Annotated in this window: 106 protein-coding genes (2 of these 106 running past the window's edge); 58 read left to right on the top strand and 48 right to left on the bottom strand. The window is 32.0% G+C overall.

The window, feature by feature from the left end:
* The 12 genes from QWY99_RS13295 to QWY99_RS13240 all read left to right on the top strand — a co-directional run.
* A protein-coding gene (locus QWY99_RS13295) for a sugar phosphate nucleotidyltransferase (RefSeq protein ID WP_290265964.1) crosses the window boundary here: on the top strand, positions 1-466 show its 3' portion. 410 nt of this gene lie to the left of the window's left edge; 466 of the gene's 876 nt are visible here — the last part of the coding sequence; the start codon falls outside the window, past its left edge; the stop codon is at positions 464-466.
* A gap of 183 nt (positions 467-649) precedes the next feature.
* Positions 650-2,032 (top strand): sugar MFS transporter, encoded by a 1,383-nt coding sequence (locus tag QWY99_RS13290; RefSeq protein WP_290265963.1) that lies wholly within the window; start codon positions 650-652, stop codon positions 2,030-2,032.
* Between the two features lie 41 nt (positions 2,033-2,073).
* Positions 2,074-4,002, top strand: a complete 1,929-nt coding sequence (nagB, locus tag QWY99_RS13285; protein ID WP_290265962.1) for a glucosamine-6-phosphate deaminase — start codon at positions 2,074-2,076, stop codon at positions 4,000-4,002.
* A gap of 341 nt (positions 4,003-4,343) precedes the next feature.
* Complete coding sequence (locus tag QWY99_RS13280) at positions 4,344-4,574, top strand: DUF3820 family protein (RefSeq protein ID WP_290265961.1); 231 nt, start codon at positions 4,344-4,346, stop codon at positions 4,572-4,574.
* A 118-nt stretch (positions 4,575-4,692) separates the two neighbouring features.
* The gene (locus QWY99_RS13275; protein WP_290265960.1) at positions 4,693-5,106 is read left to right on the top strand and encodes a DUF4190 domain-containing protein; all 414 of its coding nucleotides are present in this window, start codon (positions 4,693-4,695) and stop codon (positions 5,104-5,106) included.
* 593 nt (positions 5,107-5,699) lie between these two features.
* On the top strand, positions 5,700-7,313 hold the full coding sequence (gene pyrG, locus QWY99_RS13270; RefSeq protein ID WP_290265959.1) for a CTP synthase: 1,614 nt from the start codon (positions 5,700-5,702) through the stop codon (positions 7,311-7,313).
* A 66-nt stretch (positions 7,314-7,379) separates the two neighbouring features.
* Complete coding sequence (gene yidC, locus QWY99_RS13265) at positions 7,380-9,287, top strand: membrane protein insertase YidC (protein ID WP_290265958.1); 1,908 nt, start codon at positions 7,380-7,382, stop codon at positions 9,285-9,287.
* A 103-nt stretch (positions 9,288-9,390) separates the two neighbouring features.
* On the top strand, positions 9,391-10,113 hold the full coding sequence (locus QWY99_RS13260; protein ID WP_290265957.1) for a toxin-antitoxin system YwqK family antitoxin: 723 nt from the start codon (positions 9,391-9,393) through the stop codon (positions 10,111-10,113).
* Between the two features lie 198 nt (positions 10,114-10,311).
* A complete protein-coding gene (gene mnmA, locus QWY99_RS13255; protein WP_290265956.1) occupies positions 10,312-11,499 on the top strand; it encodes a tRNA 2-thiouridine(34) synthase MnmA in 1,188 nt (395 codons plus the stop codon).
* Positions 11,500-11,547: 48 nt separating this feature from the next.
* Positions 11,548-13,161: a S8 family serine peptidase gene (locus QWY99_RS13250; RefSeq protein WP_290265955.1), complete on the top strand. Its 1,614-nt coding sequence runs from the start codon at positions 11,548-11,550 to the stop codon at positions 13,159-13,161.
* Positions 13,162-13,174: 13 nt separating this feature from the next.
* A complete protein-coding gene (locus QWY99_RS13245) occupies positions 13,175-14,119 on the top strand; it encodes an NAD(P)H-dependent flavin oxidoreductase (protein WP_290265954.1) in 945 nt (314 codons plus the stop codon).
* 3 nt (positions 14,120-14,122) lie between these two features.
* Positions 14,123-14,533, top strand: a complete 411-nt coding sequence (locus QWY99_RS13240) for a hypothetical protein (protein WP_290265953.1) — start codon at positions 14,123-14,125, stop codon at positions 14,531-14,533.
* Positions 14,534-14,643: 110 nt separating this feature from the next.
* Here the strand turns inward: QWY99_RS13240 and QWY99_RS13235 are convergent, their stop codons facing one another.
* The 3 genes from QWY99_RS13235 to QWY99_RS13225 are packed head-to-tail and all read right to left on the bottom strand — an operon-like array spanning position 14,644 to position 16,931.
* Positions 14,644-15,078, bottom strand: coding sequence for a DUF4268 domain-containing protein (locus tag QWY99_RS13235; RefSeq protein ID WP_129537738.1), 435 nt, complete (start codon positions 15,076-15,078; stop codon positions 14,644-14,646).
* Positions 15,079-15,108: 30 nt separating this feature from the next.
* A complete protein-coding gene (locus QWY99_RS13230) occupies positions 15,109-16,182 on the bottom strand; it encodes a PCMD domain-containing protein (protein WP_290265952.1) in 1,074 nt (357 codons plus the stop codon).
* A gap of 2 nt (positions 16,183-16,184) precedes the next feature.
* Positions 16,185-16,931 carry a hypothetical protein gene (locus QWY99_RS13225; RefSeq protein WP_290265951.1) on the bottom strand — a complete coding sequence of 249 codons (747 nt, stop codon included), beginning with the start codon at positions 16,929-16,931 and terminating at the stop codon, positions 16,185-16,187.
* Positions 16,932-17,114: 183 nt separating this feature from the next.
* Here QWY99_RS13225 and QWY99_RS13220 point away from each other — a divergent pair, with 183 nt between their 5' ends.
* Together QWY99_RS13220 and QWY99_RS13215 are read left to right on the top strand one after the other, a co-directional pair.
* Positions 17,115-17,759, top strand: coding sequence for an NUDIX hydrolase (locus tag QWY99_RS13220; protein ID WP_290265950.1), 645 nt, complete (start codon positions 17,115-17,117; stop codon positions 17,757-17,759).
* Between the two features lie 225 nt (positions 17,760-17,984).
* Positions 17,985-18,794, top strand: a complete 810-nt coding sequence (locus QWY99_RS13215; protein ID WP_290265949.1) for a lysophospholipid acyltransferase family protein — start codon at positions 17,985-17,987, stop codon at positions 18,792-18,794.
* A 78-nt stretch (positions 18,795-18,872) separates the two neighbouring features.
* On the opposite strand, the gene QWY99_RS13210 is transcribed toward QWY99_RS13215, so the two are convergent.
* The 3 genes from QWY99_RS13210 to QWY99_RS13200 are packed head-to-tail and all read right to left on the bottom strand — an operon-like array spanning position 18,873 to position 21,123.
* Positions 18,873-19,502, bottom strand: coding sequence for a DUF8845 family protein (locus QWY99_RS13210; protein ID WP_290265948.1), 630 nt, complete (start codon positions 19,500-19,502; stop codon positions 18,873-18,875).
* Positions 19,503-19,508: 6 nt separating this feature from the next.
* Positions 19,509-20,003, bottom strand: a complete 495-nt coding sequence (locus tag QWY99_RS13205) for an RNA polymerase sigma factor (RefSeq protein ID WP_129537742.1) — start codon at positions 20,001-20,003, stop codon at positions 19,509-19,511.
* A gap of 58 nt (positions 20,004-20,061) precedes the next feature.
* Entirely contained in the window at positions 20,062-21,123 is a 1,062-nt protein-coding gene (locus QWY99_RS13200; RefSeq protein WP_290265946.1) for a DUF3810 domain-containing protein, read from the bottom strand.
* Positions 21,124-21,232: 109 nt separating this feature from the next.
* Here QWY99_RS13200 and QWY99_RS13195 point away from each other — a divergent pair, with 109 nt between their 5' ends.
* The gene (locus QWY99_RS13195; RefSeq protein WP_290265945.1) at positions 21,233-22,693 is read left to right on the top strand and encodes an aminoacyl-histidine dipeptidase; all 1,461 of its coding nucleotides are present in this window, start codon (positions 21,233-21,235) and stop codon (positions 22,691-22,693) included.
* A gap of 275 nt (positions 22,694-22,968) precedes the next feature.
* Here the strand turns inward: QWY99_RS13195 and QWY99_RS13190 are convergent, their stop codons facing one another.
* From QWY99_RS13190 to QWY99_RS13175, 4 genes are all read right to left on the bottom strand, one after another.
* On the bottom strand, positions 22,969-24,279 hold the full coding sequence (locus QWY99_RS13190) for a DUF389 domain-containing protein (protein ID WP_290265944.1): 1,311 nt from the start codon (positions 24,277-24,279) through the stop codon (positions 22,969-22,971).
* 136 nt (positions 24,280-24,415) lie between these two features.
* Complete coding sequence (locus QWY99_RS13185) at positions 24,416-25,183, bottom strand: carboxypeptidase-like regulatory domain-containing protein (protein ID WP_290265943.1); 768 nt, start codon at positions 25,181-25,183, stop codon at positions 24,416-24,418.
* 87 nt (positions 25,184-25,270) lie between these two features.
* Positions 25,271-27,169 carry a DEAD/DEAH box helicase gene (locus QWY99_RS13180; protein WP_290265942.1) on the bottom strand — a complete coding sequence of 633 codons (1,899 nt, stop codon included), beginning with the start codon at positions 27,167-27,169 and terminating at the stop codon, positions 25,271-25,273.
* Between the two features lie 207 nt (positions 27,170-27,376).
* Positions 27,377-27,952, bottom strand: a complete 576-nt coding sequence (locus QWY99_RS13175) for a non-canonical purine NTP diphosphatase (protein WP_290265941.1) — start codon at positions 27,950-27,952, stop codon at positions 27,377-27,379.
* A 343-nt stretch (positions 27,953-28,295) separates the two neighbouring features.
* On the opposite strand from QWY99_RS13175, the gene QWY99_RS13170 reads away from it, so the two are divergent.
* A complete protein-coding gene (locus tag QWY99_RS13170) occupies positions 28,296-28,700 on the top strand; it encodes a hypothetical protein (RefSeq protein WP_290265940.1) in 405 nt (134 codons plus the stop codon).
* 76 nt (positions 28,701-28,776) lie between these two features.
* Here QWY99_RS13170 and QWY99_RS13165 read toward each other — a convergent pair whose 3' ends face one another.
* A complete protein-coding gene (locus QWY99_RS13165; protein ID WP_290265939.1) occupies positions 28,777-30,288 on the bottom strand; it encodes an FMN-binding glutamate synthase family protein in 1,512 nt (503 codons plus the stop codon).
* 49 nt (positions 30,289-30,337) lie between these two features.
* A complete protein-coding gene (locus QWY99_RS13160) occupies positions 30,338-31,141 on the bottom strand; it encodes an NYN domain-containing protein (protein ID WP_290265936.1) in 804 nt (267 codons plus the stop codon).
* Between the two features lie 203 nt (positions 31,142-31,344).
* Between QWY99_RS13160 and QWY99_RS13155 the strand changes: the two genes are divergently transcribed.
* The 5 genes from QWY99_RS13155 (at position 31,345) to QWY99_RS13135 (ending at position 36,763) form a co-directional block, all read left to right on the top strand.
* Positions 31,345-31,779: an RrF2 family transcriptional regulator gene (locus QWY99_RS13155; RefSeq protein ID WP_290265934.1), complete on the top strand. Its 435-nt coding sequence runs from the start codon at positions 31,345-31,347 to the stop codon at positions 31,777-31,779.
* Positions 31,780-31,819: 40 nt separating this feature from the next.
* The gene (azu, locus tag QWY99_RS13150) at positions 31,820-32,341 is read left to right on the top strand and encodes an azurin (protein ID WP_290265933.1); all 522 of its coding nucleotides are present in this window, start codon (positions 31,820-31,822) and stop codon (positions 32,339-32,341) included.
* A 96-nt stretch (positions 32,342-32,437) separates the two neighbouring features.
* A complete protein-coding gene (locus QWY99_RS13145; protein WP_290265931.1) occupies positions 32,438-34,675 on the top strand; it encodes a nitric-oxide reductase large subunit in 2,238 nt (745 codons plus the stop codon).
* A 10-nt stretch (positions 34,676-34,685) separates the two neighbouring features.
* Complete coding sequence (gene ric / locus QWY99_RS13140; RefSeq protein ID WP_290265930.1) at positions 34,686-35,408, top strand: iron-sulfur cluster repair di-iron protein; 723 nt, start codon at positions 34,686-34,688, stop codon at positions 35,406-35,408.
* A gap of 116 nt (positions 35,409-35,524) precedes the next feature.
* On the top strand, positions 35,525-36,763 hold the full coding sequence (locus QWY99_RS13135; protein WP_290265928.1) for a hypothetical protein: 1,239 nt from the start codon (positions 35,525-35,527) through the stop codon (positions 36,761-36,763).
* 33 nt (positions 36,764-36,796) lie between these two features.
* On the opposite strand, the gene QWY99_RS13130 is transcribed toward QWY99_RS13135, so the two are convergent.
* The 3 genes from QWY99_RS13130 to nirK are packed head-to-tail and all read right to left on the bottom strand — an operon-like array spanning position 36,797 to position 39,634.
* Positions 36,797-37,402, bottom strand: a complete 606-nt coding sequence (locus QWY99_RS13130) for an SCO family protein (protein WP_290265925.1) — start codon at positions 37,400-37,402, stop codon at positions 36,797-36,799.
* Between the two features lie 17 nt (positions 37,403-37,419).
* Positions 37,420-38,190 carry a formylglycine-generating enzyme family protein gene (locus QWY99_RS13125; protein ID WP_290265923.1) on the bottom strand — a complete coding sequence of 257 codons (771 nt, stop codon included), beginning with the start codon at positions 38,188-38,190 and terminating at the stop codon, positions 37,420-37,422.
* A gap of 13 nt (positions 38,191-38,203) precedes the next feature.
* Positions 38,204-39,634 (bottom strand): copper-containing nitrite reductase, encoded by a 1,431-nt coding sequence (nirK, locus tag QWY99_RS13120; RefSeq protein ID WP_379690355.1) that lies wholly within the window; start codon positions 39,632-39,634, stop codon positions 38,204-38,206.
* Between the two features lie 306 nt (positions 39,635-39,940).
* Here nirK and capB point away from each other — a divergent pair, with 306 nt between their 5' ends.
* Positions 39,941-41,203 carry a cysteate-C-fatty acyltransferase gene (capB, locus tag QWY99_RS13115; RefSeq protein ID WP_290265921.1) on the top strand — a complete coding sequence of 421 codons (1,263 nt, stop codon included), beginning with the start codon at positions 39,941-39,943 and terminating at the stop codon, positions 41,201-41,203.
* A 132-nt stretch (positions 41,204-41,335) separates the two neighbouring features.
* Entirely contained in the window at positions 41,336-41,803 is a 468-nt protein-coding gene (locus QWY99_RS13110) for a hypothetical protein (RefSeq protein ID WP_290265920.1), read from the top strand.
* A gap of 52 nt (positions 41,804-41,855) precedes the next feature.
* On the opposite strand, the gene QWY99_RS13105 is transcribed toward QWY99_RS13110, so the two are convergent.
* Together QWY99_RS13105 and QWY99_RS13100 are read right to left on the bottom strand one after the other, a co-directional pair.
* Positions 41,856-42,974, bottom strand: a complete 1,119-nt coding sequence (locus tag QWY99_RS13105) for a GTP cyclohydrolase (protein ID WP_290265918.1) — start codon at positions 42,972-42,974, stop codon at positions 41,856-41,858.
* A 68-nt stretch (positions 42,975-43,042) separates the two neighbouring features.
* Positions 43,043-44,044 carry a transporter gene (locus QWY99_RS13100; protein WP_290265917.1) on the bottom strand — a complete coding sequence of 334 codons (1,002 nt, stop codon included), beginning with the start codon at positions 44,042-44,044 and terminating at the stop codon, positions 43,043-43,045.
* A 66-nt stretch (positions 44,045-44,110) separates the two neighbouring features.
* Here QWY99_RS13100 and QWY99_RS13095 point away from each other — a divergent pair, with 66 nt between their 5' ends.
* From QWY99_RS13095 to QWY99_RS13065, 7 genes are all read left to right on the top strand, one after another.
* On the top strand, positions 44,111-44,461 hold the full coding sequence (locus QWY99_RS13095; RefSeq protein WP_290265916.1) for a DUF4834 family protein: 351 nt from the start codon (positions 44,111-44,113) through the stop codon (positions 44,459-44,461).
* Between the two features lie 48 nt (positions 44,462-44,509).
* On the top strand, positions 44,510-46,945 hold the full coding sequence (locus tag QWY99_RS13090) for a YfhO family protein (RefSeq protein WP_290265915.1): 2,436 nt from the start codon (positions 44,510-44,512) through the stop codon (positions 46,943-46,945).
* Between the two features lie 444 nt (positions 46,946-47,389).
* Positions 47,390-47,857 (top strand): nucleotidyltransferase, encoded by a 468-nt coding sequence (locus tag QWY99_RS13085; protein WP_290265914.1) that lies wholly within the window; start codon positions 47,390-47,392, stop codon positions 47,855-47,857.
* A 64-nt stretch (positions 47,858-47,921) separates the two neighbouring features.
* Positions 47,922-49,205: a glycosyltransferase family 4 protein gene (locus QWY99_RS13080; RefSeq protein ID WP_290265912.1), complete on the top strand. Its 1,284-nt coding sequence runs from the start codon at positions 47,922-47,924 to the stop codon at positions 49,203-49,205.
* 37 nt (positions 49,206-49,242) lie between these two features.
* Positions 49,243-50,712, top strand: a complete 1,470-nt coding sequence (locus QWY99_RS13075; RefSeq protein WP_290265911.1) for an oligosaccharide flippase family protein — start codon at positions 49,243-49,245, stop codon at positions 50,710-50,712.
* A gap of 80 nt (positions 50,713-50,792) precedes the next feature.
* A complete protein-coding gene (locus QWY99_RS13070) occupies positions 50,793-52,469 on the top strand; it encodes a mechanosensitive ion channel family protein (RefSeq protein ID WP_290265909.1) in 1,677 nt (558 codons plus the stop codon).
* Between the two features lie 241 nt (positions 52,470-52,710).
* Positions 52,711-53,010 carry a hypothetical protein gene (locus QWY99_RS13065; RefSeq protein WP_129537768.1) on the top strand — a complete coding sequence of 100 codons (300 nt, stop codon included), beginning with the start codon at positions 52,711-52,713 and terminating at the stop codon, positions 53,008-53,010.
* Positions 53,011-53,017: 7 nt separating this feature from the next.
* Here QWY99_RS13065 and uvrA read toward each other — a convergent pair whose 3' ends face one another.
* Complete coding sequence (gene uvrA / locus QWY99_RS13060; RefSeq protein WP_290265907.1) at positions 53,018-55,810, bottom strand: excinuclease ABC subunit UvrA; 2,793 nt, start codon at positions 55,808-55,810, stop codon at positions 53,018-53,020.
* Positions 55,811-56,272: 462 nt separating this feature from the next.
* Here uvrA and QWY99_RS13055 point away from each other — a divergent pair, with 462 nt between their 5' ends.
* A complete protein-coding gene (locus QWY99_RS13055; protein WP_290265906.1) occupies positions 56,273-56,857 on the top strand; it encodes an RNA polymerase sigma factor in 585 nt (194 codons plus the stop codon).
* Between the two features lie 51 nt (positions 56,858-56,908).
* Complete coding sequence (locus QWY99_RS13050; protein ID WP_290265905.1) at positions 56,909-57,052, top strand: hypothetical protein; 144 nt, start codon at positions 56,909-56,911, stop codon at positions 57,050-57,052.
* A 90-nt stretch (positions 57,053-57,142) separates the two neighbouring features.
* Here the strand turns inward: QWY99_RS13050 and QWY99_RS13045 are convergent, their stop codons facing one another.
* Entirely contained in the window at positions 57,143-57,820 is a 678-nt protein-coding gene (locus QWY99_RS13045) for an endonuclease III domain-containing protein (protein ID WP_290265902.1), read from the bottom strand.
* Positions 57,821-58,049: 229 nt separating this feature from the next.
* Here QWY99_RS13045 and bcp point away from each other — a divergent pair, with 229 nt between their 5' ends.
* A complete protein-coding gene (bcp, locus tag QWY99_RS13040) occupies positions 58,050-58,502 on the top strand; it encodes a thioredoxin-dependent thiol peroxidase (protein ID WP_290265901.1) in 453 nt (150 codons plus the stop codon).
* 304 nt (positions 58,503-58,806) lie between these two features.
* Here the strand turns inward: bcp and QWY99_RS13035 are convergent, their stop codons facing one another.
* Positions 58,807-60,267, bottom strand: a complete 1,461-nt coding sequence (locus QWY99_RS13035; RefSeq protein WP_290265899.1) for a TonB-dependent receptor — start codon at positions 60,265-60,267, stop codon at positions 58,807-58,809.
* 96 nt (positions 60,268-60,363) lie between these two features.
* Between QWY99_RS13035 and QWY99_RS13030 the strand changes: the two genes are divergently transcribed.
* Genes QWY99_RS13030 through QWY99_RS13020 form a run of 3 tightly spaced genes read left to right on the top strand, consistent with a single transcriptional unit; the run spans position 60,364 to position 62,129 of the window.
* Positions 60,364-61,128 (top strand): MBL fold metallo-hydrolase, encoded by a 765-nt coding sequence (locus QWY99_RS13030; RefSeq protein WP_290265897.1) that lies wholly within the window; start codon positions 60,364-60,366, stop codon positions 61,126-61,128.
* Between the two features lie 13 nt (positions 61,129-61,141).
* Positions 61,142-61,642, top strand: a complete 501-nt coding sequence (locus tag QWY99_RS13025; RefSeq protein WP_290265896.1) for a hypothetical protein — start codon at positions 61,142-61,144, stop codon at positions 61,640-61,642.
* Positions 61,643-61,688: 46 nt separating this feature from the next.
* Positions 61,689-62,129, top strand: coding sequence for a hypothetical protein (locus QWY99_RS13020; RefSeq protein WP_290265895.1), 441 nt, complete (start codon positions 61,689-61,691; stop codon positions 62,127-62,129).
* A gap of 150 nt (positions 62,130-62,279) precedes the next feature.
* On the opposite strand, the gene QWY99_RS13015 is transcribed toward QWY99_RS13020, so the two are convergent.
* The 7 genes from QWY99_RS13015 to QWY99_RS12985 all read right to left on the bottom strand — a co-directional run bounded on the left by QWY99_RS13015 (position 62,280) and on the right by QWY99_RS12985 (position 69,407).
* Complete coding sequence (locus QWY99_RS13015; RefSeq protein WP_290265894.1) at positions 62,280-62,849, bottom strand: cysteine hydrolase family protein; 570 nt, start codon at positions 62,847-62,849, stop codon at positions 62,280-62,282.
* A 29-nt stretch (positions 62,850-62,878) separates the two neighbouring features.
* Positions 62,879-63,040: a hypothetical protein gene (locus QWY99_RS13010; protein WP_290265893.1), complete on the bottom strand. Its 162-nt coding sequence runs from the start codon at positions 63,038-63,040 to the stop codon at positions 62,879-62,881.
* A 33-nt stretch (positions 63,041-63,073) separates the two neighbouring features.
* A complete protein-coding gene (locus QWY99_RS13005) occupies positions 63,074-64,315 on the bottom strand; it encodes an alpha/beta hydrolase-fold protein (protein ID WP_290265892.1) in 1,242 nt (413 codons plus the stop codon).
* 465 nt (positions 64,316-64,780) lie between these two features.
* Positions 64,781-65,425: an alpha/beta hydrolase gene (locus QWY99_RS13000; protein WP_290265891.1), complete on the bottom strand. Its 645-nt coding sequence runs from the start codon at positions 65,423-65,425 to the stop codon at positions 64,781-64,783.
* A gap of 58 nt (positions 65,426-65,483) precedes the next feature.
* Entirely contained in the window at positions 65,484-65,810 is a 327-nt protein-coding gene (locus QWY99_RS12995) for a hypothetical protein (RefSeq protein ID WP_290268220.1), read from the bottom strand.
* Between the two features lie 84 nt (positions 65,811-65,894).
* Positions 65,895-67,151 carry a dihydroorotase gene (locus QWY99_RS12990; RefSeq protein WP_290265890.1) on the bottom strand — a complete coding sequence of 419 codons (1,257 nt, stop codon included), beginning with the start codon at positions 67,149-67,151 and terminating at the stop codon, positions 65,895-65,897.
* Between the two features lie 327 nt (positions 67,152-67,478).
* Positions 67,479-69,407, bottom strand: coding sequence for a vWA domain-containing protein (locus tag QWY99_RS12985; RefSeq protein WP_290265889.1), 1,929 nt, complete (start codon positions 69,405-69,407; stop codon positions 67,479-67,481).
* A 183-nt stretch (positions 69,408-69,590) separates the two neighbouring features.
* Here QWY99_RS12985 and QWY99_RS12980 point away from each other — a divergent pair, with 183 nt between their 5' ends.
* Entirely contained in the window at positions 69,591-70,694 is a 1,104-nt protein-coding gene (locus QWY99_RS12980; protein WP_290265888.1) for a lactonase family protein, read from the top strand.
* Between the two features lie 712 nt (positions 70,695-71,406).
* Here QWY99_RS12980 and QWY99_RS12975 read toward each other — a convergent pair.
* On the bottom strand, positions 71,407-72,759 hold the full coding sequence (locus QWY99_RS12975; RefSeq protein ID WP_290265887.1) for a DEAD/DEAH box helicase: 1,353 nt from the start codon (positions 72,757-72,759) through the stop codon (positions 71,407-71,409).
* Positions 72,760-73,692: 933 nt separating this feature from the next.
* On the opposite strand from QWY99_RS12975, the gene QWY99_RS12970 reads away from it, so the two are divergent.
* The 5 genes from QWY99_RS12970 to QWY99_RS12950 all read left to right on the top strand — a co-directional run bounded on the left by QWY99_RS12970 (position 73,693) and on the right by QWY99_RS12950 (position 79,358).
* Entirely contained in the window at positions 73,693-74,154 is a 462-nt protein-coding gene (locus tag QWY99_RS12970; protein WP_290265886.1) for a hypothetical protein, read from the top strand.
* Positions 74,155-75,163: 1,009 nt separating this feature from the next.
* Positions 75,164-75,358: a SymE family type I addiction module toxin gene (locus tag QWY99_RS12965; protein WP_290265885.1), complete on the top strand. Its 195-nt coding sequence runs from the start codon at positions 75,164-75,166 to the stop codon at positions 75,356-75,358.
* 154 nt (positions 75,359-75,512) lie between these two features.
* Entirely contained in the window at positions 75,513-76,652 is a 1,140-nt protein-coding gene (locus QWY99_RS12960; RefSeq protein WP_290265884.1) for a helix-turn-helix domain-containing protein, read from the top strand.
* Between the two features lie 154 nt (positions 76,653-76,806).
* Positions 76,807-77,865: a serine hydrolase domain-containing protein gene (locus tag QWY99_RS12955; protein ID WP_290265883.1), complete on the top strand. Its 1,059-nt coding sequence runs from the start codon at positions 76,807-76,809 to the stop codon at positions 77,863-77,865.
* Between the two features lie 26 nt (positions 77,866-77,891).
* Positions 77,892-79,358 carry a serine hydrolase domain-containing protein gene (locus QWY99_RS12950; protein ID WP_290265882.1) on the top strand — a complete coding sequence of 489 codons (1,467 nt, stop codon included), beginning with the start codon at positions 77,892-77,894 and terminating at the stop codon, positions 79,356-79,358.
* A 74-nt stretch (positions 79,359-79,432) separates the two neighbouring features.
* On the opposite strand, the gene QWY99_RS12945 is transcribed toward QWY99_RS12950, so the two are convergent.
* Positions 79,433-80,197, bottom strand: coding sequence for a TIGR02757 family protein (locus QWY99_RS12945; RefSeq protein ID WP_290265881.1), 765 nt, complete (start codon positions 80,195-80,197; stop codon positions 79,433-79,435).
* A 117-nt stretch (positions 80,198-80,314) separates the two neighbouring features.
* On the bottom strand, positions 80,315-80,977 hold the full coding sequence (locus QWY99_RS12940; RefSeq protein ID WP_290265880.1) for an ABC transporter ATP-binding protein: 663 nt from the start codon (positions 80,975-80,977) through the stop codon (positions 80,315-80,317).
* A gap of 298 nt (positions 80,978-81,275) precedes the next feature.
* Between QWY99_RS12940 and QWY99_RS12935 the strand changes: the two genes are divergently transcribed.
* Positions 81,276-81,590 carry a hypothetical protein gene (locus QWY99_RS12935; RefSeq protein ID WP_290265879.1) on the top strand — a complete coding sequence of 105 codons (315 nt, stop codon included), beginning with the start codon at positions 81,276-81,278 and terminating at the stop codon, positions 81,588-81,590.
* Positions 81,591-81,790: 200 nt separating this feature from the next.
* Here the strand turns inward: QWY99_RS12935 and QWY99_RS12930 are convergent, their stop codons facing one another.
* From QWY99_RS12930 to QWY99_RS12905, 6 genes are all read right to left on the bottom strand, one after another.
* A complete protein-coding gene (locus QWY99_RS12930) occupies positions 81,791-82,093 on the bottom strand; it encodes a DUF6787 family protein (RefSeq protein ID WP_290265878.1) in 303 nt (100 codons plus the stop codon).
* Between the two features lie 32 nt (positions 82,094-82,125).
* Complete coding sequence (locus tag QWY99_RS12925) at positions 82,126-82,557, bottom strand: DUF6146 family protein (protein ID WP_290265877.1); 432 nt, start codon at positions 82,555-82,557, stop codon at positions 82,126-82,128.
* 311 nt (positions 82,558-82,868) lie between these two features.
* A complete protein-coding gene (locus QWY99_RS12920; protein WP_290265875.1) occupies positions 82,869-83,426 on the bottom strand; it encodes a DUF937 domain-containing protein in 558 nt (185 codons plus the stop codon).
* A gap of 104 nt (positions 83,427-83,530) precedes the next feature.
* On the bottom strand, positions 83,531-84,481 hold the full coding sequence (locus QWY99_RS12915; protein WP_290265874.1) for a D-2-hydroxyacid dehydrogenase: 951 nt from the start codon (positions 84,479-84,481) through the stop codon (positions 83,531-83,533).
* A gap of 229 nt (positions 84,482-84,710) precedes the next feature.
* Positions 84,711-85,781 carry a 3-phosphoserine/phosphohydroxythreonine transaminase gene (gene serC, locus QWY99_RS12910; RefSeq protein WP_290265873.1) on the bottom strand — a complete coding sequence of 357 codons (1,071 nt, stop codon included), beginning with the start codon at positions 85,779-85,781 and terminating at the stop codon, positions 84,711-84,713.
* Between the two features lie 91 nt (positions 85,782-85,872).
* The gene (locus QWY99_RS12905) at positions 85,873-86,937 is read right to left on the bottom strand and encodes an acyl-CoA reductase (protein WP_290265872.1); all 1,065 of its coding nucleotides are present in this window, start codon (positions 86,935-86,937) and stop codon (positions 85,873-85,875) included.
* Between the two features lie 131 nt (positions 86,938-87,068).
* Here QWY99_RS12905 and QWY99_RS12900 point away from each other — a divergent pair, with 131 nt between their 5' ends.
* From QWY99_RS12900 to QWY99_RS12890, 3 genes are all read left to right on the top strand, one after another.
* Positions 87,069-87,419, top strand: a complete 351-nt coding sequence (locus tag QWY99_RS12900; protein ID WP_129537800.1) for a 4Fe-4S dicluster domain-containing protein — start codon at positions 87,069-87,071, stop codon at positions 87,417-87,419.
* Entirely contained in the window at positions 87,409-87,849 is a 441-nt protein-coding gene (locus tag QWY99_RS12895) for a hypothetical protein (protein ID WP_290265868.1), read from the top strand. The genes QWY99_RS12900 and QWY99_RS12895 overlap by 11 nt, the downstream gene beginning before the upstream one ends.
* Positions 87,850-87,993: 144 nt before the next feature.
* Positions 87,994-89,157: a hypothetical protein gene (locus QWY99_RS12890; protein ID WP_290265866.1), complete on the top strand. Its 1,164-nt coding sequence runs from the start codon at positions 87,994-87,996 to the stop codon at positions 89,155-89,157.
* Positions 89,158-89,226: 69 nt separating this feature from the next.
* Here QWY99_RS12890 and QWY99_RS12885 read toward each other — a convergent pair whose 3' ends face one another.
* Positions 89,227-91,893 carry a TonB-dependent receptor gene (locus QWY99_RS12885; protein WP_290265864.1) on the bottom strand — a complete coding sequence of 889 codons (2,667 nt, stop codon included), beginning with the start codon at positions 91,891-91,893 and terminating at the stop codon, positions 89,227-89,229.
* Between the two features lie 234 nt (positions 91,894-92,127).
* Here QWY99_RS12885 and ychF point away from each other — a divergent pair, with 234 nt between their 5' ends.
* From ychF to QWY99_RS12835, 10 genes are all read left to right on the top strand, one after another.
* Positions 92,128-93,222, top strand: a complete 1,095-nt coding sequence (ychF, locus tag QWY99_RS12880) for a redox-regulated ATPase YchF (RefSeq protein WP_290265863.1) — start codon at positions 92,128-92,130, stop codon at positions 93,220-93,222.
* Between the two features lie 353 nt (positions 93,223-93,575).
* Positions 93,576-94,493, top strand: a complete 918-nt coding sequence (locus QWY99_RS12875) for a YihY/virulence factor BrkB family protein (protein WP_290265862.1) — start codon at positions 93,576-93,578, stop codon at positions 94,491-94,493.
* Positions 94,494-94,503: 10 nt separating this feature from the next.
* The gene (locus tag QWY99_RS12870) at positions 94,504-95,028 is read left to right on the top strand and encodes an NADPH-dependent FMN reductase (RefSeq protein WP_290265860.1); all 525 of its coding nucleotides are present in this window, start codon (positions 94,504-94,506) and stop codon (positions 95,026-95,028) included.
* Positions 95,029-95,055: 27 nt separating this feature from the next.
* On the top strand, positions 95,056-96,234 hold the full coding sequence (pncB, locus tag QWY99_RS12865) for a nicotinate phosphoribosyltransferase (RefSeq protein ID WP_290265858.1): 1,179 nt from the start codon (positions 95,056-95,058) through the stop codon (positions 96,232-96,234).
* A 159-nt stretch (positions 96,235-96,393) separates the two neighbouring features.
* Positions 96,394-98,265, top strand: a complete 1,872-nt coding sequence (locus QWY99_RS12860) for a DNA topoisomerase IV subunit B (protein ID WP_290268218.1) — start codon at positions 96,394-96,396, stop codon at positions 98,263-98,265.
* A 192-nt stretch (positions 98,266-98,457) separates the two neighbouring features.
* The gene (locus tag QWY99_RS12855) at positions 98,458-99,594 is read left to right on the top strand and encodes an AAA family ATPase (RefSeq protein WP_290265856.1); all 1,137 of its coding nucleotides are present in this window, start codon (positions 98,458-98,460) and stop codon (positions 99,592-99,594) included.
* Positions 99,572-100,663 carry a hypothetical protein gene (locus QWY99_RS12850; protein ID WP_290265854.1) on the top strand — a complete coding sequence of 364 codons (1,092 nt, stop codon included), beginning with the start codon at positions 99,572-99,574 and terminating at the stop codon, positions 100,661-100,663. The genes QWY99_RS12855 and QWY99_RS12850 overlap by 23 nt, the downstream gene beginning before the upstream one ends.
* Positions 100,660-102,327 carry a DUF262 domain-containing protein gene (locus QWY99_RS12845; RefSeq protein WP_290265852.1) on the top strand — a complete coding sequence of 556 codons (1,668 nt, stop codon included), beginning with the start codon at positions 100,660-100,662 and terminating at the stop codon, positions 102,325-102,327. Before QWY99_RS12850 ends, QWY99_RS12845 begins: the two co-directional genes overlap by 4 nt.
* A gap of 47 nt (positions 102,328-102,374) precedes the next feature.
* Positions 102,375-105,098: a DNA gyrase/topoisomerase IV subunit A gene (locus QWY99_RS12840; RefSeq protein WP_290265851.1), complete on the top strand. Its 2,724-nt coding sequence runs from the start codon at positions 102,375-102,377 to the stop codon at positions 105,096-105,098.
* 144 nt (positions 105,099-105,242) lie between these two features.
* Entirely contained in the window at positions 105,243-105,536 is a 294-nt protein-coding gene (locus tag QWY99_RS12835; protein ID WP_290265850.1) for a hypothetical protein, read from the top strand.
* Positions 105,537-105,613: 77 nt separating this feature from the next.
* Here the strand turns inward: QWY99_RS12835 and QWY99_RS12830 are convergent, their stop codons facing one another.
* The 8 genes from QWY99_RS12830 to QWY99_RS12795 all read right to left on the bottom strand — a co-directional run bounded on the left by QWY99_RS12830 (position 105,614) and on the right by QWY99_RS12795 (position 110,973).
* Positions 105,614-106,390, bottom strand: coding sequence for a TerC family protein (locus QWY99_RS12830; RefSeq protein WP_290265849.1), 777 nt, complete (start codon positions 106,388-106,390; stop codon positions 105,614-105,616).
* Between the two features lie 44 nt (positions 106,391-106,434).
* The gene (locus tag QWY99_RS12825; RefSeq protein WP_290265846.1) at positions 106,435-106,806 is read right to left on the bottom strand and encodes a DNA topoisomerase IV; all 372 of its coding nucleotides are present in this window, start codon (positions 106,804-106,806) and stop codon (positions 106,435-106,437) included.
* 137 nt (positions 106,807-106,943) lie between these two features.
* Positions 106,944-107,519, bottom strand: a complete 576-nt coding sequence (locus tag QWY99_RS12820; protein ID WP_290265844.1) for a DUF1572 domain-containing protein — start codon at positions 107,517-107,519, stop codon at positions 106,944-106,946.
* Between the two features lie 2 nt (positions 107,520-107,521).
* Entirely contained in the window at positions 107,522-108,094 is a 573-nt protein-coding gene (locus QWY99_RS12815) for a pentapeptide repeat-containing protein (RefSeq protein WP_290265843.1), read from the bottom strand.
* 33 nt (positions 108,095-108,127) lie between these two features.
* Positions 108,128-108,349, bottom strand: a complete 222-nt coding sequence (locus tag QWY99_RS12810) for a DUF6095 family protein (RefSeq protein ID WP_290265841.1) — start codon at positions 108,347-108,349, stop codon at positions 108,128-108,130.
* A 49-nt stretch (positions 108,350-108,398) separates the two neighbouring features.
* Positions 108,399-109,211, bottom strand: a complete 813-nt coding sequence (murQ, locus tag QWY99_RS12805) for an N-acetylmuramic acid 6-phosphate etherase (RefSeq protein ID WP_290265840.1) — start codon at positions 109,209-109,211, stop codon at positions 108,399-108,401.
* A 264-nt stretch (positions 109,212-109,475) separates the two neighbouring features.
* Entirely contained in the window at positions 109,476-110,144 is a 669-nt protein-coding gene (locus tag QWY99_RS12800) for a ZIP family metal transporter (RefSeq protein WP_290265838.1), read from the bottom strand.
* A gap of 64 nt (positions 110,145-110,208) precedes the next feature.
* On the bottom strand, positions 110,209-110,973 hold the full coding sequence (locus tag QWY99_RS12795; protein WP_290265837.1) for a class I SAM-dependent methyltransferase: 765 nt from the start codon (positions 110,971-110,973) through the stop codon (positions 110,209-110,211).
* A 164-nt stretch (positions 110,974-111,137) separates the two neighbouring features.
* On the opposite strand from QWY99_RS12795, the gene QWY99_RS12790 reads away from it, so the two are divergent.
* Both QWY99_RS12790 and QWY99_RS12785 read left to right on the top strand, forming a co-directional pair.
* On the top strand, positions 111,138-112,301 hold the full coding sequence (locus QWY99_RS12790; protein WP_290265835.1) for a THUMP domain-containing class I SAM-dependent RNA methyltransferase: 1,164 nt from the start codon (positions 111,138-111,140) through the stop codon (positions 112,299-112,301).
* A gap of 121 nt (positions 112,302-112,422) precedes the next feature.
* A complete protein-coding gene (locus QWY99_RS12785; protein ID WP_290265834.1) occupies positions 112,423-112,659 on the top strand; it encodes a hypothetical protein in 237 nt (78 codons plus the stop codon).
* A 59-nt stretch (positions 112,660-112,718) separates the two neighbouring features.
* On the opposite strand, the gene QWY99_RS12780 is transcribed toward QWY99_RS12785, so the two are convergent.
* The 3 genes in view from QWY99_RS12780 to rlmD are tightly spaced (at most 44 nt apart) and all read right to left on the bottom strand, a layout consistent with a single transcriptional unit that may run on beyond the window.
* Positions 112,719-113,531, bottom strand: a complete 813-nt coding sequence (locus QWY99_RS12780; protein ID WP_290265832.1) for a DUF6048 family protein — start codon at positions 113,529-113,531, stop codon at positions 112,719-112,721.
* Positions 113,503-114,042 (bottom strand): DUF6452 family protein, encoded by a 540-nt coding sequence (locus tag QWY99_RS12775; protein WP_290265830.1) that lies wholly within the window; start codon positions 114,040-114,042, stop codon positions 113,503-113,505. The genes QWY99_RS12780 and QWY99_RS12775 overlap by 29 nt, the downstream gene beginning before the upstream one ends.
* Positions 114,043-114,086: 44 nt before the next feature.
* Positions 114,087-115,343: the 3' portion of a 23S rRNA (uracil(1939)-C(5))-methyltransferase RlmD gene (gene rlmD, locus QWY99_RS12770; RefSeq protein WP_290265829.1), read on the bottom strand. Its footprint extends 156 nt past the window's final position; the window shows 1,257 of its 1,413 coding nt (coding positions 157-1,413); its start codon lies beyond the right edge, outside the window; it ends in the stop codon at positions 114,087-114,089.

The raw sequence follows: 115,343 nt of genomic DNA, 5'->3' as shown, positions 1-115,343 counted from the left end.
TAATTTATACTCTACAGCAGCTTTATTAGCTTTAAGAAAAACCAATAGTTTAAACGCTTTTATAGGTTATGATCGTGATGCTTTAGAGTTTCCATCTGAAAGAATTTCACGTTTTGCAATTGCTAAATTGGATGCGAACAATCAATTATTGGATATACTTGAAAAACCAACTGCCGCTGATTTAGAAAATTATAAAGATTCTGAAGGGAAGTTAAGAGTAAGTATGAATGCTTTTAAATTTGATGGCGCAATGTTGTATCCATATCTAAAAAACTGTCCAGTTCACCCAGAACGCGACGAAAAAGAATTACCAACGGTACTTTTAAATGCAATAAAAGATAATCCAAACACAACTTTAGGAATTCCTTTTTCAGAGCATGTTCCAGATTTAACGGCCAAAGAAGATATCGCTGAAGTAAAAGAATATCTAAAAAAATATTACCCACAGTTAAATTGGGAAGCATAAAAAATTAACAAAAATTTCATATCTAATTTAGGAATAAGAAGAACTTATTGAGCTACTTTTGTCGTATCATTGCAAAAAAAACGCAACTATTTATTGTGATTTTGCAAAAAAAACAGGAAAGTGTTGGTGCTATTTTAGATTGAAAAATTACTAAATCTATTAACCATCAACCAGAAAAAAATTATGTCAAAGACTGAAAGTGCAATACGTATAGATCAAAGGAGTACAATTATTCCTATGGTTATTTTAACCGCATTATTTTTTATTCTAGGTTTCGTTACCTGGCTTAACGGGCCTTTAATTCCCTTTTTTGAGTTAGCTTGTGAGCTAACAGCTTCTCAAGCTTATTTTGTAACATTTGCTTTTTATATTGCCTATTTTGTCATGGCTATTCCGTCTTCTTGGGTAATCGAAAAGGTAGGTTACAAAAATGGTGTTTCGCTCGGTTTAATTGTAATTGCTATAGGCGCTTTTATGTTTTATCCAGCTGCAGCAACAAGAACTTATCTTTTCTTTTTAGTAGCATTATTCACAATGGGAACAGGTTTAGCAATCTTGCAAACTGCTGCAAACCCTTATGTAGTAGTGATTGGACCAAGAGAAAGCGCCGCTGCAAGAATTAGTGTATTAGGAATTGCAAATAAATTAGCAGGATTTATAGCGCCATTAGCCTTAACAGCATTGGTGTTATCGAATATGCAAGATTACACAGCTGAGAAAATTGCACTTTTAGATGAAGTTTCTAAAGCAGAAGCCTTAAATTTGCTGACATTACAATTGCAGACGCCCTACCTTTATATGGGATTAGTTATTTTGGTTTTGGCACTTTTAGTTAAGCTGTCTCCATTACCAGAAATTGATTTAGATGAAGAAGGAGCTGTAATGAATTTGAGTATTTTTAAACAAATAAAAAATGCTTTTAAACACCCTCAATTAGTTCTAGGAGTTATAACCTTGATGCTATATTTAGCTGCCGAAGTTTTGGCAGGTGATTCAATCGGTGGATTTGGAAAAGAACTTGGAGTGTATGGTAAAGATGGTAATTTTTATTTAAAATTAACTTCATTTACTATGTCTGCAATGGTAGTAGGGTATATTCTAGGAATTACATTAATACCAAAATATCTTTCGCAAGTTACTGCTTTAAAAGCATCTGGAATTTTAGGATTAATTTTAGTAATTTTAATAGTTGTTATATCACCGGAAATAACTGTTCAGTTTTCGGGAATTCCTGACATGCCAGTAGTTATAATTTTAGTAGCATTAATGGGACTTGCAAATGCACTTTGTTGGCCGGCAATATGGCCAATGGCATTACAAGATTTAAAAGGATACACCAAAATAGGAAGCGCAATTTTGATCATGGGTATTATAGGTGGTGCAATCTTCCCTTTAATATATGGTGCTTGGGCAGAAAGTATTAATACTGCTAATCTAGCAAACGGAGTGGATAAAACAGCTAAGAGTGGCAATCAGATTGCATATTTAATGTTGGTGCCTTGCTATTTAATGATTATATTTTTTGCATACAAAGGGCATAAGTACAGAAGTTGGTCTCGCAATTAAGACAGATAAATAATTTAAGTTAATATATAAAGAAGCGAATAATGTTAAAAAGTTCCATAGATAAGGCGACAGGTTTCGAAAAAAGATTCGAAAACATTGACACGGTAGTTTTTGAAAATTCAACCGAAGCATCTAAAGCAGTTGCAAAGCAAATAGCAACACTTATCAAGTCAAAACAAGAGAATAATGAGTCATGTGTTTTAGGATTAGCTACAGGGTCTTCACCAAAAGGGTTGTACGCTGAGTTAGTACGTTTGCACAAAGAAGAAGGATTGAGTTTTAAAAATGTAATCACTTTTAACTTGGACGAATACTATCCAATGGAACCAGATTCTGTAAATAGTTACGTGCGATTCATGAAAGAATTGTTAATGGATCAAGTAGATATTTTACCTGAAAATTATCATATTCCTGACGGACTTTTATCAAAAGAAGAAATTGCGGACTATTGTGCCGATTACGAAGCAAAAATCGAAGCTCTAGGTGGAATTGATTTGCAAGTTTTAGGAATTGGGGCAAATGGACATATCGGATTCAACGAATCGGGTTCATTGCAAAATTCAAAAACAAGACTTGTAGCATTAGATCATATTACAAGAGTTGCAGCAAGTAAAGACTTTTTTGGACTAAACAACACGCCAAGAACAGCAATAACACTTGGAGTAAAAAAGATAATGGAAGCCAAACAAGTAATCCTATTAGCATGGGGTGAAGGAAAAGCAGAGGTTGTAAAGAAATCTGTAGAAGGAGAAGTTACAAACAGAATTCCTGCGTCATTTTTGCAAGAGCATAACAATGTTGTTTTTGTTTTAGACAAAGAAGCATCATCAAAACTAACAAGAATCAACAGACCATGGTTAGTTGAGAAAATTGTTTGGACAGACAAATTAACTCGTAAAGCCGTTTTGGGATTAGCTTTAGATTTGAAAAAACCAATCTTAATGTTAACCGATGCCGATTATATCGAAAACGGAATGAGCGATTTATTGGCAGATTCAGGGCCAGCTTATGATATCAATATTAAAATATTTAATAAACTGCAAAACACCATTACAGGATGGCCAGGTGGAAAACCAAATGCAGACGATACTAAGAGACCAGAAAGAGCTGAGCCAGCAAGAAAAAGAGTACTGATCTTTAGTCCGCACCCAGATGATGATATCATTAGTATGGGAGGTACATTCATGAGATTGCAACAACAAGGGCATGAGGTACATGTAGCTTATCAGACATCTGGAAATATTGCTGTAGCTGATGATGAAGCACTAAGGTTTGCAAGATTTGTGATTGATTACAACGAGAAATTTGGAATAAAAAGTCCAGAAGCAGATGAAATCTATAACAAAGCAATCACGTTCTTAAGTAATAAAAAAACTAGTGAAATCGATATTCCAGAAGTTCGTTATATAAAAGGATTAATCAGAAAAGGAGAAGCGCGTTCTACAAGTCACTTTGTTGGTTTGCCAGATGAACAAATTCACTTCATGGAACTTCCGTTTTATGAAACTGGAGCAATCGAGAAAAAACCATTAGGAGAAGAAGATATTCAATTGACAATGGATTTAATTGAGAAAATTAAACCACATCAAATATATGCAGCAGGAGACTTAGCTGATCCACACGGAACGCATAAAGTATGTCTAGATGCTATTTTTGAAGCTGTTAAAAGATTGAAAACAAAAGCATTCATGGATGACTGTTGGTTATGGTTATATCGTGGAGCTTGGCAAGAATGGGGGATTGACGAAGTTGAAATGGCAGTACCAATGAGCCCAGATCAAGTATTAGCAAAACGTCACGGAATCTTCAAGCACCAATCTCAAAAAGATGGAGTAGTATTTCAAGGTTCTGATGCTCGTGAATTTTGGCAAAGAGCTGAAGATAGAAATAGCGAAACAGCAGAATTATACAATCAATTAGGTTTATCACGTTATGCTGCAATGGAAGCATTCGTGAGATGGCACTTTTAGTATTTAGTTTATAGTCGCAGTTTTCAGTATGCAGTCGCAGTCTCAGTTTACGGTCTTAGTAAACAGTCTCAGTCTCAGTAAACAGTCTCAGTATTAGTAAACAGTCTCAGTCTCAGTAAGCAGTCAATTTGTAAACTGAGACTGAAAACGGTAAACTATTTTAAAAACTGCGACTGTAAACTGCGACTGAAGACTGCGACTGTCTTTCGACTGTAGACTATTTTAAAAATCTGTGGTAGAAAAAATAAAAAGTTACTGAAATAATAATAGCTTTGCATTCATTAGAAGCAAGAAAAAGATTCAATCTGTACTCTTTTTTCTTGCTTTTTTTTATTTTAAAAATGGAACAAAACAACAAAGAGCTTATAAAATTAGCCCATACAAAAATGCCTTTCGGTAAATACGAAGGGCGTTTTCTTATTGATCTACCTGAATATTATGTGGTTTGGTATAGTAATAAAGGATTTCCAAAAGGAGAATTGGGATTGCAATTGCAATTGGTTTACGAATTAAAATTAAATGGCTTAGAAGAATTAATTCGAAATATTAGAAAGAAATACCCAAAAACATAATATAGTAATAAAACTCATTTTATTTGATTGTTGATAACTTGAAATTTTAATGTAGGTTTTTTACTTTGTTTTCAATGATTTTTTTATATTTTTGTAGTAATTAAGATATTAAAAAATTATGGAAAACAATTTACCTACGTCGAATGCGGGTCAAGGAATGAGCATTGCAGCTTTAGTTTTAGGAATAGTAGCTGTTGTTGCAGCATTTATTCCCTGTTTCGGTTTAATTGCAGTACTTTTTGGAGTATTAGCTATCATTTTTGGAGCAATTGGCTTATCGCAAGCAAAAAAAGAAAATGCTCCTACTACGATGCCAATAGCAGGTTTAATACTAGGAATAGTTGCAACAGCTTTTATTATTATATGGGGGCTTGTTATGGTAAATACTATTAGTTCTGTTTTTGGATTTAATAATAGCGGGATTAGCAAAACATTTGATTCTATAAATGTTGAAGCAACAAAATCGCAAGATTCTTTAAATAATAGTATTGAGGTAACTGCTGATACAGTTAAAGTAGAAGAAGAGAAATAATATATTTTTTTTTGAAAATAAATACTTCTTACGGAATAGATTCTTATAAAAAGATAAACTTAATTTTTATTATATTAATTATGTTTGTCTTTTTTTATTCCTATTTGTCTGCTTTTTTGAATTTTGGGATTCCCTCTTCTTGTGAAGGGATGCCAATAGGCTATTGCAAAAGTCGCGGTTTAACAAGAGCCTTTTCTCAGATTTTGAATTTTAACCTCGAGAAAGCTATTGCTTACAATGCTTACAGTTTGAAAATCTTTTCATTTTTTCTAATTCAATTAATAGCTCGTTTAGTTGTTAATAAAATAATGAACTCTTCTAATTTTAAGTTACTGCTGACTTTTGACGTCATTTGCAGTGCAATATTTTTTATATTTTCATTTTATAACTTAGTCATAATATAAAATTTCAGATAGAATAAGTAGATTGATTAAAATGACGTCTATTTGAAAAGGAAAATTATGAATTATGGAAACAACTAAACGTTCTGTTTAAAAAAATGAAAATTATCTAATTATCTAATTGACAATTTGTCCAATTTAATTTGTACTTTTGCCACGTTTTTTACACAACTACATACAAACAACAACAGAATGAATCAAACGAAATATATTTTTGTTACAGGTGGTGTGACTTCTTCATTAGGAAAAGGGATCATCGCAGCATCTTTGGCAAAACTTTTACAAGCAAGAGGTTATCGCACGACTATTCAAAAATTTGACCCGTATATTAACGTAGATCCGGGTACATTAAATCCGTACGAGCACGGAGAATGTTATGTGACTGATGATGGCGCTGAAACCGATTTGGATTTAGGGCACTATGAGCGTTTTCTAAACGTTCCTACATCTCAGGCTAATAACGTAACTACTGGTAGAGTATATCTTTCGGTTATTGAAAAAGAGAGAAGAGGAGAGTTTCTTGGAAAAACGGTACAAGTAGTACCTCATATTACCAACGAAATTAAAGATAGAATGCAATTGCTAGGTAAATCTGGTGATTACGATATTGTTATTACCGAAATCGGTGGAACAGTTGGAGATATAGAATCTTTACCTTATATCGAGTCAGTTCGTCAGTTGGTATGGGAATTAGGAGAGAATAACGGAATTGTTATTCACTTAACATTAGTGCCTTATTTGGCTGCAGCAGGTGAGTTGAAAACAAAACCAACACAACACTCTGTGAAAACTTTAATGGAAAGCGGAATCAAAGCTGATATTTTAGTTTGCAGAACAGAACATGAACTTTCAGATGAATTACGTAACAAACTTGCTTTGTTTTGTAATGTAAAAAGGGAGGCTGTAATACAGTCAATCGATGCATCAACAATATATGAAGTTCCTAATTTAATGCTTGAAGAAGGATTAGATATAGTTGCTTTAAAGAAATTGGATTTACCTAAAAAAGCAGCTCCGGATTTAAAAAACTGGAATACGTTCTTAAAAAGATTAAAAAATCCAAAGCATACAATTAATATTGGATTGATTGGTAAATATGTAGAAATGCAAGATTGCTACAAATCAATTTTAGAAGCATTCATTCATGCAGGAGCTTCAAACGAAACTAAAGTAAATGTTGTTTCTATTCACTCTGAGCATATCAATGAAGATAATATAGAAGAAAAACTAAAAGGTTTAGACGGAATTCTTGTTGCTCCAGGTTTTGGAGAAAGAGGAATTGAAGGAAAAATTGAAGCAGTGCGTTATGCACGTGAAAATAAAGTTCCATTTTTCGGAATTTGTCTTGGAATGCAAATGTCGGTAATCGAATATTCTCGTAATATCTTAGGATACACAGATGCAAATTCAACAGAGATGAATGAGAATACTGCTCATCCAGTTGTGAATTTAATGGAAGAGCAAAAAACGATAACCGATAAAGGAGGAACAATGCGTCTTGGTGCATGGAAATGTGATATTACACCAGATTCATTGGCATATAAAATTTACGGTAAAACATCTATTTCAGAGCGTCACCGTCACCGTTATGAGTATAACAGTCAGTATGTAGATGAATTACAAAAAGCAGGATTAATTGCTTCAGGAATAAATCCAGATACAGGATTGGTGGAGATTGTAGAGTTAAAAGATCACCCATTTTTTATCGGAGTACAATACCATCCAGAATACAAAAGTACAGTAGCTAATCCGCACCCTATTTTTGTTAATTTTATTGCAGCAGCGGTTACAGCTCATAAAAAATAATACATATTTGCATAAGTTTCTAAAAACAGAAGAAACGAAAAAATAAAATTTAGAATAAAAATTACAATGGAAGAAAAAAAATTTGATCTCAATTCGGTTATTGGTTTTGTATTGATTTTTGGTATTTTGATTTGGATCATGTATCAAAACAAACCTTCTGAAGCTACTATCGCTGCAGAAAAAGCCAAAAAAGAATTAGTTGCTAAACAAGAAGCCCAAGCTAAAGATACTGCTGCTAAAGCTGCGGTTTTGCCAGTTGCAACAACTCCTGGAGATACATTACAATTAGCAAAATTGCAAAAAACATTAGGTGGATTTGCTTATTCGGCTACACTTCCTTCTGCTAAAGAAACTTTTACTACAATCGAAAATGATGTTGTAAAACTAAAAATCGCTAATAAAGGTGGTTTTATAGTTGAAGCAATTTTGAAAAAATACGAAAAATTCGAAAAAGGATCAGGACAATTAGTAGAGTTAATTAAAGACAACAATGCTAGTTTAAATATTCAATTAGCGACTAATGATAATCGTACTTTAAACACTAAAGATTTATTCTTTGAGCCTACATTGACTAAAAATGGTGAGGATCAAGTATTATCAATGCGTTTAAAAGCAGGTCCAAACGAATTCTTGGAATACAAGTATGTGTTGAAACCAAACGATTATATGATTGGATTTGATCTTCGTTCACAAGGATTAAATAAAGTTTTAAATACGTCTAAACCATTGGATTTACAATGGGATTTAAAGACGTATAGAAATGAGAAAAGCATTTCTATTGAAAAGCGTTATGCTGAAATTTATTACGAGCATAAAGATGGAAAAGTTGATTATGCTGGTTTAGGTAAGAAAGAAGAAGTTACACCTGAAAGCTTAAGTTTTCTTGCTTACAAACAGCACTTTTTCTCAACTATTTTATTAACAAAAAAACCTTTTGAGAATTCTAAATTAGAATCTATTGATTTAGTTAATGATGAAAAAATAGATACCGTTTTTACTAAACAATTCAAATCTAATATACCATTAGCTTTTTCAAATGGAGAGATTGATTATAATATGAGTTGGTACTTTGGACCATCAGATTATAAAACATTAAAAGCTTATGATGCAAATTTAGAGAAAATTATTCCATTAGGTTGGGGAATATTTGGATGGATTAATAAATTTATCTTCATTCCTTTATTTGGATTCTTGAGTTCAACAATGGGGTTATCTTTGGGAATTGCTATTATCGTGTTTACGATTATAATCAAAATAGTGATGTCGCCAATTACCTATAAATCATTCTTGTCACAGGCAAAAATGAAAGTATTGCGACCTGAAATTACAGAATTGGGTGAAAAATACAAGAAAGACCCAATGAAGAAACAGCAAGAAACAATGAAGCTGTATAATAAAGCAGGAGTAAACCCAATGGCGGGATGTATTCCAGCCTTGATACAACTTCCGTTTATGTATGCTTCGTTCCAGTTCTTCCCATCAGCGTTTGAGTTAAGACAAAAAGGATTCCTTTGGGCAGACGATTTATCTTCATTTGATGCTGTTGTAAATTTACCATTCCATATTCCTTTATATGGAGATCATATTAGTTTGTTTCCTATATTGGCAGCAATTGCGATTTTCTTTTACATGAAAATGACATCTGGAGATCAACAAATGGCAGCTCCTCAACAAGAAGGTATGCCAGATATGGCTAAGATGATGAAAATCATGATCTATGTTTCACCACTTATGATGTTGATATTTTTCAACTCGTATGGAGCAGGTTTGAGTTTGTATAACTTTATCTCTAACTTAATTACAATCGGAATTATGTTTGTAATTAAAAACTACATTGTAGATAGCGATAAAATTCATGCTCAAATACAAGAAAATAAATTAAAAGAGCCTAAAAAACAAAGTAAGTTCCAGAAACGTTTACAAGATGTTATGGAGCAACAAGAAGCTGCAAAAGCGGCTAAAGGCAAAAAATAATAGAAGTATTGAAAATAAAAAAATCTCGATTTATCGGGATTTTTTTATACACGTATAATTTATTAATGCATTATTTCGTTAAGGTTAAAAAATAGACTATAAGATGATTTGTAAAAAAATATTACTTGGGTTATTATTGTTAAATGCTTTTTTTATAAATGCACAAACAGTAAATAAGCTAGATGAAAACGGAAAAAAGGATGGACCTTGGAAAGGAACTTATGAGGAGTCAAAAAGACCTCGTTATGAAGGAATTTTTAATCATGGTAAGGAAACGGGTGTTTTTAAGTTTTATGATGATACGAAAGCAGCTAGTGTGATTGCAACAAGAGATTTTAGTGCAAATGATGGCAGTGCTTATACTATTTTTTACGATCAAGCTAAGAACAAAGTAAGCGAAGGTAAAGTCATTAATAAACTTTTTGAGGGCGAATGGAAGTATTACCATCAAGCATCGCCAACTGTAATGACAATTGAAAATTATAGTAAAGGAAAACTAAATGGTTTACGATCAGTTTTTTATCCAAATGGGAAAATTGCTGAAGAAATGAATTATGCAAAAGATGTAAAAGAAGGTGCTTATAAAAGATTTGCTGAAAACGGAAACATTTTGGAACAACTGAACTATAAAAATAACGAACTCGATGGAGATGCTGTTTTTAATAACTCGAATGGTGTTGTTGCTTCAAAAGGAATATTCAGGAAAGGAAAAAAAATGGGTAATTGGCAGTTTTTTGAAAGTGGAAAACTAGTAAAAGAAGTCAATATGAGTGACCCAAAAAACACAAATGAAACCGCTACCAAGGTTGAAAAGAAAAAAAAATAAATCAATAGTAAATAATCTATTCAACTTCAACTAAAAGATGTTCAATAGATTTATGTTGTTATTTTAGAGGAATAAATTCAAACAAAAAGCATAATAACTTTTATCTACCCTTCGATTGGATAAACTAATGGAAACAATAGTTATTATCTGCAATTAAGGGTTAACTTTGTAAAATAATTTTTTTTAGATTTCGAATATATGAAACGTGTTGTAGTAGGACTTTCTGGAGGTGTTGATTCAAGTGTTGCCGCTTATTTGTTGCAACAACAAGGATACGAGGTTATTGGCCTTTTTATGAAGAATTGGCATGATGATTCAGTTACAATTTCTAACGAATGCCCTTGGTTAGAAGATAGTAATGATGCTTTATTGGTAGCCGAGAAACTTGGAATTCCATTTCAAACCGTTGATTTAAGCGAAGAATACAAAGAAAAAATCGTTGATTATATGTTCAACGAATATGAAAAAGGACGCACACCAAACCCAGATGTGTTATGTAATCGTGAGATTAAATTTGATGTTTTTATGAAAATTGCATTAAGTCTTGGAGCAGATTATGTAGCAACAGGACATTATTGTCAAAAAGCAGAAATTGAGGTTAACGGCGAAAAAGTATACCAACTTATTGCCGGAGCCGATACTAATAAAGATCAATCTTATTTTTTATGTCAGTTGTCACAAGAGCAATTGGCTAAATCATTATTTCCTATTGGCGCATTAACAAAACCAGAAGTACGAGAAATTGCTACCGAAATGGATTTGGTTACTGCCGAAAAGAAAGATTCGCAAGGTTTGTGTTTCATTGGAAAAGTGCGTTTGCCTGAGTTTTTACAACAACAATTGCAACCTAAAGATGGTTTAATTGTACAAATAGATAAAAACGATCCAATATATAATTCAGAAAAAGAAACAGGTTTATCTCTTGAAAAAGAATTAGAATTTGAGTCTCAAAAACTACCTTATACACCAAAAATGGGTAAAGTAGTAGGAAAACATCAAGGAGCACATTATTTTACAATTGGTCAACGAAAAGGACTTAATGTGGGGGGAACAACAGATCCGTTGTTTATCATTGCAACCAACGTAGAAACAAATACAATTTACACAGGATTAACGAGTCAACATCCAGGTTTATTTAAAAAAGCATTATTTATCGAAAATTCAGAAGTACACTGGATTCGAACAGATATGGCTTTAAAAAACGGTGAACAAATGGAAGTAATGGCAAGAATTCGTTACCGTCAACCCTTACAGAAAGCAACCTTATACCAATTTGAAGGAGGTATGTATATTCACTTCGATGAACCACAATCAGCTATAACCGAAGGACAATTTGCTGCTTGGTATTTAGATAATGAATTAGTTGGTTCGGGAGTAATTTCTTAGATTAGTACTTTTTTACAGAGGGCTTTCCCTTTTTTAAAGAAGTAACAAATGAAAAGATATTTCCTATTTCTCTTTTTAATCATATCGTCTGCGACTTTCTCGCAAGAAGAAGCATGGGTTTATTTTAACGGTAAACCCAATGCTCAAGTCTATTACGATAATCCTTTGTTGATGCTTACGCAAAGAGCTTTGGATAGGAGGAGCAACCAAAAGATAGCTTTAGATATTAAAGATATTCCTGTTGAAACTACTTATATCAATCAGGTAAAAGCAAGCGCTGGAATCACTGTTATGGCACAATCCAAATGGTTAAACGCACTTCATATCCGAGGCACGCAAGCAAATATCAATTCACTAAAGTTACTTGCATTTGTATCTAAAGTTGATTTTGCAAATAATGCATTAAACAGTACAGCAAAAAAAATAACATCAGATAAAGTAAAAATTACAGATAAAAATCTTAAAACTGCTGTAAATTACTCTTATGGTACATCTGCAAACCAGATTCAAATGCTAAATGGGCAAATTTTGCACGAACAAAATTATACAGGCTCAGGTAAAATAATAGCTGTTCTTGATGCTGGTTTCCCGGGAGTCAATACTGCAAGTACTTTTGAGCGTTTGCGAGTTAATAATAAAATCTTAGGCGGTTATAATTATGTTTTAAGAAGCCCTAACTTCAATACAGGAGATTCACACGGTACAGAAGTGCTCTCTACAATGGGAGGATACAAAGAAAATGCTTTGGTAGGAACTGCTCCCGATGCTTCTTATTACTTATTCATCACAGAAGATGATGCTTCGGAGAATCCTGTTGAAGAATCGCTTTGGGTTGAAGCAGCAGAAGAAGCTGATAGATTAGGAGCTGATATTATTACAACTTCTTTGGGCTATTTCGAATACGACAATCCAAATTACAGTCATGTGTATAGTGATATGAATGGTACAACCAACTTTATATCGAGAGGAGCAGAAATTGCTTTTAGTAAAGGAATGATTGTAGTTGCGTCTGCAGGTAATGAAGGAGATGAATTAGAGAAACATATTGGCGCTCCCGCCGATGCAATGTCGGTAATTACAGTGGGTTCAGTGACTGCTTCTAAAATGGTATCGAATTTCAGTTCTATTGGTCCTAGTTATGATGGTAGAATTAAGCCAGATGTCATGGCACAAGGAAGTGCAGCTGTAGTTTCGGATGTTTCGGGGAATATTGTTAGAATAAATGGAACTTCATTTTCATGTCCAATAATGGCAGGTACAATCGCTTGTTTATGGCAGGCTTTTCCAAACAAAACAAATCAGGAAATTAGGCAATTGGTTTTGCAATCATCTGATAGATACACATCTCCAAATGTTCAATATGGTTACGGAATACCAAATTTTAGCTTGGCTTTAAATACTGGATTAGATGTAGAGTCAATTGAAAAAACAAATTTTTTGGTATATCCTAATCCAACTAAATCTTCAATTTCATTTGTGTTATCAAAAGAGGTTAATGTAGCATTAGTATGTGTATATTCTTTACTCGGGCAAAAGGTAATTGAAAAAGAAATTACAAATCAGTCATCATTAGTTTCGTTACAATCGTTAAATTCAGGAATTTATTTTTATACTTTAGAGGCAGGTAACTTCTACAAAACAGGAAAAATCATAAAACAATAATTGGCATTATTACATGAATAAAATAACAACTCTATTTAATATAAAGTATCCAATAATTCAAGCAGGAATGATTTGGAATAGTGGTTACAAACTGGCAAGTGCAGTAAGTAATGCTGGAGGTCTTGGAATAATAGGAGCGGGCTCGATGTATCCAGAAGTATTGCGTGAGCACATACAAAAATGTAAAAAAGAAACTTCAAATCCTTTTGGTGTAAATGTACCAATGCTTTATCCTAACATTGAGGAGATAATGAAAATTATTGTAGATGAAGGAGTTAAAATAGTATTTACATCGGCTGGAAATCCTAAAACATGGACTTCTTTTTTGAAAGAAAAGGGAATCACAGTCGTACATGTGGTAAGTAGTACTATTTTTGCCTTAAAAGCTCAAGAAGCAGGCGTCGATGCTATTGTAGCCGAAGGATTCGAAGCTGGAGGACATAATGGTCGAGACGAAACAACAACTTTTACATTGATCCCAATGGTACGCGAAAAAATTGCCATTCCGCTTATAGCAGCGGGAGGAATTGCAACAGGAAGAGGAATGCTTGCAGCGATGGTTTTGGGGGCTGATGGAGTTCAGGTTGGTAGTCGTTTTGCGGCTTCAACAGAATCTTCGGCACATGATAATTTTAAGCAAACGATTGTTGATGTAAAAGAGGGAGATACTCAATTGACATTAAAAGAGTTGGCTCCGGTTCGATTAATCAAGAATAAATTTTATCAAGATGTTCAGGCATTGTATGAAAAGTGTCCGACAAAAGAGGAACTTGTAGAGCTCCTTGGAAGAGCAAGAGCAAAGCGTGGCATGTTTGAAGGAGATTTGGATGAAGGAGAACTAGAAATCGGACAAGTAGCAGGACTTATTCATGATATTAAACCTGCCGCAACCATTCTTGAAGAAATGATTTTGGAATTTCATGAGGTACGTAAACAAACAGTAAACTTAGATTTCTAGCGAATGAATCAGATAAAAAAAGTTATAGTATTATTTTTTCTAGGACTTTGTGTGCAACAAACCTATGCTCAGAGTTATAAGTTTAGAACTTCTGGTTATAGTGTTTTAGAGAAAAATGAAAGAGGAAAATGGGGCAAGTGGTCAGATCTTGAGTTGGTTAATGTTTTAGTAGTTTTGGATACAGATAAAAACCGAATTGTAGTTAATTCTCAAGAGACACAAGTATATCAAATCTCTGATTATATTGCTAGAGAAGAAAATGAAACGGATATTGTTTATTCTTTCGTTTGTAAAGATTTAAATGGGAATGATACTAAATTATCAATTATTACCAGAAAGAAACAAGACAATAGGAAACAGTTATATATAAATTTCAATAACAGAATTATTGTATATAATATTTTCACTATCTAAAAAAAGCACAAACCCGACAGATTTTTATAATTGGTCGGGTTTGTTTGTTATTGTAGTTTATGAAATTTTTGTTCTTTGATATTTAGCATTTCGGAACCTAAATAAAAATGCTATTCTATGTCCTTAATAAATTCATCATATTCTAGATAGAACATTTCTAGCGCATTCATTTTTTCGAAGTAAAAGTCGAATATTTCATCCCAATAGTTACGATTACTAAAGCCAACTCCTAGTTTCTCAATCCAGATACGGCTTATGGTTTTACCACTTTCTAAAGTATATTCTTTTTCAAAAACAAGATCTTTAATGAATTCTTCTTCTAGAATATTTTTTAATGCTTCTAGTTTTTCATAGTAAGCATTTCGTTTATCATCATTACGATGTTCAATATCGATTAAAACTTGTGCTTTTTTATTGTCAACATAAAACTTAAAAGAGAAATCTTTAATTTTGGTATCATAAAGCACCCATTTTCTTGGGTATTTCTCGGCAAAAGCCACCCAAAATTCTCTTTTCATTTTCTGCGATTCTTCTTTACTGTACATCTTTAATAATTTGTATAGTCGTAACTATTTTTAATATTTAAGTTCAAAATTATTCACGTATAACGTACTATTTACTCCACCTTCATATAAAATTCCATCGGCACTTGAGGCAAAAACTACGCTGATATGTGTAGGCTTGTCGTTGGAATTTCCATAAAGTCCATTGCTAGGTTTCTGATAATCAGGAAAACTTGAGTTTAACGTTCCGTAGGTCAAATCTACATTAATATTTTGAAGATTCATACCCATTGTTGTTCCAGTTCTATGCCAGCCAGTAGCGATGCGTTTAATGGCATTTGGATCGTCTCTGTTTTCAAGAATCACATAAATATCAGCTTGGTCAGCTTTATCTATAACCTTGCCTTTACCATCTTGATATGGAGTTCCCGCAGTATATTTTATCTGAACAGTAAAGCTTTTTGGTTTGGCGGTAAAAGGAATTCCGAATTGTGCAGAAGTAGATGGATTTGCGATATTCAAAACAAATTTACCTGTAAATAAAGTACCAGATCCCATGCGTTGGCCAATTAATCCTGCTAGATTACCTAAATCTTTGGTAACAATTTGTGCCAGATAATCAGTGCCAGAATTCTGATATGGATATGTTGTCACATTAGAGCTGTTTGTAGTCGTAGTTCCATCATTGGCAGTTGCCCAAATTGTATTATCGTCAGCTCCTGGTTGTTGGTATTTCTTTCCTGATGGAGTGTACCAAGAATCAAAATTGCTGTTATCTAATTGTGGATAAGCTCCTTCTTGGATAACTGTAACGGTATAAGTAGCCTTGTCGCCATTTTCGGCAGTAACAGTATAAGTTTGCGGAGTTGTAAAATCTCTGCTTGTTTCTTTATTTGGAGAAAGCGTTGCAAAAGTAGACAACGCAACAGAATCAATAGCTAGTTTTGTTAGATCTGTTTCGGCATTTATAGTTATAGAAATGGTCTTTGCTTTGATGTTAATATTAGAAAATCCAGATTGGTTTTGTAGAGTAAAATAACGAATGTCATTTTTATCAGATTTACCAAAATAAGTATCGTTTACACAAGAAGTTGCAACTAATAATAAGATAAAAATTAATGTTTTATAGAAGAATGTATTTTTCATTTTTATTTTCTTTTAAGTGGAAAATAATAGTAAAAACCGATGTTCAATCGTAGTAAGTTTATACTGAAATCGGCATCAGTAGCATGTGACTTTTCGGTGATTTCATTATTTACCTTGGTTTCAGACCAAGAAGTACTTATACCTGCAACTTGTGCGCCTACTTCTACCGAAAATCCCCTTACTATATTAACCATGATTCCAGGATTAATTTGTAATTCAACGACTTTGTTTTTAGTATAGCTCCTTTTTAATAAATCATCTGTAGTTCGTTCTTCGATTATATTTTTAAAATTGGCTCCCAAAAGGACTAAATTATATAGATAAAAACGTCCCTTATTGTCCAGAGGAATGAAATTTTTCATGGTGCCATAAATTCCATAGGAGTCTTTAGCGTATTGCACAGCGGTTTGAACATTTTGTTGATCGGTTTCAATTTGGTCCCTACGATCATTCTCATAGCTTATCAAGGCTCCCAAGGCTAGATTGTCTTTGACAAAATACCCCGCATCGACACTAGTTTTAAATAAATTTCGGGATTGATCACTTACGTTTACAAAAAGGCCTTGTCTTACATCAGTGTCTTTTGACGAGAGTTTAAAAGTTAGCCCACTATACGTATTCCCTTTTGCTGTCAGTTTATTTTTAGAACTTATGCTGTCTTTATTAATTTGATTTTGAGCAGTACTTGCCTGAACAAACAATAATAGAGTAAATAACAAACAATAAAGGAGTAAGGATTTTTTAGTCATAAATTAATTTTATCAGACTTAAAGATTCTGGTTTTCAGTGAAAAACTATTATAAAAGTACGATTTTTATTGTGTTTTCTTTTAAAAATAAAGAATTTTAAGGAGTTAGTTTTTCTTAAAACTTGTGAGATGATGAATTCTAAACTATATTTATATATTATTTAAATTACTTAGAAACTCCTATATGAATTTTCAAAACGTATTGCATTATGTTCCAAATCTTGTTGCAGTATCGCTTCCTGCGGAAGTAGCACATTATAAAATGGCTCCATTGGAACGAATGGAAGTTGTGAAAAATATTGAAAGTAAGGGGATTACTCCGAGAGTTGCTGCGGTTATGATGTTGCTTTATCCTAAAAATGAGATTGCTCATTTGGTTTTAATCGTGCGTAATGCCTATAATGGAGTGCATTCATCACAAATAGCATTTCCTGGAGGGAAATATGAGCAAGATGATGAGAATTATGCTTATACTGCATTGCGTGAAACACATGAAGAAATTGGCGTTTTGCCTGATAAAATTGAAGTTATAAAGGCATTTACACCGACCTATATTCCACCAAGTAATTTTGTAGTACATCCTTTTTTAGGGATTTGTAAAGAAGAGATTTATTTTCGACCAGATCCAAGAGAGGTTGCAGATATCATCGAGTTGCCACTTTCAGTTTTTTTAGATGATGAAATTGTTATCGAAACGACTTTGTCAACTTCGTATGCGACAAATATTACTGTGCCTGCTTTTAAAATAGAAAATCACATTGTATGGGGAGCAACTGCTATGATATTGAGTGAGTTAAAAGAAGTTTTGAAAACAAATATTGTAAATTAATCGAAAAGCAAAGAAAGGGCAGTTACTTACTTTAAAAGATTTTTTTTATGCCTATTTAGCTCATATCTGATTGACTCCTTTTTGTTTTGAATTTTGAGAGAAAATCTTCTTTTGTTTGATATATAGATAGTTGCGATTTGTGGTGCAAGAGTGACTGTTGGTGGAAAAGACAAAAATAAATTTCGTAAGTTTGTCTTTCTAATTTTCAAAATAACACATAAATTTATGGGATTGTTTAAGAGAAATCCTTTTGGTCATATACTATTTATAAAAAAATGGTTAATTCGAATATTTGGTGCAATTACACACAGACGTTATCGAGGTTTTAACGAATTGCAAATCGAGGGTTCAGAAATCATAAGAAATTTACCAGATACTAATGTTCTTTTTATATCCAATCATCAGACTTACTTTGCTGATGTTGTAGCTATGTTTCATGTTTTTAACGCAAGTTTGAGTGGAAGAGCAGATAATATAAAAAATGTAGGTTACTTATGGCAACCTAAAATGAATATTTATTATGTTGCCGCTAAAGAGACTATGAGATCTGGCTTGTTGCCTAGAATTATGGCTTATGTTGGAGCAATAAGCGTAGAACGTACTTGGAGAGCTAAAGGTGTAGATGTTACTGAAAAAAGAGATGTAAATCCTAATGATACCGAAAATATAAAAATTGCTCTTAATGATGGATGGGTAATTACGTTTCCGCAAGGAACAACGAAGTCATTTAAGCCAGTTCGTAAAGGAACAGCGCACATTATAAAAGAACACAGACCAATAGTTGTTCCAATTGTAATCGATGGCTTCCGTAGATCTTTTGATAAAAAAGGATTACGAATGAAAAAGAAAGGAATATTACAGTCATTTATAATCAAAGAACCACTTGATATTGATTATGATAATGATACAATTGATGAAATTGTCGAAAAAGTAGAATACGCTATTGAACAACATCCTTCATTTTTAAAAGTTATTTCAGCTGAAGACCTAAAATTAGAAGAAGAATTGAACAAAATGCGTAGATGGGGATATTAGTTTTTTTGTAAAATGTAATAATGGATTTAATTTCAAATATTTACCATCTTTACATTTTACAAAATATGTTTTACATCCCTATAAATCTATTTTCTTAAGCTCTTTATAATTAACGTATAATCTTCGTAGTAATCTACCGTATAGAATTCTGTAAAAGCACCATGCAAATCCCAACCAAGCAAGAGTAACTAGGAGTAAAATGCCTATAACCATTAGCATTACCATTCCGTTGGTCGCGATTTTCTCTTTAAGGTAGTTCATTTCAGGGCTTGATAAAGCAATAAAGAAGCTTATAAATGAGCTAAAAACGGCCATTGCTAAATTAAACCAAACATAGTATTGAACCGTTTTACGGGTTTTTAAGATACTACTCATTAATAATTTTGTAGATTTTGTAGTCGATATAGTTGTGTAGTTTTTATAGAAAAAATACATAAAAACAAGTAGTACTACATAATTAAAATACGTTATTATTTCAAGGTATAGTATATATTCAGGATGATTGATTTGTCTCAAGAAATCATCAATGCTAAACAAGATATTCGATGCGGTCCAAAATAATATTTCTAGAAAACTTATAACCAAGATCCATTTTACAATCGATGACGACTTTTTGTGAATCATGTTATAAATATCTACTTCAGATACTTGCTCAAAAGTAGTTGCGGTTTTGTTCCAATCTTTTTTTAGTAAATCCAGCTCTTTCATATTTTTTTAAGGATTTAATATTTTTTTAAGTTTCCCTTTAATTCTATTCATTTTCACTCGTGCATTTACTTCACTAATCCCCAAAGTTTCTGCAATTTCTTGATAATCTTTATCTTCTAGATACATGAAAATCAATGCTTTTTCGATATCGTTTAGTTGGTAAACGGCTTTGTACATTAACTTAATTTGTTCCTCTTCTTCATAGTTGTAATCAACTTCTTTTATAAAATGCTGGTGATTTTCAAACTCTACAGTAGCTATCGAACGTTTTGTTTTTCGATATAACGTAATAGCGGTATTTAGCGCGACTCGATAAGTCCAAGTAGAAAATTTGCTATCACCTCTAAATTTTGGATATGCTTTCCATAACTGAATCGTAATTTCTTGAAACAAATCCTTGTGAGCATCTTGGTTTGCAGTATATAATCTACAAATCTTGTGGATTATATTCTGGTTTGCCTGCAATTGCACAACAAATGAATGTTCTAAATTATCGTTCATATTGTATTAGTAGTATTAATGCCGATTTTGTTACAGTTTTTATTCCTTAAAGAAAAAATTATAGCTCTTTCTCTTTGTAGTAATTAATCATTAAATCAACAAATCGACTATAGCTATCCATGCCATCTTTTTGCTGATTCATTTTCAAGAAATTGTCATAAAAAATATGAAAACCAACCTCAATAAATGTTTCATATTGCTTCCAGAAATCTTGGCTTTCTTTATAGTTATTTAGAATTCCAGGATGAACAGTTTTCACTATTTGATTAAATAATTTTTCATCTTTTGCTCTTATAATTCCTAAACAATAGCGTAAAGCCATGCTATAGCCTGAATATTGAATATGTAAATTGTCATTTTTTATAGAAGCTAAGAATCCTATAAAATTGCATTCGCTTTCGCTTGCATATCCCATTTGATGTGCCATTTCATGGTTTGCAGTCATCGGAAAACTATACAACGGACCAAGATCATTTACTTGAGCTTCATTAGTAAATGGATTTAGATAACCACCAAATCCCATATAGGTAAGAGGAAGGCTGAAAAGTGATTTTTTTACACTTAAATGTGAATAGGTAAAATAAGGATGTTCGGTTGCGAGATTGTAATACCCGTTTAAATTCATTTTAAAAAGTTGTTCTTGCGAATAAGGAGATTTAACTTTTAGGTTGTTGTTTTTAGTTATTTGGTATTGAATGGAATTCGTTTTGGTGATTAATTTTTTTGTAAAATCTAATAAGTCTCCATCAGAATATTCTCTTTGAATTCCCATTTTTTCAAATAAAGGCACTCGGTAATAATTAAAAGCCCATAAGAAATGGAATAAAAAATAAAATACCGAAAGAAAACTTAAGGCAGTTAAGAGGTTATCCTTCCATAATAGCCTCCATGACTTTCGTTTAGTCCAAATCCACTTAATAAACAATACTATTAAGATGAAGTAAATGCAATCGCCTATAGAAAACGGAATTCGCCCAAATGTAATCCTTGAAAAAGAAGCAATTTTTAAATACAGACCAGTACTGTAGTATTTTTCTACAAATTCAGGGTAAAAAGGGATGATCTTTAAGAAAATGATTTGGAGTAGTAAAAATAAGGGAAGAATATATTTTGATTTCACAGTGTAAATTTTGAATTCGTAAATATAAATACAATATCAATTGTTTCGAAAAAGAATTTAAACTTTGTAACTTTGAAGTTGAAAAATGTTAAACATCAAACAAAACATAATGAGTCAAGAAATAAGAAATTTAGAACCAAAAGCACTTTGGAATAAGTTTGCTGATTTGAATGCGGTACCGCGTCCATCGAAGAAAGAAGAGCGTGTTATTGAGTTCATGAAAAACTTCGGAACTAGTTTAGGATTAGAAACTTTTGAGGATGAAATTCGTAATGTAATTATTCGCAAGCCAGCTACTCCGGGAATGGAAAATCGTAAAGCAATCGTTTTGCAAGGCCACTTGGACATGGTGCACCAAAAAAATGCAGATACGGTTTTTGATTTTGACACACAGGGAATTGATATGTATGTTGATGGGGATTGGGTTCGCGCTAGAGGAACTACACTAGGTGCGGATAATGGACTTGGAGTTGCAACGATAATGGCTATTTTAGAAAGTAAAGATATTCCGCATCCAGCAATCGAAGCTTTGTTTACAATTGATGAAGAAACTGGAATGACAGGGGCGTTAAACTTAAAAGGAGGTATTCTTCAAGGTCAGATTTTATTGAATTTAGATACTGAAGAAGATGATGAAATTGATATAGGTTGCGCAGGAGGTATTGATGTAACAGCTACAAGAACGTATAATGAAGAAGAAGTTCCAGAAGGATCTGTTGGACACATTATCACTGTAAAAGGTCTTAAAGGTGGTCACTCAGGAATGGATATTCATAAAGGTTTGGGGAATGCCAACAAAATTATGAACCGTTTGTTGTTTGATGCTTTTGAAAATTTCGGATTACAAGTAGTTGAGATAAACGGTGGAAGTTTGCGTAATGCGATTCCAAGAGAAAGTGTAGCGAAAGTAATCATATCAGAGATGTTTGATGAAGCTTACATTTTTGATATGCAGGAAATCATCAATGATATTAAAACGGAGTATAAAACTACTGAGCCAAATCTTACGATAGAAATCGTTAAATGCGATTTGCCTGAAAAAGTAATGGATTTAGGGGTTCAAGAAGGTATTATTCGCGCTATTTATGCTGCTCATAATGGAGTTTACAGAATGAGTGCTGATATGGACGACTTAGTTGAAACTTCAAATAATGTTGCTCGTGTTATAGTAAAAGATGGTGAAATTAAGATTGGATGTTTAACACGTTCTTCTGTTGAAACATCTAAATTTGACTTGGCTAACGCATTGCGTTCTGCTTTTGAATTAGTAGGTTGTGAAGTAGAACTTTCTGGAAGTTACCCAGGTTGGACTCCAAATGTAAACTCAGAGATATTAGATGTTTTAGTTGGAATCTATGAAAAACAAAATAATGAAAAACCAAAAGTTGTGGCTTGTCACGCTGGTTTAGAATGTGGTATTTTAGGAACTAATTATCCTGATATGGATATGATTTCTTTTGGTCCAACAATTCACGGAGCACATTCACCAGATGAAAGAGCGAGTATCTCTTCAGCTCAAAAATATTGGAAATTTGTTTTAGAAATTCTAAGCAACATTCCAGTTAAATAATAATTAGTATCAGTATGCAGTCACAGTAATCGGTTATAAGCTGAAAACTGTGACTGTAACTGAATACTAAAAATTAGTCTCTTTTAGGACTATTTTTCTTTTCTCTCTTTTCCTCTTTCTTTTCTTTTGCAGTTTTAAGAGGTTCTTTTTTTGCAGTTTTCTTTGCGTCTTGACCCTTTGACATGATATTCTAGTTTAGTTAATTTCTTATTATGTAAAAGTAAATATAGTAACTATTTTTTAATAAGCTAATAAAGTATTTCAAATCAAATATATTATTTAGGTACTTGTCTGTATATTTCGATGGAGTCTTTTGCTAATCGAATTTTGAGCCATGATTTTAATTTCTGACTTGTGTCTTTGTTTAATTCTTTTTTACTTTGATATAAAATAATAGGTATTATTTTGGTGTTTTGTGCATTTTTATAAGAGTAGTTTCCGATAGTCAATGAAGATACATAAGGAAAAAGAACTTTTGATTCGTCTGTAATTTGCTCATTGTTAAATTGGTATTCAGCTAGTTGTTCGCGTAAGCTATTGATTATAATGTCTTTTTTGTCAACTAAATCTCTGCTAGAATTCATTTTATTTAGAATGTCACGGCTTATGTTAAAAGTGTCTTGTTGAATTAATAGTTGGGTATTTGGCAAATTATAGTCAATCAGTTTTTTATTTAATTCGCTAATTTCCTCATTGTTGAATTTTTTAGATAAAAAAGCAAGTTCTATTTTTTTAGGGTTACTATTGTAATCTACCTTTTTATATATTAAGGGGTAATCATGATCTGTGAACTCTTTTTTGATGAAAACTTCTGTTTTTAAGCGGTAGCTCTTTTCAATAAAAAGTTGATATGCGAAATAAATACTAGGTAAAATCATTAGCATGATAAGTATAGTAATCCCGTATTTTACTTGTTTTTCACGTTTTAAATCCAATTGTTGAGCAACGGGGTATTGTAGAAATTTTACGATTATAAAAGTAGCAATGCATATAAATACGCAGTTAATGGCGTATAAATACATAGCGCCCAAAAAATAACTTATGTTTCCTAGAGCTAGGCTATATCCAGCAGTACATAAAGGAGGCATTAAAGCAGTTGCGATGGCAACTCCAGGAATTGGATTTCCTTTTTCGACTCTTGTCACTGCAATCACGCCAACTAAGCCACCAAAGAAGGCGATTAATATATCATATATATTTGGAGATGTTCGAGCTAAGAGCTCCGATTGGGCCTCTTTAAAGGGGCTTGCGTAAAAATATAAAGTAGAAATTGCTAAACTTACAAATGTAGCAATCAGAAGGTTTTTAATAGATTTCTTTACCAATTCAAAATCATACATTCCTAGTCCAAAACCGGCTCCAACAATTGGTCCCATTAGAGGAGAAATTAACATGGCGCCAATTATAACTGCCGTAGAATTTACATTTAAGCCTACAGACGCAATAAGTATTGCACAAGCTAATATCCATAGGTTAGAGCCTCTAAAAGAGATGCTACTTGTAATGTTTTCAATTACTTTCTTTTTGTTCTCTTCTCCTTTATGAAGGTCTATAAAATTTAAGACTTTATTTATTTCTTTTTTCATCTGCAAAAGAGTTTACGAAATGTTAAGTTACAAATTATATATCAGAAAATTTAGGTGTAGCAGGGGAGTTGTGTGAAAAAAAAATCCTCAGCTACTTTTGGTAGTGAGGATCGTTTTTTTTTTATGTTTTTAGTGCCTAATTACGTTTAAGGATTTTGTATTGTTCATAACAACCGCTTATGGCATCCATTATTTGTAAATCGTTTGCGCCTTGTATAAATGAATCAGAATAATTGCAACGCTTTAAAATCTCAGGTATTTCTTCTTTGCTTATTCCAAGTAGTACAGATACAGTTTCTCTGTCAAATTTAGATTCTAACAGATTACGAACAGTATCGTCTTTTTTCATTTCCTTAAGCTTTCTTAATTCCTTGGGGTTTTTACCAAAAAAATTATAAAGAACATCGGTTGGATTGAAAATAGATCCAAGTACTTTTCCAAAAGCATTAGGAGAGTATTCTCCAGCCTCATAGCCTTGAGTTAGTCCAGAAATACTATAACGGTAATTTTCTTTTGAAGGAATTAATTTTGAGTCAACTTCTAGGTACCCAGTTAAGTTAAAAGGTCTTATTACAATTTCTTCAAGTGCAATAGCTTTTTCAGTAAGCTGAATTTTAGTGACTTTATTTTTTATCCAGTCATTGGTTACACGAATTCTTAAGGATTGAAATCCTAAAATAGAGAAGTGTAAGGTATCATTTGGCTGAACATCAATTTCAAAATACCCTTTTATGTCAGATGTAGCACCTCTTACTTTGTTAAGATTGATGATGTTTACGTTAGATAGAGGGAGTTTTGTGTTGTCGTTAACAACGTAACCAGATACGCGTTGAGGATGCTCAGTCTCTTGAGAAAACGCGGCTGTGGATAGTACTAAAAATAAGAAGACTACAAAATATTTCATAAACTGATTTAAGACTCTAAAAGTAGTAATCAGGATTGAATATTTTGTAGTCTTCTGGTATTATTATCAGAAAATTAACAAAGAGAATTAATCTCTTCTTGGTCTTCTTGGTCTAGATGAATCACCAAAGCTTTCAGAACGTCTAGGAGCTCTATCAGAACCACCTTCGTTTCTTGGAGCAGAGCTTCTAAAACCACCTTCACGTGGAGCAGAGTTTCTGTCGCTTCTAAAACCACCTTCTCTTGGAGCAGAATTTCTGTCGCTTCTAAATCCACCGCCAGAACCTTCTCTTCTTGGTCCAGAACTTCTTCCGCCACCAAAACCACCACCAGAATTTCTTCCGTTATGGTCACGTCTTCCACCACCATCATTTTTAGAAATTTCAACATTAATTCTACGTCCTTCTAATTGAACGTTGTTTAATACTTCCATTACTTTTTCAGTGTGCTCAGGGTCAGTGTTAAAGAAAGAGAAACCTTCTTTTACGTCTACTTTGAAAACGTCATCACGACCTAAGTCTAATGTTTCTTTCAAGTAATCTTTTAATGACATCCAGTCAAAATTGTCTCTTGATCCAATGTTAACAAAGTATCTAGTTGCACCACCATTGTTGTTTGGTCTTGCGCTACCATCTCTATCATCACGTCTTTCAGAACCTGCAGATTGATTAGTGATATCTCTGTTCTTTTTGTAATAAGCAATAAAACGGTTAAATTCAACAGAAACCATTTTCTTGATTAATTCTTCTTTTGTAAGTCCTTCTAAAACATTGTTAATAGCAGGAAGGTAGTTGTCAATTTCGTGATCAACTTCAGTATCTTTAATCTTATTTGCTAAGTGCAATAATTGAATTTCGCAAATTTCGATTCCAGAAGGAATAGTTTTCTCTTCAAATTTTTGTTTGATGATTCTTTCAATTGAAGAAATTTTACGTAATTCACTTTTAGTAACAATTACGATAGAAGTTCCTAATTTTCCAGCTCTACCAGTACGACCAGAACGGTGATTGTATGTTTCAATCTCGTCAGGTAATTGGTAGTTTACAACGTGAGTCACATTGTCAACATCAATTCCACGTGCAGCAACGTCAGTAGCAACAAGCATCTGAATTTGTCTTCCACGGAAAGATTTCATTACACCATCACGTTGTGCTTGAGATAAATCTCCGTGCAACGCAGCAGCGCTATATCCATCTTCAATTAATTTTTCGGCAACAGCCTGAGTATCTCTCTTAGTACGACAGAAAACTACAGAGAAAATGTCTGGATTAGCATCAGCTAAACGTTTCAAAGCCTCGTAACGGTCACGTGCGTTTACTAAGTAAAATTCGTGAGATACAGTCGAAGAACCTGAGTTTTTAGCTCCAACAGTAATTTCTAATGGGTCGTGCATGAATTGTTTTGCAATTCTAGCAACCTCTTGTGGCATAGTTGCAGAGAACAACCATGTGCTTTTTTCGTCTGGAGATGTAGATAAGATGTTTACGATATCTTCGTAGAATCCCATGTTTAACATTTCGTCAGCCTCATCAAGAACACAATAGTTGATTTGAGAAATGTTTACCAATCCTCTGTTAATCATATCTTGCATTCTACCTGGAGTAGCCACAATAATTTGCGCTCCTCTTTTTATGTCTCTAGCTTGTTCTGTAATACTTGCACCACCGTAAACAGCTACTACGTTAATACCTTTTTCGTATTTAGAGTAGTTTTTAATTTCGTTAGTAATTTGCAAACAAAGCTCGCGTGTTGGAGATAAAATTAATGCTTGTGTATTTCTATTGTTGGCATCAATTTTCTGAATTAGCGGAAAACCAAAAGCTGCCGTTTTCCCTGTCCCTGTCTGAGCCAACGCAACCATATCTGTGTCTTTTTCCAATAATAGGGGAATCGCTTTCTCCTGTACTTCGGTCGGATTCTCAAATCCTAGATCTAAAATCGCCTTCAGTAACGATTCACTCAATCCTAATTGTTCAAATTTATTCATATGTATTTTTAAAATAGGGTGCAAAATTACTGTTAATTATTCAGATAAACTAATGCTATTTTAAGAATTATGTATTTATTAAGATTTGATTATCAAATAGTTATATTTATGTGTTGTTATTCTGTAGTCATTTTTTTAGAAATTGAAGCAAAAAAACGTCTTGAAATTTAAAATTTACATTATAAAATGTTGCATTTTAAACAATTATTAAATTATGTTCAAAAAATCGATAAGTTGCTGTGTTGCTTTTGCGCGATGGCTAATTTCATTTTTGATATTTAGCGGTAATTCAGCAAAAGTTTCTTGATATCCTTCAGGTTGAAAAATAGGATCATAGCCAAAACCTTGACTGCCTTTTTTGTCGTGAGTAATTTTTCCATTAGCAATTCCGGTAAATAAATGTTGCTTTCCGTTAAGATTTAATGCAATGACCGTTTTAAAATTCGCATTTCGATCAGAAGCATCGCTTAAAGCACTCAAAACCTTATTCATATTGTCATCAGAATTGCGTTGTTCTCCGGCATATCTAGCTGAATAAACTCCTGGTTCTCCGTTTAAAGCATTTATTTCAAGTCCAGTGTCGTCAGCAAAACAGTCGTAACCGTATTTTTTAGTAACATAATCGGCTTTAAGAATAGCATTTCCTTCTATTGTATCTGCAGTTTCAGGAATATCTTCATGACAGCCAATATCTTCCAGGCTTAGTACTTTTATACTACCATTAAGAATGCTTTGTATTTCCAGAATTTTATTTTGATTGTTCGAAGCGAAAACGAGATTCATTATATATAGGTGTTTAATTAAAAAAGGCTTACACAAAGTTACAACGTTTTAATGAAACTTTAATTTTACAGTAGATTTTTTGTAGCTTATCCTGCTGTCTATTTAATCTTTTATGGAATCCCGATAGCTATCGGGACCGCCATGAAAGGATGCCATTTCTTCCGATAGTTATCGGAACAGGACTAAAATGACCTAGTATTATTTAGAACATTTGAGTCCTCATTTAAATTCTAAAATTTGGTTGAATATTTTTTGTGGGGTTACTGTCTGTAAAAATTATTGTGTATGAAATGGAATTATATTATGTTTGAATTAATGATTCATTAACTGAACTAAAAAAAATATGATAAAGAAAATAACCCAAGTTTTATCTATCATTGCTATTGTAGTGTTATTAGCAAGTTGTAAAAACACCAAGCAAAAACTTCAGGAGTATGTTACCACTTATAATAGTACTGCAGCAACTTTTAAAGCAGAACATGTAACACTTACTACAGCCAGAGGTTATATAAATGATAATAAAGTCGAACTGCGTTTTGAAACTAATTTGCCAGAAAACGATTCCAATAAAGTAGTTGCTAGCTTGGCATTTCCTAAGCTATTGAAAGAAATGATAAACAAAAATCAAATTCCTAAGGAGTTAATTAAAGAAGGAGTACAGTTTGATGCTTATTTCTTGGCAAATGATAATACTGTTCTTAATAAAGAGGTATTGAATAATGAAACTTTAGACGTTTTATTGAAGTAACTATTCAGAGCTATTAATTAGTTTTGTTTGAAATAAAAAATCCTCTTTGTGAATATTACAAAGAGGATTTTTGTTTTTAGCGTTTAGTAACGCTTGTTAAGTTATCTGGGAAATAGAGTTCAGATAAATTAGTAAACTCATCACCACGCATAAAGATATTGATATCAACATCTGAGAAACGTGTTTTACCCGATGCGGCTAATAATTCATTTGCCGAGTGTAATGTGTTTTTATGGAAATGATATACACGATCAGATTTATCTGTAACTACTAAACCTTTCATTAGCATTTTGTTTTGAGTAGCAACTCCCGTTGGGCATTCGTTATTATGGCAACGTAGTGCTTGAATGCAACCTAGTGAAAACATGAAACCTCTAGCGCTATTACACATATCAGCACCAAGAGCTACGGCATGTAGTATAGAGTATCCAGAAATGATCTTTCCACTACCAATTACTCTCATTTTATCTCTTATATTTAAGGCAATCAGTGTTTTATTTACAAAAATTAATGCAGGTTCAAATGGCATACCAACACCATCTGCAAATTCTAGCGGAGCAGCACCAGTTCCACCTTCGGCACCATCTATAGTAATAAAGTCAGGGAAACAATCTTCAGCGATCATTTCATGACAAATCTCTTCAAACTCTTTAGTGTTTCCAATACAAAGTTTAAAGCCAATTGGTTTTCCTTCTGATAATTCACGTAAACGAGCTACAAAATGAACTAATCCTTTTGCATCAGAGAAAGCACTATGACTAGGAGGTGATAAAATTGTAGTATGTGGTTCAACACCTCTTATTTTTGCTATTTGCTCAGAATTTTTACTTGCAGGAAGTACACCACCATGTCCTGGTTTAGCTCCTTGCGATAGCTTAATTTCTATCATTTTTACATTTGGCAATATTGCTTTTTCCTTAAATTTTTCTCCATCAAAGTTTCCATTAGCATCACGACAGCCAAAATAACCAGTACCAATTTGCCAAGTAACATCACCACCACCAGCAAGATGAAATTCTGTAAGACCACCTTCGCCTGTATTTTGATAGAATTTTCCTTTTTGTGCACCTATATTTAAGGCTCTAACGGCATTTTCGCTAAGAGAACCAAAACTCATTGCAGAAATATTTAGTAATGAAGCAGAATATGGTTGTTTACAATCTTTTCCTCCAACGAGAACACGAGGTAACTCTTCGTTTACTTTTGCTGGGAAAATAGAATGTTTTATTCCTTCATAACTATCATGATTAAGATTTAACTGCGTTCCAAAAGGAGAGCTAGAATCTATATTTTTGGCTCTTTGATAAACTAAAGAACGTTGATTTCTTGAAAAAGGCTTGCCATCAGTAGATCTTTCTATAAAATATTGTTGAATTTCTGGAGCAATCATCTCAAAAAGATATCTAAAATAACCAAGAACAGGAAAATTGCGTAGAATTGCGTGTTTTTCTTGTTTGGTATTATAAATTCCAATTACTAATAATATAGGTAAAATGATAACGAGTAAAAAACCACGACCAGAATAAAGGTAAATTGCGGCAACGACTAGAAACAATAAGATTCCGTAAATGAAGAATTTTTTTCTCATGTTTTTTAATATTTAGTTTAAATGTGGGAAGTGCTAAATTGTGAGGTGGCTAGCTGTATCTCAAGCGAACGTAATTGTGTTTGATTCCTTTTTTATCTGAATCTCTCTCATCAATTTCAAGAATATCAGTTAAGGATTTTAGCATTGGAGTTAATTTAGAAAAACCATAGTTTCTTGGGTCAAATTCAGGTTTTTTCTTTACTAAAAGATTACCTATATCTCCTAAGAATGCCCATCCGTCATCGTCACCAATTGCTTCAATTGTGTCTTCGATGAGTTCAATAGTTTGTAAATCGATTTTATTTAATGGTTTTTCAGTTTGTTTCTCAATTTGCTTACCATTTGGTTTTTCAACTGGTTTTTTAGAATCAGTAGTTGTAGGTTTTGGATCTTTCTTTTTAATAGCACCATCCAAAACTTCAATGTATATAAAACGATCGCAAGCTACAATAAATGCACTTGGTGTTTTCTTTTCACCGATTCCAATTACTTTCATACCAGATTCACGCAATCTAATTGCTAATCTTGTAAAATCACTATCGCTGGAAACAATACAAAAACCATCTAATTTTCCAGAATATAGTAAATCCATGGCATCAATAATCAATGCAGAATCCGAAGAATTCTTACCTACAGTGTAACTATATTGCTGAATAGGGGTAATGGCATGTTCTAGTAAAACACTTTTCCAGCCATTTGCATTGGGTTTTGTCCAGTCGGCATAAATGCGTTTTGTTGTCGGAGTACCAAATTTAGTAATTTCCTCCATCATACCTTTTACATTACTATAAGGTACATTATCAGCATCGATAAGTACAGCGAGTTTTAATTCTCTATTGCTATTTAAGGACATTTTATGGGATTTAGAAAATTATAATCTACCAAAGGTAAAATTTAAATTCGTTTTTATGGAAACTTACTTTATAATATGTGTTTTGAGATAATTAAATTATTCTGGTTATAAATAAGGTTTTTTATTTAAAAAATCTATTAAAGATAAATTTGTCTTTTAATAACTTTTTAAATATATTTGTATAAAATATAACCAACCAATCTATGTTTTCAAAAGCATGCGAATATGCGATTCGTGCCTCAATATTTATAGCGACTAAATCTTCCCAAGGAATTCGTGTTGGGATAAAAGATGTGGCCAAAGAAATTGATTCTCCAGAACCGTTTACAGCCAAAATAATGCAGATTTTAACCAAAAATGGCATTATAGATTCTGCAAAAGGAGTAGGTGGAGGGTTTGAGGTTTCAAATGTTGCTATTAAATCGATTAAATTAATCCAGATCGTTGATGCAGTCGATGGAGATAGTATATATATGGGTTGCGGTATTGGATTAAAAGAATGTTCAGAATCGCATCCTTGCCCAGTTCACAATGAGTTTAAAGTTATACGTGGGTTATTATTGGATATGCTCACAACTACGACTTTAGAAGAGCTTGCTTCTGGGGTTAAATCAGGAGAATTTTTCTTAAAACGATAAATAAAAACAATTAATATTAAAACAATTTAAATACTTAAAAATGAATAAAAAAGTCAAAATTTCGATTGTAATGCTAATGGGATGTTTAGCAATTACTTCTTGTGGTAAAAAAGAAGCAACTCCAACTACAGAATCTACTGAGATGAATGAAACAACAACTGATTCAGAAGGACAAACTGATGCAGTAAGTAATGTTTTGGTTATTGAAGGAAATGATCAAATGCAGTTTAACACTAAAGAACTTAGAGCAGTAGCAGGAAAACCAATCACGTTAACATTAAAACACGTAGGTAAGATTCCTAAAGAGGCTATGGGACATAACTTAGTTATTTTACAAGAAGGTACAGATGAAGCTGCTTTTGCTGCTAAAGCAATTGAAGCTAAAGATACTGACTATATTCCAGCTTCTGAAAAAGCTTCAATCGTTGCACATACTAAATTAATTGGTGGAGGAGAAGAAGATACTATTGAATTTACTGTAGATAAAAAAGGAACATACAATTTCCTGTGCACTTTCCCAGGCCATGTTGCTATGATGAAAGGGGTTCTAATTGTTGAATAATTAAAGAACTCTAATCCTAATTTATTGGGTTAGAGTTTTTTATTAAACTAATAAAAGATAAAATTGTCTTTTATGTAAAAAAAATAAATATAATATATGAAAAGAGAAAAAAAATTATGGATTGCGTTTTCTTTGGTAATGGCTATATCCTTTGCAGTTTTAGGATATTATGGTTACGAGATTTATCAGCAGGCACCACCAATTCCTAAGCAAATAGTTTCAGATAGTGGAAAACTGATTTTTTCTGAAGACGAAATTAAAGACGGGCAGAATGTTTGGCAAAGTATAGGAGGTCAGGAAGTGGGATCAATATGGGGGCATGGTGCTTACGTAGCTCCCGATTGGACAGCCGATTGGTTACACCGTGAAGCAATGTTTATTCTAGATAAATATGCGCAAGAAGATTTCGCTAAGGAATTCAAAGACTTGGATGAAGAGCAACAAGCAGCGTTAAAGATACGCCTACAAAAAGATGTGAGAGCAAATCGCTATGATGAAAACTCACAAACGCTTACCATATCCGAAAATAGAGTTGAAGCTATTAAGTACTTGAGTAAATATTATGAAGGACTTTTTACCAATGATCCAAAATTTGATAAATTAAGAGAAGAGTATGCTATTCCTAAAAATTCAGTAAAGGAAGAAGCTAGAATGCATAAAATGAATGCCTTTTTCTTTTGGGCTACTTGGGCTACAGTAACAGAACGTCCTAATTCTGATATTTCATACACGCACAATTGGCCAGCGGACGACTTGGTTGGTAACGTTGCCACAAAAGAACTACTTGCTTGGTCGGGTGTTAGTATTATTTTATTGATTTTCTGTATTGGAATTCTAGTGTTTTATCATGCTAAATCGGGTGAAGAAGAAGAATTTCCTTTACCAACAAAAGATCCAATAATTAATCAAGGAATGACACCATCGATGTATTTGATTAAAAAATATTTTTGGGTGGTGAGTTTATTAATGATTATTCAAATGGCTTTAGGAATAGTCACAGCGCATTATGGCGTTGAAGGAAATGCATTATATGGTATCCCAATAGACCAAATTTTACCTTACGCAGTTACAAGAACTTGGCATACTCAATTGGCTATTTTTTGGATAGCAACGGCATGGTTGGCAACCGGATTATATATTGCTCCTGCAGTTTCGGGTAAAGATCCTAAATTTCAGTGTTTTGGAGTGAACTTCTTATTCATTGCTTTATTGATTATTGTTTTAGGTTCAATGGTAGGACAATGGTTTGGGGTAATGCAAAAATTAGACTTGGTGCAAAATTTTTGGTTTGGACATCAAGGTTATGAATATGTAGATCTTGGACGTTTTTGGCAAATATTCCTTTTAGTTGGATTGTTCTTATGGTTAGCATTAATGGTTCGACCATTGATTCCAATTATTAAGAAAAAAACAGAAGAAAAAAATCTAATCATTTTATTCTTAATTTCTTGTACAGCCATTGCCATGTTTTATGGTGCAGGATTAATGTGGGGAAGACAAACAAATCTTGCTATTGCTGAATATTGGAGATGGTGGGTTGTTCATTTATGGGTAGAAGGTTTCTTTGAAGTATTTGCAACGGTTGTTATTGCGTTTTTATTTGTTCGATTAGGATTGTTAAAAACGAAAACGGCTACTTTAAATGTTCTATTTGCAACTATTATCTTCATGGCAGGTGGTATTCTAGGAACTTTTCATCACTTGTACTTCTCTGGAACTCCAACAGCAATTATGGCGTTAGGAGCTTCGTTTAGTGCACTAGAAGTTGTACCACTTACATTAATTGGTTTTGAAGCATATCAAAATTACAAAATGTCAAAATCTACGCAATGGATTATAGATTATAAATGGCCTATTTATTTTATGATTGCAGTAGCATTCTGGAATTTCCTTGGAGCTGGTGTTTTCGGATTTATAATTAATCCACCAATTGCACTTTATTATGTACAAGGTTTAAATACAACACCACTTCATGCACATACAGCACTTTTTGGGGTTTATGGCATGTTAGGAATTGGTTTAATGCTTTTTGTATTAAGAAGCTTATATAGAAATATTACTTGGAACGAGAAATTACTTAGGATCACTTTTTGGTCATTAAATATAGGTTTGTTTTTAATGGCAGTATTGAGTTTGCTACCAATAGGAATTTGGCAAGCTATCGAAAGTATTGATCATGGAATGTGGTACGCACGTTCATCAGAGTTAATGCAACAACCTACAATGATTACCTTAAAATGGATGCGTGCTATAGGAGATTCTATTTTCGGAATAGGAATCGTAACTACAGCTTGGTTTGTATTTGATTTGACATTAAAAAATAAAAGAAAATAAAAAATAAATTATGGAAAATTTACAAAATAAAACAATTGGAGCATTTGTAGCTGAGGATTTTAGAACAGCGGCAGTTTTTACAAAATATAAAATCGATTTTTGTTGCAAAGGAAATAGAACCATTACTGAAGTTTGCGAAAAACAAGAAATAGATTCTAAAGTTTTACTCCGAAAAATTAAAGAGTCATTATTGATAGAAGGAAATAATAAAATTGACTTTAATTCTTGGCCATTAGATTTATTAGCTGATTATATCGAAAAAACGCATCACCGTTATGTAGAGGATAAGTCAGTTATCATCATGCAATTTTTAAATAAGCTTTGTAGTGTTCATGGCGCTAACCATCCTGAGTTGTTTAAAATAAATGAGCTTTTTACTGAATGTGCAAGTGAGTTGGCGCAACATATGAAAAAAGAAGAATTAATGTTATTCCCTTTTGTAAAAAAAATGGTAAAAGCAAAAGAAACAGCAGGAGATTTAATGCAACCTCCATTTGGAACAGTATCGAATCCAATTGCAATGATGATGCATGAGCATGATACAGAAGGGGAACGCTTTCGCGAAATTGCCACCCTAACAAATGATTATACTGCGCCAAGTGATGGATGTACTACTTATAAAGTGACGTTTGCAATGCTGAAAGAATTTGAAGGAGATTTGCATACACATATTCATTTAGAGAATAATATTTTATTTCCTAAAGCAATGATGCTAGAAAAAGAGTTTTCTTAAAATCCAGAATGCATAATAATTAGAAAATGCACCGATAAATTAATTAATATCGGTGCATTTTTATTGCTATAATTTTACAATAAGATTGTTTTAAACTACTTTTAATTTAAATAAAAATGAAATTGTTATCTAGAATGGGTTCCTATAAAAGTTGGATACTATGTTGCTTCTTTAACTTTTTGATTGCCTCACTAATGGGGTTGTTAATGCGTTATCTCTATTTGTTTCCATTAAACATAAATTATAGTTTTCTACTGCATGCACATTCTCATGTAGCAATGTTAGGTTGGGCATATTTGATGATTTATGTTTTAATTGTTCGTTTCTATCTCCCAAAAGAAAAAAGTAATAAGCCTGTTTACAATCGGTTATTTTGGATCACAGAGTTTACAGTTATCGGTATGATGATTTCTTTTCCTATCCAGGGATATGCTTTGTTTTCGATTGTATTTTCTACCCTGCATATTTTATTAAGTTATTTTTTTTGTTGGCAGATTTGGAAAGATGGTTTTCAGGACAAAACAAAAGATCATAAACTCTTATTAGTAGCAGTTTTATTTATGATCTTTTCAACTTTTGGAGTTTGGTGCTTGGGTCCAGCAGTAAGTATGCTAGGAAAGCAAAGTGCTTTTTATCAAATTGCAATTCAGTTTTTTCTGCATTTCCAGTTTAATGGCTGGTTTCTATTTGCAGTTTTGGCTTTGTTTTTAAAACAATTTGAAGATAAAATTGAAAAAAATAGCTTTAAAATATTTTTTAGTCTACTTATCGTAGCTACATTTTTAACTGTAGCATTTCCTATGAGTTGGTATCTCGAAAACAGGATGTTAAAATGGGTTAATGCTTTTGGAGTTATCTTGCAATTGGTTGCTTTTATCTATTTCTATAAAATGCTAAAGCCAAAAATAGAATGGTTTAAAGCAAGTTTAGAACCAATTACTAAAACCGTTTATAGCTTGGCTTTATGTTCGTTATTCTTGAAAATCAGCATACAATTATTGGTTCTTATTCCTGATTTAGCCGAAGTTTCACATCAAATAAGAAGTTTTATAATTGGTTTTATTCATTTAACAACTTTAGGTATAATAACGGGTTTTTTGTTTGGAGTGTTATTACAACATAAGTTGCTTTCAAATCAATCTAGTTTATTGCAGGTAGGAGTGAAGTGTTTTGTTTTCGGATATATAGTAACCGAAGTACTATTGTTTCTTCAAGGAGGCTACCTCTATTTTGGTAAAGGAGCTCTTTATGGGTATTATGAGGGAATCTTTGGAACGAGCGTTTTTATTGTTTTGGGATTAATCTTGATTATTGCATCAATGCTAAAAACAAAAAAACAAGAGTCGATTAATTAAAATCTTCCCTTGTTTTTTACGAATTAAATTAACCTATTTAATTTTTTCTGCTTCCAGATTTATTCTGTCAATCGTTTTATCATTGTTTACGCCTAAACCTTCTTGTTGGTAAACTAACTCTCCATCAGAATTAAAAACACTTATAATGTTAGAGTGTGAAAAATCAATAGGAGATATTTTTTTATAATTTACAGCAAGAATAGCGGCAAATTCACGGGTGTTTTCCTCCGTAGAGCGTAAGAAAATCCATGGATCATTGTCCATTTTGTTAGCAATAGCAAAAGCTTTTAGTTTCTCAGGAGTATCATTTTCGGGATCAATGCTTACTAATATGAGCTTTACATTTTTCTTAGTTTTTGCATTTAATCGAGATTCAATATTCCTCATATCGGCAACAAGTCTAGGGCAAGCCGCTTTACAAGTGGTGTATATCATGACCATAACCAAAACATTTCCTCTCAAGCTTTTTAATTCGATATCTTTCCCGTCTTGATTTGTCCATTGCGACGGTAAATTGTAAATAGATAAATCGCTAATAGGCTTGTCTTTTATGTCTAATGCACTGGTTTTTTTTTTAGAATCTTTACAGCTTTGTAATGTAAATAGAAGTATAAAGATTGCGATTACAGTTTTTTTCATTTTTAAATGATTTAGAATTATAGTTTTGTTGTGCTAGCGCATCGAAAGCCTAGGTTTCTAGTCGAATATTGTGCCTTAAGGCTTCCTCTAAAAGCATAACGCATAAAAGCAGCATAATCCATTAAGTCACTCGCATTTACTGAGGCACCACCACAAAAAAGATTTTTGTCATCACTTTTATCTTTTCTAGATTCTCCAGACAAAAAAATGCTATTAAAATCAGAGGTCCATTCCCATACTAATCCATGCATGTCATAAACTCCCCAATAATTTTTGAATGTTTTCCCAATTGGATTTTCATATGTTTTCGTTTTCTCGTACCAAGTCAAAATGTATTTATTAAATTCGGCTTTGGTTCTGGCATCAATTTTTTTCTCATCAGCCATAGCAACATATTCCCATTCATCCATGGTAGGCAATCGTTTGCCTTGGCATTCACAATATTTTTTTGCAGCAAACCAAGAAACGTTTGTTACGGGAGCTTTAGGATTTGAATTCCCAAAATCAAAATCACTCTTCCAATAAGATAGATAGCTTTTATCTGCGAAAATTCCTTTTATCTTAGATTTACTATAGCTAGGGTTCTTTTTGATAAAAACCAAAAACTCACTATTGGTAACAGGATAAACATCTATATAAAATGATTTTACAGAGACAGGTGTTTTTTCTGTAGCCCCATAAAGAGGGACAAAAGAGCCCTCTTTTATTGGAACCATTTTCGATTCTTGTGCGCTCATCATTCCCCAATAAGCCAAGAAAAGAATAGTAATAAATGTGTGTTTTTGCATAATATTGCTGTTGTTATCTTAGCGATTTTACCATTTCTGGAGTAACATCTGTTTTGTTATTTCCCCAGCTGTTGTAGATGTAAGTCATAACATTTGCTATTTCGTCATCAGTTAAGTTCTGGCTGGGCATAACATTGTTATATTTTTTACCATTCACTGTTATCTCTCCGCTTAAACCATGTAAGATTGTTTTAATCGCTCGTTTTGGGTCAGAATTAAGATAATCTGATTTTGCAAGAGGAGGGAAAGTGCTTGGTATTCCTTGCCCTTCTGATTGATGACAAGCAAAACATGTTGTTCCAAAAATTTGTTTACCAATTTTTACTTTCTCTGCTACAGTTCTTTTAGGTGTTACTGTTTTAGCTGCTCCGTTATCTGGCATTTTTTGAATTGTTCCTCCTTCAGGCAAGTAAATACCTTCTTGAATGGTTCCAGAATAGATGTTCTTATGTTCGGCACCTTCAACTTTCAATATTCCCAAAGCACCTTTATTGAATGCTCTAAAAATAGAGTGGTCAACCAATATAAAATCTCCTGGAGTTTCAACTTTAAAATCAAGTATAGCTGCTCCCCCAGCTGGAATTAGTGTAGTTTGAACATTTTCATTAATCATACTTCCGCCTTCAACATGAACTTTGTCAAATATTTCACCGATAACATGAAAAGAAGAGACTAGATTAGGACCACCGTTACCAACAAACAAACGCACCGTTTCTCCAACTTTAGCAGTAAGTTCACCTCCATTAGTTAACGAACCTACTTTTCCGTTAAATACGACATAATCAGGTGTTTCTTTTACCGCTTTATTCATGTCAAAAGGCTGAAGACCTTTGGCTCCATATTCACCTTGAGTATAAAAATCACCTTGCATAACGTAGTATTCTTTATCAACAGGAGGAAGTCCACCTTCAGGCTCAACAAGAATCAAACCGTACATTCCGTTTGCAATGTGCATTCCTACAGGTGCAGTAGCACAATGATAAACGTATAATCCAGGATTAATCACCTTGAAATTAAAAGTTTTTTCATGACCTGGAGCGACCAATGATGAGGTTGCCCCACCACCTGGACCTGTAACAGCATGTAAATCGATGTTGTGTGGTAACTTATTATCAGGATGATTCTTTAGGTGAAATTCAACTTCGTCACCTACACGAGTTCTGATAAAACTTCCCGGAACAGAGCCACCAAATGTCCAATAAGTGTATTTTACACCATCTGTCATAGTTCCTTCTTGCTCTCTAATTTCCATACTTATTTTTAATTTCATAGCTCCTCTATCACCAACAGGTTTAGGTACCATTGGTGGGGCTGTAAGCTCAGCTTCCATTTCTCCACTGGTTTCGATGTTGGTGTAATTGGTTGAACTTTCTTCTTTTTTGCATGAAGCTAAGAGCGTCACAGCAAAAATTGCACAAAAAAACACTTTCAATTTTAATGGCATTTTGTATTTTCTTTTCATGATAAATTGGTTTTGTTTTAGTTTTAAAATCTTTATACAAAGATAAAAGACAAAACTGTCTTTTATTATGATAAAAATCATGAAATACAGATTATTTATTCAGGAAATTTGTATTGTTATAATTTCAATAGTTGTGTCTTTGAATTGGAGTTTAAGAGCCATTTATTTTTTTGAATATTGATATTCAGATTATTTTTCAAGAAAAATAGAAGGAAACTTTATTTTAGAATAATAATCATTATTTTTGCACGCTGTTTAAAATTAAAATTATTACTTCAAAATATATTTATGGTAAAAGATTTATTCGAAAGAATTCAAAACAATAAAGGACCATTAGGAAAATGGGCTTCTCAGGCTGAGGGTTATTTTGTTTTCCCTAAATTAGAAGGTGAACTTGGTCCAAGAATGCAATTTGGTGGAAAAAATATTTTAAACTGGAGTTTGAATGACTATTTAGGTTTAGCAAATCATCCAGAAGTACGTCAGGCAGATACAGATGCGGCAATCAAATTTGGTGCTGCTTACCCAATGGGAGCTCGTATGATGTCAGGACACACAGAATACCACGAACAATTAGAAAATGAATTAGCAGCTTTCGTAATGAAAGAATCTGCTTATTTATTAAATTTTGGTTACCAAGGAATGGTGTCTATCATTGATGCTTTAGTAACTAAAAATGATATCATTGTTTATGATGTAGATTCTCATGCTTGTATTATTGATGGTGTTCGTTTGCATATGGGTAAACGTTTTACATACAAACACAATGATTTAGAAAGTATGGAAAAAAACCTGCAACGTGCTACAAAAATGGCTACGGAAACAGGTGGTGGTATTTTGTTTATTACTGAAGGTGTTTTTGGAATGCGTGGGCAACAAGGAAAATTGAAAGAAATTGTTGCAATGAAACAAAAATACAATTTCAGATTATTGGTAGATGATGCACACGGTTTTGGTACACTTGGTAAAACAGGAGCTGGAGCAGGTGAGGAGCAAGGAGTTCAAGATGATATTGATGTTTACTTCTCTACTTTTGCAAAATCAATGGCTAATATTGGTGCTTTTGTAGCTGCTGATAAAGACATTATCGATTATTTAAAATACAATTTACGTTCTCAAATGTTTGCAAAGGCATTACCAATGATTCAAACTGTTGGTTCTTTGAAACGTTTAGAATTGTTGCGTAATCACCCAGAATTAAAAGATAAACTTTGGGAGAATGTTAATGCATTACAAAACGGATTACGTTCAAGAAACTTCAATATTGGTGATACAAATACATGTGTAACGCCAGTTTATTTGCAAGGTAGTGTTCCTGAGGCAATGGTTATGGTAAATGATTTAAGAGAGAACTACGGTATTTTCTTGTCAATTGTGATTTATCCAGTTATACCAAAAGGAATTATTTTATTAAGAATGATACCTACAACTTCTCATACTTTATCAGATATCGATGAAACTCTTACTGCTTTTGAAGCAATTCGTGAGAAATTAGAAAACGGTACTTATAAAGAAATCGCTAGTAGAACTACAGTTGATTTAGATGCATAGTTAAAACCAAATATTCATTTTTTGAATACGTGGGAATTATATAAAGAAATCCATTCGTTATGCGAATGGATTTTTTTTTGTCTAGTTTTTAATTTAGTATATTTAACATTCAAACTTTTAAACAGAATGATTATGAAAAAAATAATAGCAATAATAGGAGTTCTTACATTAGTATTGGTTTCTTGTAAAAGGAATAAACCAGAAGAAATTGTTCCTAATACAGTAGAATCTGGATTGATTAAAGAATCTGTTGGTAAGCAATGTTTTGAGTTAGTGACCAACAAGGATACAATTACAATGACTTTAAATACAAATTCGCATAATGAAGTAAATGGAGAATTAGTGTATAAAATTTACGAAAAGGATAAAAACGTAGGAACCATAATCGGAAACATCAAGGGAGATACGCTTATTGCTGATTATACTTTTAAATCTGAAGGGGTATCATCAATAAGAGAAGTCGCTTTTTTGAAAAAATCAGGAGCTTTTATAGAGGGATATGGTGATTTGATAGAGACAAATGGTAAAATGGTTTTTAAAGATAAAAAAGGCTTGAAATTCGATACTAAAATGACCTTATCAAAAGTAGATTGCAAATAGGTTTGATGTTAAAAAAGAAATCCATTCACAACTGTGAATGGATTTCTTTTTTTTATAAATCTTTACGGAAAGTAGCTCTTCGTTTGTGGATAACAGGATCAAAATGCTTCCATAAATTATGTATGGCCACATTATCTGATAATTCTGGAGTTCTGTAGCAATTAACAATACCTTTTTCTTTAAAAGTATGGTAGTACTCATTAAAGATAATCGCAGTTACAGCTTTGTTTTGATAGTCAGGATGAACTCCGATAAGGTAAAAAATCATATCCTTACTGTGATTTTTTGCTTTAAGCAAATGAAGGAATCCAAATGGAAATAATTTTCCTTTTGTTTTCTGTAAAGCTTCAGAGAAAGAAGGCATAACGATGCTAAAAGCAACAATGTTATGGTCTTTGTCTTCTACAAATTTTATAAACTCAGGATTGATAAAGCTAATGTACTTTTTCTTGAAATACTCTTTTTGGATATCGGTTATTGCTACAAATGAAGATAAAGAAGCATAAGATTCATTAAATAAATCAAACATTTTATCCACATGAGGCATAACCTCTTTGGTTGTCTTAAAATTAAGTGGTTTTAATTGGTATCTTCTCTTAACTAAATCATTTGCTTTTTCAAAATGTTCAGGTTTTACATTAGCAAAAGGAAATTTACTTTCATCGTAATTTTTTTCTACTACATAACCCAATTGTTCAAAATGAGTTGCGTAATAAGGATGATTGTACCATGTAATCATAGTTCCTATTTCATCAAAACCTTCAGTTAAAACACCAACTTTATCTAGATTTGAGAATCCCATCGGACCTTCAACATGTTCAAGATTGTTTTTTCGACCTAATTCATATACTTTTTCAAGTAAAGCTTTGGTAACTTCAATATCATCAATAACATCAAACCAACCAAAACGGACTTTCTTTTTTTGTTGATTATTAACTTCACTCCAGTTAATTATGGCAGCAAGGCGACCTACGATTTTATTGTTTATTAAAGCCACGTAAAAAGTAGCTTCTGCATTTTCGAAAGCTGGGTTTTTAGTTTTGTCAAAAGTTTCTAATTCATCAGCAATAATTGGTGGAACCCAATATTTATTGTCTTTATATAATGAAAAAGGAAATTTTATAAACTCGGTTAACTCTTTCTTTGTCTTTGCTTCTTGTATTGTAATCATTAAGATTGTATTATATATTTTGAAAAAATCTCTTTCTTGAGATTATGTTAATTTGCTAGTAGTCGGTTTTACTCAAAAGTAGATTTACGTTTTTGCTCTATTTTAATTGAGTCTTCTTCAGCTTCTTTCTTTTTGCTTTTTTTGCCGTTTTTACTGCTTTTACCTTTTTTATTCTTTTTACCCTTTTCGTCTTTAAATCTCATTTGAACTTCTTTATACTTGGCGTCATAACGCCAAGAAAATCCAACGCCACCATATAAAATAGAAGGAGTGTCTTTAAAGTTTGTACTCACAGATGCATCGATTTGCATGTTTTTGTTTAGCAAGTAAGCGGCACCACCTCTAACGATGCAATCACTGTAAAAATCACTCTTATAACCTTGATTTTCTACAAAACCAGACCATTTGTCGTTAAAACCTCTAGTAAGTGTAACTACGTATCCATAACTAGGATAGTCGGTAGTAATGTAATCGGCAATAATATTGGTTACAAATACCCATTTTCCATCACCCAAGTGATTTTGAGTAATCAACATGATTTTTGGAGAAATACTAGACTTATGTGTAAAAGAATAGGGATTTCCAGCAAAAGTAAAATTAGCTCCTGCAAAAATCGAAACTGCTGGAACTAATTGACGCCAGTTAAATCTTTGATTGCCTTTCCAACTGTAAATGTTTATCTTTTTTTCATAGTTTTTAAACGGATCGTAGATAAGGTATTTTGCTCCTAATACAGTCTGTTTAAAATCATTTTTCTTATAACTGACAAATGGAGTAGAATAATCTTCCATTTGGTACTGTATGTCAGCAATAAGCTCTAATTGCTCACGAAAAAGCCCCCAACGAAGCGTTAAGTCAGTTCCGAGACCACTTGCTTTATAATCTAATAAATCGTGTTTTTCGTTAATTCCGTAAACCCCAATTTCGGCTTGAATGACTGATTTACCAACTGAAAAAGCCGACATAGTTTCGCCTGGTCGGTTAGAATTGATAACATCGGTATGTTGACCGAAAAAAAGATAAGGGGTTAAAAAAACGCTGGAAATAATTAAGTTTCTGATTTTGAACATATTATTTTTTTTAGTTAAAAAGTAATAACGCTTTTCAAATGTACTATATTTTATTATTTATTTAAGATGGATATTTTAATTTTGAAGAATGGATTTGCTATTTTTGAAAAAAAATATATGATTATGCAAACAGCATCTTTTTCAGGTCTTATAAAAGCGATTTTTTACATGATTGCTTTTTATTACATTTTTAGATTCTTGGCAAAATTATTTTTACCTCTTTTAATGAAAAAAGTGGTAGATAAAGCAGGAGAGAATTTTCAAAGACAGCAGCAACAATATACACAGCAACAACAAAATAATTCTTGGAAAAAAACAAGAACAAATGATGAGGTGTTATATGATAATGTTAATGCAAAGAACCCGCGTGAAACCAAAAAAGTTGGTGATTACGTTGATTACGAAGAAATAGATTAGATTTGTAATCGAACAATAGAATTTCACCCATAACCAAACCCTACAAAATTGAAACTAATAAATAAGCTTTATCCGCATGCCCTTGTTATATTGGGATTCGTACTCGTTTCTTTAATTTATTTTTATCCTGTATTACAAGGAAAACAGATTTTTCAATCGGATATTGCGCAATATACCGGAATGGCAAAGGAACAAAATGATTTCAGAGCAACTGAACATTCTGAACCTTATTGGACAAACTCGGCTTTTGGTGGGATGCCAACGTATCAATTAGGAGCTAATTATCCACATGATTATGTAGGGCAATTAGATGATGCTTTACGATTTTTACCTCGTCCAGCAGATTACCTATTTCTATATTTCTTAGGTTTTTATGGTTTACTATTGGTTCTAAAGATCGATCCGCTTAAAGCTTTTATAGGAGCATTGGCTTTCGGTTTTTCTACTTATTTAATTATTATATTAGGAGTTGGGCATAACGCCAAGGCACATGCTATTGCATATATGCCATTGGTTATCGCAGGATTTATACTCGTATTTCAGAAAAAATATATTCTCGGTGGGTTACTCACCATGTTTGCGGTTGCTTTAGAAATTAATGCAAACCACTTTCAAATGACCTATTATTTATTAATTTTCTTATTGATACTTTCAGGTTATTTTGCCTTTAATTTTATCAAAGAAAAAGAATATAAGTCACTTTTAGTCTCGCTTGGAGTTTTAGCCGTAGCTGGAATTTTTGGTTTAGGTGCGAACGCTACCAATTTGATGGCAACTACTGAATATGCAAAATTTAGTATTCGTGATAAAAGCGAATTGACTTTTAATCCAGACGGATCTAAAAATCTTACAACTGCTTCAATGACTACAGACTATATTACTGAATATAGTTATGGAATTGCTGAAAGCTTTAACTTAATTGCACCAAGGCTTTTTGGAGGTTCTAGTCACGAACCAGTGGGTACTGATAGTAGAATGTACGAATTTATGCTAGAGCAAGGAGTTCCAGAAGGACAAGCTCAAGATTTTGTTTCGGCAATGCCAACTTATTGGGGAGATCAACCTATTGTATCTGCGCCAGCTTATATTGGTGCTGTTGTTTTCTTCTTGGCAATTTTAGCTTTATTCATTGATGATAGAAAAATAAAATACGTCTTCTTCTCAGGAGCAATGGTAGCTTTGGTACTCTCTTGGGGTAAAAACCTTCCAATAGTAACCGATTTCTTTATTCATTATGTTCCATTATATGATAAATTTAGAGCTGTTTCTTCGATACAAGTAATCCTAGAACTTTGTTTTCCAGTTCTTGCAATTATGGGATTACAATCTTTCTTTAAATTAAAAGAAATAGATCCTAAGTTACAGCAAAAAGGATTAGTTCAAACAGGGGTGTTTAGTATCGGTGTTATATTAATATTGGTCTTGTGTAAAGGCATGTTTAATTTTTCAGGTGCAAGTGATAGTTATTTCTTAGAGAGCTACGGACCTGATTTTGTTGATGCGCTAAAAGATGATAGAAAAAGTTTATATTCTGCAGACTTGTTGCGTTCAGGATTTTTTATTGTAGTTACTTTTGGAGTTTTATGGCTGTTTATCAAGAATAAATTTGCTCAGAATACAGCACTTATTATAGTTGGACTTTTAATGATTTTTGATTTATTCTTTATCGATAAAAAATATGTTTCGGCTAAGGATTTTGTTAGCCCTGTGCAAATAGCAGCTCCTTTTCAGGAAACACCAACAAATACTCAAATATTAAAAGATACTTCTGTTTACCGTGTGTTTGATGTTCAAGGACAATTACAAGGAAGAACTTCTTATTTCCATAAAGCAATAGGAGGATATAGTGCTGTACGACCTAGAAGAATGCAACAGTTATTTGATTATCAGATTTCTAAAAATAATTTAGAAGTTCTTAATATGCTTAATGTTAAGTACGTTATTCAGGTTAATAAGGAAGGACAAGAATTCCCAACTATAAATCCTGATGCTAATGGTAATGCTTGGTTTGTTAGAGATGTGAAATTAGTTAATACAGCCGATGCTGAAATGAAAACTTTAGAGCATTTGGATACTAAAAATGTAGCAGTCTTTAATATTCATGATCATGGATCTAAATTTAAAAGTGCTCGTTTAAAGAAAAAATGGGATCCAAACGGAACGATTAAATTAGACATTTACAAACCAAATTATCTTAAATATACATCAGAAAACTTAAACGATGGTTTAGCAGTATTCTCTGAAATATATTATGAAAAAGGATGGAATGCTTATATCGATGGTAAACTTACAGATCATTTTCCAGTAGATTATGTTTTAAGAGCCCTTGAAGTTCCTGGAGGTAAACATACTATAGAATTTAAATTTGAGCCAGAAGTAGTTAAAACAGGTAGTATGATTGCACTTTTTAGTTCAATAGGTATGCTAATTCTTTTAATAGGAGGTATTTATTTTGAAAGAAAGAAATCGATTAGCGTTAAATAATCTGATTTTAGTTTATTAATGAGCACTTCAAAGATTCTTAAAATATTATTTTTTGTCTTTTTAGATGTAGTTATATTTATCTTATGTGGTTTTTACATGATGGGATATGATGACTTTTATAATGATAGTCAAGGAGAATATTTCAGTCTGACAAGTATGGATGCCAAATATAAAGTTGTTTGGGTTTTTTATAACTTATGGGTCTTTTTAAATTGTGTACTTTTGTTGTATGTTTTATTAAGAATGTTGAAGTGTAGAAATTTAATTAATTTTTGTAAAAGTGGAAACTAATAACGATAATGAGATAAATATTAAAGCTATGGAGAGAAAAAGAATAGCTGAGATAAAGTCACTTTCTTATCTAGAGAGATTAGAGAGGATGATGGCTATTATTGAAGTTTCCTATATGTTACGTACAGCCACAAGAATTCAATATAAAAAATAATGAACGAGCAAATTATTTCAATTTGGAAGTATTTTCATGAATTTAATGTTAGGTATATTATTATTGGAGGTTTTGCAGTAAACGTTTATGGATATAATCGAAATACAGGGGATTTAGATGTTTATCTTGAGGATACTTTAGAAAACAGAAAGAATCTTAAGAAAGCTTTCGTAGCTATTGGTATAGGAAATTTTGAATCTATAGAAACAATGCAGTTTGTTCCAGGATGGACAGATTTTACATTAAATTATGGTCTAAGACTTGATATTATGACCACAGTAAAAGGATTAGAAAATCAATCTTTTGACTCTCTTTTAGAAGTTGCTACAATTGTCTCTATCGAAAAAATTCCAGTTAATTTTATTGATTACGATAATCTGATTGTATCTAAGAAAGCTGCTAACAGATTAAAAGATCTTTTAGATATAGAAGAGCTTGATAAATTAAATAGCAAAGATGATTTTTAAAAGGAGTTGTATTCATTATAATAACTCTTGAAATTGAAATTTTAAACATTAAACCAATTTTTTCTTGGAACAAAAGAAACTTTTAATAATTACCTATTATTTTCCACCAGCGGGAGGGCCAGGTGTGCAGCGCTGGTTAAAATTTGTAAAGTATTTACCCGAATTTGGTGTTCAACCAATTGTATATGTGCCAGAGAATCCAACTTATCCAATCGTTGACGAAGGATTAGTAAAAGAAGTTTCGGATCAGGTAATTGTTATCAAGAATAAAATTATTGAGCCGTATCAATTGGCTTCGTTTTTTTCTAAAAATAAAACGAAGAAAATAGCTTCTGGAATTTTCCCAAATAAAAAGAAACAATCATTTCTTGATAAAGTATTTCTTTGGGTTCGAGGTAATTTATTTATTCCCGATGCACGTGTTTTATGGGTAAAGCCATCAGTTTCATTTTTAGAGAAATATATTGTCGAGAATAATATCGATACGATTGTAACTTCTGGGCCACCACATAGTTTGCATCTTATTGGTTTGGAATTAAAAGAAAAGTTAGACATAAAATGGTTTGCTGATTTTCGTGACCCATGGACTACGATTGGATATCATAAATCTTTGCGTTTGTCTAGTTATGCAGCTAAAAAGCATAAAAAATTAGAACATCAGGTTTTAAATGCTGCCGATACAATTCTTGTTACAAGTAAAACAACAAAAGCAGAGTTTCAGGAAATAACTTCAAAACCCATTGAGGTTATTACAAATGGCTACGATGTTGAAAATGTTGAGAAACAAACTTTAGATGCCAAGTTTACATTGGCTCATATTGGGTCGTTCTTGTCAGAAAGGAATCCGCTCTTTTTATGGGAATGCTTGGTTGAATTGTTGCAAGAAATTCCAGAATTCAAACAACATTTAGAAATTAAACTAATAGGAGCAGTTAGTCAAGAAGTATTAGACACAATAACTAAATACAAACTAGATAATTATCTGAATTATTTAGGTTATGTTTCGCATACGGAAGCGATAGCGCACCAGAAAAAATCGCAGGTTTTATTGTTAATCGAAATCAATTCAGAAGATACTAAGAGTATTATTCCTGGTAAATTGTTCGAATACATGGTTTCTAATAGACCAATAATTGCAATTGGCCCCAAAGGGTCTGACTTCTCAGATATCATAACTCAAACCAATACAGGGGTGTTTTTTGACTATTCTGAAAAAATGAAATTAAAAAGTGTAATTTTGGATTTTTATAATCAATTTTTAGAAGGCAAACTACAAGCAAACGGAGTAGGATTGCAACAATATTCTAGAAAAAACCTAACAAAGCAGTTAGCACAATTGATTAAATAAAACACTTTTTAAAGTTTAAAAAATACAAATACCTTCAATGGGCATAGTCTTAAATCAGTCTTTCAAAAATACTATCATAACATATATTGGTTTTGGTATTGGTGCTATAAATACGCTTTATTTGTATCCAATTTATCTAGGCGCAACATACTATGCTTTAACAAATTATATCCTTTCAGCAGCAAATGTAATTATGCCTTTGTTTGCAATAGGAATGCAAAATACATTAGTTAAATTTTATTCCCAATATAAGACGGAAGAAGAGCGGGAGCAGTTTTTATCCTTTACCGCTTTATTTCCAGTATTAATGTGTATTCCCCTTGGGATAATAGGTTTTTTATTTTTTGATGACATTACTGCTTTTGTATCAAAGAAAAACCCAGTAGTAAAAGAGTTTATCTTATTGATTCCTTTTATCGGAATTTGTATGGCTTACTTCGAAATATTCTATGCTTGGGCTAGAGTGCACATGCATTCTGTTTTTGGCAATTTCATCAAAGAAGTAGGGCTGAGATTGTTTTCTTCTTTTGCGTTGGTAGGATTGTATTTTAATTGGATCACATTAATTCAATTTGTGTATATAACTGCAGCAATTTATTTTCTAGCTTTTATTGTGACGATGTTTTATGCTTTTAGTATTAAAAAGCCGAATTTTCAGATTACAATACCAGAAAATGTAAAAAGTGTAATGGAGTATACTTTTTTTATTATTCTGTCAGGAAGTGTCGCTAATTTACTTTTAGATGGAGATAAGCTTATGCTTAATCAATACATGAAGATTGAAAATATAGCCTATTATTCAGTAGCGACATATATTGCGTTAGTAATTTCAGTTCCGAGTCGTGCAATGCATCAAATTGTATATCCTATTACTGCTAAGTTAATGCATGATGAGAAACATGATGAATTAAATGAGTTGTATAAAAAAACATCGATTAACCTACAGGTAGTTGGTGGATTTGTAATGCTTTGCATTTTTGTAAATATTAATCAATTGTATGAATTGGTTCCAGAGGAATATAGCGGAGGAATTGCTGTTGTATTCATGATCGGATTGTCTAAGTATTTTGATCTTATTCTAGGAAATAATAATGCTATTATCTTTAATACTAAATACTACCGAATGGTATTGTATTTAGGTTTGCTTTTAGTTTTTCTGACAGTAGTTTTAAATATGATTTTTATTCCTATATACGGAATCAAAGGTTCTGCATTTGCAACTTTATTGTCCATTACATTATATAGTTTAGCTAAATTACTTTTTGTGGTTAAACGTTTGCATTTGTATCCATTTACGAATCAAACAGTGTATTCAATTGTACTTACTTTTGCATTGTTTCTGTTGTTCTATTTTTGGGAATTCCCTTTTTATCCACTTATAGGCATTGCTTTAAAATCAGTTTTGGTTACAATAGTGTACGTGTATTTAAACTATAAATTCGCTATTTCTAAAGAAATAAACCAAGTGATAAATAAATTCTTAAACAAATTAGGAGTTAAAATTTAGTAAGAGATAAAGTAGGAAGCAAAAGTGATTTATTTTGTTTTATATTTGTTAAACCGCCTCTGGTTTTATTACATACAGATATGAATAAGAGAGTAATTATTTTATTGTTTATTCCTTTGTTTTTGGTTTTTCAAATTAGTTTTGCTCAAAAAGTAAAAGGTAAACTTGAGAAACAACATGTTCAGGTTAATAAAGTTGATTCTGTTTCTGTTATTAATTTAAAAGGATATCCGGTTACTCCTTTTAAAGACACTCTTTTTTATGTTTATAATAAAGTAGGTTCATTTTCTGCCGAAAGTAGAGCTCAGGCTATTTCGGATAGAATTGTAAAACTCTATCAAGATACTTTTTTTGTACCCGATTCTCTTAAAATTATTCATTCAGATATAAGTTTGGATATTATTTATAGAAAAGACTTTGTGTTAATGGCAATTTTAGATGCCGATGCAAAATCAGAAAATATGTCTGTCACTGCTATTGCTGAACGTAATCTTGCCGCAATAAAAAAAGCTATTGTTTTTGAGAATGAGAATAATTCCTTGCTACCAAAACGATTGGGATTCACTGCTTTATTAATACTGATTCTTGGTCTTGTCTTGATTTTAGTAGGGAGACTTTTTAATAAAGCAAGGCTGTATTTATCTAGAAATAAAGCAAAATATTTTACTGGGTTTAAGTACAATGGGATTAATATATTCAGTCCACATAAGCAACTTTTTTTAGCAATGCGACTAATTGGGGCTATAAAGATTTTTGTATTGATACTAATCGTTTATTTATCCTTACCAATTCTTTTTAGCATTTTTCCTGGTACCGAAAAATATACAACAGTTTTACTACATTGGGTTCTAAAGCCAGCAAGATTGGTGGCGGTAAAGTTTGTGGCATTCCTGCCTAATTTGTTTACAATAATCGTAATTGTGCTTATTTTTAAATATGTTTTAAAAGTAATCAGATTCTTTGTAGATGAGATTAATAAAGGAAATATTAAAATAAATGGTTTTTATAGCGATTGGGCAAAGCCTACGTTTAATATTATACGTTTCTTAATGTATGCTTTTATGTTAGTTGTTATTTTTCCGTATTTACCTGGTTCAGATTCACCTGTTTTTAAAGGAGTTTCTGTTTTTGTAGGGATTCTATTTTCATTAGGATCATCAAATGCAATTGCCAATATGGTTGCTGGGTTGGTTATTACTTACATGCGACCTTTTAAGATAGGCGATTTTATAAAAATAGGCGATGTGAGTGGGGAAGTAATTGAGAAAACGGCTTTAGTGACGCGTATGCGAACACCAAAATTTGAAGATATTACAATACCCAACGCAACTGTTTTATCGAGTACATCGATTAATTATTCGGCCAATACAAAAGAAGATGCTAAAGGGTTAATTGTTCATTCTACTGTTACTATTGGATATGATGTGCCATGGCCAACAGTACATAAAGCGTTAATTAATGCTGCGTTAAAAACAGATTTTATAGAAAACACTCCAGTTCCTTTTGTTTTGCAAACGGGTTTGGATGATTTTTATGTTTGTTATGAAATAAATGCATATACCAAAGAACCTCAAAGACAGCCAGCTATTTATTCTTCATTGCATCAAAATATTCAGGATAGTTTTAATGAGGCAGGTATCGAAATAATGTCTCCACATTATAAGGCGCTTCGTGATGGGAATAAAACAACTATTCCTGAAGAATATCTGGATAATAAGTATGAAGCTCCTGCGTTTAATATTAAAAAGAAGTTATAATTTATTGTTTAGTAGTAGGAGATTAAAAAAAAGGAAATTGATTAATATGTAATAATTCTTTTGATATAGTACTGTGTATTAGGGAATTAATTTTTTTTAGTATTTTATGATGAAGGAATTATTGTAAAATCACTAAAAGTGGGTATTGTTTGGTTTGTTATTCTAAACTAATTTTGCTATCTGAATTATTCCGAAATAAATTATTAAAGTAAATAGCTAAAAATAATTTTAATTTATGATTATGAAAAGCCCACAATTTACTCAAGAAGAAAGTTTAAAAATATTCTCAAATATAATATCAAATAAAATTCATAACGGTTTTATTTTAGAAGAGCGAAATGATGAAATGCTTTTTGCTGTTTTATCAAAAGGGGAAAGAGTGGTTGATCATAGTTTTAATTTTCTTATTTGTTGTCTAACATTTGGATTATGGTCTGTAGCTTGGTTGTACCTAACCATAGAGTCATCTAAAAACAAAAAGATATTAGTCGCCATCGATGAAGATGGGATTCCTTTTGAAGATAAATGTTATCACGAATAAGTTACTATTATAATTTTTCTTTTAAGTAGATACCAGTTATAGATTTTTTTATCTTAACGATATCTTCTGGGATTCCTTCTGCTAATAATTCCCCACCATTTTCCCCACCTTCAGGGCCTAAATCGATAATCCAATCAGCACATTTTATTAGGTCAAGATTGTGCTCAATTACTATTATAGAGTGCCCTTTGTCAATCAATGCATCAAACGAAGCCATTAATTTCTTGATATCATGAAAATGAAGTCCAGTTGTAGGCTCATCAAAAACAAATAAAGCTTTGTCTTTTGTAGCTCCTTTTACCAAGAATGAAGCCAATTTAATACGTTGTGCTTCACCACCAGAAAGTGTAGATGAAGACTGTCCTAATTGTACATATCCTAAACCTACATCTTGTAAAGGCTGTAATTTTTGAGTAATTTTAGTTTGATTATTTGCTGCAAAGAAACTAATTGCGTCATCAATTGTCATCGTTAAGACATCATTGATGTTTTTGTTATCAAAAGTAATCTCTAAAACTTCTTTCTTAAAACGTTTTCCTCCGCAAGTTTCACATGGTAATTGCACATCGGCCATAAAGACCATTTCGACGTTAATAGACCCTTCTCCTTTACACGTTTCGCATCTTCCACCATCTACGTTAAAAGAAAAGTGTTTGGCTTGATAGCCTCTTATTTTTGATAATTTTTCTTTAGCATATAGTTCTCTAATGTCATCGTAAGCCTTTATGTAGGTTACCGGATTAGAACGAGAACTTCTTCCAATAGGATTTTGATCTACATATTCGATATGCTTTATTTGCGAAAAAGAGCCTTTTATTTCGGTAAACTGACCCGCTTTTTCTGCTGCATTGTCTAATTTTTTCTGAATAGCAGGAAATAAAATCTTCTTAACCAACGTACTTTTTCCGCTACCAGAAACGCCTGTAATTACAGTTAAAACATCTAATGGAAATGTAACATCAATATTTTTTAGGTTATTTTCTCTAGCGCCTATAACTTGTATGTAGTTTTTAGATTTTCGTCGGTGTTTAGGAACTGCTATTTCTAAATCTCCATTAAGGTATTTAGCTGTTAGTGAAGATGATTTTAATATTTCGTCATAGGTTCCTTGAGCTACCAATTCCCCTCCAAATGTTCCAGCTTCTGGTCCAATATCTATAATCATATCAGCAGCTTTCATGATGTCTTCATCATGCTCCACAACAATTACGGTATTACCTAAATCTCGAAGAGATAATAATACTTTTATTAATCGTTCAGAGTCTTTTGGGTGCAAACCAATACTTGGTTCGTCAAGGATATACATAGAACCAACTAGGCTGCTTCCTAAAGAAGTTGCTAGATTGATACGTTGTGATTCTCCTCCAGAAAGAGTCGAAGAATTTCTATTTAAGGTAAGATAAGACAATCCTACTTCAGTTAAAAAGGATAGTCTATTATTGATTTCGACTAATAATCGTTTTGCGATTTGCTGCTCATAAACATTAAGGTCAATTTCATTGAAAAAAGTAACTAAATGTTGAATTGGTAAATCGACTAAATCAGAAACCGTTTTTCCATTTATTTTCACATAAGAAGCTTCTACTCTTAAACGCTTCCCTTTGCAAACATGACATTTTGTTTTTCCACGGTAACGCGAAAGCATTACTCTATTTTGTATTTTATAGTTTTTCTCTTCTAGTTCTTTGAAGAAATCATTTAGACCTTCAAAATATTGATTTCCTTTCCATATTAGCTCTTTTTGTTCCTCAGTTAATTGAAAGTAAGGTTTGTGTATAGGGAAGTCAAACTTATGAGAATTATTTACCAATTGATCACGAAACCATCCCATGCTTTCACCGCGCCAAGGATAAATGGCATTTTCATAAATAGATAAAGAGGTGTTAGGAACAACTAAATCGGCATCAATACCAATAATATTTCCGTATCCTTCGCAAGCTGGGCAAGCTCCATATGGGTTGTTGAAACTGAATAAATGCGGATTAGGTTCTAAAAAAGTAATTCCGTCTAACTCAAAATTATTAGAATAACTGAATCTTTTATTGGTTTTTAATTCTTGTAAGTAACAAATTCCTTTTCCTTCAAAAAAGGCAGTTTGAACAGCATCAGAAAGACGATTGTAAAATTCCTCTTCTTCCTTTACAACTATTCTATCAATGATTAATAAAATATCCTGTTTCTTTTTAGTGTTAAGCGAAGAAGCAAACTCATCTAAACGAACCATTTCGTTATCAATTAGGATACGAGCAAATCCTTGTTGCAATAGAACATTAAGTTTGTCTTCTAATTTTCTCCCTTTTTCAAGATGAATAGGAGCAAGAAGCAACCATTTACTGTCTAGCTCAAAGCTTTTTACATCGGTAACAACATCGGTAACCGTATTTTTTTTAACTTCTTGACCAGAAATAGGCGAGTAGGTACGACCTATTCTTGCGAAAAGTAATTTTACATAATCGTAAATTTCAGTAGAAGTTCCTACTGTCGAACGCGCATTGGTAGTGTTAACTTTTTGCTCAATCGCAATTGCAGGAGCAATTCCTTTAATATATTCAACTTTTGGTTTGTCTAAACGACCTAAAAACTGACGCGCATACGACGAAAGACTTTCTACATAACGGCGTTGCCCTTCAGCATACAAAGTATCAAAAGCCAAACTTGATTTACCAGAGCCGGAAAGGCCCGTAATAACAACGAGTTTGTTTCTTGGAATGGCAACATCTACATTTTTTAAATTATGTACCTGAGCACCTTTAATGATGATATTTTTTTTTGGGTCGAGTGTAGAAAGGTCAATTTGCATACAAAAAATCAATTTCCACAAAAGTAGTCAATTTTCATTTGAGTTGTGTTAAGGATAAGTGCTCAATTTATCTTAAAAACGATGGAATATTTTTTTTTCAATCTGTACTGATATTTTTTTAGTAATCTATAATCAATTGTATTAGAGGTGATAATAAGAGATAATGTAAAATAAAGATTATTAAAGTTTAACTGGCTTGTTTTGTGTGGTTTAGGTTTTTATTTAACTGTTAAGAGGAGGGGTGTGATTTATTGTTTTTTACCGTTTTTGTCTGAATTGCTGATTTTTATTTAATGTTTTTCTGATTTTGTTGGTAATTATTCTTAATTTAATTTGCTTTTTAAATAAAATATTTGTTAAATTTGAACAATTAATTAACACTTTAAAAATCAGTAGCCTATACAGTAAAATTACTTTTTAGAAAATTACCCAAATTTCAAATTAAAACTAAAAGGTAGTATTATGGCTAATCTGCAAATTCCTGACGCTCTATTGGTGAGAAACTATGTTGATGGTAACGAAAGTGCTTTGTCAACATTGATAAAAAGACATGAATCAAAGATTTATGGATTTATATATTCAAAAATAGCAGACAGAGATATCTCAAATGATATTTTTCAGGATACATTCATAAAAGTAATCAAGACTTTAAAAAGTAACTCATATAACGAAGAAGGTAAATTCTTGCCGTGGGTAATGCGTATATCGCATAACTTAATTGTAGATCATTATCGAAAAACAAAGAAAATGCCAATGTATAGAGAAACGGAAGAATTTTCGATATTCTCTATCATGTCAGATGATACTTTAACAATCGAAAATAAAATGATTATGGATCAAGTTGAAGTTGACTTGAAAAAGTTGATAGAAGAACTCCCAAATGATCAAAAAGAAGTACTTGTGATGCGTATGTATCAGGATATGAGTTTTAAAGAGATATCTGAGGTTACAGGAGTTAGCATTAATACAGCTCTTGGAAGAATGAGATATGCACTAATGAATATTAGAAAAATTATAGAAAAACATCAAATTATTTTAACTAATTGATATACTAAACTGAGTAATAGTCCGTTGTTATATAAACAAACATTTATTAGCATGGCAAAAATTTACTCAAAAAAAACAACAGTTACTACAAACTTGAAACCCAACAAAGAAGTCGTTTCTTTTTTATTAAGCTATTCACAAGCATTAACAGTAGTAAAGATAAACGAAAATAGTTTTGAGATTATAGCTAATTAAACAGCCCACAATACTTGTCGGATGTTTTGAAAGTAAATGAATTAATCAAATTGGTCGTTTGATAAAAAAATCACTAAATGCAGTAAGCAATTAGTGATTTTTTTGCTTTTTAGGAGCTTGACTTTCATAATAATCATCTATCACCGATTTTCTTCCAATGGTTTTTGTAATGATGTCTTTTTCAAGATCCCAACCACGAGCAGGAGAATATTCTCGGCCATACCATATAATTTCAAGATGTAAATCATTCCAAACTTCTTCAGGAAAAAGGCGTTTAGCATCTTTCTCAGTTTGTGTTACATTTTTTCCGTTAGATAAATTCCATCGGTACATTAATCTATGAATATGAGTGTCTACAGGGAATGCAGGAACACCAAAGGCTTGAGACATCACAACACCAGCTGTTTTATGACCTACTGCAGGCAATTCTTCTAAATATTCATAACTCTGCGGAACCTCACCACCATGTTTATCAATCAGAATTTGCGACAAACCATGAATACCTTTAGATTTCATAGGTGATAATCCACAAGGGCGAATAATATCACGAATTTCTTCAACAGTCATTTTTACCATATCATACGGATTATCAGCCTTTGCAAATAGTATTGGTGTAATTTGATTGACACGAACATCAGTGCATTGAGCCGATAATAATACAGCAATCAATAAAGTATAGGGATCCTTGTGGTCAAGAGGCACAGGGATAGTTGGATATAATTCTTTTAACGTATTTATAACAAAAGTTACCCGTTCTTGTTTGTTCATTTCCGTAAATTTAATCCCGTAAAAATAATACAATTTTTAAGAGAAGCCTAATTCAGATTTTAGTTACAGCTCCATGTTTTTAAGTATTAAGTATTAAGTATTAAGTATTAAGTATTAAGTATTGTTGTAATTAAAAATCAAAAAAATGAGTAGTCTAACAGTTAAATAATCTAACATTCTAGCAATCTAAATATCTAAGCAAGTCTAACAATCTAATAATCCAATAAATATGACAACATTACAAGTAGGAGATAAAGCACCAAATTTTTCAGGTATAGACCAAGATGGTAACATACATAAATTAGCCGATTATGCTGGTAAAAAATTAGTAGTTTTCTTTTATCCAAAAGCGAGTACTCCAGGTTGTACAGCCGAGGCTTGTGATTTAAGGGATAATTTTGAACGCTTTCAGGCTAATAATTATGCCCTTTTAGGAGTTAGTGCCGATGCACAAAAAGCGCAAGCTAAATTCAAGGAAAAAAACAACTTTCCGTTTCCTTTACTAGCCGATGAAGACAAATCGGTAATTGAGGCATTTGGAGTTTGGGGACCTAAAAAGTTCATGGGAAGAGAATATGATGGAATTCACAGAACTACATTTGTAATAAATGAAGAAGGAATTGTAGAGGATATAATCACAAAAGTAAAAACCAAAGAACACGCTGCACAGATATTGAAATAATTTTTAGTCTCAGTATTTAGTCTCAGTATTCAGTCTCAGTATTCAGTCTCAGTATTCAGTTTCAGTATTCAGTATTCAGTTTCAGGGCTCAGTATTTAGTTTCGGTTTGTAATTTCTATTTGCATTGTCATTTTTATTGATATTGATATTGATATTGTCATTGAGATTGTTATTTCTAAAACAGAATTACTATAGGTAAAATCCTTTCACAAAAAAAGGCATCAGCTAAAAAACTGATGCCTTTGTATTATATCTAAACTTCTTAGAACCTTAGTTTCTAAGTAACTTAGCTACTTAAAAAAAATTAATTAGATTCGTTTAAGATTCTATTCGGTTCGTAACCAAATAAGTGATGTTCTTTAATTATTTCAGCAATACCTTTTGGAAGCATTGGTTCCCATCCAGGTTTGCCTTGGCTAATCATTTTTAGTACCTCCCTAGAGAATACTTCTAGAGTATGAGGATCGAAATCAGCAACATCAATTACTTTTCCGTTGAATTTAAAGAATTTATACAATTCTTTCATTCTAGGATGAACTTTCAAGTTAGTCGAGTTCATAATTGTACCGTCTTCATCAATCATTGGATATAAGAATACTTTCATGTCTCGGTAGAATAATTTTCCGAAAGCTTCAAGGATACCTCCACTTAAATGACGGTAGTATTTTTCATCGAAGATGTCTACAAGATTGTTAACTCCCATTGCCAATCCCATTCGGGCTTTGGTATAATTAGCAAAATATTCGACTACTTTATAGTATTCTTGGAAGTTCGAAATCATTACAGTTTGACCTAATGAACAAAGCAATTCGGCTCTATCCATAAAATCGCGCTCATCAATTTCTCCGTCAGAACGAAGGTTAGATAGTGTGATTTCGAAAATTACCAGTGTATTTTCTTTTTCGACTTTGCTTTCTTCGAGAAACATTTTTAATGATTTCTCGTACATGTCCATATTAACCTTAGTTACAGGACGAAAACTGCCGCGTAAAGCAAGAATGTTCTTTTTGTATAAAATGGCAGCAGGAAGAATGTTTTTACCTTCTGGATTAAACATTACGGCATCTGTCATTCCGTTTTTTACCAATTGTAAGCTAATCAAACGATTATCTACATCAGCAAATCGAGGGCCAGAAAAGTTAATTGTATCAATTTCAAGTTGATCCTTGTCTAGATGGTCGTATAAGTAACGAAGTAATCTTTTAGGGTCATTATATTTATAGAATGCTCCGTAAATTAAGTTTACTCCAAGGATTCCTAAAGTTTCTTGTTGTAATCGGGCATCAGTTTCTTTAAAACGTATGTGAAGTATAATTTCGTTGTATGCTTCATCGGGTTCAATTTGGTATCTTATTCCAACCCAACCGTGGCCTTTAAATTGTTTTGCAAAGTCGATTGTTGCAACAGTATTGGCATAGCTAAAGAAAAGTTTAGTTGGATGCTTTTCCCTGCTTAGACGCTCTTCGATTATTTGACCTTCAAGAGTCAACATTTTTTTTAATCTCTCTTCAGTAACATAGCGGCCATCACTTTCAATTCCGTAAATGGCATCGCTGAAATCTTTATCGTAAGCAGACATTGCTTTCGCAATTGTTCCAGATGAACCACCAGATCTAAAAAAATGTCTTACGGTTTCTTGTCCAGCACCAATCTCTGCAAAGGTTCCGTAGATGTTTTCATTTAGATTAATTCGTAGTGCTTTGTCCTTTATAGATGGTATCTGAGCGATCACTTTGTCGCCCTTAAGTTTTATTTCTATACCCATTTTATTTTAAATATGGCTGATTTGTTACAAAGTTAGTGAATTAGGTTTCTAATGAAAGATAATTAATCCTATTTTTGTAAAAAAATCAAAGTACAATTGAAGGTATATTTTTTAGGTACAGGTACATCACAAGGCATTCCTATTATTGGGGTTGATCATCCTGTATGCAAAAGCACTGATACTAAGGATAAAAGACTGCGTGTGTCTATTTGGATTAGTTGGGATAACCATTCCTATGTTATCGATTGCGGTCCTGACTTTAGACAACAAATGCTGGCTTGTAATTGCCAGAAATTAGATGCAATTTTATTTACACATGAGCATGCCGATCATACTGCAGGATTGGATGATATACGTCCGTTTAATTTTAGACAAGGCGAAATGCCAATTTATGCACATCAACGTGTCATAGATAATTTAAAAAAACGTTTTGATTACGTATTCGAAACGGTGAATAAATATCCAGGAGCGCCATCAGTAAAAACAATTGAGGTTGTCAATAACGAACCATTTGCAGTGGGAAATAAAATGGCAATACCAGTAAATGTGATGCACGGTGATTTGCAGGTTTTTGGTTATCGAATAGATGATTTTGCCTATTTAACAGATGTAAAAACTATAGAAGAAGCTGAAATTGATAAATTAAAAAATCTAAAAGTATTAGTGATAAATGCTTTACGTGTAGAGCCACATGACACACATTTTAATTTGCAAGAAGCGCTAGATTTTATAACTTTGGTTCAGCCAGAAGTGGCTTATTTAACTCATATTAGTCACGTATTAGGATTTCATGAAGAGGTACAAAAAAAGCTTCCTAAAAATGTTTTTCTAGCGTATGATAATTTAGAAATCACAATTTAATTATATTATAAAAATGAAAAAATCCTTATTGCTTTACCTATTTATCATTGCGATACTTATGAATATTTTTACCTATATGTTTTATAGTAAAGAAGTAAAGTTTGAACAGGAACGTTATGTAAAAACGACCAAAAAACTTAGAGATAGTTTAAATTTAGTAGAGAATAAATTAAGTGAAGCAAACTATTTCTCGTTAGAAAACAATCAAAACGCGCAGAATTATTTTGATTCGGAAACTGCTTCAAAAACAATTAAGTATGAGCAAATAATCCCATTGGTTACAGAGAAATTAATGGATCTTAATGCTAATCCGAAAGGGAATCCATATACTGGACAAGACCAAATAGGAGTAAATAAATTTATCATCAATAAAGTTAAAGTATTGAACCATAGATGGATTATTGCTGATTTTAGTGATGGAGAAACGTGGGGGGAAGTTTTGTTGAAATACTTTATCAACAATGATGGAAGTGTTACTTTTGAAGTGAATCAATCGTTGTTATATCAAAAATAAGATTTTCTAGCAGTGTAATAATTGTAACAACTAATAAATAGAACAAATGAAAAAAGTATTTTTATTTTCGATTATTATTGGGCTTTCATTTTCTTGTGCAAAAAAAGTTTCACAGGAAGAAACGATTAAGGTAACTACAGAAGAAACAAAACCAGATGTTATGGTTGGGGGAGATTCAGATGCTCATGGATGTAAAGCTTCAGCAGGTTACACTTGGTCTGAGATTAAGAAGGAATGTGTACGAATTTTTGAAGTTGGAACAAAGTTAGAACACGCCAAAGATGGGAAAACGTATTCGACTGTTGCTTATGTTATTTTTGAAAAAGACGGGAACAAAGCCGAACTTTTTCTAGATACACAAAAAGAGACCATTATGTTAGAGCGTAAAGCCGAAGGAGAACCTTGGATAAATGGTGATCTGGAATTAATTCCTTGGAAAGGCTACGTGCTTAAAAAAGCAGGTGAAATTATTTATACAGGCGAATAAAAGCTTATTGTATCTAGTTACAGTTTGCAGATTATAGAATATAAAAAAACAAGAAAGGCGGAAGTAATTCTCGCCTTTCTTGTTTTTTATGATTTTAAGATTCACTCGTTTCATAGTTACATCTCACATTTCAGAAACAGCATTTCGCATTTAAAAATTCTGTTTTATAAAATCGGTAGTTACTACTTGAGCAAATTCCTCGTTTAAACTAGCAAGAGCAGTCTCGTGAATGATTTCGGCGCTAAATTGCTGACCATTCAGTCCTGTTTTATTAAAAGTGGCTGTTGCATCAGAGATTAAAAAGGTGTTGTATCCAAAATTCCCAGCCATTCTTGTAGTTGTAGATACACAATGATCGGTTGTTAAACCTACTATTACAAGAGTATCAATTTTAGCTTCATCAAGTTGTTCTTTTAAATCGGTGCCAATAAAGGCGCTGTTTACATTTTTTTGGATAACAGTTTCTCCAGGATTTGGTTTAACGATTTCTTTAAATGCATTACCTGGATTGGTTTCATGAAGTATTGAATCAGGATTAGAAGAACAATGTTGGATATGAAATATTGGTAATTTGTTATTTCTCCATATTTCAAGAAGTTCACCAGCATTTTGCTCCGCATTTAAATTATTACGTTCTTTTCCCCAATATTCTACATTGTCGAAACCTTTTTGAATATCAATTAAGATTAATGCCGGATTGTCGAGTTTAGATATTTTCATTTTATAGTTTGTTGTGTTGTTGCTTAAAATTATAATCCTCTTTTTTTTATTTCTTCGGCTAGTTTTTTAGGAATTGGTCGGCATGTACAGTTCTTCTGATGTAAAAGATGCCATTCCATCCGTTGTTCAAAAGTTGGATTTTTCGGTATTTTATTTTCTTTATGCCATACTGCGTTTAACTTACTTGCCATTGTTCTTATATTTTTAAATGGAATTAGAATATGTTATTTCGCCTTTTCAAGTTCCTCTAGTTTTTGTTTCGTTTCGGTGTTTTCCTTGTTGATTGATAACGTTTTTTTGTAATAGCTTATTGCATTGGTTTTATCTCCGATTTCTTTGTAATAATCGCCTAAAGAATCATAGACATTAAAGCTGTCGGGGTAATATTTTACGTTTAATTTGAAGAAATATTCGGCTTGAGCTAAGTTTTTTAAGCTTAGTGCCATATAAGCATAATTGTTTATAGCGCCTTCGGGAGGTAAAACTTTGTACCCCATTTTTTCTGATACATTTTGATAATGCTTTTCTATTTTTAAAGGAAAATTGAGACTAGCATCTGTAAAATCACTGAAGCCCAAGTTTAATTTGTAAAAACTAAATATAAAACGAAGCGCATCATATTCGGCAATTAAAGGTACCGAACCATGATTGTCATTGTCGTAATATTTGTATTGAAAGTTTAACTGGTTTTGTTTGTTCTTCTTTAAAGTATTGGCTAATTCAAATATAGCACGAATGTGTCTTGTGCCTTGAGTCGTGTCCTTTTTTACTCTAATGGTATCCATTCCAGTTTCCATTGTATTGGCAATTCCTATAAACAAACTAGTATTTTTGAATTTTTTATCAGTAAATGTTTTTTTACTTTTTTCAAGGAATTTTTGTTTATCCCACCACATGCTTGGATCAATGGCTACATAAGAATTGAAAAGATTTGTGTGATTGGCAAGTATATTTATCGCAGTTAAACCGCCAAAAGAGTGTCCGATGAGCATTTTGTATGGTGCAGTAGGATAATTGGTTTCTACGTAAGGCATTAATTCTTTTTGGATAAAAGCAATGAAGTTTTCGTTTCCGCCAGTAGTTTTACTTCCTTCTGCATTCATCATTGGTAAATCTGATTCTATATGGGTAGGCGTTAAATCTCGATTTCTATCAGTATTCAATATTCCTACTACAATCATTTTTGGACAAATTGTGTTTCCGTTCATTGTACTTAATTGCTCAATCATACCTACAACAGAGGTGAAATGACTATTCCCATCTAATAGGTAAACAACAGGATATTGTTCTGTTTTGGGAGCATCTTTTATATAACCATCAGGAACGTATATCCAAACTTTTCTATCTTCATTTAAAATCTTGGAATGAATAGTTTCAATTGTACCAATAGTAATCTTGTTTTCGGTTTGAGCTTTTGCAAGTAACGAAAAACCAATAAAAAGCACCGAAAAGAATAATTGTTTCATAGGTTATATAGTTTGCTTTATTTGTCTCACTCTTTGCTATTTGTTACAGGATAATGTAGTTAAATCTTTGTTATCGCTACTGGTATTATGCCTAGGTCAAGTTTATTTAATGGTTTATTAAATGCAAAAAAGGTTTTAGATAATAATGTCTAAAACCTTTTATATTTAAAGCTATGTTTATATAGTAAAAGTTTACTATTACTATTTGAATTGTAAAAATGAAATCTTACTGTTATATTCTTAATCTGTAATTAAAGATAAAACATTAAAAACAACTTCATTACTAAATTTAGCATTCCCAAAATAAATAATATTTTCCAAAATTTTCTTGAAGATTGGAAGTTTGGATTTTTAGTGTTTTTTATAAAAAGACCAAAACCGATTAATACTAGTGGAAGAATGAAGTCCTTTAAATTTTCTATTTCCATTATTGTGTTTATTGTTGTTGATTAAAAAGAGAAAAAACTACTGCGCTAACCAATTTTTAAAATCAAAGAAATTCTGAGGAGCAACTCCATGACCAACAGGATATTCTTTGTAGGTAACAGGAATGTTTAGTTTTTCTAAGATAGCAGGAGTTTTTCTAGCCCAATCAATTGGAATAACTTGATCTACAGTTCCGTGAGAAGCAAATATTTTTAGATTTTTGAAATCATTTTTCTCAAAACCTTCTTTAATTATTTCATGATTAAAGTAGCCACTCATTGCAACTACTCTTTGAATTTTTTCAGGATAAGAAAGTGCTACAGCATAACTTAGAATAGATCCTTGGCTAAAACCAATCAAAGTAACATTATTAGCGTCAATAGGATAATTAGCTACTAATTCGTCAACAAAACTTGCAATCATGTCACGTGATGTTTTAGCTTGCTCGTTATCTGAAAATTTGTTTTGATCGGCATCAAAATTAATTGCGTACCAAGCATAACTATTGTATTGTAAGTCATAAGGAGCTCTTGCAGAAATGACATAATAATTATCTGGAAGTTCAGTTGCAAAAGAGAATAAATCCTCTTCGTTGCTACCGTATCCGTGAAGTAATAATAGTACTGGGTTTTTGTCTAAGATAACTTTTGGTTCTCTTATTTTATATTCTAAAGATAAGTTCATTTTTTTTAAGGTAAATTGTGAGTTGTAAATGGTAAAATACAGTTATCGGTTTTGAAAATTAACCGATGTTTTTAAACCATTTTTGAAAAAGTGCACCAACTAAAGGTACAGGTTTAGTTTCTCCTTTGATGGCGCTAAAAATACCGTATGTCCATAAAACTGAGATACAAATCCACATTGGAAAAGTAATCATGAAACTATCAAAGTTACTGATGATAAGTCCAAATGAAATAAATGTTAGCGATAATCCTAAGGCTTGACGAATATGAAAAGAGGCAAAACTATTTTTGTTTTCAGAGTTCATCGACATTGCGATTAAAACACCAATAATTAAAATATAGCTTGTTATAGCGGGAGTTTTTCCTTCTTCGATTGAGTTGTTCATTCTTGTGTTTGTATTTGTTTTTGCCATTGATTACGATGATTAAAATGATTTCTCATTCATCGAAAAGTTAGGCTTATTTCTTCTTTATTTTTTTAAAACCAGTTGACTCTGATTTACAATTCCGTAAACCGAACCTTGTAATTGAGTGCCTAAAAAGGCCGAGTTTTTAGATTTAGATAGGATGTTCGCTTTTGCGAAAGCAGTTTCTCCTTTAGGATTAAATAAGGTGATGTTTGCTTTAGAACCTTCTGTAATCGTATCATTTTCGATTCCAAAAACGGATCTTCCTAATGTTAGTTTTTCGATTATAGTTTCTAAAGGTAATACAGTTGTTAAAGCACCAAAAGCACTTTCTAATCCTATTGTACCATTTTTTGCCATATCAAACTCCATTTTTTTGAATTCGACATCTATTGGGTTGTGATCAGAAGTAATCATATCAATAGTTCCGTCTAAAACACCTTTAAGTAATGCTTGTCTGTCGATTTCAGTTCGCAAAGGAGGAGAAACTTTAAAGCGAGTATCAAAACCTTCTAGTTTCTCATCCGTTAACACCAAATGATGAACAGCAACACTACATGTTACGTTTAGTCCTTTTGCTTTAGCATCTTTAATTAATTGAACCGATTTGGCAGTTGAGATTGTTGGAATATGTAGTTTACCACCAGTATATTCTAATAAGAATAAATTGCGAACAATTTGTAATTCTTCAGCAAGATTTGGGATTCCTTTTAAACCTAATCTTGTTGAAACGATTCCTTCATTAGCAACACCATTTCCTTTAATGTTTTGATCTTGCGAATAAGCAATCACTAAACCATCAAAATCTTGTACATATTGCAGTGCTATTTTAAGCAAATTGGCATTGTCAAGGCTTTTATTGTAATCACCAAAAGCGACTGCTCCGGTTTTTTTCATGTCAAATAATTCAGCCATATCTTTTCCTTCGCTAGCTTTAGTCAAAGCTCCAATAGGGAAAAGTTCAGTAGCAAAACCATTTGCTTTGTTTTTTACAAAATTTACTTGCGATTGGTTATCGATAATCGGGTAGGAGTTGGGTTGTAAAGCAATGGCAGTAAAACCGCTTTTTGCTGCTACATTCAATCCGTTTGAGATTGTTTCACGGTCTTCGTAACCTGGTTCTCCAAGCGAAACGCTACTATCAAACCATCCTTGTGAAATGTGTAAATTATCGAGTTTTACCTCTTCGGCATTTTCAGTATTAGGAAGTGAAGTTCCTATTTTTTGGATTAAACCATCTTTAATTAAAATATCTGCAGTCTTGTTGTGAAATGGACTTTTAGAATCAATAATTTTTGCTTCTCTGATGATTATTTTCATATATAGGTATTTATTTTATTCAAACACAAAATCCTTTTTTTACAAGAAAGTACTTTTAGCCTTATGCTAAAAATTAAAACTTACTATATTCTTTAACCTGTTGGATATATATCCTTTTAACACATAGAAGCATAGTTTACAAACTCTAGTAAAGACGTTTCACTTAAAATAAATCACATAAGCTATGTGAAAAAATATAATTTTTTTGAAACACCTTTAATCATCGAATTTATTTCGATAGCTATTGGAACTATGTTTCTATGTGTTAGATGTCATTTTACAAATTACATCTAACGTTTATTCTTAATTAAAAACAAAACTCAAGTTTTACTTTACGAATCGAATAATAGCCATTTCTGAGACTATAAAAAACAATGCAAAGATAACAAACCATTTCCAAATTTCATTGTCGGTTCGCTCTGTTTGTAAGGTGTTAAAAATAGTCGAAATCGTATCGGCAGTTTTATAATCAGAGATTAGATTAGTGTTAATCTGACTCAAATCGCTTTCACTTCGTTTGTAATTAAAACTTACGTTTTCTAACGCTTCTTTTTTATTATAGATGGAATAATTACCAGCTTGTTCTGGGTAATCGTTAAAAACGATTTTTACTTTATTACTTAAAATCTGTTGAATCGGAATAAATTGCTCCTCTGTTCCTCTTACTTCTAAAATAGCATCTTTAGATAATAATGCATCAACAAAATAAGGCTGATTGTTACCAATGGTTATTGCATTTATTCCAGATTTCTGATTGTTCTGCGCCATTTTATAAAAAACAGGAACAATTAACGGCGATTGCTGAAAATTGGAATTAATGCTGTTTATTGGAGCTGAAAAAATTGATACTGCCGAAACTTGGTTTTGTATCGAAGTTAGAAACGCACTTTGATCTTCATAAGATAAAGCCGATGGATAAGAACTTGTAATTGGATACGAATTCTTTGTTTTCGGATATTGAAAGTTCTTTATTTTATTTTCGAAAACACCAGAGAATATAGGGTGATCAAAGTTGATTTTGGTAATCAGTTTTTCTTTGTTCTCAATTGAACCCATTTGTACTTTACCAAAATTTGATAAAAATGAATTCATATTGGAAACAGTAATTTTCTCTGAAGGAATAACAACAACGTTTCCGCCTTTAGATACAAATGATTTTAAGGTCGTTTGTAATGCTTGTGGAATTTCGTCCAACTCATTTAAGATAATTGCATCTTGCTTATCCAGGCTGTTGTAATCGAGTGAACGAATATCGAAATTATGATAATTGAATTCCTCAGAAGTATAAATACGAGATAAGAAATTGCTTTTTGCAGGTTCTCCAATACTAATAACATTCGTTTTTTTAGTTTCTGAAATGCTAAAATACAAGCGGTTGTCATATTCTAAACCATTATCTTCAATGATAACATAGCCATGAAAAGCTTGTTTTGGAATAGTAAAATTGACTTTTTTATTTTTGGAGTCAAAGTTTACAATGGTTTTAGCAATAAGCTTATCGTTGTTGAATAACGACATAGAGATAGGCTTAAAGTTATCGCCATAGCCTGATAAATTAATACCGATGTCATAAAAGTTATCCAGTGTTTGGTTGATAAAAACACTATCAATTGCCACATTATTTTTTTGTTCTGCTTTAGAGATTATAAAATATGGGGCGTCATCTGATTTGATGTTTTTTAATTGTTTTTCATCCAGTCCAATTGCATCAGTGATAATGATAATATCCTTTTTAAAAGCCGACTTGCGCGCTTTTACCTTTGCGATTATATTGTCTAGTTCAAACGGTGTTGCACTATATTTTAGATTTTGTAATGAGTTACGAACCGATTTTATGTCGGTATTCCAATAATTATCAGTGTTGGTAAGTAAAGAAAATGAAGCGTTTTCAGGAGTGTTTTCTAGTAATTCTTGAACGGCACGTTTTAGCAATTCACCTTTTTTACCTTTTGCCTGCATACTAAATGAATTATCGAGAATGATGTACATTTCGTTATTGGCATTTTTGCTGTCCTTGGCAGTAAAAAAGGGTTGCGCAAAAGCAAGAATAAGGCAGGTAAGCAACAATAATCGTGTAGCTAATAAAAGCCATTTCTTGATTTTTGAACTTTTTCGGGTTTGGATAGAGAGTTTTGCTAAAAGTCGAACATTAGTGAAATAGGACTTTTTGAAACGTCGTAATTGAAATAAATGAACCAAAATTGGAACAATCAATAAGAACAGAAAGTATAAAATTTCGGGATGTTTAAAATGCATTCTAAAGTTTAGTTTACTTCACTGATTTCGTTTTCAATGGAGCTCATTGAATTTTTCGTTTGTCAAAAATACAAATTTACAGGCAGTTTTAACTTAAGTTGTTATATTTTTTCGAACGTTCAAATTAATCATAACGAATATAAGGATATTATGTATTTTAGCGTTTCAATAAAATTTTTACAAATGAAAAAATCGTATGCTGTTTTGCTTTTAATTCTATTCGTTACAGGAATTCAGGCGCAAAATAAAGTTAATCTATTGGTCGGGACTTATACTAATAGTTGTGATAGTAAAGGAATCTATGTGTATGAATTTGATACCAATTCGGGTGATTTTAAATTAAAAAATGAATCTGAAAGCACTGTGAGTCCAAGTTATTTGTCTGTTTCTGCAGATAATAAATTTATTTATGCTGTTAATGAAAATGGTGCAGAAAGTACAGTTAGTGCTTTTGGATATGAGCCACAATCAGGAAAGATTTCTTTTTTGAATAAGCAAAAAGCAATGGGAGCAGATCCTTGTTATTTAATTAATGATGGAGAAAATGTAATTACTGCTAATTATTCTGGTGGAAATATTTCGGTATTCAAAAAAACAGCAGAAGGAATTTCAGAAGCAAAACAAGTTGTGCAGCATTCAGGAAGTGGCGCTAATCCTCAAAGACAAGAAGGTGCCCATGTGCATATGGTTTATTTTTCACCAGATAAGAAATATGTTTTATCAAATGATTTAGGTCTTGATAAAGTTTTTATATACAAATACAATCCAAATTCTCAAGATGCAGTATTAACATTAAAAGGAAGTGTTGATGTAAAAGCAGGAAGTGGCCCAAGACATTTAACATTCAGTAAAGACGGGAAGTTTGTGTATTTAATTCAGGAATTAGATGCTACTCTAACGACTTTTAGTTATGATAAAAAAGGAAATTTAAAGCTAATTGCAGAAACAAGTATTCTTCCAAAAGATTTTAAAGGTGGAACAGGAGCAGCAGCTATAAAAATTTCGCCAGACGGTAAATTCTTATATGTTTCAGATCGTGTAGATGCTAATAATATTTCTGTGTATAAAATTCTTAAAAATGGAGGTTTAGAATTACAAGAGCAAGTAAGTACTTTAGGAAAAGGGCCAAGAGATTTTTCTATTGATCCTACAGGGAATTTTCTTTTAGTAGGGCATCAATACACTAATAATATTGTTGTTTTTAAAAGAGATAAAGCTACAGGCAAACTAACAGATACCGGTAAAAGAATTGAATTGTGCGCTCCGGTGTGCTTGGTGTTTAACTAGTTTTTAGTCACAGTTTTCAGTCGCAGACTAGTGACAGTCACAGTTTTCAGTCACAGTTACAGAAAGTTGAAGTTTTCAGTATTCAAAGTTGAATTTTTGATTGATAAAGGTTCAGAGTTGCAAAGACTAAAAAAAGGCTCAAAGGTGAAAAGAATTATAAGTTTAAAAACTTAGAACCTCAGCACCTTTGAGCCTTTATATCTTAAAATATCAAAAGAAAACCTTTGAACCTTTGTTGCCTAAAGCCTCAGTAACTAAAAAACTGAAAACTGTGAACTAAATTAGTCGCAGTTTTCAGTCGCAGTCCAAGAATGGAAAGTCATAGTTGGAGTTTTTAGAATTTAATACTAGATTTTCAGTGATATAGATGGAGTGACTAAGACTAAAAAAGGCTCAAAAGTGAAAAGAATTATAAGTTTAAAAAACTTAGAACCTCAGCACCTTTGAGCCTTTATATCTTAAAATATCAAAAGAAAACCTTTGAACCTTTGTTGCCTAAAGCCTCAGTAACTAAAAAACTGAAAACTGTGAACTAAATTAGTCGCAGTCCAAGAATGGAAAGTCATAGTTGGAGTTTTTAGAATTTAATACTAGATTTTCAGTGATATAGATGGAGTGACTAAGACTAAAAAAGGCTCAAAAGTGAAAAGAATTATAAGTTTAAAAACTTAGAACCTCAGCACCTTTGAGCCTTTGTAACTTAAAGAGAAAACTACTTATTCTTGTCTTTTCTTTTCTTATCTCTTGTTTTAAGCATGTTTCTGTTTACAGATCCGTGCGTTTTTTTCTTTGTTTTAGAAGGTCCTCCTAAGTTGACTTTCTTATTCTTTTTATCTTTTTCATGAAAAGCTCCGTCTCCAGAAAGTTTTTGTTTTTTCATCAAGAACTTCACTGCTTGTTTTTCTTTTTCAGGCTCGATTAATTTTATCGAAACTTCTACTTCCTCAGGGAATTCAGCAATATTAAGTTCTGTATTCATTAAAACTTCTACTTCTACTTTAGATTCTTCTTCACGAGGAGAAATAAAGCTTATTGCGGTTCCAGTTGCATCAGCACGACCAGTACGACCAATTCTGTGCATGTACAATTCTGGTAATTCTGGCATTTCGAAGTTGATTACGTGGGTAATATTCGAAATATCCAAACCTCTCGCCATAATATCTGTAGTAATTAACCCTCGCAAATTTCCTTCTTGGAATTCTGCCATGGTAGTCAAACGATAATTTTGTGATTTGTTAGAGTGAATTACGCCAAACTGTCCTTCAAATTCTTCTTCGATACGATCGTGAAGCATGTCAGAAATCTTCTTGTTGTTTACAAAAACCAAGACACGACTCATGTCTTCGTTGTTTTGTAGCAAGTGTTTTAACAAGTTTACTTTAGTATTGAAATTAGGAACGTTATACGTGATTTGCTCAATGTTTTCAAGTGGGGTTCCAGATGCTGCAAGAGTAACCTCTTCTGGAAAATCAAAAAAGTCATTCAAAATTGCATCGACTTCATCGGTCATGGTTGCCGAGAAGAGAATATTTTGACGTTTTCTTGGCATCATAGCTAAGATAGCAGTCAATTGCGTACGGAAACCTAAATTCAGCATTTCGTCAAACTCATCGATTACCAGTTTTTGCATCTCTTCAAAGCGGATAACATTATCTAATGTTAAATCCATAATTCTTCCTGGAGTACCCACAAGAATATCACATCCTTGGTAAACGGTTGTTTTTTGAGTGTTTATGTTAACTCCACCAAAAATACCAACTGTACGAACTGACATGTATTTTGTTAATTTTTCAACTTCTTCAACAACTTGAACTACAAGTTCACGAGTAGGGACAAGAATTACTATTTTTGGAGTATGTCCTGGAGTAAATTTGTATAATTTTAATAAAGGCAATAAATAGGCAAATGTTTTACCTGTACCTGTTTGCGCAATTCCCATCATATCACGACCAGACATTATCACAGAAAAAGTTTTTTCCTGAATAGGAGTTGGGGATGTAAAGCCTAAATCATCTATTGCTTTTTGTACGGATTTAGGAAGATTAAATGTCTCGAAAGTGCTCATTTGCATTAAATTTTGTGCAAAGGTACGTTAAAATAGCGGTTAGTTTACTAAATTCTTGGAATCAACTGATAATTTAAATAGGTAATGATTTGTTAGTCAGTGTTTAAGTCTTTTAAAAAACATTCAAGACAATGAATATGAAAACGAATTTCACTATAACTAAAGTACTTATTTTGTGAAGGTTTAAATCAAATTTTGTTCTTATGGTCAAAGCTATAGGAGGTTTTGATAAATACAAATGAATAGGATAAATAGCCCTTTGAAAGGGTTTGCGTTTTATAGTATCGTTTAAATAGTTCATATAAGTACGAAAAGTATTCGGGAATAAAGAGTAGCTTTTGATGTTTTATATTTTTTATTGAATACTTTTGAAAACAATTATGGTGAGAATTTTTGTAAATCAGCCATATTTGAGCTGTAGAATATTAAATATTAAAAAAGCAGGGTTATATTTATGGAAGCTAAAATTCTAATCAAAATAAAAAATAAAATATACTTACTTTTTATTCTTATTGCACTTTGTATCGCTTTATGGTTATGCTTTCATAAAGAGCCACAAATCTTAAATATTAAAGACACGTATTACGTTATTGACTCTTTTGTTTTTTCAATTTTTATTATTTTTTTTTATTCAATTTTTTCTGCATCTTATTTTTTTACAAAAAAATATTCAAATTACTTTTTTGCACTTATAAATTCGATATTCATAACTATTCCTATTCTCTATTTTATTCTTCCTACTGAAAATGAAAAATTGTTTGAACTTGAATATTATTTGGCTCACCGTTCTGAATTTATTTGGAAAGAAGTTTATATTCCGAGTATTTTAGGAGTACTATTTCTGATGGGAATTGTTATGCTTTTTATCAATATTGCTTTGTCGGTTTTTAAGCACAGAAAGGTTAAATGTTTGGAAAGTAGATAATACTTTATATGGATTATAAAAAAGAAGCAACTTATAAAAACATGAGAAATTACATTTTCAAATTTTGGTTACTAAATTTAGTTTCTACTGCGATTTTATTTTTGGTTTACTATATATTAGCTTTTACACTGTTAAAATCAAGCGATGGAAATTTATTTAAAATCATCTTAGAGTTTCTATTTACGCTCTTTAATTTATATTACACATTGGTATATTCTATTGTAATGATTATTTTTTCAACCGCATTTTTTCTGAATTTAAAAGAAACTATTCGAACTAATTTTTTCTTGTCATTACTAACTTTCATAGGAATACCTTTAGTTGCTTTAATTTACATTCTAATTGATTTATATCCTTATGATTCTTTTGCAGTGGTTTGGTGGATTGGTTTTCCTTTTGTTTACTTACTATTCATAATAGTTCAATTTTATATATTTAGAAAAAGTATAAGTAAATATGAATGTAGTTAATTAAAGTCAACCACAATAGGTTCAATGATTTAGGTTTATCTGCGGTTAGTACCATTCTACAAAAATATTTTTTGAAGTGTTTTACAAACTTTATTTTCTCTGCGTCTCTGTGTCTTTGCGACTTTGCGTGTAATTAGGCTCGCAAAGACGCAGAGACGCAAAGGATATTTTCTATTAGTGGTAAAGTTAGATTGTTAAAAAAGGAATTGACATGTTTCGATTGATTAAGATAAATCTACTAGTTTAGATAAAGAAATCTCTAATACGTTTGCAAATTCAAGTAAAGTATAAAGTGTGGATTGACTTTTCCTTTTTTAATTTTTTTACCATTCATCATGGTTCAATTTTTTGTATTCAGAAAAAGCATAAGTAAATAGGAATGAAATTTATAAAAAGTAGGGTTAAGCAGTTTAAAAAAATAACTAGCACACCTTACATAATTAATTTTTCGAAGAGTTTTGCAAACTTTATTTTCTCTGCGTCTCTGCGTCTTTGCGAGCATAATTACGCGCAAAGTCGCAGAAACGCAAAGGACATTTTCTATTAGTAGTTATGAATAAAAATCAAGAACAAGCGGTTGAATAATTTAGGATCATCTGCAGTTAGTACCATTCTACAAAATTAATTTTTCGAAGAGTTTTGCAAACTTTATTTTCTCTGCGTCTCTGCGTCTTTGCGAGCATAATTACGCGCAAAGTCGCAGAAACGCAAAGGACAGTAGTAAAGTTAGATTGTTTTAAAAAAAGATGTTTCAACTGATTAAGATAAATCTACCAGTTTAGATAGAGAAATTTCTAATACGTTTCAACTTCAAGTAAAGCCTTGGATTAATTTTTCCATTTTTTATTTTTTTTTATTTTTTTGGCAACCTTTATAGTAGACTCTCACTGACTTAGAGTGTTTTTTGCGTTGTAAAAATCTGTTTGTCAGCTTTTAGTATGACAACATTTTCAATAAATAATTTAACCTTTGTTTTTAACATAAGGGAAGCTTAAAAATAATATTGAAAATGAAAAACTCAAGGAGACTTAAAATTCATAAGAAATACCAAAGGCGCGCTTATTTTCACGGGATAACTGTTCCAGAAATTATACTTAGAGGTAAATGGCTTGACAAACTGGGATTCAAAGAAGGGGAGATGGTAACTATAAAAGAGGAAAAAAATAAGCTTACAATTAGCTTAGATAAAGGCAAAAATAATTGAGGTTAAGATTGGCTTAACACAAACGTTGTATAAAAGTTTTTTGTAAGTTTGAGCATTACAGCGTTGTAGAAAATCAGGAGGTAAAAACTATAATTTCAACAAGCTGTAAAGTGTTACTAACTATCTTAAACCTTAATAACAAACCAAAAATTGAATGGAAAAGATTGATTTATTAATTATTGTGACTATAATTTCTTTGTTCATTTCTTTATTTCTTATTTTTTTTCTAGTTACTGTTAAAACACAGCACAAGACAAGTAATTATCTTTTTGCTACTTTTTTATTTCTTACTGCGTTAGATACTATTGAACCTTTATTGAGCTTAGTAGTTAAGCATCCTTCAAATTTAGGAATGCTTAGAAGTACATTTTCTTTTTTACAAATTCCAGTTTTTTATCTATACGTATTATCGGTTTGCTATTCTGATTTTAAGTTAAAACCTAGAGACATAATACATTTGTTACCGTTTTTAGTAGTCAATATATGTTTTCTACCTCGTTTTTATACTGTAGATCTTGCTTCTAAATTTTACTTTGTTAAAAACCGACAAAGTATGATAGAGATGCAGTTTACTCATATTCTTTTCCATATTCAGATAGTTGTATATCTAGTAGCCGTTTTTATGGTTCTAAGAAAAGCTAAGAAATTATATCTTGAAAACAATGCAGGTACAAGTATCAATTCTTATAATTGGCTGTTTCAGTTTACGATAGTGCTAACTGTATTATATTTTATTGCTCTTATAAAAAATGTTTTTAAATTTTCAGATTATCCAAACATCTCTGAGTGGATAAAAACGGGAGGATTAGTATTCTACATGCTTATTACTTGCTGGTATCTGTTTAAAGCATTAAATAATCCTGACTTGTTCAGAAATATTGATTCAAAATTAAAACTGGTTTCTGATATTATTTCAGAAGAAAAAAGGAATGAGCAACCAACTTTAAATGAGCAAGAATATAATGAAGAGCTAATTAAATTAAAGAAATACATGAAGGAAGAAAAGCCATTTCTAAATCCTTCCTTAACCATTCAAGATGTTTCTGCCGCTATCGAAATTCCTGTTCGAAATTTATCTCTTTTGATTAATCACAAACTAGAGCAGCATTTTTATGATTTTATTAATGCCTATCGAATCGAGAATGCTATGGAAATTTTAAAAGATGTTACAAAAAGCAAGGTAACTGTTTTGGAAATTCTATACGATGTAGGTTTTAATTCAAAATCTTCTTTTAATACTGCTTTTAAAAAACACACCAATAATACACCAACTGCTTATCGTAAGGGCTTGTAAAATAACGATTTGTAATTACTCGTACTAGTTCTTAAAACTACTCGTACCCTTTTTTTGGAACAAATGCGTTCGAGTACTTTCATTCGGTCGCATAACGTTAATTTCCCCCACATCTTTGTATCGAAATAAATTTCTAACCGAAAAACTCGATACAATGAAAACTTCATTAAAATTTTTAGCAGCATTATTATTAGTAAGTAACCTTTCATTTGGACAAGATATCTCTAAAAAGATTGATTCAATAGTAAAGGATAATTACAAGAAAAATCCTAACGTAGGCATTAGCGTTGGTTTTGTAAAAAATAATGAAGAGTATTATACTGCCTACGGTAATTTGAATGCGGAAAGTCAAACTAAAATTGATAAGAATTCCATTTTCGAAATTGCATCAATCACTAAAATTTTAACTTCAAATTTAATTGCACAAGCAGTTATCGATAAGAAATTAAAAGTAGATGATTATATCGATAACTATCTTCCTAAGGAGTATGTATTACATGAAAACCTTAAACACAAAATAAAAATTTCTGATCTGGCATCGCATCAATCAGGGTTACCGGATATAGATTTTGGAAAATTAATAGAACTAAATCCACAACAGCCTGTAAGTGGTGTAACTCAAGAAACGTTGTCTACGATAGTTAATAACTGCAGTGAACTTATTGATTATGGCAAATTTCGTTATTCTACAATTGGATATACTTTACTCGGACAAATCTTAGAAAATGTGTATGGTAAGAGTTATGATGAAATTATCAGAGCCAAAATAATAAAGCCATTACAGATGAAAAATACATTAACTAAAGATTTTGATGTAAAAAACAGAACAACTGCTCATAATCCAGAGGGTGGTATTCAGGAATTCTTTAAATGGAATATAATGGCCCCAGCAGGATTGGTAAAATCGGATGCTTCTGATATGGTTACTTATCTAAAAGCAGTTTTAAACAAAGAAACTAAAGTAGGTAAGGCTGCTATAATTACAGAAAAGATCTTCTATAAAGATGAAAAAAGAGAAATGGGATTAGGTTTAAACATGGATACAGACGATAAAAATACAATTTATATGAAATCGGGAGATTCTATGGGGCAATCTTCTATTATATGCTACAACAGGGCAAAAAACTGGGGAATTATAATACTTCTGGATCAAAGGAATTTTAAAATGAGACAGGATCTGTTGAATGAAATTTACGATACAATCTTAAAATAATTTTTTAACATCTAAATCACGATATCATGAAAAATACTATCTATTTATTAATTTTTGCAATACTAATTTCGAGCTGCCAAACAAGCAATAAAGTATTAATAAGCAAAAGAGACTATAGTTTTCTTACTGACAGTTTGAAAATTGAAAAACAATTAGAAAAACATAAACTAGCAGGATTTAGCCTTGTTGTTTTTGAAAATTATAAAGTTGTGTACTCAAACCAATTTGGTGTTAAGTCGATCGATTCAAAAGAAAAGATAGATGCAAACACGGCTTTTTCTACGGCATCAATTTCAAAACCAATCACGGCACTCCTTTGCTATATGCTTGAAGAGAAAGGATTGATTAATTTAGATGAGCCAATAGACAAACAGCTAAAACGTTGGCATTTGCCTAAAAGTAAGTTTACGGAAAATAATAGCCCAACTTGGAAACAATTTTTGAATCATACTGCAGGTACAACTCAGGGAGGATTTGCTGACTATTATGAAGGAGATACAATTCCAACAATAAAACAAAGTCTTTTAGGGCAAATACCACGATATGATAAAGAAATTGATTTCTTGTTTACTCCTGGAACAGATTGGGAATATAGTGGTGGTGGATATGTAATTGTTCAAATGGCATTGGAAGATATTTTTAATAAACCTATTGGAGTACTTGCGCAAGAGTACATTTTTTCACCTCTAAATATGAAGAATACAACGATGATACAACCTAATGAAAATGGTTTTCCATCAAACGTTGCTCTTGTTCATGATGAGAATGGAAAAGTTATTAGATCGGGCTTACCAATTACACCACAAGTAGGCGCATCAGGAATGTGGTCAACACCAACAGATTTGGCGATACTTGCTATTGAGATACAAAATGCTTTACGTAATAAAAATAACAAAGTCATTTCTCATAGTATTGCAGAAAAAGTAACTGCAGTAACAGCTTTAAAAAATGCTGTTGGAGGCTGGAGTTACGGATGGCAAAAGACTTTTGGTTATAACAATTATGATTGGTTTTCATGTAATGGATCTAATACAGGAGTTGGAGGTAATGTTCTTGCTACTATGACAGATGGTAACGGTCTTGTATATCTTGCCAATGGAGAGAAACCAAATCGTTTTCCTGTGATGAATAGTACCAGAGAAAAAATCCTTACATTGATGGATTGGAATAAAAGAGTTACTGAAGATGTTCAGGAGATACCATTATCTTTAAAAGGAAAGCTTATAGGAACTTATGATGACTTTCTTTATGGGCATGGAATGGAGACTAAAATAATAGCAAAGAATAATCGTCTTTATGTTGAATCTCAGCTTTTGGATTTTTTTAAAGGAAAAAATAAAAATGAATTACTTTATCTAAAAGACGGATCATTTAGAATTGTAGATTATCCTAATGTATTAAAATTTGGTTTCAGCGATGGAAAATTAAGTTCTGTAATCCTAACTAGAGATAAGCTGAGCACAAAAGTTGCAGTGGTTGAGAAAGTAAAATAACTAGTGTAAATAAAAAATCCCTTAAGTAATTGAATTTATTTAAGGGATTACTATTTATGATATAATTAAGCAGATTAAAATCCTTCGAAGACACCCAGTCCAAACAAAGCAAAATCATACTTTACGGGGTCTTTAGGATCCATTCCTCGAAGTTTTTTGTCTAGTTCAGCCAAAGCTTTACCATCGTTTTGTTTTCGGTTCAGAATACCTAGCTTTCTAGCCACGTTTCCGGAATGTACATCTAAAGGGCAGGATAGGGATGCGGTAGAAATAGTTTTCCATATTCCTAAATCGACTCCTTTGTTGTCTTGACGAACCATCCAGCGGAGGTACATATTGATTCGTTTTGCAGCCGAATTATTTAATGGATCTGAGATATGCTTTTGAGTTCTTTGTAAATGATCTATTTCAAAGAATGCTTTTTTGAATTCGTGAATGCTCTTTTGTAAACTGTTTTCTTCTTGGTTTTTGGCGAAGATAGCTTCGAGACCACCATGATTTTTATAAATGTGTTGTAATCCTTTTATAAAACTTCCAAAGTCTTTTCCGTTGAAGGTACGATGCACAAAATTTTCTAATCTTGCTATGTCTTCATCGGTATGACTCATGATAAAATCGTAGGGAGTGTTTCCCATTAATTCCATCATTTGATGTGAGTTTTTAATAATCATTTTGCGATTTCCCCAAGCAATTGTGGCACTAAGGAATCCTGCAATTTCGATATCTTCTTTTTGAGTAAATAAATGCGGAATCTGTACGGGGTCACTTTCAATAAAATCTTGATTGTTGTATTGAGTGACTTTTTCGTCAAGGAATTCTTTGAGTTCTGTTTGGGTCATGATTGATGTGCAAGTATGTTCTTGAAATACGTAAAGTCTAGCCCTGATAGAAACGGTATCCTTTTTTGTTTTTTCTTTAAAAACAAAAAGATACAAGTGAATAGCAGGAAGAAGCTTCTAATTACTAATTAAGCCATCGACCATTACGAGTTTTCTGTCGGCCATATTGGCTAGTTCCTCATTGTGAGTTACTATTACAAAGGTTTGTCCAAATTCATCACGAAGTTGAAAAAACAATTGGTGTAAATTTTCTGCCGAATGGGTATCTAGATTTCCAGAAGGCTCATCGGCAAAAATAACATCGGGTTTATTGATTAAGGCTCTTGCAACGGCAACACGTTGTTGCTCTCCACCCGAAAGTTCATTGGGTTTATGATTGATTCGGTGAGATAACCCTAAGTATTCTAATAATTTCTTAGCTTCGGCTTCGGTTTCAGAAGGCTTTTTACCAGCGATATAAGCAGGAATACAAACGTTTTCTAGTGCTGTAAATTCAGGTAGCAACTGGTGAAATTGAAAAATGAATCCTAGGTTTAAGTTTCTGAATTTAGATAGGGCTTTATCACTTAAATTCAGAATGTTCTCATTGTTTATAACTAGTGAAGTAGATTTATCTGCAGAAGGTTTATCAAGCGTGCCTAGGATTTGAAGTAAGGTTGTTTTACCTGCTCCAGAAGCACCAACAATCGAAACAATTTCTCCTTTTTTAATATGTAAATCAACTCCTTTTAAAACTTCAAGTTGATCGTAGAATTTATGTATATTTTTTGCCTGTATCATTATGAAACTGTTTTTACAAAGAAACAAAGATTCTACCGATATAAAAATGTGTTATAACAGAATTTTAGGAACATTTTTTGTAAAAGTAAAAAGTAAAAAGTGAATTGTCCTTCGACTCCGCTCAGGATGACACTGTAACTGTGAATTGTGACAAAGTGAAAAGTGAGATGGCTACGCCTGAAGTAAAAAAATAGGAATGAAATTTGATTAACAGTTATAGAATTAATGGGGTTACTTTGAAAAATAAATTTAAAATGAATTATATTTGATAGTAACTCCGATTTTAATAGATAGTATAATGAATGAAAATACAGTTGTGAAAGACGAGAAAATAAAGAAACTATTGCTAGGATTGCTTTTTGATGGTATCGGAATGCTTTCCTTTGCAATTCCGTTTATAGGAGATTTTACCGATGTTGTTTGGGCTCCTTTGGCAGGTTTCTTAATGACTTATATGTATAAAGGGCGTGTAGGGAAGGTAGCGGGTATTTTAACTTTTGTTGAAGAGATTCTTCCGTTTACAGATATAATTCCATCGTTTACCTTAACTTGGTTCTATACTTATTTTATCCAAAAGAAAGATAAGACGATAAATAAAGATACTATTCTTTAACTTGTTGGTCGTAAAAATAGCATTTAACACATAGAAACATAGTTCTTGTAGCTATTGGAATAGAATTGAGAATTAAAGATGATTTAAGAAAAATATTTTTTTCGCATAGCTTATGTGCTTTATTTTAAGTGAAACGTCTTTTTTAAGCTATGTTCCGATAGCTATCGGAACTATGTGTTAAAATAATTACAGCCAGCGGATTATTCTTTAAACATAAATCCTAGTCCCATATTTTTAAGCATTTTTTTCTCGAAGTTCCAGAAAAAGCGGAATTGACCAAATACAGCTCCAATTGCTACAAGCAGTACTTGATAGATAGGAAAAATAATTATTAATCGGATAAGTGTAAACCAAAAACCAAAATCTTCTTTGGTAATTCCTAGTAAAACACAGAAAGGGTGTGACAACCAAGCCGATGAAGAACCGGTTATAGCAAATACAATAAATATGATGGTGAGTTGAAAATTAGAAGTAATTCCCCAACGTTGTTTTAATTTATTCATTTTAATTTATAATGATTACAAATATAGCAACATTATCTTGAAGGGACGTATCCTGCTAGCTTTTGTTTGTAAGTATTTTGAAAATAAATCATGTAGTTATAGATTAAGTAGTTTACTTCGTATCCATAATTTATAGTTGGGTCATAATCAATTCTCATTTCGTATAGATTAGGATTGTAGCGGAACGGTTGTGAAACTCTGCTATTCCATTCTTGAACATATTGTCGGTTTTTGTTTTCTAAATAAGATTGTGAATAATAATTTCGAGGTAATGCCATTGAAGCTAGCCAAGTACTAAAGCCACTATCGATTATTATTACTTCGTATTCGAGATCATCATTTGCAATACGAACGGTGTCATTTACCGAAGAAGCTGGTTTCTTTGCAACTGCTACATTTGTTTTTTGAGTGGAGCAAGCCACAATAACAAACAAAATAAGGAATATGTAAATACCGTTTTTCATGACCTAAATGTTGAAATATAAATTTACAAAAAAATCAACGAAGCTCTTTCTTATTTAACAGTTTTTGAAGAGAGGTTCTAAGTTTTAAGCAACAAAGAGGCAAAGGTTTTCCGAAGAGATACACAGCAGTAGATCTTTAATTGGGAGTAAAATGCTGAAAATTTTGAGAAACAGAGTCAAAAAAAAGCTGTTTACATTTATGTAAACAGCTTTGGAATGTTTTTTTTAATCTTAGATTCTCAGAATCTAACCTCTCAGTATAAAATCTTTTGTTCCTTTGCAACTCTGGACCTTTGTCCCTTAAAGAAAGCCTATTTCCCAAATAGTTTCCCTAATAATCCTCCGATACCACCACTTTTGGTTGCTTCCATTGCGTCGCTAATATCTACTTTTCCATCTCCATTTTGGTCTAAGCCAAATTGCATTCCGTACTTATTAATGGTTTCCATTATTCCAGATGCCTGCCCTCCGTTTCCTGAAATAGCACTGATAAGGTCTGATATTTGAAAACTACTATCGTTAGGATCTTTTGCTTTTCCTACAAGAGAACCTAAAATTTGAGGAATCATGCTACTTGCAACGCTGCTAGATGCTTCGGTACTTAACCCAAATTTTTCACCAAGATTTCCTGTGAGCTGTTGTGTTAATTGTTGTACAACAGGATTTGAATTATCAATAGTTGAATTTCCTTGAAATAAACCAGCAAGTTGTTCTACGCCTCCTTCAGAAGCAATTTTTTGTAATCCCGAAAGTATAGAGTTACTTGTTTCATTCAATACAGCCTCATTTTGTTCATTAGGGATAGCGGCATTGTTTACAACAGTGCTACCTCCGTACTGTTGTACTAATTGTGTTAATTGCTCAAACATGGTTTTTTTAGGATTTAGATTAGAACTCAAATTTAATGAAAAAAAGAAAGGGATTTATTAAACGATGTTAATAAATCCCTTTCAAGTAATTTAATTATAGTTGATTAGCTCAATAAAGTAATAATTTGTTGTGCTAATTCTGTACCAATTCTGTCTTGTGCTTCTCCAGTTGCTGCACCAATATGTGGAGTCAATGAAATTTTTGTATGCATTAAAATAGCCATTTCTGGTTTTGGTTCGCTTTCAAAAACATCTAATCCAGCAAAAGATACTTTTCCGCTGTCTAATGCTTTTACCAAAGCAACTTCATCGATAACACCACCACGAGCACAGTTTACAATACCAACGCCATCTTTCATGATTGCCAATTCTTTCTCTCCAATGATGTAACCATTTTGAGCAGGAACGTGTAATGTAATAAAATCAGATTCTTTAAATAAAGACTCTAATGATTGTGAAACGATAGTTGTAGTTATTGATTGTCCGTCAAAGAATTCTACTTTTACATCTACTGTTGGAATAAAACTATCTGCAGCGATAACTTTCATTCCTAATCCTAAAGCCATTTTTGCAGTAGCTTGACCAATACGGCCAATACCAACAATACCAAGAGTTTTTCCTCTTAATTCCGTTCCGTTTGCATATGCTTTTTTCAAACCATCAAAGTTTGTATCTCCTTCAAGAGGCATGTTTCTGTTAGAATCGTGTAAAAAACGAACTCCATTAAACAAGTGTCCAAAAACTAATTCGGCCACTGATTCAGATGATGAAGCAGGAGTATTAATTACATGAATCCCTTTGCTTTTTGCATAGTCAACATCAATATTATCCATACCAACACCACCACGACCAATAATTTTTAATCCAGGGCAAGCATCGATAATATCTTTACGAACTTTAGTAGCGCTACGTACTAAAACTACGTCTACATTGTTTTCGTTTACAAAATTAGCCACTTGTTCTTGTGCTACTTTTGTAGTTATAACTTCAAATCCACCTTTTTCTAAAGCTAGAATTCCACTTTTAGAAATTCCGTCATTTGCTAATACTTTCATTTCTTTTTTTATTTTTTATTCGGTTATCTCTTTAATGTTTATATAAAGTGATAACGTCAATTATATTATTTTTTTATTGTTTAAGGAGCTATCCCGATAGCTATCGGGACCAGCTATCATTCCAATCTTTTCTTGATCCTTCCTTTGTCAGGATGGCAATAAAAGGATTTTCCCTTCTATCTGGGCTAGAACACCTATGTGTTAAATTGATGTTTTAGTAAACTAAGAACTAAACTTTACTTTCTAAAGCTTTCATTACATCCACTAATACCTGAACGCTTTCTATTGGCATTGCATTGTAAATAGATGCTCTGTATCCACCAACTGAACGGTGACCAGGTAAGCCAGAAATATTAGCTTCTTTCCACATAGCATCAAATGTTGCTGTATGATCAGGATTGTTTAATAAGAAAGTAACGTTCATCTTAGAACGATCTTCTACAACTGCAGCACCTTTAAACAAAGGATTTCTATCAATTTCAGCATAAAGCAATGCAGCTTTTGCGTCATTTAATTTTTCAACAGCTGCAACACCGCCCATTTTTTTGATCCATTGTAATGTCAATAATGAAGCATATACAGGGAAAACAGGAGGAGTATTAAACATACTTTCTGCTTTAATATGTTTGCTATAATCTAACATACTTGGAATAGCACGTCCGTTTTTACCAAGAATTTCTTCTTTAATAACAACTAGCGTAGTTCCTGCAGGTCCCATATTTTTTTGAGCACCAGCGTATATAAGGTCAAATTTAGAAAAGTCGATAACACGTGAGAATATATCCGAACTCATGTCACAAACCAACGGAACATTTACCGATGGAAACTGTTTCATTTGTGTACCAAAAATGGTGTTGTTACTTGTGCAGTGAAAATAATCTGCATCTGCAGGTACTTCGTAACCTTTTGGAATATGATTATAATTTTCATCTTTAGAAGAACCAACGATTACTGTTTCTCCAAAGAATTTCGATTCTTTAATTGCTGCAGAAGCCCATGTACCTGAGTCTAGATAAGCAGCTTTTCCGTTTTCTTTCATTAAGTTATACGGAATCATTAAGAATTCTAAACTAGCACCTCCAGCAAGAAAAAGAGCTTGATACCCTTTGCCTTCAAGGCCTAGTAATTCGATTACAAGTGCTCTAGCTTCGTCCATAACAGCAACGAAATCTTTACTTCGGTGCGAAATTTCAAGGATAGATAACCCAGAATCATTAAAATTTAAAATTGCTTGTGCTGATTTATCAAAAACTTCTTGCGGTAAAATACAAGGTCCTGCGCTGTAGTTGTGTTTTTTCATGGTGTAGTTAAGTTCCAATAATTTTTAGAAACGCAAATTTCGGGAATAGGAGTCAAAAAATCGTTAAATAATTCGCAATAATTATAAGGTTTTAACTCAATGTTATTAACAAAAACGATATAGTATCTACGTTGTCCGCATAATCCCATAGCTCAGGAGTTTGTGTTTTTCCAAATGGAATGCTGTTTTCGATTAGATTATTGCTTACAATGCATTGAATTTGCTCGTTCTCAGCTTGTAAACGTTGTTTTAAATCCTCAATATTGCTGTATTTTTCATAAAAAACACTCGAAATTGGAGAAGCATGGCTAGTATCTTCCTTCAAAGTTAGAAAACCATTATCTAGTAATTTAAAATTGCTCATCAAGAAAACGGCTTTATTGTAGTCGTAATTGTTGGCATATTTCTCGTAATGAATAACATCCTGATATTCGAAAATTGCTTCAAAAAAAGCATCAAATTTATATCCTTCTGGAACAAACAGTTTAGAAACATTTCGGCATCCTAAACCAAAATATCTAAAAATATCTTCACCCAAAGCAACTAATTGATCTTTAGTTTCTTCTCCGTTTAATACAGCAATAGAGTTTCTGCTTTTTCGTATGATTGAAGGTTTATCTTTAAAATAATATTCAAAATAACGAGCTGTATTATTGCTTCCTGTAGCAATTACTGCATCAAAATTCTCTAGTTTTCCTTCTACAAAAGTAATTTTATCAGCAAAATCAGGATTAATCGCGATAAGATATTTGGCTAAAAAAGGGAGTAAGTGTTGATCGTTTGAAGAAGTCTTTACAAGTACACTATGACCTGTAATTAAAACACATAAAAAATCATGAAACCCAACTAGCGGAATGTTTCCTGCTAAAATTAGTGCTACATTTTTAGGCTCTTTTATGTTTATATCGTATGCTGAAAGCCATTTGTCTAAGTTTTCTTCTGTCAATGCTTGAGCCCAAGATTGGATAGAAAAATAAACCTGTTCTGGTGTGTACCAACCATTATGTGATTGAGACAGGTTAATTAGCTTTATGAAATCATCAAAAAACAAGTCATTACTTAAAACATTATTGTCTTTTCTACAATCATTTTCGGCAAATTGGCTTAAAAATTGGCCGAGTTTTATAAAAGATTGTTTTTTTTCGTTTTGTAACATAAGTAATTTGTATATGAATAGTTTTGATTGTAATTTTGCACAAAAATAAGCTATATAAGTTATAAGACAAAGCAGAATAAAATCTTATTTATTTCTGAACTTGTAACTTTTAACTCGTAACCAAAAATAAAATGGCAATAATTATAACCGACGAATGTATCAATTGTGGTGCTTGTGAACCAGAATGCCCAAATACAGCAATCTATGAAGGTGCTGATGATTGGAGATACAAAGATGGAACAAAACTATCTGGAAAGATAATTTTACCAGACGGAACGGAAGTTGATGCAGAAGATGCTCAAACTCCAATTTCGGATGAAGTTTACTATATTGTTCCTGGGAAATGTACGGAATGTAAAGGATTTCATGATGAACCTCAATGTGCTGCTGTATGTCCGGTTGATTGTTGTGTGCCAGATGATAATCATGTTGAAGATGAAGAAACCTTGTTGAATAGACAAGCGTTTTTGCATGGTGAATAAACTTCGGAATTTTATTAGAAATAGAGCTGTAATTTTTACTTTTTTACTAGTATTTACAGTGTTTATTGGTCTTAAAATTATAAATCTTGATAATTATTATTTTTATGATGGAAAAATAATTGGTTTGCACAAAGCAGCAACCAATCATACCTCGGCTGGACGTGGTTCTTCATTATTAATTACAAGAAAAATTCCCGAAATTGAATATTATAAAAGTAAAGACACTATTAGATGTTATCAGAAAGATTTAAGATTGTTTACAAATTTTGAATTAAATGAGAAAATAACAGTAATGTTTGAAAAAGAGAATGATAATAAAACTAAAGCCAAAATTTACAGTTTATTTTATTATTGGATTGATTATAATGAATTGATACTTCTCTTATTTGTTTTTATATTTATTCTAGGCTTCATTAAGAACTTTATGTAAAAAAAAATATTGAAAATCCTGAGTGTAATGCTCAGGATTTTTTTGTTAAAATATTTTTTTTTGACTTGTAGTCATTGAATACTTTTTTTTACTAATTTGGTAATATTATTTTTACATTTAAATTAGTGTCTTTATTAAGAGTATATGAATAGATTATTTTTTTTGCTTTTTATGTTATTTAGCATGAGTGTTTTAGCTCAAAGTAAGGAATACTCTATTGTTGTTAAAGATGCCTATACCCAACTTCCTATAGATGACGCTACAGTTGTCGTGCTTAAAACCAAGCAGATTTTATTGAGTAATCAAGACGGAAAAGTAACTTTTATGTTGACAGGTAGTTCTAGTTTTCAAGTTTTGGAAGCAAATTACGAGCCATTAATCGTTCGATGGGCATCATTAAAAGACGATGAATTTGTAATTTATTTAAAAAATAAGAAGAATAAATTAGATGAAGTTGTTGTGTCAAAAGATTCTCCAGATAAAATATTACATAAAATTGTTTCCAATTCTTTGAAGAAATTAGCCGTTTCTTGTAGGTTAAAAGTTTACGTAAGAGAGTTTTTTATACTCGATAATAAATATTCATACTATAATGATGGACTTGTGAACTTTCAGTTCGAAATAAATCAAAAAGAACCCACTACTACATTGTTAGTAGAGCAAAATAGATCGTACGGATTGATAGATTCAGATGTAAGTAAGGATCTAAAGGGGTATAACTTGAATAATATTATGGAAAATTATTATAGTTTAAATTATTTAGATCCCATTTTAGATTCAAAAAGTAAGAAAGTATATGATTTCATCATAAAAGGACATCCTACTAATAAAGATTATTATGTTATGTTCATAAAACCAATAAAGTTATCTGATAAGGTAATGGATAGTTTTGAAATTGTTTATGATCCTGAGAAGAAATTAATAATTGAATTTATGATTGTTACCACGCCAGAAACAGCAATTAAAATTGAGGATAAAACAAGTGTAGGAGCTAAGAATGTAACAAGATCTCTTGTTAAAGTAAACTATAGAGTGGATGGTTCAGATTATTATTTATTGAGTTCAAATGAAGAAATAGCTTATGATCTTGTGTTAAAAGATAAAATCAAAAACATTCAAGTTCGTAATAGTTTTATAACAACAAATTTCAATAAACAAAAGTTTACCCATAGAGAAAGTGATGTTTTTAAAGAGAAAACACTCTTTAATAAAAAGAATAAGATTTTGACTAATTACTGGGATACTTCAGGATTTAGAGCTACAGATCAAGAAAAAATATTAATAGCGACATTAGATTATAAGATGTAGTTTTTAAAAAGAGTAACAAAAAAATCCTGAGATAGCTCAGGATTTTTTTTGTGTTTATATATTTTCAGATTAAAAAGTAAATCCAAGTCTGGCGTAATAATATGCCCCACTGAATCCCATTTGTACAGCGTCCCAATATCCACCAGCTTCAGTGTTTCCTTGTTCGTCTTGTTTTGATGGGTACACATTGAATAAGTTATTACTTCCAACGCTAAGTTTTAATGATTTGGTTAATTGATATCCTAGGGTTAAATCGGTAACTATTCTGTCATGATAAACGTCGTCTTCATCACCGTAATCAACTAAAACAACTTTACTGAAATGAGTAAAAGCTAAACCAGCATCAAATTTTTGTCTTGCATAGTTTAAGTTTAAGCCAAATTTATTCTTAGGTGCCGATGCCAATAGAAATGCTCTTTCGCGTCTTCCAAAAAATGTATCTTCTGGTAAATCACCATTTTTTACTTTGTCAATTTTCATGTTATTGATGTTCCCTACTAGAGTAGCGCTAAATAGTGATGCTCCAAATTTTTTCTTCCATGCCAGAACCAAATCCAAACCAGTAGTTTTGGTATCTACACCGTTTACAAAAAACTGCGCTTCGGCAACACCAATATTCAATGGAGCAGCATCAAAGTAACCAGTAAGTACGATACGATTTTTAACTTTTATAAAATAACCATCAACTGTAGCTGTAAAATCGCCAAAATTAGCTGTGAATCCTAGTGATGCATTTACTGCTTTTTCTTCGTTTAATTTCTGAATTCCAAATGCTTTGGTTACAGGGCTATCGTTTGGAGCGAGTAAAACTTCAGTAGCGCCACTGGCATTAAAATTAGTAAAATGCAAGTTGTAGTAAATCTGTGCCAATGAAGGAGCACGGAATCCTGTACTTACTGATCCTCTAAAGTTTATGTTTTTGCTTGCTTTTAAACGCATTGCTAATTTACCATTTAGAGTGCTTCCAAAATCACTGTAATTTTCAAAACGCACTGCTCCGCTTATTAAAAAAGAATCGGTAATATCTAATTCGGCATCAGTATACAAAGACAAGTTACTACGGCTTCTGTCAACCGTATTTAGAGGGCTGTACCCTGGAAAACCTTGTGATCCACCTGGTCTTGGTATAGTTGGGCTAGAAGTTGGGTCTGTAGGATCGTAATCAGGATTAGGAACAGTCGGAGCACTTTGAGTTGTAGGATCAGTTATAGGTCTTCCGTTAGTGTCGTAAGTTGAATAAGATCCTTCGTCACCAGCAAAAATGGTAAATCTTTCAGTACGGTATTCAGCACCAAAAGCGATGTTCAATCCGTTGAGTACAGAATCGTAGTTTTTTGAAAAATCTAAATTGGTAGTATTTTGTGTAAGCGTATGTCCTCCAGCATCAAATTCAGTTGGAGAAGCTGCTTCGAGTGAAGCATTAATAGTTCCTTTTATGTAATAATGAAAAAGGTTTTTTCCGTAGGTATTGCTAATGTCAATTTTCCATCCGCTAGCAGTTTGTGTTCTAAATCCTGCGGTCAATGAATTATCGATAATATTAGATGTGATTCTTGGCGTGTAGCCACCAGGATAAATAGATTCTACAACTCTTTCACCATCATTTCTTGTAAAAGCGTAGGCATCAGTGTCTCTGTAGTTTCTTCCTCCAAAGGCATAGAATTCTGTTTTCTCAGATACAGGAACAGCCATGTTTGCAAAAAGATTAAAGCTTTGTATTTCGGCATCACCAAAACCTTTTCTAAAATCATATGCAGGACGAAGTGTTTTGTTCTTATTGATGTATTCTGTAGTGAAATTAGCAAAACCACCTTTTTCTCCAATGGCAACACCATAATTAGCCGCCACTTTTACAGATCCACCATCAAAAGCTTGATTTTTTCCATATGAATTTCCGTTTCCGTTTTGGTCCAATCTAAAGTTTTTCGTGTTTGGAGTTCCAGGTAGAAAATCTCCTTTGGCTTTAGTGTTAAAAAAACCATAAGTAACCGAACCGCTCAGTTCGTCAATATTGTCGTTTAATACAATATTAATAACTCCAGCAATGGCATCAGAGCCATATTGAGCAGCGGCACCATCTCTTAGAATCTCTATCCTTTTTATGGCAGCAGCCGGAATAGCATTTAAATCCGTTCCAGTATTTCCACGGCCACGAGTTCCAAATAAATTAACAAGCGACGATTGGTGTCTTCTTTTTCCATTTATTAAAACCAATGTTTGGTCAGGGCCTAAACCTCTTAATGAAGCTGGATCAACGTGATCGGCTCCATCAGAACCCGATTGTTTGTTGGCGTTAAACGAAGGTGCGATATATTGCAGTAATTGATTGATTTCTAGTTTTCCACTTTGAGTAGTAACATCTTTTATATTAATGATATCAATTGGTACAGCCGAATTAACGACGGTTCTTTTGGTATTTCTAGATCCTACAATAACAACATCTTTTAAAGTTTGTCCGCCATTTTCGTTCATTATGATGTCAATAATGCCGTTAGTAGCATTTTTTTCAGCATTTGTGTATCCAACATAGCTAAAAACTAATACAGCTCCATCTTTTACTTTTATAATGTAACCTCCTTGCATGTCGGTAGATACGCTATTTGTAGTTCCTTTTTCTATAATGTTAACTCCAGAAAGCACTGCTCCTGTATTGTCTTTTACGACACCACTAATTTCTTTTTGTGCAAAAAGGAATGTGATATTTAGTAAAAATGATAATAATATAATCTTTTTCATAATTAATTGAGTTTGGTTTATTATTGAGTTGGTTGTGTAGTTAAAGTTACTGTTTTTTAACAAAACATTAATATAAAGTTTAATTTTATTTAAGAGAAGGTCTAAAAGTGCATTAATACATAGTTTTTGTTCGGCGACGAAGTTTTAAATCTTATATTTGCAAACTTTTAAAAGTGAGAACATAAATTTCGGCAGATTTGAACAGCTGAAAATAAAAATAAATAGAAACTACATATGAAAGCAGGAATTGTAGGATTGCCAAATGTTGGAAAATCAACATTATTTAATTGTTTATCAAATGCAAAGGCGCAAAGTGCAAACTTTCCTTTTTGTACAATTGAACCAAATATTGGTGTTGTAAACGTACCAGATCCAAGAATAGAGAAATTAGAAGAATTGGTAAAACCAGAGCGTGTTCAAATGGCAACTGTAGATATCGTTGATATTGCAGGTTTGGTAAAAGGAGCAAGTAAAGGGGAAGGATTAGGAAATCAATTCTTAGGAAATATCAGAGAGTGTAACGCGATTATTCACGTTTTACGTTGTTTTGATAATGATAATATTGTTCACGTAGATGGGAATGTAAATCCAATTCGTGACAAAGAAACAATTGACATTGAGTTGCAATTAAAAGATTTAGAGACAGTTGAAAAACGTTTAGAAAAAGTAAATCGTGCAGCAAAAACTGGAAATAAAGAAGCACAAACAGAAAAAGCTCTTTTAGACAGAATTAGAGAGTCTTTATTGCAAGCTAAATCAGCTCGTACTATTATACCTCAAAATAATGATGAAGAGGTTTTAATGGAATCTTTTCAGTTGATTACTGCAAAACCAGTATTGTATGTTTGTAATGTTGACGAAAGTGCAGCAGTAAGCGGGAACAAATATGTAGATCAGGTTCGTGAGTTGGTAAAAGACGAAGATGCTGAGGTTATTATCCTTTCAGTAGGAGCAGAGGCTGATATTACAGAATTAGAAAGCTACGAAGAGCGTCAAGTTTTCCTAGAAGATATGGGATTGCAAGAGCCAGGAGCATCAGTTTTAATTCGTGCAGCTTATAAGTTATTGAAGCAACAAACTTATTTCACAGCAGGAGTAAAAGAAGTTCGTGCTTGGACAATTAATATTGGATCAACTGCGCCACAAGCAGCAGGAGTTATCCATACTGATTTCGAAAAAGGATTCATTCGTGCAGAAGTAATTTCATACGAAGATTTCGTTCATTACGGTTCTGAGGCAAAAGCTAAAGAAGCAGGGAAATTTAAAGTAGAAGGAAAAGAATATATCGTAAAAGATGGTGATGTAATGCACTTCCGTTTTAACGTATAATTTTTTTAAAAAATAAGAAAAGAATAGATTGAGACTGCTGAAGAAATTCAGCAGTTTTTTTATGCCTAAAATTCAGTTGCTTTAGCTGTGAAAGCTGTGTGGATATTTTATAGTTTTGGTACCTTTTCCAGCTTTCCATTACAAGATTTTTTCGATAAACCCTTTTTTGTAATACTATAAAAAGAGCTTCTTTTAGTCGCTTTTTTATAGCAACAAAAAAATAGTTTTTTCTCAAAAATGCTTTTCATTCCAATCTGGGGTATTCATGGGTAAAGTATAACATTTGATGTAAATAAGAGAATGTTGTATTTTTAATATTACCTATATTTGAGAGAACTATTAATTGTATTGATGTGAATAAACGAAATATATTATCTAAATCATGGTATCTGTTAAAAACTACATTCTTTGAGTTTAACGATGATAATGCTATAAAGCTAAGTGCTGCATTAGCGTATTATACCATTTTTGCACTTCCTCCTTTGTTAATAATAATTATAACGATTTGTGGGTTTTTCCTCGGAGAAGATGCCGTTTCGGGTGAGCTTTATGGTCAAATCAACGAATTAGTAGGCAATAGCGCAGCAATACAAATTCAGGAAGCGATAAAAAATGCGCAATTATCTGATAATAATAGTTTAGCAACAATTTTTGGAGTGGGGATGTTGCTAATTGGAGCTTCGGGAGTATTTGCCGAAATTCAAAGTTCAATTAATTTTATATGGGGATTGAGAGCAAAGCCAAATAAAGGACTCAAGAAGTTTATACAAAATAGATTGATGTCGTTTTCAATGATAGTTTCTGTTGGATTCTTAATGTTGGTGAGTCTTTTTGTGAGTACAATTTTAGATTTAATGAGTGCTCGTTTAAAACTGTATTTTCCCGAGAGTACCGTTTATCTTTTTAATACCATAAATTTGTGTATTATCTTTATTAGTATCACAATACTCTTTGCAATTATATTTAAAGCTTTGCCAGATGGAAAAATAAAATGGAAAGATGCTTTTATTGGGGCGTCTTGTACATCTGTACTTTTTATGATAGGAAAGTTTGCAATAGGATTTTATTTAGGAAGTTCAACAATAGCGTCGGTATACGGAGCAGCGGGATCGGTAATAATAATTTTAGTTTGGGTCTATTATTCGGCAATTATTCTGTATTTTGGAGCTGAATTTACAAAGGTCTATGCTAAGACATTTGGAGGTAAAATTTACCCGAATGAATATTCGGTAGAAATAAAAAAAGAAATTTTAGAGATTAATGAAATCTAAAAATAAAACCATGAAAATAATAGCTTTCGCAGGAAGTAACAGTCAGCATTCGATCAATAAGAAATTAGCAACCTATGCTGCAAATCAATTCAAAAATGCCGAAATAGAAGTTTTGGATTTAAATGATTTTGCAATGCCATTATTCAGTGTTGATGTTGAAAAAGAAATAGGGCAACATCCAAAAGCAATAGCTTTTCTTGCAAAACTAAAAGAAGCCGATACTTTGGTAGTGTCAATGGCAGAAAACAATGGTAATTATTCAGCTGCTTTCAAGAATGTTTTCGATTGGTGTTCTCGAATTGAGAAAGATGTGTTTCAGTATAAGCCAGTGTTATTAATGGCGACATCTCCTGGAGCAAGAGGAGGAGCATCGGTTTTAGAAATTGCTCAAAAAGCATTTCCACGTTATGGAGCAGAAATTAAAGCTAGTTTTTCATTACCAAGTTTTAATGCTAATTTTGACGAGGTAAAAGGAGAAATCTCCAATAACGAACTAAAAGAGCAATTAGATGCTCTAATAAGCTCCAACTTTTAAAACAAACAAGAATAAATAAGATTGCTTATGGTGACAATTTTTTTGAAATCGATATTAGATAATGATTTCTATAAATTTACGATGCAGCACGCTGTGATTAAGTTATTCCCTAAAGCAAAAGTAAGGTATAAGTTTATAAATAGAGGAAAGCATGTTTTTCCTCCGGGATTTGCAATTTTATTACGCCACTCCGTAGAGGCAATGGCAAAGTTACAATTAACTCAGGAAGAGAAATTATACTTAAAGAAGCATTGTCATTATTTAGATCCAACTTATTTTGATTTCTTACAAGGATATACATTTGATCCGTCAGAAGTTGTAATAGAGCAGGTTGGTTCAGATTTAGATATTACAATCGAAGGGTTCTGGTATCGTACTATTTTATGGGAAGTTCCATTGATGGCTTTAATTTCTGAGCTTTTTTATGCTTCTCAAGGTTTAGAAAGAATAGACGATCAGGCAGTTCAGGCTATTACCAAAGGCAAGATAGAAAGTTATAATGCATTGGGAGCGGCAGTTTTAGAATTTGGAACAAGGCGACGTCATTCTTATAAAGTACATGCATTAGTCAATGAAACGCTTGCTACTTTTGGACAGGAAAGTTTTCTCGGTACAAGTAATGTGCATTTAGCAATGCTTAATGGGAAGCGACCTTTAGGAACACATGCGCATGAATGGTTTATGTTTCATGCAGCACAATATGGTTTTAAAGTGGCTAATGTAATTGGATTAGAAAATTGGGCACAAGTTTATGGGGGCGATTTAGGAATCGCTCTGACAGATACATATACAACAGAAGTTTTCTTTGAGCAATTCGATAAAAAACACTCCAAACTTTTTGATGGTGTTCGTCATGACAGTGGAGACCCAATAGAGTTTGCTAAAAAAACAATTGCACATTATGTAAAAATGGGAATTGATCCTAAGTCAAAAATTATTGTTTTCTCAGATTCATTAAATTTAGAAAAAGTAAAAGTTATATCCGATTTTTGTAAAGACAAGATAAAAATGTCATTCGGAATCGGTACAAACTTCACCAATGATGTTGGTTTGCCAGCTATGAATATGGTTGTGAAATTAACTGAAACAAAACCAGATTTTACCCATTGGGAGGGAGTAGTAAAACTTTCTGATGAAAAAAATAAAAATACGGGAACTCCCGAAATGATTGCTTTGGCAAAACAAGTTTTGGGAATTAAGTCTTAAAATTTTATCTATAAAGCATTTTTTTTATTGTTTTAATGAGTTTCTCTTTTTGATTTAAATAAATGCGTTTAAAAGATGCTAATTATTAATAACTTTCAAAAGATTGACTTTCATTTTTTAAGGAGATATAGTACATTAGCAAAAAATCCAAATTCATTTATGCTAGAGCAAAATCAATATAACGAAGATAATATTCGATCACTCGACTGGAAAGAACATATTCGTATGCGTCCCGGAATGTATATTGGGAAACTAGGAGATGGATCCTCTCCAGATGATGGTATTTATATTCTTTTAAAAGAGGTTTTAGATAACTGTATCGATGAGTTCGTTATGGGTGCAGGAAAAACTATCGAGGTGACTATCAGAGATAAAACAGTTTCGGTTCGTGATTACGGACGTGGAATTCCTCTGGGTAAAGTTGTTGATGTAGTTTCGAAAATGAATACTGGAGGTAAATATGATTCAAAAGCCTTTCAAAAATCAGTAGGTTTAAATGGAGTAGGAACCAAGGCAGTAAATGCACTTTCGAATTATTTCCGTGTAGAATCTGTTCGTGATGAGAAGCAAAAAGCAGCCGAGTTTTCAGCAGGAAATTTAGTTCATGAAGAAGATATAATTGATACTACAAAGAGAAAAGGAACAAAAGTCACTTTTATCCCAGACGAAGCCATTTTTAAAAATTATAAATTCAGATTAGAATATGTAATTAAAATGGTTAAAAATTATTGTTACCTAAACAATGGGTTGACGATTATTTTTAATGGCGAGAAATATTATTCTGAAAATGGTCTTAGAGATTTATTAGAAGAAACAATCAATGCAGAGGATTTAGAGTATCCAATTATCCACTTAAAAGATACTGACATTGAGATTGCTTTAACGCATAGTAAAACACAATATAGTGAAGAATACCACTCTTTTGTAAATGGTCAGAATACAACACAAGGAGGAACGCACTTAGCAGCCTATAGAGAAGCGGTTGTAAAAACCATTAGAGAATTTTATAACAAAAACTTCGAAGCATCAGATGTTCGTAAATCGATTGTAAGTGCGATAAGCATTAAGGTAATGGAACCTGTTTTTGAATCTCAAACCAAAACCAAATTAGGTTCGATGGATATGGGATCAGATGACGGAACGCCAGCCGTATCAGTTCGTACATTTGTAAATGATTTCGTTAAAACTAAATTAGATAACTATTTACATAAAAATCCTCCAACTGCCGAAGCATTACTTCGTAAAATCTTACAAGCAGAAAGAGAACGTAAAGAATTATCTGGAATTAGAAAACTAGCGACAGATCGTGCTAAGAAAGCCAATCTTCACAATAAAAAATTAAGAGATTGTCGTGCACATCTTCCAGATACAAAGAATCCTAGAAACTTAGAAAGTACTTTGTTTATTACCGAGGGAGATTCGGCTTCGGGATCAATTACCAAGTCAAGAGACGTTAATACACAAGCCGTTTTTAGTTTGCGTGGTAAGCCTCTGAACTCCTACGGAATGACAAAGAAAATTGTGTATGAAAACGAAGAATTCAATTTACTGCAAGCAGCTTTAGATATTGAAGACGGATTAGAGAAGCTACGATATAATAATATTGTAATCGCAACCGATGCCGATGTCGATGGAATGCACATTCGCTTGTTGTTGATTACTTTTTTCTTGCAATTTTTCCCTGAATTAATAAAAGAAGGGCATTTGTATATCTTACAAACACCTCTTTTTAGAGTTCGTAATAAAAAAGAAACGATCTATTGTTATTCAGAAGAAGAACGAAAAGCAGCTATCGAAAAACTAAAACCTAAGCCAGAAATCACGCGATTTAAAGGTTTAGGAGAGATTTCGCCAGACGAGTTCAAGAATTTTATTGGAGACACCATTCGTCTTGATCCTATTATGATGGATAAAAACACATCGATAGAACAATTATTGTCTTTCTATATGGGTAAAAACACACCAGACAGACAAGAGTTTATTATCAAGAACTTGAAAGTGGAATTGGATGCGATAGAAGAAGAGGTTTAAAAGGAAAATAGCAAATATAAAAACCGCATTCATTGATTGCGGTTTTTAATGTAAAAAAATCTACGACAGTGTTGTAGAATTTGAATTACGGAATCATTGATTTCGTAATTCAAATTTTTAATTTATTTAGATTATTCAAAATAAAGAATAAAAGATTATCTATTTAAGTGTTTAATCATAAAAATATACCAAATGATAAATAAAATATCGTTTAAAAATTATAAGCTTTTTAAAGAAAAGCAAACACTAGAATTAAAACCAATAACTATTTTGATTGGTAAAAATAATAGTGGTAAAAGTGCTGTTTTGAAATTACCGGTATTAATTTCAAATAGCTTAAAAGGGTTACCTGTAAATTGGAAATATAAGATAGGAGAAGATAGTGTTAATTCAATTGAACTAGGAACTGATTTTAAAGATTTGGTTTATAACAGAAATGAAAAAAGTTTTATTGAGTTTTCCGTCTCTAATGGAAAAGAATGCCTTGAAATTGCACTAAATAAGGAAGATGGCGTTTTAGAATACAAGTTAAATAGTATTGAAATTGATGTTTCTTCTGATTTTAAAGGGTTTTTATTAGATGGAAAGAAAATTGAAGGGTTAAGTTTAAGTATTGATTATCTGGGTGCAATAAGAATAGAGCCTGATTCAGATTATGTTTTTTCAAATGATGTTTATGAAAAAATAGGAATAAAAGGGCAAAATGCATATCCTATTCTTATCAATGACTTTAATAACACAGGTCAACTTATTAACAAAGTAAGTGATTGGTATAGAAGTAATTTCGAAAATTGGCAATTGAACGTTATTGAAACAAAAACTGTTACAGAAACAAAGTATGAAATTGCTATTTCAAATTCTGTTTTAAATTCAATAAATATAAAGCAAACAGGTCAAGGAATTCATCAGGTATTGCCACTAATAGTTCGTACTTATGTGGAAGATGTTAATCCAACTTTAATAATAATTGAAGAACCTGAAACTCATTTGCATCCTGCTGCACATGGTAATTTAGCAGAAAGGTTTGTTGATTCTTTTTTAGAGAATAATAATAAAAATTATTTAATTGAAACTCATTCTCAAAATTTTGTTTTAAGAATGCGAAGGCTAGTTGCAGAAGGTAAATTAGCACCAGAGCAATTAGCAATTTACTATGTAGATTTCGATGAAGAGTTAAACGATAGTAGTTTAGAGGTAATAAATATAGATTCCGGAGGAGGAGTAGACAGATGGCCTGATGGTATATTTGCTGAAACTACTATAGAAACAAGAGCAATTTATAATGCACAAATTAATGATCTGAAGAATGTGGGTAGAGATAGAGAGTGATATATTTAAGAAAGCAGAATTTAAGAGTTTAAATTTTTTATTCCAAATATTATCGTGGTCTGTAAATAATGGAACAGCAAGATATAATATATTTGTTGATACTCAAAAAGTTCAAAGTTTTGAAAATTTTGATATATTATCAAAGATTGAAAAGTCTTTAAAGCAATTTTTAGATACTGAATTTGATTATTTCATAAACTCAAACTCAAGTAACAAGTTAAGAGATTATAAAATAACTTATAAAAAATCAAAAAACTGTTTTAATATTGAAGAAGCAATACAGTTTTTTAGTCAACCTGTTTCTATAATTTTGGAGAATAATAAAAATGATAGTGCATTTATAATTTCTATCATTGAGCATTTTGGAAAAGAGAATGGTACGAATAAAGTAAAAAGTCATTTTAATAATAATTGGCTAAAATTTGAGAATGCTGGAGGATGTTCTAATATATCAAATTTTATGGAAATGTTTTTGAAACAATTTCAAAATTTATCTTTAAAGAATCAAAGACCTCTTTCAGATTATTTTAGAGGTTTAATCATTATTGATAGTGATAAAGAATATTTTGCTCAGCCATTGAAGCATATTGCATTGTTAAAGAGTTTAAATGCTTTAGGAGTTTCAGATGACCAAATTCATATTCTTGAAAAAAGAATGATGGAAAATTACTTGCCAGATGAAGTTTTTAGAGATATCAGAAATCAATTTAGAGGAAATTTAGAGATACAGCATTGGATTGATGCTTATCTTAATTTAGATGAGGATCAAAAAGATTTTGTGAACATTCCAGACGGGTTTCCTCCTAAAAAAAATAAATTTCATAATGATGGAAATAGGAAGAATTTGGATCAAGATATTTTAAGTTTTTTCAATATGAGTATTAATGATATTAATTTCCTTAGATTAGATAAAGGGTTTGATTTTAAGGGTTTTACTTCTAATGGGGAGTTTAAAAATGAATTTCCTAAATTATTTAGTAAACAAATAGTTAATAAAGCCTCTTTAAATAATAGGGATGGTAAAAATGAATTAGGACAAATTTTTCAAAAGATTAATGATTTATTATGAGTGAACAAATAAATATAAGGCCGGATAAGGATAAGATATCTAGTTATATTTCAAATTTTGAAAAAGGGAACCTACAAGTCCCAGCATTTCAAAGGAAATTTGTATGGAATAATGAAAAAAAGTTAGATTTATTTGATAGTATTAAAAGAGGTTATCCAATAGGATCAGTTTTGTTATGGCAACCTAATTTTGAAAGCGAAGAGGATTATCAAAAATTTGGTGGTGACAAATTGGGAGCTTATTATATTCCAAAAAGAAATACTAATTCGTTTTATGTATTAGACGGCTTTCAAAGATTGTCAACTTTAATTGGATGTTTGTTGCATCCTCAAAAAGCGAAATTAAAAGGAATTGTTAGAGATGAAAAAGAATGGTTTAAAGAGTTTAATATCGTATATAATCTTAGAGACGAATTGTTTGAGATGAATCGTTTAAAGGATTTTGAAGGATTGAAAAATTATCAGATTCCTATTTATAAATTAGTTGATGGTAAAGAGTTTTTTAATTTTCAAAAAAGCTTATTTAAAGAGGAACAGGAAACTATTGAAGAATATATTGAAAAATATGAAGAGATTAGTTTAATTTTTCAAAGTTATGAATTGCCAAATATTAATGCCTATGGGGGGTCTATAACTGAAGCAGTTGATATATTTCAAAGATTAAATTCTACAGGTGCTCCAATAACAAAAGATTGGGTTATTTCAGCATTAGCATATGGTCAAGATAGAAATTATCATTTTGCTACAGAAATTGATTTATTATTAGACGATGATTTATCAAAATATAATTTCCAGAATATAAAAAGAGAAGTTATTTTACAATGTATTACAAATTCTTTTGGAGGTGTATATTTTGACCAAGTTTCTAAAAATAGTAATAAAAAACTCGAAGAACTTGTCAAAAGAGAAGATTTTATACCAATTGCAAAAGATACCTTTATTGCAATTGAAAAAACTTCTAAGTTTTTCTTTGAAAATTTAAATGTATTAGATTCAAGATATATTCCATATAATAATCAATTTATTTTTATAAATGATTTTTTTAGTAAGGTTGATAATCCAAATAATAAGCAACTTGAAGAATTAAAAAGATGGTTTTGGATAACTTCATATTCTAATTATTTTACAATATATAATTTAAGTAAACAAAGACTTGCATATAATAAATTTCAAGATTTTATATATGTTAATTCAAATCCAGTTTTTTACGATAATCAAGAAAAATTTGAGTCTTTAGAATTTCCTGACAAAATTGATATGGGAAGTGTAAGGAAGAAATCACTTGCTTTATTTATGATTAGTTATTCTATTAATGGAAATATTTTTTTGAAAGGAGAAACTTTAGTAGCTGATAATATATCAAGTGTTAAAACGTATAAACTTTTTAAAGATTATGTTTTGTCTGAAAACACAGTTTTTGTAATAGAAAAATATAATTCTACGGAAAATTTCCCAAAATCATTAAAGGATCTTTCATTTATGCTTTTAAAAGAAAATAATGGAAAATTTAGTGAATATTTCATTAATGAGGATATGCGTGAAGAATATGAAAAAGGCAATATCGAAGAAGTTCTTAAAATTAGAAAAAAATTAATAGTTGGAGCGGAAAGGTTATTTGTACAGAGTTTAGGGATTTCTTATAATGACCCCTTGCTTCCTTTTTAAAAGTGAATTTTTATGATCAAAACAAAATCAAAAATTGATTTTACAATATGAAAGACGAAGAAGACGATAACATAATTCCAGATAACGAAGAAAATAATTACGAGGAGAATAACTCTATTGATGAAAATCAAGAAGAGGAGGACTCTGAGGAAATTATTAAAGTAGATGCTAAACACTTTGAGGGGCAGCATTTTTACGAAAATAACGAAGACAGCGGTGATACTATTACCAAAGTTACCGGTATGTACAAAGACTGGTTCTTGGATTATGCTTCGTACGTAATTCTAGAACGTGCTGTTCCTGCTATCGAAGATGGATTTAAACCTGTACAACGACGTATTATGCACTCTCTTAAAGAGTTGGATGATGGTCGTTATAATAAAGTTGCCAACGTAGTAGGGCACACCATGCAGTATCACCCACACGGAGATGCGAGTATTGGTGATGCAATGGTACAAATTGGACAAAAAGATTTATTAATAGATTGTCAAGGTAACTGGGGTAACATCTTAACAGGAGATGGTGCTGCAGCTTCGCGTTATATCGAAGCACGTTTGTCTAAATTTGCTTTGGAAGTATTATATTCTCCAAAAATTACTGATTGGGGTGTTTCTTATGACGGACGTCGTGCAGAACCAAACAATCTTCCAGTAAAATTCCCATTGCTTTTGGCGCAAGGAGCCGAAGGTATTGCGGTAGGACTTTCTACAAAAGTATTGCCACATAACTTTAATGAATTAATTGATGCTTCGGTAAAGATTCTTAAAGGAAAACCGTTTACATTATATCCTGATTTTATGACTCAGGGTATTGCAGATATATCTAACTACAATGATGGAATGCGTGGCGGAAGAGTTCGTGTGCGTGCCAAAATTAGTCAGTTGGATAAGAATACACTTGTAATTACACAAATCCCATTTTCGACCAATACGACTACTTTAATTGATAGTATTTTGAAAGCCAATGATAAAGGCAAAATCAAAATTAAAAAGATTGAAGACAATACAGCGGCCGATGTTGAGATTTTAATACATCTTTTTCCTGGAGTTTCACCAGATAAAACAATCGATGCATTATTTGCTTTTACTGCCTGCGAAACTTCGGTAGCGCCTTTAGGTTGTGTTATTGAGGATAATAAGCCGTTGTTTATTGGAGTGTCTGCTATGTTGAAAATTTCAACAAATAGAACAGTCGATTTACTTCGTCAAGAATTGGAAATCCAATTAGAAGAATTAAAAAACAAATGGCATTTTTCTACTTTAGAGAAAATCTTCATTCGTGAAGAAATGTATATTGAATTCAAATTATACGGAGACAAAGAAGGATTATATAAATATATGTATGATCGATTTGAGCCGTTCAAAAAATCATTCGTTAGAGAAATTAACGATGATGATTTACAACGATTAACTCAGATTCCGATGATTCGTATTACTCGTTTCGATTCAGACAAAGCCGATGATCTTATCGCTAGGTTAGAAGATGAAATGAAGGAAGTAGAATACAACTTGGCTAATTTAATAGATTTTGCAATTGCCTATTTTACCAAACTAAAAGAAAAGTACGGTAAAGGTCGCGAACGCCAAACTGAGTTGCGTATTTTTGATGATATTGAGGCTACCAAAGTAGTTTTAAGAAATACTAAGTTGTATGTAAACAGAGAGGAAGGTTTTATTGGAACAAGCTTAAAAAAGGATGAATATTTAACTGACTGTTCAGATATTGATGATGTAATTGTGTTTTTACGTGATGGTAAAATGATGATTACAAAAGTTGATGCCAAGACTTTTGTTGGTAAAGATATTATTCATGTTGCTATTTTTGATAAAAGCGATAAGCGTACAATTTATAATATGATGTATCGTGACGGAAAATCAGGACCTTCGTATATAAAACGTTTCAATGTTTCTGGAGTAACACGTGATAAAGCGTATGATTTAACTAACGAAACAGCAGGTTCGCAAGTAGTTTATTTTTCGCATAATCCTAACGGAGAAGCGGAGGTAATTACTATTTTGTTGCGTCAGGTAGGAAGTATAAAGAAACTAAAATTCGATATAGATTTTGCAGCTTTGGCTATAAAAGGACGTGGATCTAAAGGAAACTTGGTAACGAAATATCCGATTAAGAAAATCGAACTTAAAGAAAAAGGGATTTCGACATTATTGCCAAGAAAAGTTTGGTACGATGATACTGTAAAACGCTTAAATGTTGATGCTCGTGGTGAGTTATTAGGAGAGTTTAAGCCAAGTGATAAAATATTAATCATTAGTCAAACAGGTAAATTGAAGGTGATTGTTCCTGAATTATCAACTCATTTTGATGAAGACATGATCGTTCTGGAAAAATGGAAACCTAAAAAGCCAATATCTGCAATTTATTTTGATGGGGAAAAAGAGCGTTACTTTTTGAAACGTTTTCTGGTAGAAGCTGAAAATAAAGAAGAAAGCTTTATTACAGATCACCCGAATTCTCAATTAGAAATTGTTTCTACAGATTATCGTCCAGTAGCACAATTAATATTCACTAAAGTAAAAGGAGTTCAAAAAGAGGATTTACATATAGATGTGGAAGATTTTATTGCTGTGAAAGGATTTAAAGCATTAGGAAATCAATTAACAGCGGATAAATTGAAACAAGTTAACTTGCTAGATCCATTGCCGTTTGAAGAACCTATAGAGGTAGTTCCAGAAAAACCAGAGTTATCCGAAGAGGATTCGGTTGGGACAGAACTTGAAGACGATGGACAAATCGGATTGGTTTTAGAATAATTTACATTAGGAAAGAAGTTGTCTAATAAACAAGAAGACTTAACAAAATAGAAAAGAGACTATTTCACAAGTGTGAGATAGTCTCTTTTTGCTATAATTTAGTAGTTATAAAAAAAATGGAGTAACTAAACTTATTTAGATAAAATGATAAACGTAAAAAAGGGATTTAATATTCTATTCTATTGGTATTTAGTTTTAAGTGTATTAATGATTTATGGTTGTTTAAACGGTTATTTGAGTTTCGGAAACGGATTAGGAGATCTGTATTATTTGATTTTTAATGTTATTGTTCTCCTCATTATATTGATTATTTATTTTTATGGAATGAAAATCCCTAATAAGACTAATTCTGCTAAGGTTTTTGGAATGGTTCTTATTGTAATTACTATGGTAATCTTAATGTTAAAATTAACGGTTTTAAAAGGTTCAGAAAATTAGTTGTATCTAATGTAGATTTGAGGCAAAAAAAAGCGCTGAGGTTACCCTTAGCGCTTTTTCGTTATAAATATTCGATGTTATTGTTTTGAACGTTTTCTCATTTTCATATTAATAAACTCTACAGCCAATGAGAACGAAATGGCAAAATACAAGTATCCTTTAGGAACTGCGCCTATGTGTTCTCCAACAAGAGATGCATTAGATAAGTGCATACTTTCGGTGATTAGCATAAAACCAATTAAGATTAAAAACGCTAGTCCTAGAACTTGTATTGATGGGTTTGCATTTACAAAGTTTCCAACAGGAACAGCAAATAACATCATTACCATTACCGAAATAATCACAGCAGTAATCATAATAGTTAAAGCGCCTGTAACACCATTTGTCATCCCAACAGCTGTCAAAATAGAATCTACAGAAAAGATTAAATCAATTAGTAAAATTTGCACAATTACATTCGAAAAAGACTTTTTTGCAACACTTTTTAGTGTTTGTTCTTCTTCACCTTTATGATCTACTTTTTCACTAATTTCTTTAGTACTTTTATAAATCAAGAATAATCCTCCTCCTAATAATATCAAAGCTTGTCCAGTAAAATCGGCATTTAACCAACCCCATTTGATACTGAAAACAGTTGCTTTCATAGCAATTAAGTACGAGATACCCATTAATAGAGCAATACGCATGAACATGGCTAAAAATAAACCAATTCGAGTTGCTTTTTTGCGTTCCTCAACAGGAAGCTTTCCAGTTACTATTGATATAAAAATGATATTGTCGATTCCTAAAATAATTTCAAGAAAAGTCAATGTTAATAAAGCAACCCATGCATCGGGATTTAAAAATACTTCCATTTAAAAAAAGGTGTTAATTGTGAGGGGTGAAATTAGGGATCAAATTAATCTATTCGAACAACGGTCCCACGTTGTTTTTGATTTGAACCTACCATTCCGAACTCAAAAGTGTACGAATCTTTGGTAGTGCTTAAAATTTTCATACCGATAGCTTTTTCCTCGGCTTTGTTTTTTGGGTGTTTCTTTTGTAGAACATATTCGCAATCGCTTACCCAACGTATTGTTGCAGTATCCGTTTTACCTTCAAAAGTTTCTATTTCAATATCATCTCTTCGCTCAAAAATGGTTGTTTTTTTAACTCCATCAACGTCGAATTCAAATTTGAATTTTCCTGTTTTAAAATCTTTGCAATTGTGTTCGGTATTGTAACAAGAGGCAACAATAAGTAATAAAGGAAGTAATAGTAATTTTTTCATGGTAAATGATTTATGTAATTTTTTAGGAGCTTTTTCCTGCTTTACACTATAATCTTTTTATTTTTTAAAGAAAAAAATAAAAAGGATTTCCGTTTCAATCAGGGCTACTCAGAACAGACACAAAGGAATAGCATATTTTATTTTAATTTATTAAGCTCTTCATCTGTAAAGTTCTTAATTTCTTTTTCTTGTGCAAATTTAATAGCATTATAACTATTAGATTCTTTTCTTGGAATTGATAGACTTTGCCAGCTAGTATTTTTTAATTGTTTGGCATAAAATACAATTTGCCCCACATGATAAGGATAATGTGCCAATTGTCTGTTGATGGCTTCGATAACCGTATGACCTTCGTTTCTGATATATATAATATCTGACAGCTGATCGGGTTTTAAGCTGTTTAAGGTATCAAAAAGGCATTTCCAACCCTTTTCCCAAGCAGTCATTACTTCTTCTTTGGATTGGAAGTCATTCTCAAATTCGTCATCTCGATTGCGCCATTGTTTTTCGCCATCGGTTGTAAGGAAATCGGTCCAACGCGAAAGCATATTGCCTGATATGTGTTTTACAATAATGGCAATGCTATTTGTATCCTCGTTTATAGAAACAAAAAGTTGTTCGGGTTCAAGTTGATCGATTGCTTTTTCGCCTAGGGTTTTATAATATAAAAACTGTTTTTTAATACTCTCTAAATACGATTCGGATGCAGTCATGATTATACAATTTTAATGTCATACTTATCTAAAAGTCCCAAAACACCTTCGGTTGAGAATTGTGCTTTTTTCATGGGATTAAACTCTGGATCTATTTTAAAATTATAAGCAGTTTTAAAATTTACGCCTGCTAATTGTGTTTCGTTAAAAATGGCTCCTTCTAAATTACAATTATCAAAAACCGAACTTGTTAAATTGGTACCAATAAAAGTAGTTTCTTTCATCGAACAGTTTACAAATTTAGTTTTTGGCATTTTTTTATTAGAAAACGAAGCATAATCCAACGAAGATTCTTCAAAATATACTTGAAATAGAAAATCTTCACATTCGTTAAAAGCAATTCCTAGGAGTTTGCAGTTCTTAAAAGTTACATTTTTTAAGCTTGTCCCTTTTAAACTGGTCATTGATAAATTACAATCGATAAATTCACAATCTAAAAAAGTATTGTAGGCAAAATTGCTATTAGAGAAATCGCAATTTTTAAATACACAATCTTCAAACTCGCGATTGTTTATTTTTTTATCTATGTAGATAACCTTATCGAATGTTTTTTGAATATGAATTAAGCTATCCATTGTAGTTATTGAATTTTATTTGAATTAAAAAAATTAGTCATTAAACAAACCTTTCATAATTGTTTTCAGACCATAAAAGATCAAAAACATTCCGGCTATACAAGCAATTATACCAATAGCAAGTACTAAGTAATGCCATACGTTTTGTTGATTCATAAACGCATTGTATATTACCGAAGGGCCAATAAATAATAGGGGCAAAGAACCCATTAAGTATCTAACTCCTTTTCCTAGTAATTCTTTGTTTGTTCCCATGTTTTTTTTTAATTTTTAGTTTCATGTTTTACATAAATCATGTCACCCTTTATATTTTATAATTGTCTATTGCTTTTCGTACACTTCCGTAAGTATGCAATAGCTCTGATGCTTGCTCGTATGAAACAGGAATTTCGCCCATAATCATTTTTACACCGCGGTCAACTAACTTACTGTTGCTTAATTGCATATCGACCATTTTGTTGCCTTTTACTTTTCCGAGTTGAATCATAGCGGCAGTCGAAATCATATTAAGAACCAATTTTTGTGCAGTTCCAGCTTTCATTCTTGAGCTTCCTGTAATGAATTCAGGACCAACAACTACTTCTATTGGAAATTGTGCTGTTTGCGAAAGTGGACTTTCGGCATTGCATGTTATGCATCCTGTGATAATGTTATTTTCATTGCAACGTTCCAATCCTCCAATTACATATGGTGTTGTTCCAGAAGCTGCGATACCAATAACGACATCGTTTTCTGAAATAGTATGTGCTTGTAAGTCGATCCATGCTTGTTTTGCATCGTCTTCGGCATTTTCTACCGCTTGACGGATGGCTTTGTCTCCCCCAGCTATGATTCCGTTTACTAAATCGAATGGAACGCCAAAAGTTGGAGGGCATTCTGAAGCATCTACAATCGCTAAACGACCAGATGTTCCTGCTCCTATATAAAATAATCGTCCGCCAAGTTTTAGTTTGGTTACGATTTGAGCTACTAAAGCTTCTATTTGTGGAATTGCTTTTTCTACTGCAAACGGAACTGTTTTGTCTTCCTGATTGATGTTAGTCAGTAAGTCATGTACAGACATTTTTTCTAGATGTTCATATTTAGAAGACTGCTCTGTTATTCTTGTAAATGTCATTTTGTTTTTTGTGTTTCTAAGTTACAAAGTACCAAAGTTACAAAGTTTTCCCTACTAAGTATTGAATAATTCATGTGAAATAGAGTGAATTAGTTAAAAAAAAATAGAAAAAATGAAATAGTGTGTTTATTGTTTAAAAATGATTTTTTTATTTTTAAGTTGCGTGAGGGATTGAGGCGGTATCCTTTTTAGTGAGGAACGAAAAAAAGATATAGCCGTCTCGATAACTATCTGGAGCTTCCAACCCAAAGGGACAGGCCCAGTTTATATAAAATAGGCCAATGCAATTCCGAAAACAATCATCGAAATTTTGGCAATATTAAATTTATGTCCTTCGCTACTTTCAAAAATTATTGTTGATGAAATATGGAATAATATTCCGATTACAACAGCAGTAATTTCGGTGAAATAATCATTTAAAAACGGTAAATATTCGGATGCTATTGTTCCTAGTGGTGTCATGATTGCAAATGTTATCATAAATGCAAAAATGGCTTTTTTGTTAAGATGTGCATTAATGAAAAAAGTGGTCAGGATAATTGCAATTGGTAAGTGATGAATGGCAATACCAATAGCGATATCGTGGTGGTGACTCACAGGGAATCCTTCTAGAAATGCGTGTATGCATAAACTAATGAAGAGTAACCATGGAATTTGAGACATTTTGGCGTGACCATGTACATGTCCGTGTTCTGCTCCCTTAGAGAAAAATTCAAGTATAATTTGGAATAAAATCCCAAGCATTATAAATAATCCAATATTATGGTTGTGTGATTCGTATACTTCTGGAAGTAAATGCATCACTGTAAGCGATAGCAGAAAGGATCCGCTAAAAGCTAATAATAGTTTAAGATTGGTTTTGTCTTTTGGTTTTAGTACCAATGCAACAATATATCCTAATAATACAGAAAGTAAGGGTAATAGATAATTCATTTAGTTTAATCGTTTTTTAGTTTCGTCCTTTTATTATTTATCAAGTTAATAAAGGATATTTCAATTACTTAAAAATCATGATTAATCGTTCGCTATCGGTTTTGTGAAACTTTTTTAATTTATAATCACCAAATGTGTCTAATAGAAATATACCAGCTTGTTCCATTAAATCTTCAAAATCTTTTAAAGTTAATGCTTTTACTTTTTCGGTAAAATGAAATTTTTTGCCTTGGTCTTCAAAATCTATTTCTTTAAGAATATGTCCGTCTTCTACATATCTCTTAATGTGAAAATCGATACCATCGACAGTTTTTATTTCTTCAGGTACTAGTGTTTCTATTACTTGTGTTACATTCATAAAATCGATTACTGCAAAACCATATTCACTTAAACTGGCTTTTATCGCTTTTAGAGTGGTAAGATTATCTTCATCACTTTCAAAATAACCAAAGCTGGTGAATAGGTTAAAAATTGCATCGAATTTTTCTTCAAAAGGCTCACGCATGTCGTGCACTTTGAAATGCAAGGTTTCGTTACTGTTTTTACTAGCCTCAGCAATGCTGTTTTCTGATAAATCTGCTCCAAGGACATTGAATCCTAATTGGTTTAAATAAATAGAATGACGCCCTTTTCCGCATGCTAAATCAAGTACTTTGGCTTTTTCAGGAAGATTAAGATAGTGCGTAAGGTTATCCATGAAGATTTGCGCTTCTCTATAGTTTCTGTCCTTGTATAATATATGATAGTATGGTGTATCAAACCAAGAAGTGAACCAGTTTTCGGTTGATTGATTGTGGTTTGTTGTAGATGGGTGATGTGCTTCAGACATTTATTCTTTTTCAATTAATTCAAGTCCCGCAAATTTAGTGTATTTTTGCTGAAAAATAACTATTTCGCAAGCGATACACATATAATGTCGCTGTAGTAGATTCAAAATTTTTTATTACAGATTGATTTTTGTTTAAATAAGTCTGTTTTAATTTAAATATAAAGATGGAAAATAATTTTAAAATGGTAGCCAAAACCTTTTTTGGCTTTGAAGAAATTTTAGCAAAAGAATTACAATTGCTAGGTGCACAAGATGTTGAGCAAGGGGTAAGAATGGTAAGTTTTAAGGGAGATAAAGGGTTTATGTACAAAGCCAACTTATCGTTGCGTACTGCATTGAAAGTGCTTAAGCCAATTTACTTTTTTAGAGCCAATAATGAACAAGGTTTGTATAAAGGTATTTCGGGTGTAAACTGGTCTAAGCTTATAAATGCTAATCAGACTTTTGTGATTGATGCAACTGTGCATTCAGAATATTTTAATCACTCTGAGTTTGTTTCTCAAAAATGTAAAGATGCTATTGTGGATCAGTTTAGAGAACGTACAGGACAACGTCCGAGTATTGATAAAGCGCATCCAGACTTAAGAATAAATATACATATTGATAAAGACCAAGTTTCGGTTGCATTGGATACTTCTGGTAATTCATTGCATCAACGTGGGTATAGAACAGCTACAAATATTGCTCCTATAAATGAAGTATTGGCAGCAGGGGTGTTGTTATTATCTGGATGGGAAGGTCAAGGTCATTTTCTAGATCCTATGTGTGGTTCTGGTACTTTCCTAGCCGAAGCGGCTATGATTGCTTGTAATATTCCAGCTAATATTAACAGAAAAGAGTTCGCTTTTGAAAAATGGAATGATTGGGATAATGATTTGTTTGATCAAATTGTAAGCAGTTTGATGAAAAAAACAAAAGAGTTTCATTATACTATTAAAGGATTTGATAAAGCACCAAGTGCTGTAAGTAAAGCTAAAGACAATATTAGAAATGCCAATTTAGAAGATTACATCACTATCGAAGAGAAAAACTTTTTTGATACTGAGAAAACGACTCAAGGGACTTTGCACATGGTATTTAATCCGCCGTATGATGAACGTTTGGATATTCATATGGAAGAGTTTTACAAAAACATTGGTGATACATTAAAGAAAAATTACCCTGCAACGAATGCTTGGTTTATTACTGCTAATCTTGAAGCCTTAAAATTTGTTGGACTTAAACCGTCTAGAAAAATTAAACTTTTTAACGCAAGTTTAGAAGCGAGATTAGTGAAGTACGAAATGTACGAAGGAAGTAAGAGAACTAAGTTTCAAGTTAGTGAATAAAGTTACAAAGAGGCAAAGGTTCAAAGTAACAGAGGTTTAGTTTTAAAGCTAAAATTTTGATTATCTATACACAACTTTGTTCCTTTGGTTCTCTGTAACTTTGAACCTTAAAAAAAGAAAAATGACAAGATTACAAGTAAGAGCATTTTTGTATCAGCTAGGCTGTTTTGCAATACTATTTATATTAGCGCGATTTTTGGTAGAGAAGTACACAGACTTAACAGGTTTTTGGATTCCGATGACTGCATTTGTTGTGGGAACGCTTTTGTCTCCGAAATTTCAAGCCGCTAAAACAAAGGATGGAGAGAAACTTTTTATGAAATGGATTTTCATGAAAGGAATTAGAGAAATAGGGTAGTCCTAACTTATATTTTACAATTTGGTTATTGTTGTAAATAACCAAATTGTAAGATTATATTATTTTTTCGTTTCTGTTCCTGGAATTACAACTTTCTTCTTGTAAATAGGAATGAAATAAGAAACGGTATAGTTAAAACCAATTCCGAAATTACCATTATACGTTCGGTTGAATCCTGGAATATAAAGATTGTCGAAGTTGTTAGGTTTTTTATTTGAAACTAACGTTTTTAACTGTACACTAAAGCCAACGAATATATTGTTAAAAACCTTGGCTTTTACTCCTGCATTTACTTCTAGCCAGCTAGCTGATAAGCCGCTAAATTTTTCACCAGAAACGGTAGGAGGAAGTACTCCCCAGTACTGATCTGTATTATATATTTTATAATTATTTAGCTCTTGGCTAAAGGTGCTAAAACCATAGCGAAGACCAACAGATATGATGTTTTCCATATCAAGCCAGTTTTCATACATATTGTAATCAAATCCTACTTTTAGATAGCTTCCTTTTGTTGTTGAGTTTAGTCTATCGTCATCTGTAGTTTTATTTTCTGTTCCAATTTCGGCCGCTAGATAGTATTTTTTTGATAATCTATAATCTCCTGTAAACTCGACTCCTTTATAATCAGAATCATAGAGTCCACGGGTTAGTTTATATAAATCAACACCAAAACGAACACCATAACGATCTGTTTTTATAGGCACGCTATCTTGTTTTACTTCTGTGGTAACTTTTTTTGGAGCTGGTTTCTCAGCTTTAGCCTCTGTTTTATTGGTTATTGCAGTTTTCTTTGTAGTTGTTTCTTGAGCTTGAATCGTAAACAAAGACAACATTAGGCAAAAACTAAAAATATATTTTGATGTGTGTTTCATTTTCAAATTCAATGTTAGGTTCTTCTACATAAACACCTTGCATCCAAAGGCCTTCTGGATTATCAGAATCGGTTAGGATAAGTGGATTATTTCTATTTAAAGTAAATATGGTCTTATAACCACATGCTCTTGAAACAAAAATATTCTGACGTGTATAATTAAATTGTATTACATCCTCGTTTACAAAATCTAGATTCGTATTATTAGCGTTCAATATAAAACGAAAAGTGGTAGTATCTTCATTTGTTTTAAGCGGAATAGAAATGGTGTTCCCATCAGTAAGATATTTATCCGACTCAACAAGAGCATTCTCGTTAAAGACAATGCCTTGAGTCATTCCTTTTCCAATTACCTTTAGTTTTGTTACGTTTTTAGGTGTCGAATTAGTGCGATCAAAAAACGAAATTACCAATCTAGGTGTTGTTGGAGTATTGCCATCACAAATATCATCCTTTTCACATCCTGAAAAAGTGAAGGCTATTACGATTATTATAAAAAGAATTTTTTTCATTTATTGTTTGTGATTTATGCTTCACACTTTTTTATTCAATAAAACTAGCGTAGTTCCAAAAGTACAACATTTTCTACGTGATGTGTCTGCGGGAACATATCTACAGGACGTACACGAGTTACTTTGTATTTTTCATCCATTAAAGCTAGATCACGAGCTTGTGTAGCTGAGTTACAACTTACATAAACTACTTTTTGAGGCGCAATTTTCATAATTTGTTCAATTACGTCTTTATGCATTCCATCGCGAGGTGGATCGGTAATAATAACATCTGGTTTACCATGAGTAGCAATGAAGCTTTCGTTGAATACAACTTTCATGTCTCCAACAAAGAACTCACAATTGGTAATGTTATTGCGTTCAGCATTTGCCTTAGCATCAAGAATTGCTTCAGGAACACTTTCAACACCAATTACTTTTTTTGCTTTTTTAGAAACAAATTGTGCAATTGTTCCAGTTCCAGTATAAAGATCATAAACTGTTTCATGACCAGAAAGACCTGCAAAATCTCTTGTTATTTTGTATAACTCATACGCTTGGTCAGAATTGGTTTGGTAAAAAGATTTTGCATTTATACTAAATTTTAAACCTTCCATTTCTTCCAGAATGTAATCTCTACCTTTATAAAGTTTTACATCTTGATCGTAGATTGTGTCGTTTGCTTTTCCGTTTACAACATATTGTAGTGATGTTATTTGTGGGAATTTTCCATAAAGATGGTCCAAAAGTAATTCACGGTTGGCTTTATCCTCTTCAAAGAATTGGATTAATACCATGATTTCACCAGTAGAAGCAGTACGAATCATAAACGTTCTTAATAAACCAGAATGTTCTCTTGGATTAAAAAAGGCTAAGTTATGTTCGTTAGCAAAAGCTCTGATTTCATTTCTAATTGCATTTGATGGGTCTTCTTGTAAATGACATTTAGTGATGTCAAGAATTTTATCCCACATTTTTGGAATGTGAAAACCTAATGCATTACGATTTCCTAAGTCTTCAGTGCTTTCTATTTCTTTTTCAGTTAACCAACGGCTGTTTGAAAATGAAAATTCCATTTTGTTTCTGTAAAAAAACTGTTTTTCTGAACCTAAAATAGCTTCAAATTCAGGAAGTTCAATTTTACCAATTCGTTGTAAATGGTTTTTAACTTCGTTTTGTTTGTAATACAACTGTTGGCTGTATTTCATGTTTTGCCATTTACATCCTCCACAAACACCAAAGTGATCACAAATTGGTTCTATACGATGTTCTGATAATTCATGAAATTTAACTGCTTTTCCTTCATAATACGCTTTGCGTTT

Source organism: Flavobacterium branchiarum (assembly GCF_030409845.1).
GTDB lineage: Bacteria > Bacteroidota > Bacteroidia > Flavobacteriales > Flavobacteriaceae > Flavobacterium > Flavobacterium branchiarum.
This window is presented reverse-complemented; position numbering and strand designations above follow the sequence as displayed.

Bases quoted from the DNA above. Each gene is read 5' to 3' on its own strand.
- QWY99_RS13290 (WP_290265963.1), top strand. From the start codon at position 650: ATGTCAAAGACTGAAAGTGCAATACGTATAGATCAAAGGAGTACAATT.
- nagB (WP_290265962.1), top strand. From the start codon at position 2,074: ATGTTAAAAAGTTCCATAGATAAGGCGACAGGTTTCGAAAAAAGATTC.
- QWY99_RS13280 (WP_290265961.1), top strand. From the start codon at position 4,344: ATGGAACAAAACAACAAAGAGCTTATAAAATTAGCCCATACAAAAATG.
- QWY99_RS13275 (WP_290265960.1), top strand. From the start codon at position 4,693: ATGGAAAACAATTTACCTACGTCGAATGCGGGTCAAGGAATGAGCATT.
- pyrG (WP_290265959.1), top strand. From the start codon at position 5,700: ATGAATCAAACGAAATATATTTTTGTTACAGGTGGTGTGACTTCTTCA.
- yidC (WP_290265958.1), top strand. From the start codon at position 7,380: ATGGAAGAAAAAAAATTTGATCTCAATTCGGTTATTGGTTTTGTATTG.
- QWY99_RS13260 (WP_290265957.1), top strand. From the start codon at position 9,391: ATGATTTGTAAAAAAATATTACTTGGGTTATTATTGTTAAATGCTTTT.
- mnmA (WP_290265956.1), top strand. From the start codon at position 10,312: ATGAAACGTGTTGTAGTAGGACTTTCTGGAGGTGTTGATTCAAGTGTT.
- QWY99_RS13250 (WP_290265955.1), top strand. From the start codon at position 11,548: ATGAAAAGATATTTCCTATTTCTCTTTTTAATCATATCGTCTGCGACT.
- QWY99_RS13245 (WP_290265954.1), top strand. From the start codon at position 13,175: ATGAATAAAATAACAACTCTATTTAATATAAAGTATCCAATAATTCAA.
- QWY99_RS13240 (WP_290265953.1), top strand. From the start codon at position 14,123: ATGAATCAGATAAAAAAAGTTATAGTATTATTTTTTCTAGGACTTTGT.
- QWY99_RS13235 (WP_129537738.1), bottom strand. From the start codon at position 15,078: ATGTACAGTAAAGAAGAATCGCAGAAAATGAAAAGAGAATTTTGGGTG.
- QWY99_RS13230 (WP_290265952.1), bottom strand. From the start codon at position 16,182: ATGAAAAATACATTCTTCTATAAAACATTAATTTTTATCTTATTATTA.
- QWY99_RS13225 (WP_290265951.1), bottom strand. From the start codon at position 16,931: ATGACTAAAAAATCCTTACTCCTTTATTGTTTGTTATTTACTCTATTA.
- QWY99_RS13220 (WP_290265950.1), top strand. From the start codon at position 17,115: ATGAATTTTCAAAACGTATTGCATTATGTTCCAAATCTTGTTGCAGTA.
- QWY99_RS13215 (WP_290265949.1), top strand. From the start codon at position 17,985: ATGGGATTGTTTAAGAGAAATCCTTTTGGTCATATACTATTTATAAAA.
- QWY99_RS13210 (WP_290265948.1), bottom strand. From the start codon at position 19,502: ATGAAAGAGCTGGATTTACTAAAAAAAGATTGGAACAAAACCGCAACT.
- QWY99_RS13205 (WP_129537742.1), bottom strand. From the start codon at position 20,003: ATGAACGATAATTTAGAACATTCATTTGTTGTGCAATTGCAGGCAAAC.
- QWY99_RS13195 (WP_290265945.1), top strand. From the start codon at position 21,233: ATGAGTCAAGAAATAAGAAATTTAGAACCAAAAGCACTTTGGAATAAG.
- QWY99_RS13190 (WP_290265944.1), bottom strand. From the start codon at position 24,279: ATGAAAAAAGAAATAAATAAAGTCTTAAATTTTATAGACCTTCATAAA.
- QWY99_RS13185 (WP_290265943.1), bottom strand. From the start codon at position 25,183: ATGAAATATTTTGTAGTCTTCTTATTTTTAGTACTATCCACAGCCGCG.
- QWY99_RS13180 (WP_290265942.1), bottom strand. From the start codon at position 27,169: ATGAATAAATTTGAACAATTAGGATTGAGTGAATCGTTACTGAAGGCG.
- QWY99_RS13175 (WP_290265941.1), bottom strand. From the start codon at position 27,952: ATGAATCTCGTTTTCGCTTCGAACAATCAAAATAAAATTCTGGAAATA.
- QWY99_RS13170 (WP_290265940.1), top strand. From the start codon at position 28,296: ATGATAAAGAAAATAACCCAAGTTTTATCTATCATTGCTATTGTAGTG.
- QWY99_RS13165 (WP_290265939.1), bottom strand. From the start codon at position 30,288: ATGAGAAAAAAATTCTTCATTTACGGAATCTTATTGTTTCTAGTCGTT.
- QWY99_RS13160 (WP_290265936.1), bottom strand. From the start codon at position 31,141: ATGTCCTTAAATAGCAATAGAGAATTAAAACTCGCTGTACTTATCGAT.
- QWY99_RS13155 (WP_290265934.1), top strand. From the start codon at position 31,345: ATGTTTTCAAAAGCATGCGAATATGCGATTCGTGCCTCAATATTTATA.
- azu (WP_290265933.1), top strand. From the start codon at position 31,820: ATGAATAAAAAAGTCAAAATTTCGATTGTAATGCTAATGGGATGTTTA.
- QWY99_RS13145 (WP_290265931.1), top strand. From the start codon at position 32,438: ATGAAAAGAGAAAAAAAATTATGGATTGCGTTTTCTTTGGTAATGGCT.
- ric (WP_290265930.1), top strand. From the start codon at position 34,686: ATGGAAAATTTACAAAATAAAACAATTGGAGCATTTGTAGCTGAGGAT.
- QWY99_RS13135 (WP_290265928.1), top strand. From the start codon at position 35,525: ATGAAATTGTTATCTAGAATGGGTTCCTATAAAAGTTGGATACTATGT.
- QWY99_RS13130 (WP_290265925.1), bottom strand. From the start codon at position 37,402: ATGAAAAAAACTGTAATCGCAATCTTTATACTTCTATTTACATTACAA.
- QWY99_RS13125 (WP_290265923.1), bottom strand. From the start codon at position 38,190: ATGCAAAAACACACATTTATTACTATTCTTTTCTTGGCTTATTGGGGA.
- nirK (WP_379690355.1), bottom strand. From the start codon at position 39,634: ATGCCATTAAAATTGAAAGTGTTTTTTTGTGCAATTTTTGCTGTGACG.
- capB (WP_290265921.1), top strand. From the start codon at position 39,941: ATGGTAAAAGATTTATTCGAAAGAATTCAAAACAATAAAGGACCATTA.
- QWY99_RS13110 (WP_290265920.1), top strand. From the start codon at position 41,336: ATGAAAAAAATAATAGCAATAATAGGAGTTCTTACATTAGTATTGGTT.
- QWY99_RS13105 (WP_290265918.1), bottom strand. From the start codon at position 42,974: ATGATTACAATACAAGAAGCAAAGACAAAGAAAGAGTTAACCGAGTTT.
- QWY99_RS13100 (WP_290265917.1), bottom strand. From the start codon at position 44,044: ATGTTCAAAATCAGAAACTTAATTATTTCCAGCGTTTTTTTAACCCCT.
- QWY99_RS13095 (WP_290265916.1), top strand. From the start codon at position 44,111: ATGGATATTTTAATTTTGAAGAATGGATTTGCTATTTTTGAAAAAAAA.
- QWY99_RS13085 (WP_290265914.1), top strand. From the start codon at position 47,390: ATGAACGAGCAAATTATTTCAATTTGGAAGTATTTTCATGAATTTAAT.
- QWY99_RS13075 (WP_290265911.1), top strand. From the start codon at position 49,243: ATGGGCATAGTCTTAAATCAGTCTTTCAAAAATACTATCATAACATAT.
- QWY99_RS13070 (WP_290265909.1), top strand. From the start codon at position 50,793: ATGAATAAGAGAGTAATTATTTTATTGTTTATTCCTTTGTTTTTGGTT.
- QWY99_RS13065 (WP_129537768.1), top strand. From the start codon at position 52,711: ATGAAAAGCCCACAATTTACTCAAGAAGAAAGTTTAAAAATATTCTCA.
- uvrA (WP_290265907.1), bottom strand. From the start codon at position 55,810: ATGCAAATTGACCTTTCTACACTCGACCCAAAAAAAAATATCATCATT.
- QWY99_RS13055 (WP_290265906.1), top strand. From the start codon at position 56,273: ATGGCTAATCTGCAAATTCCTGACGCTCTATTGGTGAGAAACTATGTT.
- QWY99_RS13050 (WP_290265905.1), top strand. From the start codon at position 56,909: ATGGCAAAAATTTACTCAAAAAAAACAACAGTTACTACAAACTTGAAA.
- QWY99_RS13045 (WP_290265902.1), bottom strand. From the start codon at position 57,820: ATGAACAAACAAGAACGGGTAACTTTTGTTATAAATACGTTAAAAGAA.
- bcp (WP_290265901.1), top strand. From the start codon at position 58,050: ATGACAACATTACAAGTAGGAGATAAAGCACCAAATTTTTCAGGTATA.
- QWY99_RS13035 (WP_290265899.1), bottom strand. From the start codon at position 60,267: ATGGGTATAGAAATAAAACTTAAGGGCGACAAAGTGATCGCTCAGATA.
- QWY99_RS13025 (WP_290265896.1), top strand. From the start codon at position 61,142: ATGAAAAAATCCTTATTGCTTTACCTATTTATCATTGCGATACTTATG.
- QWY99_RS13020 (WP_290265895.1), top strand. From the start codon at position 61,689: ATGAAAAAAGTATTTTTATTTTCGATTATTATTGGGCTTTCATTTTCT.
- QWY99_RS13015 (WP_290265894.1), bottom strand. From the start codon at position 62,849: ATGAAAATATCTAAACTCGACAATCCGGCATTAATCTTAATTGATATT.
- QWY99_RS13010 (WP_290265893.1), bottom strand. From the start codon at position 63,040: ATGGCAAGTAAGTTAAACGCAGTATGGCATAAAGAAAATAAAATACCG.
- QWY99_RS13005 (WP_290265892.1), bottom strand. From the start codon at position 64,315: ATGAAACAATTATTCTTTTCGGTGCTTTTTATTGGTTTTTCGTTACTT.
- QWY99_RS13000 (WP_290265891.1), bottom strand. From the start codon at position 65,425: ATGAACTTATCTTTAGAATATAAAATAAGAGAACCAAAAGTTATCTTA.
- QWY99_RS12995 (WP_290268220.1), bottom strand. From the start codon at position 65,810: ATGAACAACTCAATCGAAGAAGGAAAAACTCCCGCTATAACAAGCTAT.
- QWY99_RS12990 (WP_290265890.1), bottom strand. From the start codon at position 67,151: ATGAAAATAATCATCAGAGAAGCAAAAATTATTGATTCTAAAAGTCCA.
- QWY99_RS12985 (WP_290265889.1), bottom strand. From the start codon at position 69,407: ATGCATTTTAAACATCCCGAAATTTTATACTTTCTGTTCTTATTGATT.
- QWY99_RS12980 (WP_290265888.1), top strand. From the start codon at position 69,591: ATGAAAAAATCGTATGCTGTTTTGCTTTTAATTCTATTCGTTACAGGA.
- QWY99_RS12975 (WP_290265887.1), bottom strand. From the start codon at position 72,759: ATGAGCACTTTCGAGACATTTAATCTTCCTAAATCCGTACAAAAAGCA.
- QWY99_RS12970 (WP_290265886.1), top strand. From the start codon at position 73,693: ATGGATTATAAAAAAGAAGCAACTTATAAAAACATGAGAAATTACATT.
- QWY99_RS12965 (WP_290265885.1), top strand. From the start codon at position 75,164: ATGAAAAACTCAAGGAGACTTAAAATTCATAAGAAATACCAAAGGCGC.
- QWY99_RS12960 (WP_290265884.1), top strand. From the start codon at position 75,513: ATGGAAAAGATTGATTTATTAATTATTGTGACTATAATTTCTTTGTTC.
- QWY99_RS12955 (WP_290265883.1), top strand. From the start codon at position 76,807: ATGAAAACTTCATTAAAATTTTTAGCAGCATTATTATTAGTAAGTAAC.
- QWY99_RS12950 (WP_290265882.1), top strand. From the start codon at position 77,892: ATGAAAAATACTATCTATTTATTAATTTTTGCAATACTAATTTCGAGC.
- QWY99_RS12945 (WP_290265881.1), bottom strand. From the start codon at position 80,197: ATGACCCAAACAGAACTCAAAGAATTCCTTGACGAAAAAGTCACTCAA.
- QWY99_RS12940 (WP_290265880.1), bottom strand. From the start codon at position 80,977: ATGATACAGGCAAAAAATATACATAAATTCTACGATCAACTTGAAGTT.
- QWY99_RS12935 (WP_290265879.1), top strand. From the start codon at position 81,276: ATGAATGAAAATACAGTTGTGAAAGACGAGAAAATAAAGAAACTATTG.
- QWY99_RS12930 (WP_290265878.1), bottom strand. From the start codon at position 82,093: ATGAATAAATTAAAACAACGTTGGGGAATTACTTCTAATTTTCAACTC.
- QWY99_RS12925 (WP_290265877.1), bottom strand. From the start codon at position 82,557: ATGAAAAACGGTATTTACATATTCCTTATTTTGTTTGTTATTGTGGCT.
- QWY99_RS12920 (WP_290265875.1), bottom strand. From the start codon at position 83,426: ATGTTTGAGCAATTAACACAATTAGTACAACAGTACGGAGGTAGCACT.
- QWY99_RS12915 (WP_290265874.1), bottom strand. From the start codon at position 84,481: ATGAAAGTATTAGCAAATGACGGAATTTCTAAAAGTGGAATTCTAGCT.
- serC (WP_290265873.1), bottom strand. From the start codon at position 85,781: ATGAAAAAACACAACTACAGCGCAGGACCTTGTATTTTACCGCAAGAA.
- QWY99_RS12905 (WP_290265872.1), bottom strand. From the start codon at position 86,937: ATGTTACAAAACGAAAAAAAACAATCTTTTATAAAACTCGGCCAATTT.
- QWY99_RS12900 (WP_129537800.1), top strand. From the start codon at position 87,069: ATGGCAATAATTATAACCGACGAATGTATCAATTGTGGTGCTTGTGAA.
- QWY99_RS12895 (WP_290265868.1), top strand. From the start codon at position 87,409: ATGGTGAATAAACTTCGGAATTTTATTAGAAATAGAGCTGTAATTTTT.
- QWY99_RS12890 (WP_290265866.1), top strand. From the start codon at position 87,994: ATGAATAGATTATTTTTTTTGCTTTTTATGTTATTTAGCATGAGTGTT.
- QWY99_RS12885 (WP_290265864.1), bottom strand. From the start codon at position 91,893: ATGAAAAAGATTATATTATTATCATTTTTACTAAATATCACATTCCTT.
- ychF (WP_290265863.1), top strand. From the start codon at position 92,128: ATGAAAGCAGGAATTGTAGGATTGCCAAATGTTGGAAAATCAACATTA.
- QWY99_RS12870 (WP_290265860.1), top strand. From the start codon at position 94,504: ATGAAAATAATAGCTTTCGCAGGAAGTAACAGTCAGCATTCGATCAAT.
- pncB (WP_290265858.1), top strand. From the start codon at position 95,056: ATGGTGACAATTTTTTTGAAATCGATATTAGATAATGATTTCTATAAA.
- QWY99_RS12860 (WP_290268218.1), top strand. From the start codon at position 96,394: ATGCTAGAGCAAAATCAATATAACGAAGATAATATTCGATCACTCGAC.
- QWY99_RS12855 (WP_290265856.1), top strand. From the start codon at position 98,458: ATGATAAATAAAATATCGTTTAAAAATTATAAGCTTTTTAAAGAAAAG.
- QWY99_RS12850 (WP_290265854.1), top strand. From the start codon at position 99,572: ATGTGGGTAGAGATAGAGAGTGATATATTTAAGAAAGCAGAATTTAAG.
- QWY99_RS12845 (WP_290265852.1), top strand. From the start codon at position 100,660: ATGAGTGAACAAATAAATATAAGGCCGGATAAGGATAAGATATCTAGT.
- QWY99_RS12840 (WP_290265851.1), top strand. From the start codon at position 102,375: ATGAAAGACGAAGAAGACGATAACATAATTCCAGATAACGAAGAAAAT.
- QWY99_RS12835 (WP_290265850.1), top strand. From the start codon at position 105,243: ATGATAAACGTAAAAAAGGGATTTAATATTCTATTCTATTGGTATTTA.
- QWY99_RS12830 (WP_290265849.1), bottom strand. From the start codon at position 106,390: ATGGAAGTATTTTTAAATCCCGATGCATGGGTTGCTTTATTAACATTG.
- QWY99_RS12825 (WP_290265846.1), bottom strand. From the start codon at position 106,806: ATGAAAAAATTACTATTACTTCCTTTATTACTTATTGTTGCCTCTTGT.
- QWY99_RS12820 (WP_290265844.1), bottom strand. From the start codon at position 107,519: ATGACTGCATCCGAATCGTATTTAGAGAGTATTAAAAAACAGTTTTTA.
- QWY99_RS12815 (WP_290265843.1), bottom strand. From the start codon at position 108,094: ATGGATAGCTTAATTCATATTCAAAAAACATTCGATAAGGTTATCTAC.
- QWY99_RS12810 (WP_290265841.1), bottom strand. From the start codon at position 108,349: ATGGGAACAAACAAAGAATTACTAGGAAAAGGAGTTAGATACTTAATG.
- murQ (WP_290265840.1), bottom strand. From the start codon at position 109,211: ATGACATTTACAAGAATAACAGAGCAGTCTTCTAAATATGAACATCTA.
- QWY99_RS12800 (WP_290265838.1), bottom strand. From the start codon at position 110,144: ATGAATTATCTATTACCCTTACTTTCTGTATTATTAGGATATATTGTT.
- QWY99_RS12795 (WP_290265837.1), bottom strand. From the start codon at position 110,973: ATGTCTGAAGCACATCACCCATCTACAACAAACCACAATCAATCAACC.
- QWY99_RS12790 (WP_290265835.1), top strand. From the start codon at position 111,138: ATGGAAAATAATTTTAAAATGGTAGCCAAAACCTTTTTTGGCTTTGAA.
- QWY99_RS12785 (WP_290265834.1), top strand. From the start codon at position 112,423: ATGACAAGATTACAAGTAAGAGCATTTTTGTATCAGCTAGGCTGTTTT.
- QWY99_RS12780 (WP_290265832.1), bottom strand. From the start codon at position 113,531: ATGAAACACACATCAAAATATATTTTTAGTTTTTGCCTAATGTTGTCT.
- QWY99_RS12775 (WP_290265830.1), bottom strand. From the start codon at position 114,042: ATGAAAAAAATTCTTTTTATAATAATCGTAATAGCCTTCACTTTTTCA.